Annotated in this window: 74 protein-coding genes, 2 tRNA genes and 1 pseudogene; 40 read left to right on the top strand and 37 right to left on the bottom strand. The window is 67.0% G+C overall.

What is annotated here, in order from left to right; translation table 11 throughout:
* The 4 genes from GRF61_RS04450 to GRF61_RS04435 form a co-directional block, all read left to right on the top strand.
* A partial coding sequence (locus tag GRF61_RS04450; RefSeq protein WP_211165738.1) for an ABC-type transport auxiliary lipoprotein family protein occupies nucleotides 1-239 on the top strand: 239 nt, incomplete at its 5' end.
* A 70-nt stretch (nucleotides 240-309) separates the two neighbouring features.
* Complete coding sequence (locus GRF61_RS04445; RefSeq protein WP_169149500.1) at nucleotides 310-1,962, top strand: acyl-CoA synthetase; 1,653 nt, start codon at nucleotides 310-312, stop codon at nucleotides 1,960-1,962.
* 64 nt (nucleotides 1,963-2,026) lie between these two features.
* Nucleotides 2,027-2,827 carry an enoyl-CoA hydratase gene (locus tag GRF61_RS04440; RefSeq protein ID WP_169149499.1) on the top strand — a complete coding sequence of 267 codons (801 nt, stop codon included), beginning with the start codon at nucleotides 2,027-2,029 and terminating at the stop codon, nucleotides 2,825-2,827.
* Between the two features lie 16 nt (nucleotides 2,828-2,843).
* Nucleotides 2,844-3,614, top strand: a complete 771-nt coding sequence (locus GRF61_RS04435) for a TatD family hydrolase (RefSeq protein ID WP_169149498.1) — start codon at nucleotides 2,844-2,846, stop codon at nucleotides 3,612-3,614.
* Here GRF61_RS04435 and GRF61_RS04430 read toward each other — a convergent pair.
* Nucleotides 3,600-4,214 (bottom strand): TetR/AcrR family transcriptional regulator, encoded by a 615-nt coding sequence (locus GRF61_RS04430; RefSeq protein WP_169149497.1) that lies wholly within the window; start codon nucleotides 4,212-4,214, stop codon nucleotides 3,600-3,602. The two genes, GRF61_RS04435 and GRF61_RS04430, sit on opposite strands and share 15 nt — an antisense overlap.
* 204 nt (nucleotides 4,215-4,418) lie before the next feature.
* On the opposite strand from GRF61_RS04430, the gene GRF61_RS04425 reads away from it, so the two are divergent.
* The 4 genes from GRF61_RS04425 to GRF61_RS04410 are packed head-to-tail and all read left to right on the top strand — an operon-like array spanning nucleotide 4,419 to nucleotide 8,670.
* Nucleotides 4,419-5,168, top strand: coding sequence for an electron transfer flavoprotein subunit beta/FixA family protein (locus GRF61_RS04425; RefSeq protein WP_169149496.1), 750 nt, complete (start codon nucleotides 4,419-4,421; stop codon nucleotides 5,166-5,168).
* A 28-nt stretch (nucleotides 5,169-5,196) separates the two neighbouring features.
* Nucleotides 5,197-6,132, top strand: a complete 936-nt coding sequence (locus tag GRF61_RS04420; protein WP_169149495.1) for an FAD-binding protein — start codon at nucleotides 5,197-5,199, stop codon at nucleotides 6,130-6,132.
* A 27-nt stretch (nucleotides 6,133-6,159) separates the two neighbouring features.
* Nucleotides 6,160-6,825 (top strand): energy-coupling factor ABC transporter permease, encoded by a 666-nt coding sequence (locus GRF61_RS04415; protein ID WP_169149494.1) that lies wholly within the window; start codon nucleotides 6,160-6,162, stop codon nucleotides 6,823-6,825.
* Between the two features lie 48 nt (nucleotides 6,826-6,873).
* Nucleotides 6,874-8,670: an acyl-CoA dehydrogenase gene (locus GRF61_RS04410; protein ID WP_169149493.1), complete on the top strand. Its 1,797-nt coding sequence runs from the start codon at nucleotides 6,874-6,876 to the stop codon at nucleotides 8,668-8,670.
* A gap of 59 nt (nucleotides 8,671-8,729) precedes the next feature.
* Here the strand turns inward: GRF61_RS04410 and GRF61_RS04405 are convergent, their stop codons facing one another.
* The 8 genes from GRF61_RS04405 to ompR are packed head-to-tail and all read right to left on the bottom strand — an operon-like array spanning nucleotide 8,730 to nucleotide 14,029.
* Nucleotides 8,730-9,512 (bottom strand): peptidylprolyl isomerase, encoded by a 783-nt coding sequence (locus GRF61_RS04405; RefSeq protein WP_169149492.1) that lies wholly within the window; start codon nucleotides 9,510-9,512, stop codon nucleotides 8,730-8,732.
* Complete coding sequence (locus tag GRF61_RS04400; protein WP_169149491.1) at nucleotides 9,509-9,802, bottom strand: BolA family protein; 294 nt, start codon at nucleotides 9,800-9,802, stop codon at nucleotides 9,509-9,511. The genes GRF61_RS04405 and GRF61_RS04400 overlap by 4 nt, the downstream gene beginning before the upstream one ends.
* Nucleotides 9,799-10,098, bottom strand: coding sequence for a YciI family protein (locus GRF61_RS04395; RefSeq protein ID WP_169149490.1), 300 nt, complete (start codon nucleotides 10,096-10,098; stop codon nucleotides 9,799-9,801). The genes GRF61_RS04400 and GRF61_RS04395 overlap by 4 nt, the downstream gene beginning before the upstream one ends.
* Complete coding sequence (locus GRF61_RS04390; RefSeq protein ID WP_169149489.1) at nucleotides 10,098-10,706, bottom strand: septation protein A; 609 nt, start codon at nucleotides 10,704-10,706, stop codon at nucleotides 10,098-10,100. The genes GRF61_RS04395 and GRF61_RS04390 overlap by 1 nt, the downstream gene beginning before the upstream one ends.
* 44 nt (nucleotides 10,707-10,750) lie before the next feature.
* Nucleotides 10,751-11,164: a group II truncated hemoglobin gene (locus GRF61_RS04385; protein ID WP_169149488.1), complete on the bottom strand. Its 414-nt coding sequence runs from the start codon at nucleotides 11,162-11,164 to the stop codon at nucleotides 10,751-10,753.
* Nucleotides 11,154-11,870: an MBL fold metallo-hydrolase gene (locus tag GRF61_RS04380; RefSeq protein WP_211165737.1), complete on the bottom strand. Its 717-nt coding sequence runs from the start codon at nucleotides 11,868-11,870 to the stop codon at nucleotides 11,154-11,156. The genes GRF61_RS04385 and GRF61_RS04380 overlap by 11 nt, the downstream gene beginning before the upstream one ends.
* A gap of 31 nt (nucleotides 11,871-11,901) precedes the next feature.
* Complete coding sequence (locus GRF61_RS04375) at nucleotides 11,902-13,266, bottom strand: ATP-binding protein (protein WP_169149508.1); 1,365 nt, start codon at nucleotides 13,264-13,266, stop codon at nucleotides 11,902-11,904.
* Between the two features lie 25 nt (nucleotides 13,267-13,291).
* Nucleotides 13,292-14,029 carry a two-component system response regulator OmpR gene (ompR, locus tag GRF61_RS04370; protein WP_211165736.1) on the bottom strand — a complete coding sequence of 246 codons (738 nt, stop codon included), beginning with the start codon at nucleotides 14,027-14,029 and terminating at the stop codon, nucleotides 13,292-13,294.
* A gap of 214 nt (nucleotides 14,030-14,243) precedes the next feature.
* On the opposite strand from ompR, the gene GRF61_RS04365 reads away from it, so the two are divergent.
* From GRF61_RS04365 to GRF61_RS04350, 4 genes are read left to right on the top strand one after another with little or no spacing between them, the layout of a single operon-like run.
* Nucleotides 14,244-14,618 (top strand): hypothetical protein, encoded by a 375-nt coding sequence (locus GRF61_RS04365; RefSeq protein WP_169149486.1) that lies wholly within the window; start codon nucleotides 14,244-14,246, stop codon nucleotides 14,616-14,618.
* Between the two features lie 40 nt (nucleotides 14,619-14,658).
* A complete protein-coding gene (tsaB, locus tag GRF61_RS04360; protein ID WP_169149485.1) occupies nucleotides 14,659-15,348 on the top strand; it encodes a tRNA (adenosine(37)-N6)-threonylcarbamoyltransferase complex dimerization subunit type 1 TsaB in 690 nt (229 codons plus the stop codon).
* A 32-nt stretch (nucleotides 15,349-15,380) separates the two neighbouring features.
* Nucleotides 15,381-15,803, top strand: a complete 423-nt coding sequence (rimI, locus tag GRF61_RS04355; protein WP_169149507.1) for a ribosomal protein S18-alanine N-acetyltransferase — start codon at nucleotides 15,381-15,383, stop codon at nucleotides 15,801-15,803.
* Nucleotides 15,800-16,684 carry a uracil-DNA glycosylase gene (locus tag GRF61_RS04350; protein WP_169149484.1) on the top strand — a complete coding sequence of 295 codons (885 nt, stop codon included), beginning with the start codon at nucleotides 15,800-15,802 and terminating at the stop codon, nucleotides 16,682-16,684. Before rimI ends, GRF61_RS04350 begins: the two co-directional genes overlap by 4 nt.
* Here the strand turns inward: GRF61_RS04350 and lplT are convergent.
* A complete protein-coding gene (lplT, locus tag GRF61_RS04345; RefSeq protein WP_169149506.1) occupies nucleotides 16,681-17,931 on the bottom strand; it encodes a lysophospholipid transporter LplT in 1,251 nt (416 codons plus the stop codon). The genes GRF61_RS04350 and lplT overlap by 4 nt on opposite strands.
* Nucleotides 17,932-18,084: 153 nt before the next feature.
* Here lplT and GRF61_RS04340 point away from each other — a divergent pair, with 153 nt between their 5' ends.
* The 5 genes from GRF61_RS04340 to GRF61_RS04320 all read left to right on the top strand — a co-directional run bounded on the left by GRF61_RS04340 (nucleotide 18,085) and on the right by GRF61_RS04320 (nucleotide 24,981).
* A complete protein-coding gene (locus GRF61_RS04340; protein WP_169149483.1) occupies nucleotides 18,085-19,005 on the top strand; it encodes a LysR substrate-binding domain-containing protein in 921 nt (306 codons plus the stop codon).
* The gene (gene radA, locus GRF61_RS04335) at nucleotides 19,005-20,372 is read left to right on the top strand and encodes a DNA repair protein RadA (RefSeq protein ID WP_169149482.1); all 1,368 of its coding nucleotides are present in this window, start codon (nucleotides 19,005-19,007) and stop codon (nucleotides 20,370-20,372) included. The genes GRF61_RS04340 and radA overlap by 1 nt, the downstream gene beginning before the upstream one ends.
* 183 nt (nucleotides 20,373-20,555) lie before the next feature.
* Nucleotides 20,556-20,640: transfer RNA gene (locus GRF61_RS04330), tRNA-Leu, on the top strand.
* An 89-nt stretch (nucleotides 20,641-20,729) separates the two neighbouring features.
* Entirely contained in the window at nucleotides 20,730-22,724 is a 1,995-nt protein-coding gene (locus tag GRF61_RS04325) for a TonB-dependent receptor (RefSeq protein ID WP_248281103.1), read from the top strand.
* A 220-nt stretch (nucleotides 22,725-22,944) separates the two neighbouring features.
* Nucleotides 22,945-24,981: a diguanylate cyclase gene (locus GRF61_RS04320; RefSeq protein WP_248281102.1), complete on the top strand. Its 2,037-nt coding sequence runs from the start codon at nucleotides 22,945-22,947 to the stop codon at nucleotides 24,979-24,981.
* 12 nt (nucleotides 24,982-24,993) lie between these two features.
* Here the strand turns inward: GRF61_RS04320 and GRF61_RS04315 are convergent, their stop codons facing one another.
* The 3 genes from GRF61_RS04315 to GRF61_RS04305 are packed head-to-tail and all read right to left on the bottom strand — an operon-like array spanning nucleotide 24,994 to nucleotide 29,260.
* Nucleotides 24,994-26,100 carry a carotenoid 1,2-hydratase gene (locus GRF61_RS04315; protein ID WP_169149479.1) on the bottom strand — a complete coding sequence of 369 codons (1,107 nt, stop codon included), beginning with the start codon at nucleotides 26,098-26,100 and terminating at the stop codon, nucleotides 24,994-24,996.
* Complete coding sequence (locus GRF61_RS04310; protein WP_169149478.1) at nucleotides 26,100-28,589, bottom strand: FtsX-like permease family protein; 2,490 nt, start codon at nucleotides 28,587-28,589, stop codon at nucleotides 26,100-26,102. The genes GRF61_RS04315 and GRF61_RS04310 overlap by 1 nt, the downstream gene beginning before the upstream one ends.
* Nucleotides 28,586-29,260 (bottom strand): ABC transporter ATP-binding protein, encoded by a 675-nt coding sequence (locus tag GRF61_RS04305; RefSeq protein WP_169149477.1) that lies wholly within the window; start codon nucleotides 29,258-29,260, stop codon nucleotides 28,586-28,588. Before GRF61_RS04305 ends, GRF61_RS04310 begins: the two co-directional genes overlap by 4 nt.
* A gap of 60 nt (nucleotides 29,261-29,320) precedes the next feature.
* Here GRF61_RS04305 and hpnC point away from each other — a divergent pair, with 60 nt between their 5' ends.
* The 3 genes from hpnC to hpnE are packed head-to-tail and all read left to right on the top strand — an operon-like array spanning nucleotide 29,321 to nucleotide 32,391.
* Nucleotides 29,321-30,184, top strand: coding sequence for a squalene synthase HpnC (gene hpnC, locus GRF61_RS04300; RefSeq protein ID WP_169149476.1), 864 nt, complete (start codon nucleotides 29,321-29,323; stop codon nucleotides 30,182-30,184).
* A gap of 58 nt (nucleotides 30,185-30,242) precedes the next feature.
* On the top strand, nucleotides 30,243-31,076 hold the full coding sequence (gene hpnD, locus GRF61_RS04295) for a presqualene diphosphate synthase HpnD (RefSeq protein ID WP_169149475.1): 834 nt from the start codon (nucleotides 30,243-30,245) through the stop codon (nucleotides 31,074-31,076).
* 4 nt (nucleotides 31,077-31,080) lie between these two features.
* Nucleotides 31,081-32,391 carry a hydroxysqualene dehydroxylase HpnE gene (gene hpnE, locus GRF61_RS04290; protein ID WP_169149474.1) on the top strand — a complete coding sequence of 437 codons (1,311 nt, stop codon included), beginning with the start codon at nucleotides 31,081-31,083 and terminating at the stop codon, nucleotides 32,389-32,391.
* Nucleotides 32,392-32,411: 20 nt separating this feature from the next.
* On the opposite strand, the gene GRF61_RS04285 is transcribed toward hpnE, so the two are convergent.
* Complete coding sequence (locus tag GRF61_RS04285; RefSeq protein ID WP_169149473.1) at nucleotides 32,412-33,128, bottom strand: ABC transporter ATP-binding protein; 717 nt, start codon at nucleotides 33,126-33,128, stop codon at nucleotides 32,412-32,414.
* Between GRF61_RS04285 and GRF61_RS04280 the strand changes: the two genes are divergently transcribed.
* Nucleotides 33,112-33,732 (top strand): arylesterase, encoded by a 621-nt coding sequence (locus tag GRF61_RS04280; RefSeq protein ID WP_169149472.1) that lies wholly within the window; start codon nucleotides 33,112-33,114, stop codon nucleotides 33,730-33,732. The two genes, GRF61_RS04285 and GRF61_RS04280, sit on opposite strands and share 17 nt — an antisense overlap.
* A 65-nt stretch (nucleotides 33,733-33,797) precedes the next feature.
* Here GRF61_RS04280 and selD read toward each other — a convergent pair whose 3' ends face one another.
* On the bottom strand, nucleotides 33,798-34,838 hold the full coding sequence (gene selD / locus GRF61_RS04275) for a selenide, water dikinase SelD (RefSeq protein ID WP_169149471.1): 1,041 nt from the start codon (nucleotides 34,836-34,838) through the stop codon (nucleotides 33,798-33,800).
* A gap of 39 nt (nucleotides 34,839-34,877) precedes the next feature.
* Between selD and mnmH the strand changes: the two genes are divergently transcribed.
* Nucleotides 34,878-35,945, top strand: coding sequence for a tRNA 2-selenouridine(34) synthase MnmH (gene mnmH, locus GRF61_RS04270; protein ID WP_169149470.1), 1,068 nt, complete (start codon nucleotides 34,878-34,880; stop codon nucleotides 35,943-35,945).
* 43 nt (nucleotides 35,946-35,988) lie between these two features.
* On the opposite strand, the gene GRF61_RS04265 is transcribed toward mnmH, so the two are convergent.
* From GRF61_RS04265 to GRF61_RS04255, 3 genes are all read right to left on the bottom strand, one after another.
* A complete protein-coding gene (locus tag GRF61_RS04265) occupies nucleotides 35,989-36,414 on the bottom strand; it encodes an organic hydroperoxide resistance protein (RefSeq protein ID WP_169149469.1) in 426 nt (141 codons plus the stop codon).
* Between the two features lie 104 nt (nucleotides 36,415-36,518).
* Complete coding sequence (locus GRF61_RS04260) at nucleotides 36,519-36,971, bottom strand: MarR family transcriptional regulator (protein ID WP_169149468.1); 453 nt, start codon at nucleotides 36,969-36,971, stop codon at nucleotides 36,519-36,521.
* Nucleotides 36,972-37,017: 46 nt separating this feature from the next.
* Nucleotides 37,018-37,566, bottom strand: a complete 549-nt coding sequence (locus tag GRF61_RS04255) for a methyltransferase domain-containing protein (RefSeq protein WP_169149467.1) — start codon at nucleotides 37,564-37,566, stop codon at nucleotides 37,018-37,020.
* A gap of 384 nt (nucleotides 37,567-37,950) precedes the next feature.
* On the opposite strand from GRF61_RS04255, the gene GRF61_RS04250 reads away from it, so the two are divergent.
* The 14 genes from GRF61_RS04250 (at nucleotide 37,951) to GRF61_RS04185 (ending at nucleotide 51,626) form a co-directional block, all read left to right on the top strand.
* Nucleotides 37,951-39,474 carry a PAS domain S-box protein gene (locus GRF61_RS04250; protein WP_348982340.1) on the top strand — a complete coding sequence of 508 codons (1,524 nt, stop codon included), beginning with the start codon at nucleotides 37,951-37,953 and terminating at the stop codon, nucleotides 39,472-39,474.
* Nucleotides 39,475-39,645: 171 nt separating this feature from the next.
* Nucleotides 39,646-42,333 (top strand): GNAT family N-acetyltransferase, encoded by a 2,688-nt coding sequence (locus GRF61_RS04245; RefSeq protein ID WP_169149466.1) that lies wholly within the window; start codon nucleotides 39,646-39,648, stop codon nucleotides 42,331-42,333.
* A 3-nt stretch (nucleotides 42,334-42,336) separates the two neighbouring features.
* Complete coding sequence (locus GRF61_RS04240) at nucleotides 42,337-43,185, top strand: D-hexose-6-phosphate mutarotase (RefSeq protein ID WP_169149465.1); 849 nt, start codon at nucleotides 42,337-42,339, stop codon at nucleotides 43,183-43,185.
* A gap of 118 nt (nucleotides 43,186-43,303) precedes the next feature.
* Nucleotides 43,304-44,161, top strand: a complete 858-nt coding sequence (locus GRF61_RS04235) for a tetratricopeptide repeat protein (protein WP_169149464.1) — start codon at nucleotides 43,304-43,306, stop codon at nucleotides 44,159-44,161.
* Nucleotides 44,162-44,303: 142 nt separating this feature from the next.
* Entirely contained in the window at nucleotides 44,304-46,619 is a 2,316-nt protein-coding gene (locus tag GRF61_RS04230; protein ID WP_169149463.1) for a Tex family protein, read from the top strand.
* 141 nt (nucleotides 46,620-46,760) lie between these two features.
* Nucleotides 46,761-47,315, top strand: coding sequence for a type 1 glutamine amidotransferase domain-containing protein (locus GRF61_RS04225; protein WP_169149462.1), 555 nt, complete (start codon nucleotides 46,761-46,763; stop codon nucleotides 47,313-47,315).
* 112 nt (nucleotides 47,316-47,427) lie between these two features.
* Nucleotides 47,428-47,760, top strand: coding sequence for a DUF3175 domain-containing protein (locus tag GRF61_RS04220; RefSeq protein WP_169149461.1), 333 nt, complete (start codon nucleotides 47,428-47,430; stop codon nucleotides 47,758-47,760).
* Nucleotides 47,761-47,844: 84 nt separating this feature from the next.
* Entirely contained in the window at nucleotides 47,845-48,246 is a 402-nt protein-coding gene (locus GRF61_RS04215; RefSeq protein WP_169149460.1) for an ArsC family reductase, read from the top strand.
* Nucleotides 48,243-49,109, top strand: a complete 867-nt coding sequence (locus GRF61_RS04210; RefSeq protein WP_169149459.1) for an Hsp33 family molecular chaperone HslO — start codon at nucleotides 48,243-48,245, stop codon at nucleotides 49,107-49,109. Before GRF61_RS04215 ends, GRF61_RS04210 begins: the two co-directional genes overlap by 4 nt.
* A 75-nt stretch (nucleotides 49,110-49,184) precedes the next feature.
* Nucleotides 49,185-49,946, top strand: a complete 762-nt coding sequence (minC, locus tag GRF61_RS04205) for a septum site-determining protein MinC (RefSeq protein ID WP_169149458.1) — start codon at nucleotides 49,185-49,187, stop codon at nucleotides 49,944-49,946.
* Between the two features lie 32 nt (nucleotides 49,947-49,978).
* The gene (gene minD, locus GRF61_RS04200) at nucleotides 49,979-50,791 is read left to right on the top strand and encodes a septum site-determining protein MinD (protein WP_133588892.1); all 813 of its coding nucleotides are present in this window, start codon (nucleotides 49,979-49,981) and stop codon (nucleotides 50,789-50,791) included.
* A gap of 1 nt (nucleotide 50,792) precedes the next feature.
* Nucleotides 50,793-51,053 carry a cell division topological specificity factor MinE gene (gene minE, locus GRF61_RS04195; RefSeq protein ID WP_133588894.1) on the top strand — a complete coding sequence of 87 codons (261 nt, stop codon included), beginning with the start codon at nucleotides 50,793-50,795 and terminating at the stop codon, nucleotides 51,051-51,053.
* Nucleotides 51,054-51,060: 7 nt separating this feature from the next.
* Nucleotides 51,061-51,145, top strand: a tRNA-Leu gene (locus GRF61_RS04190).
* 28 nt (nucleotides 51,146-51,173) lie between these two features.
* Nucleotides 51,174-51,626: a DUF1178 family protein gene (locus GRF61_RS04185; RefSeq protein ID WP_169149457.1), complete on the top strand. Its 453-nt coding sequence runs from the start codon at nucleotides 51,174-51,176 to the stop codon at nucleotides 51,624-51,626.
* 148 nt (nucleotides 51,627-51,774) lie between these two features.
* On the opposite strand, the gene GRF61_RS04180 is transcribed toward GRF61_RS04185, so the two are convergent.
* The 9 genes from GRF61_RS04180 to GRF61_RS04140 form a co-directional block, all read right to left on the bottom strand.
* Nucleotides 51,775-52,965: an alkaline phosphatase family protein gene (locus tag GRF61_RS04180; protein ID WP_169149456.1), complete on the bottom strand. Its 1,191-nt coding sequence runs from the start codon at nucleotides 52,963-52,965 to the stop codon at nucleotides 51,775-51,777.
* 527 nt (nucleotides 52,966-53,492) lie between these two features.
* Nucleotides 53,493-54,020, bottom strand: coding sequence for a YbjN domain-containing protein (locus GRF61_RS04175; protein WP_169149455.1), 528 nt, complete (start codon nucleotides 54,018-54,020; stop codon nucleotides 53,493-53,495).
* Between the two features lie 35 nt (nucleotides 54,021-54,055).
* Nucleotides 54,056-54,991, bottom strand: a complete 936-nt coding sequence (locus tag GRF61_RS04170; protein ID WP_211165735.1) for a peptidylprolyl isomerase — start codon at nucleotides 54,989-54,991, stop codon at nucleotides 54,056-54,058.
* Nucleotides 54,988-55,668, bottom strand: coding sequence for a hypothetical protein (locus GRF61_RS04165; RefSeq protein WP_169149454.1), 681 nt, complete (start codon nucleotides 55,666-55,668; stop codon nucleotides 54,988-54,990). The genes GRF61_RS04170 and GRF61_RS04165 overlap by 4 nt, the downstream gene beginning before the upstream one ends.
* 10 nt (nucleotides 55,669-55,678) lie before the next feature.
* The gene (locus GRF61_RS04160; protein WP_169149453.1) at nucleotides 55,679-57,478 is read right to left on the bottom strand and encodes a putative porin; all 1,800 of its coding nucleotides are present in this window, start codon (nucleotides 57,476-57,478) and stop codon (nucleotides 55,679-55,681) included.
* Between the two features lie 59 nt (nucleotides 57,479-57,537).
* A complete protein-coding gene (locus GRF61_RS04155) occupies nucleotides 57,538-58,248 on the bottom strand; it encodes a hypothetical protein (protein ID WP_211165734.1) in 711 nt (236 codons plus the stop codon).
* A gap of 10 nt (nucleotides 58,249-58,258) precedes the next feature.
* Entirely contained in the window at nucleotides 58,259-58,669 is a 411-nt protein-coding gene (locus GRF61_RS04150) for a biopolymer transporter ExbD (RefSeq protein WP_133588907.1), read from the bottom strand.
* 14 nt (nucleotides 58,670-58,683) lie between these two features.
* On the bottom strand, nucleotides 58,684-60,459 hold the full coding sequence (locus GRF61_RS04145; protein WP_169149452.1) for a MotA/TolQ/ExbB proton channel family protein: 1,776 nt from the start codon (nucleotides 60,457-60,459) through the stop codon (nucleotides 58,684-58,686).
* A gap of 59 nt (nucleotides 60,460-60,518) precedes the next feature.
* Nucleotides 60,519-62,144 carry a ShlB/FhaC/HecB family hemolysin secretion/activation protein gene (locus tag GRF61_RS04140; protein ID WP_169149451.1) on the bottom strand — a complete coding sequence of 542 codons (1,626 nt, stop codon included), beginning with the start codon at nucleotides 62,142-62,144 and terminating at the stop codon, nucleotides 60,519-60,521.
* A gap of 353 nt (nucleotides 62,145-62,497) precedes the next feature.
* Here GRF61_RS04140 and GRF61_RS04135 point away from each other — a divergent pair, with 353 nt between their 5' ends.
* Complete coding sequence (locus GRF61_RS04135) at nucleotides 62,498-62,920, top strand: hypothetical protein (RefSeq protein ID WP_211165733.1); 423 nt, start codon at nucleotides 62,498-62,500, stop codon at nucleotides 62,918-62,920.
* 161 nt (nucleotides 62,921-63,081) lie between these two features.
* On the opposite strand, the gene GRF61_RS04130 is transcribed toward GRF61_RS04135, so the two are convergent.
* The 7 genes from GRF61_RS04130 to GRF61_RS04100 all read right to left on the bottom strand — a co-directional run bounded on the left by GRF61_RS04130 (nucleotide 63,082) and on the right by GRF61_RS04100 (nucleotide 81,759).
* On the bottom strand, nucleotides 63,082-63,741 hold the full coding sequence (locus GRF61_RS04130) for an RNA polymerase sigma factor (RefSeq protein ID WP_169149450.1): 660 nt from the start codon (nucleotides 63,739-63,741) through the stop codon (nucleotides 63,082-63,084).
* A gap of 68 nt (nucleotides 63,742-63,809) precedes the next feature.
* The gene (locus GRF61_RS04125; RefSeq protein ID WP_169149449.1) at nucleotides 63,810-77,369 is read right to left on the bottom strand and encodes a filamentous haemagglutinin family protein; all 13,560 of its coding nucleotides are present in this window, start codon (nucleotides 77,367-77,369) and stop codon (nucleotides 63,810-63,812) included.
* 389 nt (nucleotides 77,370-77,758) lie between these two features.
* Nucleotides 77,759-78,811 (bottom strand): FecR domain-containing protein, encoded by a 1,053-nt coding sequence (locus tag GRF61_RS04120; protein ID WP_169149448.1) that lies wholly within the window; start codon nucleotides 78,809-78,811, stop codon nucleotides 77,759-77,761.
* A gap of 110 nt (nucleotides 78,812-78,921) precedes the next feature.
* Complete coding sequence (locus GRF61_RS04115) at nucleotides 78,922-79,455, bottom strand: RNA polymerase sigma factor (protein WP_169149447.1); 534 nt, start codon at nucleotides 79,453-79,455, stop codon at nucleotides 78,922-78,924.
* A 16-nt stretch (nucleotides 79,456-79,471) separates the two neighbouring features.
* Nucleotides 79,472-80,128: a TonB family protein gene (locus tag GRF61_RS04110; RefSeq protein WP_169149446.1), complete on the bottom strand. Its 657-nt coding sequence runs from the start codon at nucleotides 80,126-80,128 to the stop codon at nucleotides 79,472-79,474.
* Nucleotides 80,129-80,289: 161 nt separating this feature from the next.
* Nucleotides 80,290-81,030, bottom strand: coding sequence for a transposase (locus GRF61_RS04105; RefSeq protein WP_169149445.1), 741 nt, complete (start codon nucleotides 81,028-81,030; stop codon nucleotides 80,290-80,292).
* A 303-nt stretch (nucleotides 81,031-81,333) separates the two neighbouring features.
* A complete protein-coding gene (locus GRF61_RS04100) occupies nucleotides 81,334-81,759 on the bottom strand; it encodes a general secretion pathway protein GspC (protein WP_169149444.1) in 426 nt (141 codons plus the stop codon).
* A gap of 130 nt (nucleotides 81,760-81,889) precedes the next feature.
* Between GRF61_RS04100 and gspH the strand changes: the two genes are divergently transcribed.
* The 3 genes from gspH to GRF61_RS04085 are packed head-to-tail and all read left to right on the top strand — an operon-like array spanning nucleotide 81,890 to nucleotide 83,447.
* A complete protein-coding gene (gene gspH / locus GRF61_RS04095; RefSeq protein WP_169149443.1) occupies nucleotides 81,890-82,384 on the top strand; it encodes a type II secretion system minor pseudopilin GspH in 495 nt (164 codons plus the stop codon).
* A 2-nt stretch (nucleotides 82,385-82,386) separates the two neighbouring features.
* A complete protein-coding gene (gspI, locus tag GRF61_RS04090) occupies nucleotides 82,387-82,761 on the top strand; it encodes a type II secretion system minor pseudopilin GspI (protein ID WP_169149442.1) in 375 nt (124 codons plus the stop codon).
* Nucleotides 82,758-83,447 carry a prepilin-type N-terminal cleavage/methylation domain-containing protein gene (locus GRF61_RS04085; RefSeq protein WP_211165732.1) on the top strand — a complete coding sequence of 230 codons (690 nt, stop codon included), beginning with the start codon at nucleotides 82,758-82,760 and terminating at the stop codon, nucleotides 83,445-83,447. The genes gspI and GRF61_RS04085 overlap by 4 nt, the downstream gene beginning before the upstream one ends.
* Before the next feature lie 130 nt (nucleotides 83,448-83,577).
* Here GRF61_RS04085 and GRF61_RS04080 read toward each other — a convergent pair whose 3' ends face one another.
* The 3 genes and pseudogenes from GRF61_RS04080 to GRF61_RS04070 form a co-directional block, all read right to left on the bottom strand.
* Nucleotides 83,578-84,690, bottom strand: coding sequence for a substrate-binding domain-containing protein (locus tag GRF61_RS04080; protein ID WP_169149441.1), 1,113 nt, complete (start codon nucleotides 84,688-84,690; stop codon nucleotides 83,578-83,580).
* 201 nt (nucleotides 84,691-84,891) lie between these two features.
* Nucleotides 84,892-86,094, bottom strand: coding sequence for a type II secretion system inner membrane protein GspF (gene gspF / locus GRF61_RS04075; RefSeq protein WP_169149440.1), 1,203 nt, complete (start codon nucleotides 86,092-86,094; stop codon nucleotides 84,892-84,894).
* 13 nt (nucleotides 86,095-86,107) lie between these two features.
* Nucleotides 86,108-86,364, bottom strand: a pseudogene (locus tag GRF61_RS04070) (type II secretion system protein GspE); the annotation flags it as partial.

Raw genomic sequence — 86,364 nt, 5'->3', positions numbered from 1 at the left:
AATTCATCCAGGTGTTCGATGCCGCCGACCGCAGCCATGCCACCGTCGCGCTACGGGCCACGTTGCTGCGCCGTGGCGAGAAAGTGCCGCTTGCCACCACGAATCTGCGGGTTTCGAACTCCGCCCCGAGTGCAGATGCCGAGGGCGGAGTCCAGGCCCATCGTATCGCGCTGGCGCGGCTGAGCACGGACATCAAGCGCTGGGCCGGGGCCTTGACCCCGGCATGCATCAGGGATTGAATACTTGCGCGCCGCGAAAGCTGGAGGGAGTTTTGCGGCGCCCTGCGACAAACATAACAGCGGAGTCATCATGACCGAGAACAAGCCATCGCCCTATCAAACGGGCCTGGAGAAGAACGCTGCAAACTATGTACCGCTCACGCCGCTCACCTTCATCGAGCGCAGCGCCTATGTCTATCCGGACCGGGTCGCCATCGTGCACGGCAAGCGACGTCAGAGCTGGAGCGAGACCTACACCCGCAGCCGCCGGCTCGCTTCGGCGCTGAAGCAGCTGGGCATCGGCAAGGACGACACCGTCGCCGTTGTGCTCAACAACACGCCGGAAATGTACGAATGCCATTTCGGTGTGCCGGGCGCCAGCGCCGTGCTGAACACCATCAATACCCGCCTGGATCCCGAGGCGATCGCCTTCATCCTGAACCACGGCGAAGCGAAGGTGCTGATCACCGACCGGGAATACTCGCGGGTGGTCGCCAAGGCGGTGGAACTGGCAAACCGGCCGGAACTTGTCGTCATCGACGTGGATGACAGCGAATACACCGGGCCTGGCGAGAAAATCGGCAGCCAGGACTATGAGGCCCTGCTGGCGTCCGGCAACCCGGAATTCCTGCTTGAGCAGCCTGCCGACGAGTGGGATGCGATCGCGCTGAATTACACCTCAGGCACTACCGGCAACCCCAAAGGGGTGGTCTACCACCACCGTGGCGCCTACCTGAATGCAATGTCCAACATCGTCTCCTGGGGCATGCCGCCGCACTCCACCTATTTGTGGACACTGCCTATGTTCCACTGCAATGGCTGGTGCTTCCCGTGGTCGATGGCGGCCAACGCCGGGGTGAATGTTTGCCTCCGGCGGGTCGATCCGCGGCTCATCTTCGATGCGATGCGGGAGGAGGGCGTTACCCATTATTGCGGCGCGCCCATCGTCCACTCCATGCTGGCCAATGCCCCAGAAGAATGGCGGAAGGGCATCAACCACAAAGTCTCCGGCCTGGTTGCCGCGGCACCGCCGCCGGCCTCGGTCATCGAAGGCATGGCGCGTATCGGCGTCGACCTCACCCATGTCTATGGTTTGACCGAAACCTACGGCCCTGCCTCGGTCTGCGCCAAGCACGACGAGTGGGCGAACCTGCCCCTCGCAGATCAGGTGACCAAGAACGGCCGCCAGGGCGTGCGCTATCACGCCCAGGAAGGCATCACCGTGCTTGATCCGGAGACCATGGAGGCGGTGCCCTGGGACGGCGAAACCATGGGGGAGATCATGTTCCGTGGCAACCTGGTGATGAAGGGCTACCTGAAAAACGAGAAGTCTACCGCCGAGGCCTTCCGCGGCGGCTGGTACCACACCGGTGATTTGGCGGTGATGCAGCCCGACGGCTATGTGAAGATCAAGGACAGGTCGAAGGACATCATCATCTCGGGCGGCGAAAACATCTCGTCCATCGAGGTCGAGGACGCGCTGTACAAGCACCCAGCGGTCATGTCCGCCGCGGTGGTGGCAGCCCCCGACGAGAAATGGGGTGAAGTGCCCTGCGCGTTCGTCGAGCTCCGGGATGGTGTGACCGTCACCGCTGAGGAATTGGTGACTCACTGCCGTGCGCACCTGGCCGGCTTCAAGGTGCCCAAGCGCATCATCTTCGCCGCCATTCCCAAGACCTCGACCGGCAAGATCCAGAAGTTCGCACTGCGGGAGCAGGTCAAGTCCGCCGCCTCCTTCGAGTGAGGCTGGGCGCCGGGGGCCGTCGGCCCCTGGCGCCATCCACAACGAGAACCCCACAGGAGACGCCATGAGTGCCGTTCCCCAGGCTGCCGAGCAGCCGCTTTTTTTGCGCGAGGACCTCGGCGGCGTTGCCCACCTTCAGCTCAACCGGCCGGCGCAGTTCAACGCGCTGTCCCAAGCGATGCTCAATGCACTGATTGCCGAGCTGGACAGGATCGCTGCCGACGAGCGGATACGCGTCGTCGTCATTGGCGGCGAGGGCAAGGCCTTCTGTGCCGGCCACGACCTGAAGGAAATGCGCGGCAACTACACGCTGGGTTTCCAACAGGCGCTGTTCCGGCTTTGCAGCAAATTCATGATGAAGCTGGTGGAACTGCCTCAACCGGTGATCGCACGGGTGCATGGTATCGCCACCGCCGCCGGCTGCCAGCTGGTGTCCATGTGCGACCTGGCGGTCGCCTCGGATGTAGCCCGCTTCGCGGTCTCCGGCATCAACGTCGGTCTGTTCTGCGCCACGCCCAGCGTGGGCTTGTCACGCAATATCGGTCGCAAGCAGGCTTTCGAAATGCTGGTGACCGGCGACTTCATCGACGCCGCGGAAGCGCAGCGCCGCGGCTTGGTCAATCGTGTGGTCGCAGCGGAAGCGCTGGACGACGAGATCCGCCGGCTGGCTGATTCCATCATCGCCAAGTCACCGGTTGCCGTCCGCATGGGCAAGCAGATGTTCTACCGCCAGCTGGAGAACGGCCTGGACGCGGCCTATCAGTTGGCGTCGGAAACCATGGCCTGCAACATGATGGCCGAGGACGCTGCAGAGGGCATAGATGCCTTCATCGCCAAGCGGCCGGCAGTCTGGAAAGGCAGATAAGCCCTCGGAGCGGGCTATGCTGATCGACACCCATGTCCACCTGGATGCCCCCGAATTCGCTCAAGACCGGGAGGCCGTGCTGGAGCGGGCTAGACAAAGTGGCGTCGGATGCTTCGTGCTGCCAGCCGTTTCTGCGGCCAATTTTCAGGACGTAGCCGCACTGGCAGCGGCCCATCCGGAGGTGCATCGGGCCTATGGCATTCATCCGCTGTACGTGGGTGACAGCAGGGAGGAGGACCTGGATCTGCTGGATGAGCGCCTCTCGGAACATGGCGTGGTGGCGGTCGGCGAGATCGGTCTGGACCATTTTGCCGGCCACATCGACCTTGGGCTGCAGGAGCATTATTTCGTCGCCCAGTTGCGCTTGGCGAAGCGCCACGGCCTGCCGGTCATCCTTCATGTCCGCCGGGCTCAGGATGCCATCCTCAAGCAACTGAGGCGCATTGAGGTTCCCGGCGGCATAGCACACGCTTTCAACGGCAGTCTTCAACAGGCTGAAGCCTTCATTGCCCTTGGTTTCAAGCTGGGATTCGGCGGGGCCATGACCTATGACGGTTCCAGACGCATCCGCCAATTGGCAGCCGGGCTGCCGCTGGACGCGCTGGTGCTGGAGACGGATGCACCGGACATGCCCCCGTCCTGGGGGAGAGGGGAGCGCAACGAGCCCGACAACCTCCCTCGCTATGCGGGAGTGTTGGCTGGACTGCGGGGAGTTCCGCTGGATGAAATCGTCGCGGCGACCGGCCGCAATGCCTGGGCGGCACTGCCGCGGTTAAGGTCCGCCTAGAGCAGCGCCGTCGGTGCGTGGCGAGCGCGAACAGGCGATCAACTCGGCGATGTCCTGCTTGAGGCGCGCCACATCGTTGTCGAAGTTGTCGTAGATCATCAGCGATACGCCGAACACATAAGCATAGAGCAGCATGCACCGACTGGAGGCCTCCTGCGGAGACACGCCACAGGCAACGAAAAGCTCCCGGGCGCAACGCAGCCGGGTCTCGTCCACCTCGGCGACGATGGCGGCCGCATCAGGATCGCGGCGTGCCCAGTCCCGTACCGCGAGCTCTATCATCATCCCCCGCCTGCTGCGGTTGGCGCTATAGACCTCGATGACATGATAGATCTGTGCCAGCTCCTCGCCCGGAGCCGCCTTGGTCTGCTTCACGATGTCCCGGATACGGCCGTCCCGCCATTGGGTCAGGATGGCCAAGAGCAGGTCGCGGCGATCCTGGAAGTGCCAGTAGAAGCTGCCTTTCGTCACCTTGAGGCGCTTGGCGAGGACTTCCACCCTCAGCCCGGCTATACCTTCTTCCGCCAGAACATCAGTGGCAGCAGCGATCCAGCTGTCGCGGTCCAGTTGCGTGCGGGGTTTGGCGGGCGTGCTGTCCATATGGAGATGTCTTGACGATGAGGGTTCCATACGCTACCGTACGCCACCCATACTGTTGCGTATGGTCGAATTGTGGGTGACTCGGCACGCAAGTGTCAATCCGCGCCCGAGCCGGCAAAGTGCGCATTCCTTTTCGGGGTGCGATAATCGCACAAGTCGGCCCTGCGGCCGGCAGAGAGATCGAACAACCGAAGGAGCGCGGCATTGAAGATTCTTGTTCCCGTCAAGCGCGTGGTCGATTACAACGTGAAAGTCCGCGTCAAGGCGGACGGCAGCGGTGTTGACGTCGCGAACGTGAAAATGAGCATGAACCCGTTCGACGAGATCGCAGTGGAAGAAGCCGTGCGATTGAAAGAGGCGGGGATTGCGACCGAGGTCGTGGCTGTAAGCGCCGGCGTTGGCGCCTGCCAGGAAACCCTGCGCGCCGCGCTCGCCATCGGCGCGGACCGCGCCATCCTGATCGAAACGGATGCCGAGCTGCAGCCGCTCGCGGTCGCCAAGCTGCTGAAGGCCGTCGTCGCCAAGGAGCAGCCCCAGCTTGTCATCTGCGGCAAGCAGGCCATCGATGACGATGCCAACCAGACAGGCCAGATGCTGGCTGCGCTGATGGGCTGGCCACAGGCGACTTTTGCCTCGAAGGTGGCTATTGCCGATGGTCGTGCCACGGTCACCCGCGAGATCGACGGCGGCCTGGAAACGATCTCAATTTCCCTGCCTGCGGTGGTTTCCACCGACCTGCGCCTGAACGAGCCGCGCTACGCCACGCTGCCCAACATCATGAAGGCGAAGAAGAAGCCGCTGGATGTGACCCATCCTGCCGACCTCGGCGTCGACGTCGCTCCGCGGCTTACCACGGTGAAGGTCGAAGAGCCGCCCAAGCGTGGCGCCGGCGTCCGCGTCGCCGATATCGCCCAGCTGGTCGACAAGCTGAAGAACGAAGCCAAGGTCCTCTGAGACCGGGATAGAGAGAGGAATACCGAACATGACGATCCTGGTCATTGCCGAACACGACAACCAGTCGATCAAGGCCGCAACGCTGAATACGCTGGGCGCTGCCGCCAAGATCGGTGGTGATGTCCATCTGCTGGTCGCGGGGGCAGGCTGCGGTGCAGCGGCGGAAGCGGGCTCCAAGCTTGCGGGCGTTGCCAAAGTGCTGCTGGTGGATGCGCCGCACTACGATGCACAACTGGCAGAAAACGTTGCTGAACTGGTCAAGGGGCTGGCAAGTTCATACAGCCACGTCCTGGCGCCGGCCACCAGCGCTGGCAAGAACACGCTACCGCGAGTCGCCGCGCTGCTCGACGTCGCCCAGATCAGCGACATCGTCGGTGTGGAGTCGGCCGACACCTTCGTGCGGCCGATCTACGCCGGCAACGCGCTGGCCACGGTGAAGAGCAGTGATCCGGTGAAGGTGATCACCGTGCGTACCACTGCTTTCGAGCCGGTCGCCGAAGCGGGTGGCAGTGCCGCTGTCGAGAGCATTGCCGCCGCTGCCGATCTTGGCATCTCCAGCCTGGTTGGCCGGGAACTCACCAAGAGCGCCCGTCCTGAACTGGGCGCAGCCAAGATCATCGTCTCCGGTGGCCGCGGCCTGGGCAACGGCGAGAATTACCACGCGATCATGGAGCCCTTGGCCGACAAGCTGGGCGCGGCGCTCGGCGCCAGCCGGGCTGCTGTGGATGCCGGCTATGCGCCCAACGATTATCAGGTCGGCCAGACCGGCAAGATCGTGGCACCGCAGCTGTATGTCGCGGTGGGCATCTCCGGAGCGATCCAGCATCTGGCCGGCATGAAGGACTCCAAGGTGATCGTCGCCATCAACAAGGATCCGGAAGCACCGATCTTCCAGGTGGCGGACTATGGCCTGGTTGCAGACCTGTTCGAAGCGGTGCCGCAGCTGACCGCCGCGGTGGGCTGAGGCGGACTCTCCGTCCGGCGCACGGACATGAACCTGTCGGCGTCGCTCTTCCCGACTGCCTGGCATGTGTTCATGGCCGTGCTCAGCATCATCATCCTGGGCGCGGCCGCTCGCGTTGCGCCCTGGAAGAAGCTCCAGACTTCTTCCCAACTGAACCTGACGCTCGGCATCGCGGTGGTGCTGATGTTGATGTGGAGCCTCAAGGCAGGCGTGAAGCCCGGCCTCAATCTCCATATGTTGGGTGCCATGGTGGCCACTCTGGCCTTGGGCCCCGAACTTGCGCTCTTCGCCCTCGGCCTTGCGCTCACTGGCATCACGCTGAACGGCGCAGTGGAATGGGCTGCATGGCCGGCGAATTTCATCTTCATGGTGGCTGCTCCCATAGGCATCGCCACCTTGCTGCATCATCTGATCGTGCGCTTTCTGCCAGCGCATTTCTTCGTCTTCATATTCGTCACCAGCTTTGTCGGTTCGGCGCTCACCGTGCTGCTTCAGGGCTTTATTGCTTCCGGGGCGATGTCGCTTGCAGGGGCTTACAGCTTTGATTTCCTGCTGGCGGAGTATCTCCCCTTCTTCCTGTTGCTTGGTTTTGCCGAAGCCTGGCTGGGAGGCGCCGCGATGACCCTGCTGGTGGTCTATCGGCCGGACTGGGTCGCGGCATTCGACGACAAGCGTTATCTGCTGAACAAGTGAGAGGGCGCCGGCAGGTCCGGCCTATTACATAACGAGGAGTGGGATCGAATGAGCACCTACATCGCACCGATACGCGACATGCAGTTCGTGATGAAGGAGTTGGCCGGGCTGGACCAAGTGGCTGCCCTGCCTGGGAACGAGGAAGTCAGCAGCGATCTCGTCGATGCCATCCTTGAGGAAGCCGGACGTTTTGCGACTGAGGTGCTTTCCCCCCTGAACCACTCCGGTGATCAGGAAGGCGCTCGATGGAGTGATGGCGCGGTCAAGACCGCCGCCGGCTGGAAGGAGGCTTATCGACAATTCTCTGCAGCGGGGTGGACGGCGATTGCCGCCGCCCCCGAGTATGGAGGCCAGGGACTGCCGAAACTGCTGTCCACCGCGGTGATGGAGATGTGGAAATCCGCCAACATGGCTTTTTCGCTTTGCCCGATGCTGACCGGCGGTGCCATCGAAGCGTTGATGCTCCGTGGTAATGACGAACAGAAATCGCTTTACCTCGCCAAGATGATCAGCGGCGAATGGACCGGCACGATGAACCTGACCGAGCCGCAAGCCGGCTCAGATCTCGCTGCCGTCCGGACCCGGGCGGAGCCGCAGGGCGATGGCAGCTACAAGCTCTTTGGTCAGAAGATATTCATCACCTACGGCGACCACGACCTCACGGACAACATCATCCATCTGGTCCTCGCCCGCCTGCCGGACGCACCCGAGGGGGTGAAGGGGATCTCCCTGTTCGCCGTCCCGAAGTTCCTGGTGGGGGCAGACGGGGCCCTGGGGGCGCGCAATGATGTTCATTGCGTCTCGATCGAACACAAGCTGGGCATCCATGCTAGCCCGACCTGCGTGCTTGCTTTTGGAGACAAGGGTGGAGCAATCGGTACGCTGGTAGGCGAAGCGAATCGTGGCCTGGAGTACATGTTCATCATGATGAATGAGGCACGCTTCGCCGTCGGCATGGAAGGCATCGCACTGTCCGAGCGCGCCTATCAGCATGCGCTGGGCTATGCCCGCGAACGTGTGCAAGGCACCGAAGCAGGCGTGCGAGGAGGGGGCAAGGTCGCCATCATCCGGCATCCGGACGTGCGCCGCATGTTGATGTCCATGAAGAGCCAGACGGAGGCGATGAGGGCGTTGGCCTACGTGGTGGCTGCGGCCACCGACCTGGCTCACCATCACCCCGATCCGGAAGTTCGGGCCGAAAGGCAGGCCTTCGTCGATCTGATGATTCCTGTGGTCAAGGGCTGGAGCACGGAGAATGCGATCGACGTGGCCTCCACTGGCGTTCAGGTTCACGGCGGAATGGGTTACATCGAGGAGACCGGTGCAGCCCAACACTTGCGGGATGCTCGCATCACCTCGATCTACGAGGGGACGACGGCGATCCAGGCCAACGATCTGCTGGGGCGAAAGGTCGCCAAGGATGGCGGCCAGGCCATCAAGGCGGTGATCGCCTCCGTGCGGCAGACGGCCACCGAGGCTGGTGCTCTGGAGGGGCCTGCCTTCAAGGCTATACAGAGCGCACTTGCAGATGCGGCGGGGGCGCTGGAGCAGGCGGTGGATTTCGTGCTGGACACCTATGGCTCCGATATCAAGGCTGCCTCGGCAGGCTCTGTGCCCTTCCTCAAGCTGCTGGGAATCGTTGCTGGTGGCTGGCAGATGGCGCGGGCCGCCATCATCGCCCAGCGGGGGCTGGCGTCCGGGGCAGGGCAGGGCGGTTTCTACCAGGGGAAGATAATCACTGCGCGCTTCTTCGCAGATCACCATCTCGCGCTTGCAGCCGGGCTCTCCCATGCTGTGGTGCAGGGCGCTGCTGGAACCCTGGACTTGCCGGAAGAACTCTTCTAACCGCAAAGAACAAAAAAATGGCGCCGGAAGGCGCCATTTTTGTTTTCAGCCTGGTTTGCTTACTGAACCTTGGCCTTCTCGCGCAGCTCGAGGATGTGGGCTTCCACCTTCTGCTGCTGGAGGCGCTGCTGGAGCTGCGGCTTGACCTCGTCGAAGGAGGGTGCCTTCAGGTCGCGCACGTCTTCCAGCAGGATGACGTGATAACCGAAGTCACTCTTTACCGGCGTGGTCGTGAATTTGCCCTTTTCCAGCTTCACCATTGCATCCGAGAAAGGCTGAACGAACATGCCAGGGTTGCTCCAGCCGAGTTCGCCACCCTTGTCCTTGGAGCCCGGATCGCGGGACTCCTTGGTCAGTTCCTCGAATTTGGAGCCGCCCTGAAGCTTGGTGATGATGGCCTTGGCCTGATCTTCAGTTTCGACCAGGATGTGCCGCGGCTTGTATTCCTTCTCGCCCATGCGGCTCTTGATCGTGTCGTATTCCTTGCGGATCTCGGCATCGGTGACCGGGTGGGTCTTGACGTAATCCTGCAGGTAAGCGCGAATCAGGATGGCCTGCTTGGCGAGATCCATCTGGGCTTGCACGTCACTCTTCTTTTCCAGCCCCTTCTTGGTGGCTTCCTGGCTCAGGACCTCGCGGCGCACCAGCTCTTCACGCACGGCTTCGTTCAGCTGCGGGCTGTCCTGGGCGCCCTGGGCACGCTGTTCGTTCAGCATGGCTTCCGCCCGGCTGGCCGGAATCGCCGTGCCATTGACGGTGGCGTAGGGCGCAGCGGCCATGGCTCCGTGTGCCAGGAAAGCAGCGATCAGGCCAATGGCCAGGCGGCTCGGAAATCGTTTCATCGGTGTTCCTTGTTGGTGGGTTGCATTGAGGCCTCTTCGGCCGTTTGGGCGCGGATGGCGAGGGCGTGGATTTCTCCCCTCATCATCTCGCCCAGTGCCTGGTAGATCATCCGATGCCGGCTCACCGTGCTTTTGCCGGTGAAAGCATCGGAAACAATGTGTAGATCATAATGTCCGCCGCCGGCCCGGGCGCCTGCATGGCCTGCGTGCAGTGCGCTGTCGTCTCCGACCTCCACCATCAGCGGTGAAAGGGTCTGAAGGCGCTGCCGGATGTGCTCGACGACGTTCACGGCAGAACCTTGCGGAAGGGGCGAACGGTGGTCCGGGCGAAAACGCCGCGCAAGGTATAGGGGTCCTTGGCCAGCCACTCCTCCGCCTCCTTGAGGGAGGCGAATTCCGCCACCACCAAGCTGCCTGCGAAGCCGGCGGGGCCAGGCTCAAGTGCATCGATGGCAGGCATCGGACCGGCGAGCAATAGACGCCCCTCTTCCTTCAGGCTCTGCAGGCGAGCCAGATGTGCCGGCCGGACCGCCAGGCGGGTTTCGAGGCTGCCAGGCGCGTCTTCCCCCATCAGTACATAAAGCATTAGTGTGCGTCTTCCTCTAGGTGGCGGGACAGGTAGAAACCCTGAAGGACGGCGAAAGCAATCATGAGGCCCGTCATCCCGAACAGTTTGAAATTGACCCACGACTCTTCAGAGAAGCTGTAGGCGACATAGAGGTTCAGCCCGCCCATCATGACGAAGAACAGAGCCCAGGCGAGGTTCAGTTTGTCCCAGACCTCGTCCGGCAGCTGGATCTGAGCTTCCAGCATCCTGCGGATCAAGTTGCGCTTCAACCCCAGGCTGGCGATGAGCAGGACTGCGCCGAACAGCCAGTAAAGGGCGGTTGGCTTCCATTTGATGAAGGTGGGGTTATGGAAGAAGAGGGTGGCGCCCCCGAACACAACAATGATGGCGAAGCTTACCCACAGCATGCCGTCCACCTTGTGGCGCTTGAACCAGACCAGGGCAATCTGTATCGCTGCGGCCACCATGGCGACGGCGGTGGCAATGAGGATGGGCGCCTGCGTCGCCACAATGCCGTCCCCAAGCAAGGACGAGGCGAGGGACAGCGACGCATCAGGATTAACCCCGGCGATCTTGTAGGCGCCGAAAAAAAGGATGACGGGCAGCAGGTCGAAGAGGAATTTCATGCGCCGGGATTATAGCGAGAGTGGCTGCGGCCTGCGCTGAGCGTTCAGGGCGTTTCAGGGCGGTTCCGCATATGGTTCGCCAAGCCCGCGATAGCAGCATGCAGCTTCTCGCGCAAGTGCGGATCGCTCACGAAGTCGTCTAGCGCCTGACGCATGCAGCGCATCCATTGATCGCGCTCGGCGACTCCGATGGAGAAGGGCAGATGGCGAGCCCGCAAGAAGGGTTGACCATGGCGCTCCACGTACAGGTTCGGGCCACCTAGCCAGCCGCTGAGGTACATGAACAGTTTCTCGCGGGAGCCGCCGAGATCTTCCGGATGCATCTTGCGCAGTTCCCAGGTCTCGGGTTCGCTGTCCATGAGGTCGTAGAAGCGGTCGACCAAGGCTCGCAAGACAGGCGCGCCGCCGATCTGTTCATAAGGAGTGAGAACGGGCAGGGGCGTGGTTTCAGGCGGCATGATGGATCAAGTTGAAGTCGGTACGGCCGCAGCGAAGGTTGGCGGGCAAGGCCTCATCCATGTACTTCGGCGCGGGCAGGTTGAGTGTGTCCATCAAGGCGATGAACTCTTCCCGGTTGCGCCCTTGAAAACGCGCATTGGAGGTTTTTTCCTGGGCGATGGAGCTGACTCTCATTCCTTTGTAGTCATGCCCAGGGAAGACCAGGGTTTCGTCCGGGAGCGTGAAAAGGTGGCCGGTGATGCTGTCGAACAGGGTTCCCGCATCCCCGCCCTGGAAGTCGGTACGACCACAGCCACCGATCAGCAGCGCATCGCCGGTGAAGATCCGGTCGCGCCATTGATAGGTCAGGCACCCCGGCGTATGCCCAGGGGTGGCGATGACCCGGATCACCTCGCAGCCGAAGACGAGCGTATCGCCGTGGGAGACAGGATGATCGGCACACTGCGTGCCGGCTGCAGCTGCGGCGACGATGCGTGCGCCAGTGAGCTCACTCAGGCCGCCAGCACCGGTCACATGATCGGCGTGAACGTGAGTTTCCAGCAGCCAGCGCAATTGCAGGTTCAAGTCCTGAAGCAGGGCGAGGTAGCGGCCGACGTGCTCTCTCACCGAATCCACCATCACCGCATCCCCGGAGAGTGCATCCGCGAGCAGGTAGGTGAGGGTACAGGTCTCTTCGTCAAACAGTTGGCGGAACACGATGCTCATTCGTCATCTCCTCCAGTCGGCTGAATGCATTCTAGCGACCCGGGGCAGAGGGCTCCAGCGGCAGGTAAAGAATGGCCCGGAGACCGCCGCCGTCACGTGGCAGGAGGTCCAGCCGGCCGTCGTGGGAACGCATGACCCGCTCGACGATGGCCAGCCCCAGTCCGGCGCCCTTGGTGTTGGAGCGGGCCGTCTCTAGCCGGGTGAAAGGCCGCCTCAACCGTTCGACATCTGCCTCGGGAATGCCGGGGCCGCGATCGGCGACCTCGATGGCGACGCCTTCTCCTTGCCGGAAGACACTGACATCCAGCGGTTTGTTCTCGCCGGCATAGCGCAGCGCGTTATCCACCAGGTTGGCAAGCGCGCGGCGCAGGGGAAGGGTGCGGCCGGGAGTTAGGATGGGCTCAGGCATATGCAGCTTCACATGCACTCCCCTCAGGCGGTAGGGCTCGATGACGTCCGCCACCAGACCGCAGAGATCGATCTGCTGCAAGGGCTCTTGTGGATCGCCCCGACCGAAGTCTAGGAATTGCCCAATGATGCGGTCCATTTCCTCTATGTCCGCGACCATTGCGGTCACCTCATCCGTCGGGGCTCCCGACATCTCTACTCCCAGGCGCAAGCGGGCGAGCGGTGTCCTGAGATCGTGGGAAACGCCTGCCAGGATCAGGGCACGATCCGCATCCGTCCGGGCCAAATCGCCTGCCATCTGGTTGAAGGCTCGGGCGACGACAGCGATCTCCTGTGGGCCGCTTTCCACTTGTTTGGGCGGCGTCTGCCCGCTACCTACCATGCGGGCGGCGCGCGCGAGCTGCCGGAGAGGGGTCCCGATGCGGGATACGATGAGGAAGGCGCCCAGCAAGGCCACCAACAGGGCAGCGCCGCCCCAGGCGAGCCACTCCAGCGCATGCGGCTTTTCCAGGCGATCCGGCGGCAGCATCACCCAGTACTCGTCCTTATCCTCCGGGTCCAGGCGGAAGCTCACCCAGAACCCTTCCAGGGCCTTCCATTTGAGGGCAAAACGGGTATGTGCGCCCAGATGGCGACGAACCTCCGCCATCATCAAGCGCATCGGCCTCTCGTTGCCGAGCGGGACAACTTCATCCGATGGCTCGGCGGGGTAGATCCGTATGCCCTCAAGCGCTGCCAACTCGATGAGCAATTCGGTTCGCCGAGCCGCATCGGCGTTGATCAGCGCAGTCCGCGTCAGATTGACCACGCTGACGACCATCTGCGCCAGATCGCGCGCCCTGGGCTCTTCTTCGAAGTAACGGAAGATCTGCGACCAGGCGAACAAGGCCAGCGACAGCAGGATCGCGACCAACAGGAATGTCTGCCACAACAGGGTGCGTGGCAGCCAGCCAGCGAGAAAGCGCCCTAGCGCGCGTACCCGGCGCAAAGTCAGAGGGCGCGGCACTTACGACTCACTCTTCCTCTGTGGCCTTGGTGTCATCCGGAACGAAGACATAGCCGAAGCCCCATACCGTCTGGATGTAGCGCGGCTTGGCAGGGTCGTCCTCAACCAGCTTTCGCAAGCGGGAGACCTGCACGTCGATTGCGCGGTCGAACACGCCATACTCCCGGCCCCGGGCGAGTTCCATCAGCTTGTCACGGGAGAGAGGCTGGCGTGGATGCTGAAGAAGGACTTTGAGCAGAGAAAATTCGCCGGTGGTGAGCTGGATTTCCTCGCCGTCGCGGACCAGCGTACGAGTTCCCAGGTTGACCTGCACGCGGCCAAAGGCAACCACCTCGTCTTCCGCAGTGGGGGCTCCTGGCAGCGGCGGCGGCTGGCGGCGCATCACCGCCTGGATCCGGGCAACCAGTTCACGCGGGTTGAAGGGCTTGGGGAGGTAGTCGTCCGCGCCCATCTCGAGGCCGACGATGCGGTCTACATCGTCTCCCTTCGCGGTCAGCATGATGATGGGCATGCGGTTCTCCGCTCCCCGCAGACGCCTGCAGATCGCCAGCCCGTCTTCGCCCGGCAGCATCAGGTCAAGCACCATCAGATCGAAGTGTTCCCGGTGCAGTGCTCTGTCCATTGTGGGGGCATCCACCACCGCCTTGACGGCAAACCCCTGCTCTTGCAGGTAACGGGACAACAGATCGCGCAAACGCGCGTCGTCGTCCACCAGCAGTACGCGATAACGTGTTTTTCCATTCATGGCGCGCATCCTATCCCGTGTCACAGAAACCTTGCCAGTCGCCCCCTGCGGGCGTGCTTCCCTCGCTGGTAACGCTTCGTAAGGCGTCAACCAAAAAGCAACATCCTCTTACAAAAGGCGTAGGAGAGCGTGACATAGTTCTTCCCCCAGCACAGGGCTTACCGGTATTTTGCTCGACATCGTCAAGACGTGCAGGTCGTCGCCCTCCGCCACCATGAAGATGCAACAGCACATCCCAGGCCCCCCGCGATTCTGGAGCGGTCGTGCCGCCAGAACCCGGAACGGGGCCGTGGTGGCGCTTTGCCTGCTGGCTGCCGGTTTTTCCAGCGAGTCCCTGGCGCAGGCGCCCGCGGGACCGCTACCGCCCCTCCTTGCCGGAGAAAGTGGCGCCAGCGTTGAATATCCGGCCCCCACCCTGCGTCATACCGATCTACGTCGGGCCATTGCGGCCGACTCCGAACGCTCTCCAGAACCCTCCAGCAAGCGCAAGCTGAGCGCGGAGGAGCGCGACGCCCTTCACCGCGACCTGCGTGCGGCGATGCGCGGCGCCTACCCCGAAAGCGAGACGCGCCACCGCGATCCGCGCTGAGCGTTACTACGCTCGGAGGCTGCCGGTAGAATACCGGCCCATGAATGTTCTCTCCCTCGAAACCTCTTGCGAGCAGGCCAGCATCGCCTTGCTCTGTGGTCAGGACGTCCGCAGCGTTGCGCTTGAAGGCCACAGCAATCACTCTGAACGCATCCTCCAGTCCATTGCGTCCCTCCTGGCAGACGCAGGTATCGCTGCACGCGACCTGAGTGCGGTTGCATTTGGGTGCGGTCCGGGGGCCTTCACTGGCTTGAGGCTGGCCTGCGGCGTGGCTCAAGGAATAGCGATAGGGGCTGGGATCGGGGTCATCCCCGTTGACAGCCTTGCAGCGCTGGCTTTGCAGGCCGGGGAGGGAAGGGTTCTTGCAGCAACCGACGCCCGTATGGAAGAGGTGTATTTCGCTGGCTTCCAGGTGAGGGGGAGCGAGGCCAGTTCTCTCTTCGAAGTGCGTTGTATGCCAGCTGCGTCGATGGAGCTTGGCGAAGGCGATTGGCTCGGTATCGGCTCCGCCTTCCGGGCGTATCCCGATGCATTCGCTGCGCGGCTGGGCGAAAAATTCATACGGATAGATGCGAGCAAGGTTCCTCGGGCCGAGGAAGTTGCCCGCCTGGCCGCGCCCCGGGTAGCTGCAGGGGAAAGCGTATTACCCGAAGAAGCCGCGCTGCTCTATGTCCGCGACAAGGTGGCCTACACCACGGCGGAACGCCTCGCTAGGGGGGGGAAGGCGTGAGTGCCCAAGTGCCTTCCTTCAATTTCCGTAGCATGCGGGAGGATGATCTCGAGTGGATTGTGCGGGAAGAGCGTGATCTCCATCCCTTCCCGTGGACGCACGGCAACTTCTCTGACTCCCTTGCTGCCGGCCAGGCTGGATGGGTGATGGAGGAGTGGGCGGTGCCTGCGGCGTACGCGGTGGTGCTGCATGTGCTGGACGAAGCACATCTGCTCAATATCAGCGTGCTGCGTGCCAGACAACGCCAGGGATTCGGGGCAAGGTTGCTCGATTGGATCGAGCGGGATGCCCGGCTTCGAGGGGCTACTCAGTTCTTCCTGGAAGTGAGACCCTCGAATACGGCGGCGCTCTGCCTTTACCAGAATAGCGGCTACCTCCAGATCGGGCGTCGCAAGAACTATTACCCTGCGGCTTGCGGGCGCGAGGATGCGTTGGTGATGAGGAAAGCACTATGAATCCAACTCTGCCCGCGCAGTCCCCTCGACGTGCCGCAGTCCTGCGCGAAATGGGGCTCGGTCCCTTGTGGCTCCTGCGTAGTCTTGATGCCGCGCGAGCCGAAGCGGCGCTCCAGGCCAGAGCGGCATTGGGTTTTGCATCGACGGTCAATGCAGAAGTTTTCTCAAGCGTTACTCGCGCTCAACCGGCAGAGTCTCAGGCAAGTCCTTTGGGGCCCCAGTCCCCGCCGCGCTTGCAGCAGCCTGCTGCGTTGCCTGTCGTGGTCACCGAGAAGGTGGCTCCGCACAGAGATTCAGGCCGCGAGCAGCGCATTGCAACGCTTGATTGGGACGGACTGGAAGAGGAGATTCGCTCCTGCCAGGCTTGTGTGCTTTGCGAACGGCGCAAGCAGGCTGTACCTGGCGTGGGCGACCGCAAGGCTCAATGGATGCTGGTAGGAGAGGGGCCTGGCGCCGAAGAGGATCTGCGCGGCGAGCCCTTCGTCGGCCAGGCTGGCAAGCTGCTGGACAACATGCTCGCCGCGGTCGGCTTGAGGCGCGGGGAGGGCGTTTATATCGCCAACGCCGTCAAATGCCGCCCGCCGCATAACCGCACGCCGGAGTCCGCAGAAATCGATACTTGCCTGCCTTTCCTGGCGCGACAGATCGAACTGGTGCAACCGAGGCTGCTGGTGGCGCTGGGCCGCCCGGCCGCGCAGGCACTGCTGAATATGGAAGTAAGGATAGGCGCTGCCCGGGGCCAGCTGTTCCGCTACCGGAACACGCCCGTACTGGTCACCTATCACCCGGCTTACCTGCTGCGCAATCCGCAGGACAAGTCCAAGGCATGGGAAGACCTGTGTTTTGCCCGCCGTACCATGGCAGACCTTCCGCAGGCTTAGTGGCAGCGGTCTTCCAGCAAGGCCACGGAATCGAACTCCCGCTGGTTGGCTTCATGCCTGCGCTTGACCAGCAGCATGGAGCCGGCGACGAAGAATCCGAAGAGCACGATCACAGTATTGATCGACAGCCCCCACATCAGCAGGACCGCGTAGGTGCCGGTCATGACCAGGATGGACAGGTTCTCGTTGAAGTTCTGCACGGCGATGGAGTGACCTGCCCCCATCAGGATATGCCCGCGATGCTGTAGTAGTGCGTTCATGGGCACGACGAAGAAGCCGGCAAGTGCCCCCACGATCACCATCAGCAGCATTGCCACGCTGGGGCCGGTGACGAAGATCATCAGCATGACTACCAGCCCCATGGCGACACCGAGCGGAATGACGTTTACCGCTCGACGCAGGGTGATCATCCTGGCAGCCATCATTGAGCCCGCAGCTATCCCTATCGCCACCACGCCTTGCAGCATGGACGCCTTGGAGAGGTCGAAATCCAGGTTGTGCTCAGCCCACTTGATCACAATGAACTGCAGTGTCGCCCCGGCTCCCCAGAACAGCGTGGTGACCGCCAACGAGATCTGGCCCAGGCGGTCCCGCCAGAGCAGTTTCAGGCAGTGGTTGAAGTCGTGAATCAGATAGAGCGGATTGCTTTTCAGAGGCTTGTGGTCGACGCCGGTATCCGGGATGTAGACGTTGAAACAGGCGGCCACCACATAAAGCAGCCCGATGGCGAGCACACTGGCTTCGAAGGGATTCGTCACGCCGGGCAGATCGAGTTGTGCCAGCCAGCCAGCCACATCACCTCGGATAAGGATGCCGCCCATGACGGTGCCGAGGATGATCGCGCCCACCGTCAGGCCCTCTATCCAACCATTCGCAACCACCAGCAGGCGGTGAGGCAGGTACTCGGTGAGAATCCCGTACTTCGCCGGGGAATAGGCCGCGGCCCCCAGGCCGATCACCGCGTAGGCGAACAGTGGATGGGCGCCGAAGAAGAGCATCAGACAGCCGCCGATCTTGATGGTGTTGCTGATCAGCATCACCCGCCACTTGGGCATCGAATCGGCAAATGCGCCCACGAAGGCCGCCAAGGCAACGTAGGAGACGGTGAAGAACAGCTTAAGCAGCGGCTCGTATTCGGCCGGTGCGTGCATGTCGCGGAGAAGGGCGATCGCGACGATGAGCAAGGCGTTGTCGGCCAGCGCGGAAAAAAACTGCGCTGCCATGATGATGTAGAAGCCGAGCGGCATCGTCTGAAAACGCATGGGCGATTGCGGAAGCGCGGTTTATAACACGAAGCCAGAAAGCGTGTTGTGCCGCGGCACAAGGGGAAGTTCAGCCATTGACTCGATCACCGCGGATTTGTGATGTAATTGGCACAATAAAACCAGCTTATCGAGAACATGGCCGACCGCAGACTACAAGTCTTCCATGCCGTGGCGAAGCACGGCTCCTTTACCCGGGCTGCCGAGCATCTCTTCATGACCCAGCCCGCCGTTACCTTTCAGATCAAGCAACTGGAGGAGCAGTACAACACCAGGCTGCTTGATCGCGGCCACGGCAAGATCAGCCTCACCCCCGCGGGCGAGCTGGTATTCGCTTACGCTGAACGCATTCTGGGCTTGAGCGAAGAGTTGGAGTCGCGGGTCGCCGAGCTGACGGATGAACTCTCGGGTGTACTCAATATTGGCACCAGCACCACGATTGCCGCCTATTGGCTTCCACCACTGCTCAACAGCTTCAAACGCCGCTACCCTAGGGTGGTTCCACGCGTGGCGGTGGGCAACTCCCAACTGACCGAAGATCGGGTTGCTGCCCGCGAGCTGGATATCGGGCTCATCGAGATCGTCACCGACCAACCCGCCATCGAACGGCGCAGCGCGGCTCGCGATGAGTTGCTGGTCATCTGTCAGCCGGGCCATCCACTGTCGGGCGCTTCCGCGCTCAAGGCGCAGGATCTTCTGGAGCATCCTTTCATCACGCGGGACCCCGGCAACGCGATACGAGAGCTGGCAGAGGAGTTTTTCGAAGCAGCTGGAATTTCGACGACCGAACTCAACATCACTGCCGAGTTGGGCAGCCTGGCTACGGTCAAGCACTTGGCTGCGGAAGGCATGGGCTACGCGATCGCGTCCGGCGCAGCCATTCGCCGCGACATCCGTGAAGGGAGACTGGCCGGCATTCCGCTCGACCCCCGGCTTTATACGCCGCTGGAAGTCATCACCCCACGGGATAAATTCCGCTCCCGCCTGATCACGACCTTCGCCGACCATGCCTGCGAAGAGTTCGCCCGCATGGCCCAGGGCGGAACGGGAATCGAGTGATGGCAAAGACCAAGACGGCCTTTATCTGTACTGAATGCGGAGCCCAGGTATTACGCTGGCAGGGCCAGTGCCCCCAGTGCCAGGCGTGGAATACTCTGGTGGAAGGCGTGGTGGAGCAGGGGGGAGGCGGCAACGGCCGTTTCGCCGCTCTGGCCGGCAACGTCGGCAAGCTTCAGCCCCTCTCCGCGCTGGAGCCCAGGGAAGAGCCTCGCACACCCACCGGCATCGATGAGTTCGACAGGGTGCTTGGCGGAGGGCTGGTTGCCGGCGGTGTCGTGCTGATCGGGGGTGATCCCGGGATAGGCAAATCGACGCTGCTGCTGCAGGCACTGTGTCAGCTGGCCGGGCAGCATCCAGTGGTGTACGTGAGCGGCGAGGAATCGGGCGAGCAGGTTGCGTTGCGAGCGCTGCGCCTGCAGGTTCGCACGGAAGGTTTGCAGTTGCTGCCTGAAATCAATCTGGAGCGCATCCTGGCGACCCTGAACACCGCGAAACCTCGGGTGGCCGTGATCGACTCCATCCAGACCATCTACTCCGAGGCCTTGCAGTCGGCGCCAGGTTCCGTCGCCCAAGTGCGGGAGTGCGCGGCCCAACTTACGCGCTTCGCCAAACAAAGTGGCACCGCCCTGATCCTCGTCGGCCATGTGACGAAGGATGGGACGCTGGCAGGCCCGCGGGTGCTTGAGCACATCGTCGATACCGTCCTCTATTTCGAAGGCGATACCCATTCCAGTTTCCGCCTGGTGCGCGCGTTCAAGAATCGCTTTGGGGCGGTGAATGAACTCGGGGTCTTCGCCATGACCGAGCGGGGGTTGAGAGGCGTCTCCAATCCGTCCGCCATTTTCCTTTCCCAGCACAGCCAGCAGGTGCCAGGCAGCTGCGTCTTGGTTACCCAGGAGGGAACGCGCCCCTTGCTGGTGGAAATCCAGGCGCTTGTGGATAGTGCACATACGCCTAATCCACGCCGGTTATCCGTCGGCCTGGAGCAAAACCGGCTGGCCATGTTGCTCGCGGTGCTGCACAGGCACGCGGGAGTCGTCTGCTTCGACCAGGACGTGTTTGTCAATGCGGTGGGCGGCGTGAAGATATCCGAGCCCGCGGCGGATCTTGCGATCCTTTTTGCCATCGTGTCATCGCTCAAGAACAAGCCCCTGGACAAGGGCCTGGCCATTTTTGGTGAGGTCGGGCTGGCGGGTGAAATCCGGCCGGCGCCGCGGGGCCAGGAGCGCCTGCGCGAAGCAGCGAAACTGGGCTTCACCTCAGCAATCGTTCCGAAGGCGAACGCGCCCAAACAGGCGGTGGAAGGGATGCGGGTGTTCGCGGTGGATCGGTTGGAAGAAGCGCTTTCGACGGAGATTTTTGGTTAAGACGCATGGCGGTCCGCCTGGAAGTTGCCGGGAGCTACCTTGCTTAAAAGTTTACATAATACAAATTATCGCGGTTTTTGGTTTGACCGAAATAGCTTGTGTATCGGCTATGACTCTTTCCATAGCTTTTGCTGAAGTGGCCCGATGTATAATTCGCGCCGGCCTCAACGCTGGCGCGTTGATGCGAGGGTGGCGGAATTGGTAGACGCACTGGATTTAGGTTCCAGCGCCGTAAGGCGTGAGAGTTCGAGTCTCTTCCCTCGCACCAGAATCGCTGTGATACGTCCTGCAGGACAAGAAGAAGAAACGAATACCACAGGGAGGGTTGGCCCCATCATGCGACGGCGGCAACTCGGGATGGGCGCACTGCTGGCTGCCATCGGGACAGGTGTCTCCAGTTCCGGTTGGGGCCAGACGGACTCAGATCTCTTTTTTGACGATCTGCCCATCGTCCTTACCGCTTCACGGATGGCCCAGTCCCCGCTGGATGCTCCTGCGCCGGTGACGGTCATCGACCGCGAGGCCATAGACGCCTCTGGTTTTACCGAAATCCACGACATTCTTCGTCTCGCGCCGGGGTTCCTCGTCGCCGACTGGCCGGATGGTTCGCCGACCATCGCCAATCATGGTGTGGGCGACGCCTACGGACGCAGGATCAAGGTGCTGGTGGATGGAAGGACCATCAACAATCCGTTGTGGGGCAACGTAAATTGGCAAGATATTCCGCTACGTGTCGATGACATCGAGCGCATCGAAGTCGTACGTGGCCCCAACGGCGCGGCCTATGGGGCAAACGCGTTCCAGGGCGTAGTGAACATCATCACCCGTGCGACGGCGAGCGAAAGCGGCGCTGCGTTCATCGCACGTTTCGGCGAGCCGAACATCCGCGACGTGGGGGTCCGGCTGAACAGCCAAGGCGGCACGCCCCTCGACTGGCGCATCACTGCTTCCAGGCGTACCGCGGACAACTTCCGCAGCCATGACGATCAATCGTCCGAGTCCATCGTCCGCAAGGTCCTGAACTCCCAGTTTTCGGCCCACCTTTCGCCGCAGGACTCCATCCGCTTGCAGTTCGGCGCGACTGCCGGTGTCGATCGGCGTGGTTATCCCGCTGCGAGCGCGAACAACTATCCGATCCGCACCGAGAAGCTGGAGGAAAACTATCTGCATCTTGCCTGGGTACGGAGTTTCGATGCGGAGTCGGAGTTTTCTCTCCAGTATTACCACCAGGGACGTAGCGTTCGTGGGGATTGGCTGGCAGGTGAGGGAAATGATCCGCGGGTTCCGGCAAATGGTGACATAGACACCACCAGAGACGATCTCGAGCTTCAGCTAACCAAGCGGTTTAATCCGCACTGGCATGTCTTGGTCGGGGCGGGAGTTCGCCGTGACACTGCGGAGTCCGAGCGCTACTTCTCCACAGGCAGGACGATCGTCGCCCGTCAATGGCAGACCTTTGGCAGCGTGACATGGCAGCCACTACAGGCGCTTTCGATCAACGCGGGTGGAACCTTCGAGCGGCATGATTACAGTGGCTCCCTGTTCTCGCCTCGCTTGGCCCTCAATTTCGCGCTGACCGAAACCTCAGCTCTCCGGCTCTCGACTGGGACAGCCTATCGAGCGCCGTCATTCATGGAGTCGGATTCGTTTGAAACCCTGCAGAACAATGGCGAAATTTTGAGGGTCTTCTATCGGGCCGGCCTCAAAGTCGAACCGGAGAAGGTGCGTTACAGTGAAATCGGCTATCTGGCCCGCTTCCCGGCCTTGGGACTTAATGTCGATACGCGCTACTTTCATGAGCGCTACTCGCGTTATCTCGATGACCAAACATGCAGCTACAGCAGTCTCCGGAGGCTCTGTCCAGTCCCTCCGCCCGAGAACTTCGCGACCCCTCCTCGTTCAGACAGGAACTTCATGTTCTTGAATAGCGGTGCATTCATCATGCATGGCCTCGAACTGGGCATAGACTGGAAAGTCCCTGGCATTGGCCGCGCCCTCCTCTCCCAGGCTTTCGTGAAGATCCGCGAGGATGGCTATGTACCTGACGCCAGCCTGGTGGACAGCGCACCCTCCTCCCTCACTTCTCTGCTCCTGATCAAGGAACTGCCACAACGCTGGCGTTTCAGCCTCGGTTACTATCACAATAGTGAAATGTCGTGGCTCAACGACGGTGGCAAGGTGCCAGCCCGGGACCGCTTCGACATAAAGCTCGCAAAAGGCTTTGGTGCGACCGGGTCGGAGAATGAGTTCTCCATTACTGCGCAAAGCCTTGGGGGCGCCTATCCTGAATTCCACGAGGAGAATTTCCGTCATGAACCGCGCATTTTCGCGTCGTTACGGTTGGGCTGGTAAAGCGGACCTTAGCTGCTGAAGTGTGGTTGCGACGGTAAGAGGCTCGTTTCTCTTGCGTGGTGGCAGTCTTGGCCCCCTCTTTCCCACCGCCCTCCTCAAAGGTCACGCACCTGGCTGGGCGGCATGCTTTCATTTGCGGGATCAAGGATAGGTGTTGAGGCGGTTTTCCTCACTTTCGCTCAGGCAGCGCGTACTGTTGGTGGCTTTATTGCCGGCAGCGTTGATCACCTGTGCGGTCACAGTCCTGTTCCTCATCAGTGGTACTCGCGCGCTGGACGAAGGTCTGCGCGAGCGCGGTATCGGCATCGCGAGCTTTCTCGCGCCAGCGGCTGAATATGGCGTCATCACTGGCAATCGGGCCAGCCTGGGCAGCCTGCTTCAGGCTGCGCTGGGTCAGCGGGATGTAGTCGCCGCCGCGGTGTACGGCAGCGAAGGCCGTGTGCTGGCTGTCAGCGGCCGTTTGACGCCGCTGGACAACGCCCAGATCGTAGTGGTGCGCAGGACACAGGATTACTTCCCCGAAGGAGGGCGCCTTGCGGTCGTCGTGCCGGTACAGCCGGCACCCCTGGACCTGGATGACCTGCTGCTGCCCGGCGGTGCCCCGGCCGCGAGTTCCGCCCCGGTGGGCTGGGTGCATGTGGAGATGGACACCCATCCACTGACCCAACGTAAGACGGAAGTCGTACTCAGCACCATCTTTCTGGTCGCCTTCGGCCTTGCGCTCACGGCCACACTTGCGCTGAGGTTGGCCCGCTCGGTGGGCGAGCCGGTGGCACGCTTGGTGGAGGCTGTTACCCAGATCGCCGGTGGCCGGCTGGACGTTACCGTGCAGGACAGTGCCTCCAGTGACGAGTTGCGCGCCCTCGAGACGGGTTTCAATGCCATGGCCCGGTCCATCGAGGACGCCCACAAGACCTTGCAGGCCAAGGTGGATGCGGCCACCGCGCAGCTTGCCCATCAGGCCCTGCACGATCCCTTGACCGATCTGCCTAACCGCCGTGCTTTCGAGCAAGCGCTGGAAGAGGCTGTCGCCAGTTCCCGGCGGGCGGGTGACAACTGCGTGCTGTGCTTCATCGACCTGGACCGCTTCAAGATCGTCAATGACAGCTGTGGCCATGCGGCGGGCGACGAGTTGCTCCGCCACATCGCTCGCATCGTTCGCCTGCGGGTGCGCAACGAGGACATGGTCTGCCGTGTTGGCGGCGATGAGTTCGCGCTGTTGCTGCGCCGCTGCCAGGGCGGAGACGCCCAGCGCATCGCGGAAAGCCTGAGGGAGGCGGTGGCCAGCTACCGGTTCCAGTGGGACGGCAAGCACTTCTCGGTGGGGGCCAGCATCGGCTTGATCCGCATCGACGGCAGCCTGGACAGTGCTTCCGACGTACTCGCCGCCGCGGACATGGCCTGCTATGCAGCCAAGAAGAATGGCCGCAACCGCATCGTCGAGCATGACCCCGCCTCGGGCAGCAACACCGAGCATGAAGCTCGGAGCGATTTCACGCCGGTGCCCGTCGGCAGCCTGGTCCGGGATCGGTTGATGCTGCATGCCCAGGCGGTGCTGCCACTGTGCGGCAGCGAGGAGCCCTTGCTCGAGGTGCTGCTGCGGCTGGCGGACGACGAAGGGCGCCCTCACCCACCGCAGGCTTCGCTGCACCAGTTTGCACTGAGCGGCACTGCGGTGGATCTTGACGACTGGGTGGCCTCGCATGCTTGCGCATCGATTGCCCGGCATCAGCGGGAGATCGGCCGCGGCGTCACGCTCAGCTTCGGGCTCAATCTCAGCGAGGCGTCCATCCTGGATGCGGCTACTTACCTCGCCCAACTCGGCAATCATCTGCGTCGGCACGCGTTACTGCCCCGGCAGGTCCTGCTGGAGTTCCCGATTTCCATTGCCGAACAGCAGCCTGAGGCCAGCATCAAGCTGGTGGAGGCTGCGCGCCGGGCCGGCCACCGGGTTGCACTGGAGCGGGTGGATGGCAACAAGGTGGGGTATTTGAGCGAGCTGCGCCCGGATTACATCAAGATCAGCTTCAAGGGGCTGGTGGAGGCCTACGGTCTCGAGGCCGGCTACCGTCTAAGCCAGGCGCTTTGCGGCATGGCAGCTGTCCTCGGGATCAACGCCATTGCCTCCGAGGTGGAGGAGGCATTCTGGCTGGACAGCCTGGCGGACCTTGGCTTCAGCCATGCTCAAGGGCGGGCGATAGCGCTGCCGCAGGCCATCGAAGAATGGCGCCTGCCGGTGCCGCCGCTGCCGATCTGAGCGCTCCCCGCGTCACAGGCGGGGCCGGTTGGCGTAGCCGGTCATTTCCAGATAGCCCTGACCCAGCGTGGTGCCGTCCTGCCGCGTAACCGCTACCGCGCCCTCCCAGTACACCGCGCCAGTGGAGCGCCGGCCATCCAGTTCCTGGTCGTCCATCAAGGGCCGAAGATCAAGCGTGCGGTGCCCGCCGGGCAGTTGCAGGCTGATGCTCCACTCCACCGGATATTCGGCACCGGTTCGCGGCGAGAGCCAGCGCCTTCCGGGCAGGAAGCTCACCGCTTGTGGCGGCAGGCGATGCGTTTCACCACCCGCCTCGCGCACGGTTGCTGCGGTCCACAAGGGTCTGCCCGCGTGGTCGCGCATCTGGAAGGCCATTACCGCCCCGCCGTCCAGCAGATTCAGGCCCACCCAATCCCAGCCGGCTGCATCGGCCGGCATGACTTCGCTGGACCACTCATGGTCCAGCCAGGCGTGGCCTTTCACCGCGCGGCGTTTGCCGGCGAGGGTGAGCTCCCCGGCAACCTCCAACTGCGGGCGGCTGTAGTAATAGCTGGCGTGCTGCGGTGCGGGGGCCTTGCGGCTGTAGCCAGCCTCGCCATTGAGCAGCGGCGGGCCTTCCGGATGCAATTCGAGGTCAAGGCTGAAGGCGGGGTCATGAGCGGTGGCGCGATAGCGACCGTCTTCGAAGGAGAAGCGCCAGTCGCCTATCCAGGCATGGGTACGGCCCTCCTCCGCTCCCGCCAGCGGCGGCTGCGCCCGCGCACTGCGCTCAGCATGCAGCAGGCGTCCCAGCCCTGCGTCCGCCAGGGCCGCGTGGGCGATGATCAGCTGGCTGGGAGCGAACCGGCTCGCGCTGCCCTCGCCGATGCGGCTGCGCACCCGGAAGAAAGTGACTTGGAAGCCGCGCGTCTGGCCAGACTCGTCCTCCAGCCAGCCGGTGGCATACCACCACTCGGTGCGGAAGGCGGGGTGCGCGCCCAGATCCGCCGGGAAGCTGAAGCTGCGACCAGGATGGACTTCGGGATAAGGGGCACCCTCCCCTTCAAGGCCTGCCGCCTTCGTGGCTCCGACATGCATCAGCACGGCCACTCCAAGCAGCATGCCAACCAGCCGCCTCATCACCAGTCCTCCCTGACCGCGCGCACCGCGGCTTGGCTCATCGCCCGGCGCCCGGCTAGCACCGCGACCGCTGCGGCGAGCACCACCAAGCCACTGCCAAAGGCGGCCACTGGCAAATAGGGCAAATGGAAATCCATGCTCCAGTGAAAACTCTGCCGATTGATCACCTCGATCAAGACCCAGGCTACCGCCAGCCCGGCCAGTATGCCGGTGAGGACGCCCACCCCGGCTGTCCAGGCCCCTTCCATCGCCAGCAGCCGGGCAATGTCCGCCCGCGCCATGCCCAGATGGCGCAGCATGCCGAATTCGCCGCGGCGGGAGGTGCTCAGGGCGGCAAAGGTGGTAGCGACGCCGAACAGGCCGATCAGCACCGCCACCGCTTCCATCAGGTAAGTGATGAAGAAGGTTCGGTCGAAGATCGCCAGGGTGATGCGCCGGATTTCAGCCGGTACGGCAATCTCCAGCGTGTCTGCATCGAAGTGTTGCCGTATGTCTGCCGCGACCCTGCCGGGGGCGGCCGTGGCAGCCAGCCGCAGGGCGAGGTCGTTTATCCGCTCGTCGCCGGTGAGTTGGATGTAGTGCTGGCGGTCGATCACCACCGAGCCGTTCTGTCGCGCGTAATCCCGCCAGATGCCGGCGACCACGAAGCGTTGCGGCTCCCCGGCCAGCGGCAACTCCAGGGGCTGCCCGACGGTGAGCCGGTGCAGGTCCGCCACCGCCTCCGAGATCCACGCCGGCTGTCCGTTGCCCTCGTAGGTCAGGCTGCCGGCGACCAGGGGCAAACCCCAGCCGCCATGGACGGCGCGAGCGATCAGGGTGACAGCGGGCCGTTGGGCGTCCAGCCGCACACTGTCGGCACGGACTGCGTCCGCCGAGGCCACGCCCGGCACGGCTGCGATGCGGGCGACGTCCGCCGGGGTGAGGAAGCCGCTGCCGCTGCCCAGGGAAGCGCGCACATAAAGGTCGGCCGGCAGCACCGCATCCAGCCAGTGATCTACCGACGAGCGGAAGGAGCTGACCATGATCGCCATCGCCACCGCCAATGCCACGCTGGCGACCACGCCGGCGCTGGCGACCATCGCCTGGCCGGGCGCCGCAGCCAGCCTTGCGGTGGCCAGCCTGAGGACTGGCGAGCGCCGCGGCTGCAGCAGCGTGGTCAGTCGATGTGTTGCGACCGGCACCAGCAGCACCGCGGTGACGAGCAGGCAGGCAATCGCCAGATAACCGCCTGCGGGCACGCTCTGCCAGGGCGGCAACTGGCACAGAAGGAAAGCCGCCAACAAGAAGCCCGCCGCGGCCGTCGGACGCGCGCGCGCGACCAGGGCCTCGCTCGCCCCCTCGCCCGCATGCAGCCCGCGTGCTACCGGAATGCGCAGGCTAGCAGCCGCCGGTACCCAGGTGCCGGCCACGCCGGCGAGCACGCCGAGCAGCAGGTAGGCCGCGCTGGCCAATGGCGAGAAGGCCAGCGCTGGCCTCAGGCCGGAGAAATAGCCGGCGCCGAGGTCTGCGCCGACGAAACGGAAGGCGAGTGCAGCCAGCCCGTAGGCCAGCGCTACTCCGGCGGTTCCGCCGATCAGGCCCAGCACCGCCCCTTCTGCAAGCAGGCCGCGCATCAGGCTGCGCCGTGTCATTCCCAGCGCCATCAGGAAGGCGAATTCCCGGCGGCGTCGGACGACAGACAGCAACTGGCTGGAGAAGACGAGAAAACCACCGGTGAGCAAGGCGATCGCCGCCAGCATGGTGAGGTTGACCCGATAGGCTCGCGACAGTACGCCGGCCTCACCCGCCGCCGCGTCGGCAGGGCGCAGGACCACGCCGGCAGGCAGCAGCGGCTGCAGCGCCCGCATTGCCTGCGCCCTGTTCGAGCCGTCCGCCAGGCGCAGGTCGATGCGCGTCAGCCGGCCCAGCATGCCGAAGCGTTCCTGGGCGGCGGCGATGTCCATCACCCCCAGCATCTGGCCGGCAGCGCCCGGCACGTCGCCGGCGATGCGGAGACGCTGCAGCGCGGTGCCGGACTGCAGCATCAGCTCGGCGCTTCCGGGAAACTCCCGTCGTGCGGCGGCGCTGAGAAAAACCGCTTCCGGGCGCAGTGTGGCGAAGGTGTCATTGCCTTCGGCGGAGGGCATCAGCTCCGGCTGAATGCCGGCGAGGCGGAAGACGTCGATGCCAAGGATCCTGAGCGTGCCCTCGCGGCCAGGCATGCGCGCATCCACTTCGACCACCGGGCTGGCCGTTGCGACCTCGGCGCGCTGCGCCAGCTGGAAATACAACTGCTCGTCGAAGCCGGTGCGCGGGCCTATCACTTGCAGGTCCGCTCCGCCGGCAAGCTGGCGGATACCGCGGCCGAACTCGCCCAGCGCGGCGTCGTGGATCAGTTGCACCGCCAGCCCCAGTGCCACCCCCAACGCGATCGCCAGCAAGGACAGCGCGCTCGCCAGCCGGCGGCGCTTCAGGCTGGCGAGGAAGATGCGGGGCAGGACCGGGCTCATCCCTCGTCCGCCGGCAGCAGGCCGCTCTCGCTCAGGCGCAGGATGCGATCGCAGCGTGCTGCGGCGCGGTGCGAGTGCGTCACCAGGATGCCGGCCGCGCCGCTGTCGCGGATGCGGGCCAGCAGCAAGTCCAGGACGTCGTCGGCGCGAGCGGGGTCCAGGTTGCCGGTGGGCTCGTCGGCCAGCACAAGTTGCGGGTTGTGCACCAGCGCACGGGCGATGGCGACGCGCTGCTGTTCTCCGCCGGAGAGGCCCGCCGGCCAGTCATCCGCGCGATCCCGCAGCCCCACCCGCTCCAGCATCGCCAGCGCCTCCCGCTCGGCCTGGGCGGCGGGCCGCTGCAGCAGCCAGAGTGGCAGCGCCACGTTCTGCGCCAGCGTGAGGTGCGGCAGGATGTGGAAGGCCTGGAACACGAAGCCGAAGCGTTCGCGGCGGACGCGGGCATAAGCGTCGTCGTCCAGGCCGGTGAGCGTGGTGCCGCCAAGTCGGAGCTCGCCGCCGTCCACCGGCTCCAGGCCGGCGAGGCAGTTCAGCAAGGTGGATTTGCCGGAGCCCGACTCACCCACCACCGCCACGCATTCGCCGGCGGCGATGCGCAGTTCCAGGCCGCTGAATAGGCTGCGTTCGGTATCGCCCGGCCGGCGTTTCGAAAGGCGAGAGATTTCCAGCATGCAGGGCAGTTTTGTCGGAAACCTTCGCTTATACTCCGGCCGCCCTGCCGCGCCAACCGCATGCCCGTCGATCACTACGAGAATTTCCCCGTCGCTTCCCTGCTCCTGCCGGCGCGCCTGCGCGAACCGGTGGAGGCCATCTACGCCTTCGCCCGCGGCGCGGACGATGTGGCCGACGAGGGCGAGGCGACAACCGAAATCCGCCTCGCCGGCCTGCGGGCTTACCGCGATGGCCTGGATCGCATCGCCCGCCAGGAACCGCCCGCCGCAGGGGCGCTGGCGCCGATGTTCACGCGCCTGGGCAAGGCGGTCGCCGACCACCGGCTGCCGCTGCAGCCGCTGTACGATCTGCTGGATGCCTTCAGCCAGGATGTGGTCAAGATCCGCTACGCCGACTTCGCCGAACTGCTGGACTACTGCCGCCGCTCCGCCAACCCGGTCGGCCGCCTGCTGCTGCATCTCTACGAGGCGACGGACGAAGCCTCCCTGCGCGATTCGGACCGCATCTGCAGCGCGCTCCAGCTCATCAACTTCTGGCAGGATGTGGCGATCGACTGGCGCAAGCCGCGCATCTACCTGCCGGCTGACGACATGGCGCGTTTCGGCGTCACCGAGGCCGACATCGCCGACGCCCGCTGCGATGCGCGCTGGCGTGCCCTGCTCGCCTTCCAGGTCGGGCGGGCCCGGGAAATGATGCTGCAGGGCGCCCCCCTGGCCCATCGCCTGCCCGGCCGCATCGGCTGGGAACTGCGCCTCATCGTGCACGGCGGGCTTCGCATCCTGGAAGGCATCGAAGCTGTCGGCTATGACGTATTCCGCCGCCGCCCTGAGCTCGGCCGCGCAGACTGGCTGCGCATAGGCTGGCGCGCGCTGCTCTCCCGGCGGCGCTCGCCCGGCAGCACCCATGCACAAGGACAAGGATGACCTCTGCCTCCCCTTCCACCTGTTCCGCCGCGCCCCCCGCCCGCGCCGGCCAACCCGAATGAATCCGCACGACTATTGCCAGGACAAGGCCGCCAAGAGCGGCTCCAGCTTCTACTACAGCTTCATGTTCCTGCCGCCAGAACGGCGCCAGGCCATCACCGCGCTCTACGCCTTCTGCCGCGAGGTGGACGATGTGGTGGATGAGTGCAAGGACGTCTCCCTTGCCCAAACCAAGCTGCAGTGGTGGCGGCAAGAAGTGGAGCGGGTGCACGGCGGCGAACCGACGCATCCGGTGGGCCACGCGCTCAAGGACGTCAGCAGCCGCTTTTCCATGCCGCGCGAGCAGTTGCTGGAGATCATCGACGGCATGGCGATGGACCTCAGCCAGACCCGCTACCTCGACTTCAAGGGCCTGCAGCTCTACTGCTACCGGGTCGCCAGCGTGGTCGGCCTGCTCGCGGCCGAGATCTTCGGCTACAAGGACAGGCAGACCCTGAAGTACGCTCACGACCTGGGCATGGCCTTCCAGCTCACCAACATCATCCGCGACGTCGGCGAGGATGCCCGCCGTGGCCGCATCTACCTGCCGATCGAAGACCTGCAACGCTTCGGCGTGCCGGCCAAGGACATCCTCGAGGCCCGCTACAGCGACGCCTTCCGCGAGCTGATGCAGTTCCAAGCCCAGCGCGCCGAACAGTTCTACGATCAAGCCTTCGCCCAGCTGCCGGCCGGCGACCGCAAGTCACAGCGCCCCGGCCTGATCATGGCCGCCATCTACCGCGCGTTACTGAAGGAGATCGCCGCCGACGGCTTCAAGGTGCTGGATCGCCGCACCTCGCTGACCCCGCTGCGCAAGGTCTGGCTGGCTGGCTGGACCTGGATGAAGGGCTGAAGCGATGAGTGCCCCGACCGCCGCAGTCATCGGCGCTGGCTACGCCGGCCTGGCCTGCGCCGTCGAACTGGCGCGGCGCGGCGTGCACGTCACCGTGTTCGAGCGCTCCCACACCCTGGGCGGCCGCGCCCGGGTGGTGCACAAGGACGAATGGCTGGTGGACAACGGCCAGCACATCCTGATCGGCGCCTATCGCGAACTCACCCGCCTGCTGCGCCTCACCGGCGGTACGCCCAAGCAGCTGACGCACCTGCCGCTCACGCTGCACGTGCCCGGCCGGCTGGATCTGCGTGCCGCGGCCGGGCTGCCGGCGCCGCTGCATCTTGCCATCGGCATCCTGCGCGCCCGCGGGTTGGGCTGGGGCGAGCGCTTCGCCATGCTGCGGCTGATGCAGGGGCTGAAGAAATCGGGCTTCAAGGTCGCGCCCGGCACCACGGTGGAAGGGCTGTTGCGGCAGTATCGGCAGTCGCCGCTATTGTGCGAACTGATCTGGGCTCCGCTGTGCATTGCCGCGCTGAACACCCCGGTGGAGGACGCCTCCGCCCAGGTCTTCGTCAACGTGCTGCGCGACTCGCTCGCCGCGGATGCTGCAGCCAGCGAACTGCTGATCCCGCGGGTGGATCTCTCCGAGCTCTTTCCGGTACCGGCGGCACGCTACCTCGCCACCCGGCGGGGCCGGCTGCGCACCGGCAACGCCATCGAGGCGATCCGGCCCACCCCGGAAGGTTTCCTGCTGGAGGGCGACCCCGGCGGCAAGCCCTGGCGCCAGGTGGTGCTGGCCACCGCGCCCTACCATGCGGGCGCCCTGCTCGCCTCCACCGGCGCCTGCGACCGCCTGGCGAAGCAGATCGATGAGTTGCCGCACGAGCCCATCGTCACCATCTACCTGGCCCTCGGACCGGGCCAGCACCTGCCGGAGAGCATGATCGGCCTGTCGCAGGGGCCGGCGCAGTGGGCCTTCGACCGTGGCCGCCTGGGCGGCCGGGACGGGCTGATCGCCTGCGTCATCAGCGCCCATGGCGCGCACGAGGCGCTGCCGCGGGATGAGCTCATCCTGGCGGTGCATGCCCAGCTGGAACGGGAACTCGGCCGCCGGCTGCCCGCGCCGATCTGGTCGCAGGCCATTGTCGAGAAGCGGGCGACCATCGCCTGCCGACCGGGCGTGTTCCGCCCTGGCATACGGACGCCGCTTGCCGGTCTGTGGCTGGCCGGGGATTACATCGATTCGGAATACCCGGCGACGCTGGAGTCCGCCGTGAGATCCGGCGTGGCCTGCGCGGAAGGGGTCTGGGGCCAGCTGGAGCGCGGCGGCTGAACGGCCACCGCGCCTGGGCTTCAGTGGCTCGCCGCCACCGCCTCGCTCAACTGGCCGGCGCTCATGCGTAATACGCGGTCGCAGCGGCTGGCCAGGGTTTCGTCGTGGGTCACCAGCAGCAGCGTGGTGCCGGCCTCGCGGTTGAGAGAGAACATCAGCTCGACGATGGCGCGGCCGGTTTCGGCGTCCAGGTTGCCGGTGGGTTCGTCCGCCAGCAGCAGCCGCGGCCTGGCGGCAAAGGCACGGGCCAGGGCCACTCGCTGCTGCTCGCCGCCGGAGAGGTGCTTGGGGTAATGGCGCAGGCGCGGGCCGAGGCCAACCCGCTCCAGCCATTGCGTCGCCTGGGTGGCGGCGTTGTCCGCACCGGCCAGCTCCAGCGGCAGCATCACGTTCTCCAGCGCGGTCAGCGCCGGCAGCAACTGGAAGGACTGGAAGACGAAGCCGACCGCCTCCCCGCGCAGGGCCGCGCGGGCGTCCTCGTCCAGGGCGAAAAGATCGCTGCCCTGGATGCGCACCGTGCCGCTGGCGGGAACATCCAGTCCGGCGAGCAATCCCAGCAAGGTCGATTTTCCCGAGCCGGAGGCGCCGACGATGGCCACCGACTCTCCCGCGCGCACGCTGAAGCTGACGTCGCGCAGGATGTGCAACTCACCTTGACCGTCGGCCATGGGAACGTGTTTGCCCAGGCCCTCGACTTCGATGACCGGAATGGAGAACTCAATGCCGCTGCGATCCATCTTGACCTTCTTGTTCGTTGTCTTTGCTGGCTCCGCGCAAGCGGCAACCATCCTGGTGTGGGGCGACAGCCTCTCCGCCGGCTACGGACTGAAGAGCGGCGAGGCCTGGCCCACCCTGTTGCAGACGCGCCTGGCGCAGGAAGGTTTCCGCCACGAGGTCGTCAATGGCAGCGTTTCCGGCGAGACCTCCGCCGGTGGCCGCTCCCGCCTGCCGGCCGCCCTGCAAAGGCACAAGCCGGACATCGTCATCCTTGAACTGGGTGCCAACGATGGCCTGCGCGGACTGAAGCCCGCGCTGATGGCGGATAACCTGCGCGCGATGGTGCAGGCTTCCAAGGCCGCCGGCGCCCGGGTGCTGATGGTGGGCATGCAGATGCCGCCCAACTACGGTCCCGCCTACACCCGCAACTTCAGCCAGGCTTTCGTTGATGTCGCGGGCAGCGAGAAGATCGCCCATGTGCCCTTCCTGCTGGAAGGCTTCGCCGACAAGGCCGAATGGTTCCAGGCCGATGGTGCGCACCCGACTGCAGCTGCCCAGTCCGCCATCCTGGAAACCGTGTGGCAAGGGTTGAAGCCCTTGCTTGGCTCCCGCGCCGCAAAGTAAGGGCTAAGGGCAAAAAAAAACACCGAGGCGCCTTTCGGCGCCTCTTCAAGAAAGTCTCGGTCGGTTCAGCCGACCACCACCCTCGCCTCACCCGCCGCCATGCGGCCTATGACGGCGCTGCTGTCGCCCTGCACTTCCTCGATAGCTGCCTGCACTTCCGCCACCGCGGATTCCGCGCAGGCGATCAGTAGGCCGCCGGACGTCTGCGGATCGGTGACCAGCTTGCGTTTCCACTCCTCCGCATCCTGCGGCAGTGCCACCGAAGCGCCGTAGCTCGCCCAATTGCGGGTGGAGGCGCCGGTGGCGACGCCGTCGCGCACCAGGCGCAGCGCTTCGTCGATGACCGGCAGGCGGTCGAACTCCAGCCGTGCTTCCAGGTTCGCGCCGCGACACATCTCCAGCAGGTGGCCGGCGAGGCCGAAGCCGGTGACGTCAGTAACCGCGTGCACACCATCGATGTCGGCCATGCGCGCGCCGACGCGGTTCAGCGTCGTCGTCCACTTCACCATCTCGGCGTAGCCCTCGGGCGACAGGATGCCTTTCTTCAGCCCGGCGGAGAGAATGCCCACACCCAGCGGCTTGCTCAGCAGCAGCACGTCGTCTTCACGCGCGCCCGCGTTGGTACGTACCCGCGCCGGATCGACCACGCCGATGCCGACCAGGCCGTAGATGGGCTCCAGCACATCGATGGAATGGCCGCCGGCGACCGGAATGCCGGCCTCCCGGCAGACGGAGGCGCCGCCTTCCAGGATGCGGCCGATCACCTCCGGCGGCAGCTTGTCCAGCGGCATGCCGACGATGGCCAGCGCCATGATGGGTGTGCCGCCCATGGCGTAGACGTCGGACAGCGCATTGGTCGCAGCGATGCGGCCGAAGTCATAGGGATCGTCGACGATGGGGGTGAAGAAATCGGTGGTGGCGACTACTGCCTGGCGGTCGTTCAGGCGATAGACCGCGGCGTCATCCGCAGTGTCGGTGCCAACCAGCAGGTCTGCCGGTAGCACGCCGGCCGGCATGCGGGCGAGCAGATCGCTCAGCACACCGGGCGCGATTTTGCAGCCGCAGCCGCCGCCGTGGGAAAATTGGGTGAGTTTGATTTGATCCATGAGAACGAGGCGGGGAAGCCGGAACCGGCGCCCGAAAGTATGCGTAAAGGCGTTGCGACCGTAGCACAGCTGTCTTCCTTTGACGAGATCATCGACGCCCGGACATCGGCCGAGTTCGCCGAAGACCACATCCCCGGCGCGATCAACCTGCCGGTGCTGGACAACCAGCAGCGCATCATCGTCGGCACCCTGTACAAACAGGTCTCCGCCTTCGAAGCCCGCCGGGTGGGGGGCGCAATGGTGGCGGAGAACATCGCCCGCCACCTCGCCGGCCACCTTGCCGACAAGCCGAAGAACTGGCGCCCGTTGCTGTACTGCTGGCGCGGTGGCATGCGCAGTGGCTCCTTCGTCACCTGGATGCGCATGGTTGGCTGGGATGCCTGCCAGCTGGAAGGCGGTTACAAGACCTACCGCAACCACGTCATCGAGGGGGTGGGCGGGCTGGCATCGGTATTGCGCTTCGTCGTCCTCTGCGGCCCTACCGGCAGCGCCAAGACGCGGGTGCTGGAAGCGCTGGCCGGCCGCGGCGCGCAAGTGCTGGACCTGGAAGCGCTGGCGCAGCACAAGGGCTCGGTGCTGGGGGCCATTCCAGGCACAGAACAGCCTGGCCAGAAGGCCTTCGAGACCTTGCTGCATCATGCCATGCGAGGATTCGATGCGGGCCGCCCAGTGTTCGTGGAGGCCGAAAGCCGCAAGATCGGCCGTATCCAGCTGCCGGAAGCGCTGGTGCGGGCAATGCGTGCGGCGCCCTGTGCCGTGCTGGAAGCGAGCCGCGATGCCCGTCTGGCCTTTCTCGTGAGGGACTACGCCTATCTGGGTGACGATGTGGGCGCCCTGCAGGCCCGCCTTGAACGGCTGAAGGAACTGCAGAGCAAGGAGACCATCTCGCGCTGGCTGGCGCTGGCCGAGGCCCGCGCCTTGCCGCAGCTTTTCGGCGAACTGATGGATCTGCACTACGACCCGCTCTACCGGCGCTCGCAGGCCAGCCATTTCAGCGCTTTCACCAGCGCGCCGCGCTTCATCACCGATGATCTCTCGGCTGCCGGCATTGCCCGCCTGGCCGAGGACATCCTCGTCGCCCGGCTCGGCGAGGGCCCTGCCGGCTGATTGAGACCGCTGGCCAGGCGCCTGGCCCGGCCAGTGGGGTGCATCAGACCAGCGTGAGCGTCACATCGATATTGCCGCGGGTGGCATTCGAGTACGGGCACACGACGTGCGCTTTCTTCACCAGGTCCTCAGCAACGCCAGCGTCCACGCCCGGCAGCGAGATTCGAAGTTCCACCTCGATGCCAAAACCAGTGGGGATGGCGCCTATGCCGACCTGACCTTCTATCCTGGCCTCCGCCGGCAGCGCCACCTTCTCCCGCGCGGCGACGAATTTCAGGGCCCCTAGAAAGCAGGCCGAATAGCCGGCGGCGAAAAGCTGCTCCGGGTTGGTTCCCTCTCCGCCAGCGCCGCCCAGCTCACGCGGCGTGGTCAATCTGATGTCCAGCACGCCGTCGGAGGACTGGGCGCGACCGTCACGGCCGCCAGTGGCGGTTGCAGCGGCGCGGTAGAGGACTTTTTCGATGGACATGACGAACTCCTGTCTAGGGGGATGAACCGGCACCATGCGTATGAGCCGGGGTTGTTAAACGCTATTAAATAGCGCGCTAGTTAAATGCGCAAAAAAATCGAAATCTAGCTGCTGCGCATCAGCTTGCGTCTGAGGCTTTCCAGCTCATTCTTCAGGCCGAGCAGTTGGTCCGGCTCGCAATCGGTGGCGCACAACACCCCTGCCGGCACTGCGGTCGCCCTCTCCTTCAACGCCCGCCCTGCCGGAGTCAGGGTGATGATGACCTGGCGCTCATCGCTGGCGGCCCGCTGCCGGCTCAACAGGGCGGCCGCTTCGAGACGCTTGAGCAAGGGCGTCAAGGTCGCAGAATCCAGGAAGAGGCGTTCGCCGATCTCGGAAACCGTCACCCCATCACGTTCCCACAACACCATCATCACCAGGTACTGGGGATAGGTCAGGTCCAGATCCTTCAGCAACTTGCGATACACCTTGTTCATCGCCAGCGCGGTGGAATAGAGCGCGAAGCAAAGCTGGTGATCGAGAAGCAGCGAGGGTGTGGTCTTTTCCGCTGTTGTCATGGTGGGCAATTTATATCGTGCGCGATTAAATAGCAAATTTTTCGTGTCATCGACCGAGTTTGACCGCCTCCCTGCCCTCGCCCCGGATCGCGCAGACGCGCTGTATCACCGCTGGCTTGGGCGTCTCCACTTCCCCTTGTTCGAAGGCGACGATGTTCCAGCCCTGCCCCAGGCGCGCCAGCAACTCGTTCGGCGCAAGCAGGAAATCCGGGTTGCTGGGCTTGCCGAAGCGCTCATTGCCCTGCATGAAGGTCTCGTAGATCAGCACCCCGCCCTGGGACAGCATCGCCAGCATGAGATCGAAGCGCGGCCGGAACAGGTAGTTGCATACCACTACCGCATCGAAGCGGCGGCCACCGTATGGCCAGGGCGCCTGCTCCAGATCGGCCTGGCAGGTGTGCAGGTGAGGAACGCCTTGCAGCAACTCCAGCGCCACGCCGTCTTTGTCGACCGCTTCCACCCGGAAACCGCGCTGCGCCAGCCAGCGGGCATGCCGCCCGCCGCCGCAGGCGTAATCAAGAACCTCGCCGCCGGCGGCGATCAAGGGGGCGAAGCGGGTCACCCAGGGCGAAGGGGTGGCCAGGCTGGTATGCATAAAGCAATCCTCGGAAAGGAAGGGCGCAACTCGGGAGCTGGCGGCGCCAGCCCTGTTGGAAAGAGAAGGCCGCCGGCGGGTGATTCCGGCGCCAGGCCGGGAAGCGCCTGGATTCTAGCAAGCCCGTCCGCCGCCTCGGCTGCGGGAGCCGCCCGTTGCACTGGCCGGGGATCGTCCCGACCGGGCTGGAACTATGTTATAGAGATGGCGGCCCGGTTCGCGCGGGCACTGGATACTGAATCGATAACGCGCCGGCACGGCGAGCCAGGTGGATGCAGCGCTTGCCCGGGCCGGCCTCTCAAGGCCTTCCTCCCCGTAGCGATGATGTGGTCTTATCTCCTGTTTCTCCTGACCTTGCTGACGGGTATCGCGCTCGGTTTATTGGTGGATCGCCGTCGTACCGCAGCCAGGGTGGGCGAGGAAGGCGATCCCCACGCGCTCGCGGAACTGGTGGACCTGGCCTCGGACTGGTCATGGAGCACCGATGTCTCGCATCGCTACACCCGGGTCGGCGAGGGCCTGCGCAACCGTACCGGCCTGGTGCCGGCCGACCTGATCGGCTTGCGTCCCTGGGAACTGCCCTGGGTGGACGCCACTTCCGCCACCTGGATCACTTACCGGGAGCGCATCGAAAAACGCGAGCCGGTCACCCGCACGCTGGCGCTGCGCGGCGCGGATGGCCGCATCCACCACCTTGAGCTGCTTGGCCGCCCGCTGATGCGCAAGGGCACTTTCCTCGGCTATCACGGCATAGGCCGCGATGTGACCGAGCGGATCGTGACCGCCCGCGCGTTGCAGGAGAGCCAGCAGCGCTATTCGGAGGTGGTGGAGTCGGTGAATGAGGTCATCTTCCGCACCGATCCCGACGGCCGCCTCACCTTCCTCAACCGCTTCTGGCAGACCATCAGCGGCTATCGCGTCGAACAGAGCTTGGGCAAGCCGCTGGTGGATTTCCTGCACCCGGACGACCGCGAGGAAGCCCAGACCAAGCTGGCCAAGGTCGGCAATGGCGAACTGCCTGAATGCAACTGCGAGCTGCGCCTGCGCACCCGCGAAGGCGAGATTCGCTGGATAGAGGCCGCCGGCCGGCCGGTCACCGACATGGACGGCATGCCGCAGGGCCTGGCCGGCACGCTGGACGACATCTCCTCCCGCAAGGTCGCCGAGCTGACGCTGAAGAATGTGAACCAGGAGCTGGAGGCCAGGGTGCGGCTGCGCACCGCCGAACTGGAAGCGTCCAACCGCGAGCTTGAAGCCTTCTCCTACTCGGTGTCGCACGACTTGCGTGCGCCGCTGCGCGCCATCGACGGCTTCGCCCGCATCCTGGAGGAGGAGTTGGACGGCGCGCTGGACCAGGCTTCCCGCGGCCACATCGAGCGCATCCGCAAGGCCACCCAGCGCATGGCGCATCTCATCGATGCGCTGATCGAACTGGCCCGCCTCACCCGCCAGTCCCTGCACAAGGAAACCTTCGACCTCTCCGAACTGGCGCTGCAGGTGATCGACGAGTTGCGCGCCGAGGAGCCGGAGCGCATCGTCGAAGTGGAAATCACCCGCGGGCTGATGGTCACCGCCGACCGCACGCTGGCCCGCGTCCTCATCGAGAACCTCATGCGCAACGCCTGGAAGTTCTCGGCCCGCCAGCCGGTGGCGCGCATCTCCTTCCGTGCCGAGCGGGAGCGCGATCGCCGCGTGTTCTGCGTGGAAGACAATGGCGCCGGTTTCGACATGGCCTTCGCCGCCAACCTGTTCCGGCCCTTCCATCGCCTGCACAATAGTGGGGAGTTCAGCGGCACCGGCATCGGCCTGGCCACCGTACAGCGCATCATCCAGCGCCACGGCGGCCTGATCTGGGCGGAGTCGAAACCCGGACAGGGCGCGCGCTTCTATTTCACGCTGGGAAGTTGAGCAGGGAACGGCCGCAGGCCGGGCAAGTCCGTTGGAATGCACCGTGAGCGTGCGTTGTCAGGACGCAACATGGTGCACTGCAGTACAATTCGCGCCACGGCGAGGCGCGCCCGGCAGCTTTCCTGTACGGCGCCGCCCGCCTCGAACCGCTTCCTTCGAGGTCGTCGTCCGATGAAAGAAAAACACTATCTCACCTCCCTCTTCGAGCCGCGCTCAGTCGGCATCATCGGCGCCAGCGAGCGGGAAAACTCGCTCGGCAACGTGCTCATCCGCAACATGCTGGAAGCGGGCTACAAGGGCCGCCTCTTCGCCATCAACCCGAGCCACGAGACAGTCCTCGGCGTGCCCTGTTACAAATCGGTGGAGGATGTGCCCCACCGGCTGGACCTGGTGGTCATCGCGGTACGGGCGGAAAAAGCGGCGGCGCTGATGGATGCCTGCGGCCGCGCCGGCGTGCGCGCGGCCATCGTGCTCTCCTCCGGCTTCTCCGAGGCGGGGCCGCGCGGCGCCCTGCTGGAGCGCAAGCTGCTCGAGGCTGCCCGCCGCCACCGCATCCGCATGCTGGGGCCCAACTGCATCGGCCTGATGCGGCCCGAACTGGGTCTCAACGCCACCTTCGCCCATGCGCGGGCGAACAAGGGCTCGATCGGCCTCATCTCCCAGTCCGGCGCGCTGTGCGCGGCCATCCTGGACTGGGCCAAGCCGAACAACGTCGGCTTCTCGGCGGTGGTGTCGCTGGGCTCCTCCTCCGACATCGACTTCGGCGAAGTGCTGGAGTACATGATCTCCGACCCGCGCACCGAGAGCATCTTCCTCTACGTGGAGGGCATCCGGGATGCGCGCCGTTTCATGAGCGCGCTGCGCGGCGCGGCGCGGGTGAAGCCGGTGCTGCTGATGAAAGTGGGCCGCCATCCGGACGTCTCTCGCGCCATCCTGTCCCACTCCGGCGCCCAGGTCGGCGACGACGCGGTGTTCGATGCTGCGCTGCGCCGCGCCGGCGTGATCCGGCTGTACAACATGGGTCAGCTGTTCTCCGCCGCCAACGCGCTGTTCTCCCATTTCCGCCCGCGCGGCAACCGCCTGGCCGTCATCACCAATGGCGGCGGGCCGGGTGTGATGGCCGCCGATCGGGCCGGCGACCTCGGCATTCCGCTGTCGGAGTTCTCCGAGGGCACGATGGAGAAGCTCAACGCCTGCCTGCCGCCCAACTGGTCGCGCGGCAACCCGGTGGACGTACTGGGCGATGCCAACGTAGACCACTACCGCAAGGCGCTGCAGGCGGTGCTGGAAGGGCCCAACGTGGATGGCGTGCTGGTGATGCTGACGCCGCAGGCGATGACCGACCCCGACGGCGTGGCCGACGCGGTGATCGAGCTGGAACGTACCGCCGACAAGCCGGTGGTGACCTGCTGGATGGGCGACGAGCTGGTGATCAAGGCCCGCCACCGCTTCATCGAGGCCGGCATTCCCACCTTCCGCACACCGGAGCCGGCGGTGGAGTTGTTCAGCCACATCTCCGCCTACTACCGCAACCAGAAGCTGCTGATGCAGACGCCGGCGCCGCTGTCGCACCTGTCACCGCCGTCCATCGAAAGCGCGCGGCTGGTGATAGAGACCGCACTGGCAGAGCGCCGCAATGTACTGAACGAGATGGAATCCAAGGCGCTGCTAGCCGCCTTCCGCATTCCCATCGCGCAGACCGTGATCGCCCGCTCCGCCACCGAGGCCATGGTGCTGGCCGAGGAAATCGGCCTGCCGGTGGTGATGAAGATCGACTCTCCTTCCATCATCCACAAATCGGATTCCGGCGGCGTGCGCCTCAACCTGGGCAGCCTGGCGGCGGTGCGTACTGCTTACCAGGAAATCCTCGACGAGGTGAAGCGCAACCGGCCGGACGCCACCATCAACGGCGTCGCCATCGAGCCGATGATCCTCAAGCGCAACGGCCGCGAGTTGGTGGTCGGCGTGCGCCGCGACCCGGTGTTCGGCCCGGTGATCACCTTCGGCGAAGGCGGCAACCGGGTGGAAGCCAACCGCGATCTGGCGGTCGCGCTGCCGCCGCTGAACAACTACCTGGTGCACGATCTCATCCGCTCCACCCGCGTCTATCCCCTGCTCGGCCAGTTCCGCAACCTGCCGCCGATCAACATGGAGGCGCTGGAGCTGGTGCTGCTGCGGGTGTCGGAGATGGTCTGCGAGCTGCCGTGGATCGCGACGCTGGACATCAACCCACTGATCGTGGACGAAGCCGGCACCGTGGCGGTGGATGCCCGTATCGTGGTGGAGAACGTCGCCCCCACTGCGGATCGCTACGACCACATGGCGATCCACCCCTACCCTTCCCACCTGATCAGCCGCTGGACGGTGCCGGACGGCACCGAGATCACCATCCGCCCGATCAAGCCGGAAGACGCGGAGCTGGAGATCGACTTCGTCCGCGGCCTCTCCGCAGAGACCAAGTACTACCGCTTCATGAACACCATGCGCGAGCTGCCGCCGGCCATGGTGGCCCGCCTCACCCAGATCGACTACGACCGCGAGATGGCCTTCCTCGCCACCGTCCAGCAGGACGGCGTGGAGAAGGAAATCGGTGTCTGCCGCTATGCGGTGAATCCGGATGGCGAGTCTTGCGAGTTCGCGGTGGTAGTCGCCGACGACTGGCAGCACCGCGGCCTCGCGCGGCGCCTCATGGGCACCCTCATCGAAACTGCCCGCAACAAGGGCCTCACCTACATGAACGGCGTTTTCCTCGCCAACAACGAGCGCATGCTGCGCTTCGTGCAGGGCCTGGGTTTCGTACTCTCCAACGACCCGGACGACAGCACCATCAAGCTCGGCGTCCTCTCCCTGCAGGATTGATGCATGGGTCCTTCCATCGACACCATCGATTTTCACGGCATCCCCGCCCTGCGCCTGGCCACCCGCGCCGGCGCCCGCGCGGTGGTGAGCCTGTTTGGCGGACAAGTGCTGTCCTGGGCCCCGGCCCAGGGCGAAGAACGGCTCTACCTCAGCGACAAGGCAGTCTTCGACGGCCAGACGCCGATACGCGGCGGCGTGCCGGTCTGCTTCCCCCAGTTCGCCGGCCAGGGCGCTCTGCCCAAGCACGGCTTCGCCCGCAGCCGGGAATGGAGCGTGGCCGAGCAGCGCACCGGCGACGACTTCGCCCTGGTTACCCTCTGCCTGGGCGACGACGAAGGCACCCGTGCGCTCTGGCCGCAGGGCTTTTCGCTCGAACTGAGCGTGATCATCGAGGAAAGCCGGCTGGACATGGAGCTGGATGTGCAGAACACCGGCGACACTCCCTTCGACTTCACCGCCGCGCTGCATACCTATCTGCGGGTGCGCGAAGTCGAGGAATCCCGCCTGGAAGGCCTGTACGGCCTGACCTACAGCGACACCGCCGACGGCGGCAAGCTCAAGCGCGAAAGCGGCGAGGCGGTGCTGGTGGAGGATGAAACCGACCGCATCTACCGCGACAGCGTCCGGCCACTGCTGCTGCGCGAGTACGACCGCAGCCTCGGGCTGAACAGCGAGGGCTTCCCCGACGTGGTGGTGTGGAACCCGTGGGAGGAGCGCTGCGCCGCGCTGGCCGACATGCCGGCGGATGGCTTCCGCCGCATGTTGTGCGTGGAGGCCGCGGCCGCCAATCATCCCATCCACCTTGCGCCCGGCCAGCGCTGGTGGGGCCGGCAGACGCTGATCGCGCTCTGATCCGGGCGACGGACCGGGCAGCCGGCCTCCCCCAGCCCGCCCCTGGCGCCTGCAGCGCCAAGCTTGATACCGGCACAGGCGCCCCCATCTCCTTCAGGTTGTCACGAGGAGAACAAGCATGAACAACTACGCAGACGACGTCCGCGGCGACGACTTCGAGGCCAAGGTCATCCAGGCCTCCTATCACACCCCGGTGCTGGTGGATTTCTGGGCCGCCTGGTGCGGCCCCTGCCGCGTGCTCAAACCCATCCTGGAGAAGCTTGCCGAGGAATACGGCGGCCGCTTCCGGCTCGCCAAGGTGGACTCCGATGCCGAACAGGCACTGGCCCAGCGCTATGGCGTGCGCGGCATCCCGGATGTGCGCCTGTTCGTCGATGGCAAGATCGTCGATGGCTTCAGCGGCGCGCTGCCGGAGAGCCGCATCCGCGCCTTCCTCGAACCGCACCTGCCTTCGCTGGCCGAACCGCTGCGGCTGGAAGCGCGCCGCCTCGCCGCGGCCGGCGACATTCCGGCGGCGCTCGCAGTGCTGGACGAGGCCCTGGCCCGGGATCCGGCCTTCGAAGCCGCGCGGCTGGACCAGATCGAGCTGCGCATCGACAACGGCGACCTCGAACCCGCCGCCTCGCTGATCAAGGCGCTGGAATACCGCGCCCGCGACGAGGACAGGCTGAAGACCCTGCAAGCCCGCCTCGCTCTGCGCAACAACCAGCCGCAGACGGCCTCCGCCGCCGAGCTGGAGGCGCGCCTGGCGGCGGCACCGGAGGATCTCGACGCCCGTTTCGCCCTAGCGACCCTGCTCGCCGGCCAGGCCGACTACGAGCCGGCACTGCGGCATCTGCTGGAAATCGTCCGTCGCGACCGCGGCTATCGGGATGACATCGGCCGCAAGACCATGCTGCAACTGTTCGACCTGATGGGTGCCGACCCGCTGGTACGCGAGTTCCGCGCCGAGCTGGCGGCGCTGCTCAACCGCTGAGCCGGTGCCGCAGGCGCCGCCGGGCTTGCCCGCGCGGCCGCCTTGCTGGCACCATCGCCGCCTTCCTCGGGCGCCACCCCGGCGGCGCCTCCAGCCTTCCCTGAACGACCCGGCCTCCATCCGGGCATCCATTCCCAAGAGCATGCTGCCTCCGATCGAACACCGTATTGCCGAGGAAATCGGCGTTTCCCCACGCCAGGTCATGGCCGCCGTCCAACTGCTGGACGAGGGGGCCACCGTTCCCTTCGTCGCCCGCTACCGCAAGGAAGCCACCGGCGGGCTGGACGACACCCAGTTGCGCACGCTGGAAGAGCGCCTGGGCTATCTGCGCGAGCTGGAAGACCGCCGCGCCAGCGTCATCGCCTCCATCGAGGAGCAAGGCAAGATGACACCCGCGCTGCGCGCCGACATCGACCACGCCGACACCAAGCAGCGCCTGGAGGACCTCTACCTGCCCTACAAGCAGAAGCGCCGCACCAAGGCGCAGATCGCCCGCGAAGCCGGCATCGCGCCGCTGACCGAAGCCCTGCTCGCCGACCCCATGCTGGAACCGGAGCAGGAGGCCGCCAGGTTCCTCAACGCCGAGGCTGGTTTCGCCGATGCCAAGAGCGTGCTGGACGGCGCCCGCCAGATACTGATGGAGCAGTTCGCGGAAGATGCTGCGCTGCTGGGCGAGCTGCGCAGCTTTCTGCAGGACAGCGGCAAGGTGCGTTCCAGCGTCATCGAAGGCAAGGAGAACGAAGGCGCCAAGTTCCGCGACTGGTTCGACTTCGCCGAGCCGGTCGCCGCCATGCCCTCCCACCGCGCGCTGGCGCTGCTGCGGGGCCGCAATGAGGGCGTGCTGAAACTTTCGCTGGATGTGGACCGGCCGGACGAAACCGCTCCCCACCCTTGCGAAGGCCGTATCGCCAGCCGTTTCGGCATCCGCAACCAGGGCCGCCCCGCCGACCGCTGGCTGGCCGACACCGTGCGTTGGGCCTGGAGCGTGAAGATCTCGTTGCACCTGGAGCTGGAACTGATGGGCCAGCTGCGCGAGCGCGCCGAGGAAGAGGCCATCCACGTCTTCGCCCGCAACCTCAAGGACCTGCTGCTGGCCGCGCCGGCCGGCGCCCGCCCGACCATGGGCCTGGACCCCGGCATCCGCACTGGCGTCAAAGTCGCGGTGGTGGATACCACCGGCAAGCTGGTGGACACCGCCACCGTCTATCCCTTCGAACCGCGCCGCGACTGGGAGGCCTCCATCGCCACGCTGGCGGTGCTGGCCAAGCGCCACAACGTGGAGCTGATCGCCATCGGCAATGGCACCGCATCGCGCGAGACCGACAAGCTGGCCGCCGACCTGCTGAAGCGGCATCCGGACCTGCGGGCGACCAAGATCACCGTGTCCGAGGCCGGCGCATCGGTCTATTCCGCCTCCGAGCTGGCCGCCCGCGAGTTCCGGGATGTGGACGTGTCGCTGCGCGGCGCCGTCTCCATCGCCCGCCGCCTGCAGGACCCGCTGGCGGAGCTGGTCAAGATCGATCCCAAGTCCATCGGCGTCGGCCAGTACCAGCACGACGTGAACCAGGGCAAGCTGGCCAAGAGCCTGGACGCGGTGGTGGAGGACTGCGTCAACGCGGTCGGCGTGGATGTGAACACCGCTTCTGCGCCCCTGCTGGCACGCATCTCCGGCCTCAACGCCACGCTGGCGGCCAATATCGTCGAGCACCGCAACGCCAACGGCCCCTTCCCCAACCGGGAAGCGCTGAAGGAGGTCGCCCGCCTCGGCCCCAAGACCTTCGAACAGGCCGCCGGCTTCCTGCGCGTGCCTACCGGCGACAACCCGCTGGACGCCTCCGCGGTGCACCCGGAAGCCTACCCGGTGGTCGAGCGCATCCTCGGCCGGGTGCAGAAGACGGTGCGCGAGCTGATGGGCAACGGCAGCTTCCTCAAGTCGCTGAAGCCGGCCGAGTTCACCGACGAGCGCTTCGGCCTGCCCACGGTGCAGGACATCCTCGCCGAGCTGGAAAAGCCCGGCCGCGACCCGCGCCCCGAGTTCCGCACCGCCACCTTCCGCGACGGCGTCGAGGAAGTGAAGGACCTGGCCCCCGGCATGCTGCTGGAAGGCGTGGTCACCAACGTCACTAATTTCGGCGCCTTTGTGGACATCGGGGTGCATCAGGACGGGCTGGTGCACATCTCCGCGCTGTCCGAACGCTTCGTCAAGGATCCGCACTCGGTGGTCAAGGCCGGCGACGTGGTCAAGGTCAAGGTGCTGGAGGTGGATCTGCAGCGCAAGCGCATCGCGCTGACCATGCGCCTGTCCGACGAAGCCGCGCCGCGCCGCGCCGACGACAACGGCCGCCGCGACAACAACGGCGGCAACCGCAACAGCCGTCCGCCGCAGCGCCGCGAGGAACAGCGGCCAGCGGCCAGCGGGGCGCTGGCGGCCGCCTTCGCCCGCGCCAAGGGTCGCTGAGCGCGGAGCATTTGTCGTTTCTACCGGCTTCCGGGCGGCCGCGGTGACGCAAGGCCGGGAGCGCAAAATGCAAGGAAAGGGGGGCAGACGCCGGGGGCGGATGCTCCCCTTCCCTTTTCGTTGCACACAGGAGGAACCGATATGCAGACCCAGCCGCAACAAAGCCTGCAGGGCAAGCACATCGCGGTGTTGATGACCGACGGTGTCGAGCAGGTCGAATACACCGAGCCCCGCCGTTTCCTGGAGGCGCATGGCGCCCAGGTCACCCTGCTCGCGCCCAAACCCAGGGGCGCCGATGTGCAGGGTTTCAACCACCTGCAGCCGGCCGAGCGCTTCGCGGTGGAGATGGATGTGCGCGGAGCCGCGTCCACCGGCTTCGATGCGCTCGTCCTGCCCGGCGGCGTCGCCAACCCCGACCAGTTGCGCCTCAGCCGCGAGGCGCTGGACTTCATCCGCGCCTTCGCGCATGAGAACAAGCCGATCGCAGCCATCTGCCACGGACCCTGGCCGCTGATCGACGCCGGCGTTGCCCAGGGCAAGCAGCTGACGAGCTGGCCCAGCCTGCACCAGGACCTCACCAACGCCGGCGCCGAATGGCGCGACGAGGAAGTGGTGGTGGACGGCAAGCTGGTCACCAGCCGCAAGCCGGACGATATCCCCGCCTTCAACCAGGCGCTGCTGCAAGAGCTGGTCTGAGACCGGCAAGGGCTTGGGGCAGCCGCTGGCGCTGCCTCACCGCCGACGGAGATCTGGCCGCGGCGCGGGCAAGTTGCGGCGCCTCGGCCCCCGGTACGTAAGGAGGCCTCGCATGAGCACCCGCAAGCAAGCGGGCCGGCGCCCCCGGCGCTGGTCGCAGGAAGTCACCGAAACCAGCCACGCCATGGACCTGGAGCGCGGGGTGTTCAGCGGCGACGATCCGCGCAGGATCGCCCGCTCGCTGAAGCACTCCGCTGAGGCCAGCCACAGTCGCAAGAGCGATCCCTTCCGCTCTGCCATGTCCATGCTGAATTTCTACCTGAACCGCGCCGGCCGGCGCTTGCCCCGCGAACGCCGCCGCACGCTGAACGCGGCCAAGGATGAATTGCGCGCACTCTACGGCAAGCCGCGTCAGCGGCCTCCGCCCTTGCACCGTACGCACTGAGCGTCTACCCGGCGAGCGGCGGGCCATCCCGCGGACGTAGTAAACTGGCGCGCTTCCGCCGCACCTAATCCGGACAGAGATCCAATGCAAGCATCTTCCCCAACCGCCGCCGCGCCCGCCGGCGTGCCGGTCTGCTACGGCATTCCCAACTGCGACACCATGAAGAAGGCCTTCGCCTGGTTCGCGGCGCACGGCCAGGAATACCGTTTCCACGACTACCGCAAGCACGGCCTGGATGCCGGTTTGCTCCGCCCCTGGGTTGCCAGCCTGGGCTGGAAGGCACTGGTGAATACCCGTGGCACCACCTGGCGCAAGATTCCGGTGGAACGCCAGAGCATCGGCTCGGATGAAGAAGCCATCGCCCTGATGGTGGAAAACCCCAGCCTGATCCGCCGCCCTGTGCTCGCCCTGCCCAATGGTGAATTGCTGGTTGGCTTCGACCCCGCCGCCTATGCCACCGCGCTTTCCGCCGGAGAAAATGCATGAGCAAGCCCAAGCTTCCCTCCAGCTACGTGCAACGCTTCATGCTCGAAGCGCTGGACATCCGCGGCGCCGTCGTCCGCCTGGATGATGTCTGGCAAGCCCTGCAGCAAGGTCGCGGCTACCCGCCCGAGCTGGCCCGCCTGCTGGGCGAGATGAGCGCGGTTTCCAGCGTCATCTCCGGCAACCTCAAGCAGCCTGGCCGCCTCACCTTCCAGATCCAGGGCCGCGGGCCGGTCAGCCTGCTGGTGGTGGACTGTAGCGAGGAGCTCAACCTGCGCGGCTACGCCAAGGCGGAAGGCGCACTGCGCGGCAGCACGCTGGGCGAACTGGTGGGCGACGGCCGGTTGCAGCTCAGCCTGGACATCGCCGGGCTGGAGCAGCCCTACCAGAGCCTGGTGCCGCTGGAGGGCGACAGCATCGCCGAGGTCTTCACCCACTACCTCGCCCAATCCGAGCAACAGCCTGCCGGGCTGTGGCTGGCCAGCAACCCGATCGCCTCCGCCGCGCTCTTCCTGCAAAAACTGCCGGGCGCCGACCTGCGGGATGTGGATGGCTGGGATCGCGTCCATCACCTTGCCCAGACGGTGAAGGCGGAGGAACTGCTCGGCCTGCCGCCGGAGACCCTGCTCGGCCGCCTCTTTGCCGAGGAGGACGTACGCCTGTTCGAGCCACGGCCGGTGATCCACCACTGGCCGCCGGACCGGGAGAAGGTGTCCTCCATGCTGCAGGGCCTGGGCGAAGACGAAGTGCGTGCGGTATTGCAGGAGCATGGCGAGGTCGTGGTGCATGACGATCTCTCCAACCACACCTACCGCTTCGACCGCGCGGACGTGGATGCGCTGTTCCATCCGCCCACGCTGCATTGAGGCCCGGCGGCGGGCGGCCTTGCCGGAAGCGCCGCCCCTCAGTAGACTTCGCTGATTTTGACAGCCCTCCGCCCAATGTCCGCTGCCGCCTCCGCCCGCTCCATCGAATTCCGCAACTCGGCCCTGGGTGCCACCGTTGCGGTCCTGCGTGAGACGGAACCGGCTCGCCTGGCCGACGCCCTGCACAAATTGATGGGCGGCATGCCGGATTTCTTCAACGGTGAAGCTGCGGTGCTGGATTTCTCCGGCCTGTCGCAGGCACCTGCGCGCATCGACTGGGCCGGCCTGCTGTCCCTGTTCCGCCGTTATCAGCTACAGCCGGTGGGCGTGCGCAACCTGCCTGAAGCCCTGGTCCAGGCCGCCCGCCAGGCCGGCCTGGCGATCCTGGATGGCGCCGAGTTGCGCGACCGCCCTGCCGCCGAAGCCGCGCCTGCCGCCGCGCCGGCGCCGGTCGCGGCACCGCAACCGGTGGTGAGCGCGCCGCAGCCGAACACCCTGTTCGTCGACCGGCCGCTGCGTTCCGGCCAGCAGGTCTATGCCCGCGGCGGCGATCTGGTGCTGCTCGCCGGCATAAGCAATGGCGCAGAGGTGATCGCCGACGGCAGCATCCACTGCTTCGGCCCGCTGCGCGGCCGTGCGCTGGCTGGAGCCCAGGGCAACGCCGGCGCCCGCATCATCGCCACCAATTTCGGCCCCGAGCTGGTTTCCATCGCCGGGGTGTATCGCACTTTCGAACGTGGCGTCCCCGAAGCGGTGGGCGGCCGCGCGGCCGTCGTCCGCCTCGGCGGCGCCGGCAAAGAACAGACATTGACCATCGAAGCGCTGCAGCTCGACTGAGCAGCGCCAGCCATATCCAACAAGGGGAAACCGTGAGAGTAATCGTCGTAACATCCGGCAAGGGCGGCGTGGGCAAGACCACCACCAGCGCGGCCTTCTCCTCCGGCCTCGCCCTGCGCGGCTTCAAGACCGCGGTCATCGACTTCGACGTCGGCCTGCGCAACCTCGACCTCATCATGGGCTGCGAACGCCGCGTGGTGTACGACCTGGTGAACGTCATCAACGGCGAAGCCAAGCTCAACCAGGCGCTGATCAAGGACAAGCACTGCGAGAACCTCTTCATCCTCCCCGCCTCGCAGACGCGCGACAAGGACGCACTGACCGAGGAAGGCGTGGAGGTGGTGCTCAAGGAACTGGAGCACATGGGCTTCGACTACGTGGTCTGCGATTCGCCGGCCGGCATCGAGCGCGGCGCGGTGATGGCGTTGACCTTCGCCGACGAAGCCGTCGTCACCACCAACCCCGAAGTGTCCTCGGTGCGCGACTCCGACCGCATCCTGGGCATCCTGCAGTCGAAGTCCAAGCGCGCCCGCGAAGGCGGCGAGCCGGTCAAGGAACACCTGCTGGTGACGCGCTACTCCGCCAAGCGGGTGGAAGATGGCGAAATGCTGTCCTACAAGGACGTGCAGGAACTGCTGCGGGTGCCGCTGATCGGCGTGATCCCGGAATCCGAGTCGGTGCTGCATGCGTCCAACCAGGGCACGCCGGCCATCCACCTGAAAGGCACCGATGTCGCCGAGGCCTATGCGGACGTGGTTTCCCGCTTCCTCGGCGAAGACCGCGAGCTGCGCTTCGTCAATTACGAGAAGCCCGGCCTCATCAAGCGCCTGTTCGGAGGCAAGTGACATGTCCCTGCTTGCCCGCCTCTTCGGCGAAAAGAAGCGCACAGCCGATATCGCCAAGAACCGGCTGTCGCTGCTGATCGCCCACGAGCGCAGCGGCGGGGCCGCTGCGGCCGACTTCCTTCCTGCGCTGCAGAAGGAACTCATCGAGGTCATCTCCAAGTACGTCGCGGTCAACCCGGACGACATCAAGGTTCAGCTGGAAAAGCAGGACAACTACGAAGTCCTGGAGGTCAACATCGTCCTGCCCGAGCAGGGACGCTGACCACGATGCCCGGATGGTGAAATTGGTAGACACATCGGACTTAAAATCCGAAGCCGCAAGGCGTGCGGGTTCGACCCCCGCTCCGGGTACCACCGCCCTGCTCCCGCCGGGCGCGGCTCGATGATCGTCCTCGACCTGTGCTGCGGGCGCGATCATCGCTTCGAAGGCTGGTTCGCCTCCAGCGACGCCTTTGAAACGCAACAGCAAGCCGGGCAGATCTCCTGCCCGGTGTGCGACTCCACCCAGATCCGCCGCCTGCCCAGCGCACCCTATGTGCAGACTCGCAGCGCAGGGCCGGCGGAACTCCCGCCGCGGGGCAAGCCGGCCGATGTGCCGACGCTGCCCGCAGACACCGGCACGATGCTCGCCCAGGCCATTGCCGCGCTGCGGCGCATGGGCAACGATGCAGAGGATGTCGGCGCCCGCTTCCCCGAGGAAGCCCGCAAGATCCACTACGGCGAGAGCGAGGCGCGTTCCATCCGCGGCGCCGCTTCGGTCCGGGAACTGGGCGAGTTGCTGGACGAAGGCATCATGGCGCTGCCCCTGCCGCCGGCGGAAGAAGACCTGCACTGAGCAGCCTGCGAGCCGGGCGGGCTGCTCCGCTCGGCGCGGCCGGATGCATGAGGCCATCGCCCTGCCTGGATGCGCTCCGCCCCCGCTCCCCCGCGCCTTCTTCCCGGGATGTGGCTCAGCCTCCCTTCCGGAGAGGCTTGCCGGGAGACTACGCGTCCTCGCCTTCCGCGCCCGCGTGGATCAGCGGAATCCACATTTCCTCCCCGCTCAATCCCCCATGCACGCCGCGCATCCTGAGCTCGTCCTCTCCCGGCAAGCGGTCGGACAGCGTGTGCCCCGCCTCCATCAACAGCGCGTAGTTGCCAAGCCGCTCGGCGAGGCGGGCATGCCGCGGTCCCGGCCCGAACAGGCCCGCGGCCAGCAGCCGGCGGGAACGCACCGCCACCGCCCGGCCGGCCAGATCCCGGGCGGCGAAATCCTCGAACTCCTGCTCGGCCCCGGCGCGCACCTGGCAGAAGGCCAGCCGCCGCTCGCCTAAGAGGGGCGCGGCCAGCATGGCCTGCACCGGCGAGCGCGCGTCCAGGCGGTAGTGGCGCTCCTCCGGCGCTTCGATGAAACCGTGATCGGCGGTCACCAGCAACGTCATCCCGTGCCGACGCAGCCCGGCCGCCAGCGCGGCGAACAGTTCATCCAGCCGGCCGAACAGGCCCTGCACTTCCTTCGCATATGGCCCCAGCTTGTGGCTGAGAGCGTCGAAGCCGGGGTAATAGGCATGGATCAGCCCGCGCCCGTCCAGCCGCGCGGCTTCGTCCAGGACGGCCGGCAGCAGGTCTTTCAGCTGCGGATAGCCGATCACCCTGGCCCCTCTCGTGTGGCGGAATGTATAGCCGGAGGGCGCGAGCTCGGCCGGCGTCAGCACCGATACCGGTCGCCGCGCCCGCTGTGCCAGAGTGCGGTAAGGAAACAGGCGCGCACCGAGGAAGGGCCCACGCAGCCGCCCTCCGCCACGGCGCTGCAATGGCAGTGGCGCGATCACGCCGCCGAAGCGCCTGTCCTGGATGAACCAGCCAGTCAGCCCGTGCTCCGCCGGTGCCAGCCCGGTGTAGAGCGTGGTGACCGCGCTGGCGGTGGTCGAGGGGCAGACCGAGGTCAGCCGCGCCAGCTGCTGCGCATGCATCCGGCTGCCCTGCCCCAGGCGCTGCAGGAAGGTGTCGCCCAGGCCATCGATCACCAGCAGCACCACGCCGCGCGGCTGGCGCGGTGGCAAACCGGGCAAGGTCAATTCCTCATGCCCCTGCAGCCAGCTCCCGAGGGCGCGTGTCAGCCCCAGCAGGCCGTGGCTGCCGTAATCGGGCCACACCGCGTTGCGCGGCAAGGGGAACAGGCGTGCATCCAGCATCGGGGAGTCCTTGGTGTGAGGCGGCACGGGCGGGCTAATAGGCGCAATGCGAAGCGCTCCTGGCGCGGTTCGCTCCGGCGGAGAGCCATTCTTGGCGAACGTGGATGGTGTCGCAAGTGAGCGGAAGGTGGACCGAGGCGTAGGCTTCCAATTCCGCTGGCGGTTTCCCCCGGGGTAGCGGAAACCGGAGCCGGGACCAGGCAAGGTACAGCCCGCAACGAAAAATCGGGCAATGCGCCAACCGGCACATTGCCCGATCCGCACCCCGTCGCCCGTGGCCGGACCTCTCCGGACGCTGCGGCAACAGGGCGCCCCCCTTCAATCTGCTTCTGACTCGATAGGCTTCCCTCCTTCTCCGGCCGCATCGAGCCCGCCTCGTCATGCATCCCTCAAGGCGTCGCCTGTAAGGCGGTCACCACGGTAACCACCAGTGGGCGGGAGGCCCCTCAACCTCGCCGCCCGGCGCAGCCCTTGCCGCGTCAGACAGGAGATGCCACTACAGGGCAGGCTTTGCGCGAGCCTTCGCTTCAGGCGGCGTTCGCCGCCTCTTCCTCAACGGCGGGGGCTGCGCCCTCGCCACCTCCGGTGGATGCCGCTTCCGCATCCGCCTTGTAGTTGCGCAGATAGACGAAGAACTGGCCCATCATCTGCGTCCACAGCTGGGCCTGGACCGTCAGGTGGCCGCTGGTGACGCCGCCGGCGACGAGCACGTCCATCTCCAGCGCGATGAACTCGCCATGCTGGGAGACGCGGGCGAAGCGGCGGCTGCGGTGCCACTCCTGCAGCAGGCCGTCCGGCAGGCTGCCGCCCTGGATGCGCAGCGGGCAGCTGAAGGTGAAGTCGGCGTACTGGCCGGCGGCGAGCTGGTTGCCCCACAGCACCTGGAAGCCCACGCCGTGGCTGGCGCTGTGCAGGCGGATGACGCCGTTCTGCTCCACCGGGGTGACGGCGCAGCCGGCGAGCTTGATGGCCTCGCCCAGCTGCTCCGGGCCAACCGCCGCCAGCACCGGCGCCGTGATCTCGTTGCTCTTAGCGTTTTCCTGATTGCCGCTCATTGCTACTCCTGGATGTAAAAGGTGTTCGTGCCGACTCAGTCGGCCTTGTTCAGCGCCGCGGTAACGGCGGCGCTATCGATCTTCACGGTGGTGGCCGGCACCAGGCCGTCCATGTGGCTGGCGATCTGCTGCTGCAGACGCTGCTGGCGCAGTGCCGCGCGCAGGCGGGGCGCAACTTCCTCCAGCGTGGCGACGCGTGCCGGCGTGCTGGCCAGCAGCTTGACGAGGTGGAAGCCGGCGGCCGACTGCACCGGGCCGCGCACCTCGCCCGCCTTCATGCCGGCGACCACCGGGCGCATCTCCGGCAGCATCTGCGCCAGCGGCAGGCTGCCGACTTCACCCCCACGGGCGGCGGAGCTTTCGTCCTGCGAGTGCTGGCGCGCCAACGCGGCGAAATCCCCGGCTGCGGCCTGCCTGGCGAGCGCTTCGGCACTGGCGCGGGTGCGCGTCACCGCCGCCGCATCGCCCGCCGGCGCGGCAAGGAAGATCTGCGCCAGCTGGTAGAAAGCCGGTACCTGCAGATTGGCCTTCTCCTGCTCGTAGGCCGCGCGCAACTCGGCATCCGAGGGATAGCTCTCCGGCACCTTGGCGACGGATTCCAGGTAGCTGTTGGCGATGATGCGCTCCGACACCTCGCGCACCGCCGCGTCCAGCTGGGCCTTTACCTCCGGCCGCGCGGCCCAGTCCTTGCGGCGGGCTTCCTGCAGCAGGGCTTCGCCGGCCAGGCGCTGGCGCAGCCAGCGTTCGACGCCCGCCGGATCGCTACGCAGGGCCTGCCGTTCGTTGGCGTCGAGCTTGCGCAGCGTGGTTTCCAGCTCCTGCTGCTTGATGCTCAGGTCGCCAGCGCTGGCCACCGTCTGGCCGCCGTTGTCGGCCGCCCACACACCGCCGGCGGCTAGCGCCAACAGCATGGCGGCGAAGGCGCGCAGGCGACGCAGGGAATGATGACCATTCGAAAGGCGCGCGCTCATTTCGCCTCCTCCAACTTCACGCTGCTGGAATCGAAGCGGTTGCTGTAGAGCGTGTCGCCGTACTGCTGGGCTGCTTCTTCCAGCTTGACGCGGGCGGCGCCAGCGAATGGCTGGCGGGCAGACATCACCGTCGCCACGTCCATGGTTTCATAGGCGCGCAGGATTTCCTTGCCGGTTTCGTACAACTGCAGGTTCTTCGCCTCGCACTGGGCAAGCGCTTCGCCACGCAGCTTGTCCGCCGCAATCAGGCGCTGGCGTTCGGCCTCCGAGTTGCGGGCGAGCTTGAGCAGTTCGTCGTAGGCGTTGCGGTATTGCGCCACCTGGGCGCTGCTCTTCTCCAGCACGCCTTCGGCCTGGTCGCGCACGCGCAGCGACTCCTCGCGAGTCTTCTGCCGCGCTGCGCGCTCGCCGGCCAGTTCGGCCTTGAGCTTGCTCAGTTCGGCTTTCATCGCATCGATTTCGCCGCTGGCTGGTGTTGTCGGGCCGGCCGCCTTCAGCGCGGCCAGCTCGTTCTGCGCCTGCTGCAGCTGGGTGGTGGTCACCCGCAATTGGGTGCGCAGGCGTTCTTCCATGCTGCCGCCCTGCTGGGCGTGGGCGCCTGCGCACAGCAGCAGCGCGGCCAGCAGGCTCCAGCGCGGGGCGACCGGCTTGCGGCCGCCATCAAGGGAGTGGTTCACGTGGGCATCCTTACAAGCGGGCGTTGAATTCCAGCTGCAGCAGATCGATGGACAGCGGCGGGCCGTAGATTTCCTTGCTCGAGATCCAGCGGCCGGTGAACCAGGTGTTCTTGTCGATCGCGTAGGAGCCGCCCAGGAAGTAGCCGCGCGCATTGGTGCCGCCCAGGTGGAAGGTGGAGTCGTTGTAGCCATCCGGCAGCGCATCCGGCTCGATGTACTTGTAGCCGGCCAGCATGTTCCAGTCGCCGCGGGCGGACGGGCTGGGCTTGCCGTAGGTCACCTGCAGCATGTAGGCGTTGGCGCCACTCTCGAAGTCGGCCTGGCCGGTGCCGCCGGTGTTGCCGAAGTTGTTCACGATGCCGCCACGGGCGCGGCGCCACATGCCGTCCTCGTCGTAGGCGAGGTTGCGGATGTAGTTGGCATCCACCCGCAGGGGGATGTTGCCGACGGCCTTGGTATCCCAGCGGAAGTTGAGGTCCAGCAGGCGGAACTTGGAGGCCAGGCCGACGTATTGCGGCATCGGCGTGTTGGCGGGATCGGTCGGGTCCAGCGCGATGTCGCGCAGCAGCATCAGGGTGTTGCCCTTCTGCATGAAGGCGGGGCGCGACCAGTCGGTGCTGCAGTGGTCGGCGCCGGCGTACAGCGCGCAGGGGTCGGAGATCTTGCCGGTGATGTTGCTGAAGTTGTAGTAGGCGAGCGCGCCGCGCAGCTGGTTGTCGGCATTCACCTTCCAGGCCGCGCCCATCTGCGCGCCGAAGAGCCACTTGTTCTCGCTCTTCATCTTGTCCTGGCTGGTGCCGGGGAAGCTGTCGGAGGAGTACTCCAGCGGGATCACGCCCACGGTGCCGAACAGTTCCACATCCTTGTTGGCGGCCAGGGTCTTGTCGAACTTGGCGGCGATGCCGTCGAAGTTCAGGTCGCCGGAGAACAGGGTGTCGGTGGAGAAGAAGGGGTTGCCGAAGCGGCCGCCGACGATGGTCAGCCAGTCCACCGGACGGTGCGACAGCCAGGCCTGATCCAGCCAGATTTCCTTTTTGCCCAGACCGCCGCCCAGGGTCTGGGTGGTGGAGACCGGGCTGTCGTCGCTGCCGGTGGCGATGCGCACGCCGGCCTGGGTGCGCTCGGAGAGGTCGGCGAAGATGCCGAGACGGGCACGGATGCGGAACAGGCTCTCGCGGTCCTTGCGGGTGTTCATCAGCGGCGGCAGGGACAGCGAGGTGTTGGGATTGACGTCGTAGGGGCCGTCGTCGTTCAGCTTCGCCCAGTCGCTCTGGATGTTGCTGTTGCCGCCGGAGAACAGGCGGGATTCGTTGCGCACCCGCAGATCGCCTTCGACGCGGATACGCTTGGTCCATTCCGGCGTCTCGTTGGGCGCGGCCCAGCCTTCGGCCTTGGCCTGAGCCATGACTTCGCCCTTGATCTCGTCGCGGATCTGGTCGCGCACCGTCTGCGGCACATAGGGCACGCGTACGTCGCCGGCCTGGGCGCGGGTACCCGGCTGCGGCTGGGCGGCGGCGGTGCTGGCCTGGCGCTGCGCCTGCTGGGCCGCCATGGCCTCGGTCTGGGCCTGGGCGAGCAGCGCTTCGCCGACGTCGCGGGCGAGCGCGCCGCTATCGATCAGGCCGCGGATCAGCTTCACCATCGCGCTTTCGGTGGGCGCCGGCGCCTGGGCTTGCACCGCCGTGCTGCCCAGCAGCGCGATCAGGGAGGCCAGGGTGGCGGTGGCGAGTTTGATACCGGAGGCCTGCGCCGGCCGGTTGATGCCGCGGCCCGTGGGGGCGCGACGATCGGAAAGGGTCACTGGACTCATGGATGGGTTCACAGAGTTGGAGGGGGAAACTGCGGGTTGGGTAGTGGGCCGGCCGGTGCTCATGGACGGCGCCCCTTCATGGAGACCCGCATCGGATAGCGCATGGAGGCCGGCGGACGTTCGTCCAGCTGCTCCATCTGCCGGACCAGCTCGATGACGGCGCGGTCTATCGCGGCGTCGCCGGTGCCATCCACGAGTTCGACGCGCACCGCACGGCCTTCGCGGGTCAGCCAGAGGTCGAGGCGGATGTCGTCGAACACCAGCTGGCGGGTGCGCGGGTCGCGCGCCAGGGTCCGCTGCAGCACGCTGGAAACGTAGCCGGCGTAGGCCGAATTGCCCGGGCCACCACGACCGGCGCCGACCGAGCCGCCGCCACGTCCGGCGCCGATGCCGAAGGCGTCGCCGCCGGCCTGCGCTTCGCCGTCTATGGTCACCGGGTCGCCGACGTCCTCCGACGGGCTGGGCGGCGCATCGTCGGGCGGCTGATCCATCGGCTCGATGGGCGTGGGCAGCGGTTCGACCACCTGCGGCTCGACCTTTTCCGGTTCCGGCTGCTTTTCCGGCTCCGGCGGCGGGGGTGGAGGCGGCAGCATCAGCATGGGCGTGGCTGCCACCTCGCGCTTGGTGCTGGCGGTGTCGGCCAGCAGGTACCAGAGCAAGGCGGCCAGCGCGGCGGCGATCGCCACGCCGGTGACCAGCCCGCCCCAGCGGCGCCACAGCCGGCGGCCAGCGGAGACCGTCTGCGGCGTCGTGGAATAAGGAGGTTTCACCTGGTCCTCCTCAAGCCGGCTTGCCCGTCACCAGGCCGATCTGGTTCAACTCGATGCGGCGCAGCAGGTCCAGCACCTCGACCACCTTGGCGTACTGCACCGAGGCGTCGCCGCGGACGATGACCGGAAAGTCCGGCGTCAGCGCCTTCTCGGTGCGCAGGCGGGACTCCAGCTCCGGCAGCGTCACCGGGTAGGCGTCCAGGAACACCTGGCCGGCGTTGTCTATGGTGATCGCCTTGGTCTTGGGCTTTTCCAGTGGAACGGCGGAGCTTGCCTTCGGCAGATCCACCCGGATGCCGGGCACGCTGGCGTTGCTGGTGAGGATGAAGATCACCAGCACCACCAGCAACACATCGACGAAGGGGGTGATGTTGATGCCGCCGGCCCGTTTCTTGGGCCCGAACTTGGCTGCAATGGCCATGGTCGTTCGCCCCGTCAAGCCCGTTGCAGCGCCGGGCGGTGCTGGCGGCCCTCGCCCTGCTCTTCGGCGAGGCGGGTGGAGAACTCATCCACGAACACCGCCATGTCGGCGCCGATCGCTTCCGAGCGGGCGGCCAGCCAGTTGTAGCCGAACAGCGCGGGAATGGCGACGCCCAGGCCGGCCGCGGTACACAACAGCGCGGCGGCCATGCCGGGAGCGACCGAGTTGATGTCCACCGCGCCGGCCATGGCGGCGACGACGAACACCAGCATGATGCCGATCACGGTGCCGAACAGGCCGACGTAGGGCGCGCCTTCGATGGTGGTGGAGAGCCAGTTCATGCGGCGGGCCATGCGCTCGTTCTCGCGCACCATCACGCCGTCCATCGCCGCGCGGATCGCGCCTATGGTGGCGGCGGATACCGCGTTGATGTCGTAGCCGCGCTCCTGGCGGTAGCGCATTTCGGCCACCGCCACTTCATACAGGCGCCACAGCGGCGAATCGTTCTTCACCTCGGCCGGCACGCGCTCGGAGCGGGCCAGCTGGTCCAGCGGCGCGCCGGCGGTTTGGCGGAACGCCGCCATGAAGCTGTCGTTGGCGCGGGCCATGGCGCCGTAGCTGCGGCTCTTGCCGATCATGATGGCCCACGAGACGACCATCATGATGCCCAGCAGGAAGACCACGACCCAGGCGTCCAGCGGCATGGCGGCGAGGATGAAGCCGAAGTGGCTCTTGCCGGCCTGCTGCTCATCGGCGCCGAAGGCGGTCAGGCGGGAGTCCGCACCCTGGGAGATCGCATCCGCCAGGATGAGGGCGTCCGGACGCGCCGTCTTGGACAAGCGCAACTCGTCGATGGCGCCGTTGAAGGCGGCCAGCGGCGTGGCTGCGCCCGGCACGTCGCCACCAACGGCAGCCGCGCCGTTCAGCGCCGGGGTGGCGGCGGCCAGCGTGACCGCCGGGCGGCCGGCTACGAAGAGGGTGATGTTCTGGCCGTCGCTGCGCACCGCGATGTGCGACCACTGCGCCGCCTGCACCGGTTGCGCCGGGGTGCTGCGCTGGCCGTTTACCTGCACATAGGGAATGCCCTGGGCAAGGCCGATCAACAGTTCGCCGGCACCGTCGCGGCGCACATACAGCGCCTGCTCGGCATCCACCTGCTCCGGCCGGATCCAGGCAGAGAAGGTGAAGGGCGCGTTGGCCGCCAGCGCCAGCGAGGGCGAGGCCGGCAGCAGCAGCGGCGCGTTGCCCAGGCGGGCGCCGCGGCCGATCACCGTGCCGTCGGCCGCCGCCACCGTGCTCTGGCCGTGGTTGGCGTAGGCGGTGGTGTCGCGCGGCGGCACGTTGGCTTCGGCGAAGTGGTAGACCAGGGTGTAGTCCGGATCGAAGGTGAGCTGGCCGTTGCCGGAAGCCGGGGCCTTCGGGTTGCCGTAGTACATCCAGACCTGCTGGCTGGCGCCGCTGCTGAGGCTGGGCACGTCCACCCAGATCAGCGCGATGCCCAGCAGCGGGTCGAACTGTTCGATCTGGTGGTTGAGCACGGTCTTGTCGTCGCCGGCGACGAAGCGCAGGTCGGAGCCGGTTTCGCTCACGCCCTCGAAGCCGAAGTTGCCGGTGTGCAGGCGGACCAGCACCGGCGCGCGGCCGGCATCGCTGCCGATGGCGGCGCCTTGCGGCGTCGCGTCCAGGGTGATCGGCTTGCGGTAGGCCCATTCCGGCTGCCACCAGGCCTGGGCGAGGCCAGGCAGGGCGGCGCCGAGCAGCATGAGCGCGAGAAAGAGGATGCGGCGCATGAGTGATTCTCCAGAAACGCTTGGGATATGCATGGTTATGCGTTGGGGTAGCCGGCTCATCAGTAGCTGGCGGTGACGCTGAAGGTGAGGCGCGGGTCGTGGCGCTCGGTGCGCGGGCCGTCCTTCAGCGGATAGCCCAGGTCCACCCGGCCGGACAGGTAGCGGCCCACCCGCAGGCTGCTGCCGATGCCGAGCGAGGCAAGATCGAAACGGTCGTCCTGCTCGGGCAAGGGATCGCGCAGGCGCAGGCGGGCGCCATCGGCGAAGACGTAGATGCGCCAGTCCTCCACCGCGGCGACGCCTAGGCTCAGCGCCGGGCTGCGCAATTCCAGCGAGCCGACCATGCCGTAGTCGCCGGTGGCCTCGGCGTTGAGGTAGCCCCGTACCGAGTTCATGCCGCCGGCGGCGATCTGCTCGCCGGAAACCAGCGGCGAATCGGTGAGCTGGCCGGCGAAGCGGATGCCCAGCTGGGTGTTGCCCGCCAGCGTGTGGGTGGTGTTCAGGTCCGCCTTCAGCACCATGAAGCTGGGCGAGGCCTTGTAGCGCTTGTAGTAGAACTCCCGCCAGTCGCTGCCGTAGCCGAGGAAGCTGCGGGTGCCGTTCACCAGCGACAGGCCCAGCGCGTACTGGGCGCGCTCGGTCTGCAGGAAGCCGGAGTAAGCCAGGGTGATGGGCGCGTATTCCAGCGGCACTTCGTCGCCGCTGCCGCCGAGGCGGACTTCCTCGTCGTTGCGCTTGAAATCCACGCCGGCGCTCAGCGAATGCCACCAGTCGCCAGACATCGGCACCGTGTAGGTGGCTTTCAGGCCGATGGAGTGGCCCTTGCCCAGCACGCTGGTGCCGCCGACGGTGGCGACGTTGCTGTTCGATTTGTAGCCGGACAGCTCCAGGCTCCAGTCCGGGGCCAGCGGCGCCACATAGGCGCCGGACCACACCCTGGTCTGCTCCAGGTCTTCCGGCGTGCCGTAGAAGCTGAAGGACAGGTTGTGGCCGAGCTGCCACAGATTGTCGTGGCCCACCGAGGCGGTCAGCCGCAGGCGCTCGGTATCCGCGCTGCGGTCGTTGTTCAGGCCGACACTGGCGCGCCAGGGGCTGCTGTCCTCGACCTTGAGATCCACATCCATGGTGCCGGGCAGGCCGCCCTGCTTCACCAGCGGCATCACCTGGCGCTTGCCGCCACGGTTGAGCGCTGTGAGCTCGACCTGGGCCTGGGTGAAGTCGGGCACCTCGCCTTCCTTCAACGCCGGCACCTCGTCCCTCACCTTGGTCGGCGAGGAGTATGCCGCGCCGACCACGCGCACCCGGCCGACGCGGGTCTCGGTGACCTGCAGCAGCACGATGCCCTCGGTCACCTGCTGTTCCGGCAGATCGACGTACACCGACTGGTAACCCTTGGCCTGGTAGGCGGCGAGCAGGGCATCGCGGGCGGCCTCGATGTCCTTCATGCCGCGGTCCGGGCCGAGGAAGGGCGTGACCGCTGCCTCGATGGCGCGCGCATCCAGCACAGTGTTGCCGCGCACCAGGTATTCATTGACATCCACCCGGCGATCGTCGGCGACGGTTTCCGCCGGGACCTGCCCGCCGGACGGTGCCTGCGCCAAGGCCAGGCCGTGGCCGGAGAGTGCCAGCACTGCCAGGCAGAGCGCGGTGCGGGCCGTCGGTGGCCGTTTCTTCAGTTCATGCATCTGTCGAACCCGATTTCCCTGGTAATCCCTAGTAGAAAAGCCACGCCGGCAGCCCCGTTCCACGGCGGCCACCGCCGGGCATGAAAGCCCTCGGTTTCCTGGCAGGCGCGGGCGCTCCGACCTGCTCATGTGCTCCTAGACGGCCGCCGGAGGGCGCAACTGCCATCCGTCACAAAAGATTCACGAAACCGCTGCCGCGCCACGCGCACGCTGAACAAAAGGAATGCCGCAGGGCCGTCCCGGCCCGCGCCGGGGAAGCGGCCTGCTTCAACGGGCGCCCTCCCCCACGCTTTCCTCCCATCACAGCCGCCGCGGCCACCGCTAGCGCCGTCGCGCCACACCAGGAGCACCTCATGTCTCGACCGATGCCTTCCCCGCGCACACGACCTTCCAGCGGCAAAACCCGCCTGCCCGGCGTCTCCCTCGCCCTCCTCGCCTCCCTGCTGCTGGCGGCGGCGCCAATGGCTGCCGGCGCCGCCGACGCGGGGGAAACGCAGCCGGACAGCTGCATCGAGGTGGAGGTGAATGGCCAGCGCGCGCCCTCCTACGGCTGTCTGTCACAGAAGCTGCAGCCGGCGCCGGCCCGTGGCGGCGGCAGGGGGCAGCCGGGGCTGGCGTCGGAATCCGTGCTGGACCGCCCGGAGAACCAGCTCGGCCTCTTCAATCGGGCGGCCACCAGCCACCGCATGGGCAATACCTTCGGCACCTCGGTGTATCCGCAGCGCCCGCCGGAAGTGCAACCCAGCCTGCCGATCGCGCCACGCCCGGCCCAGTGAGCCGGAGCGCAGGCCGGCTGCGCCTTCCCGAGGTCGGCCGCGGACCTGCCCGGTAACAAGGGCAAAGCGGCTTCGATTCACGGAAAAGGTGCCGGGGCCTATCCCGGCGTCAGCTCATACCGGCCCCGGGCCGGCTTCGGATACGCCCGGCGGCCTCGCCTTCAGGCCGCCTCCGCCTCCCGCCACACCGCCCTGGCCTGGGCGACCGCCCGGTCCACGCTGCGCAGGGATACGCGGAACTGGCGAGCCACCTCCTCCCGCGGCCGGCCATCCACGCCGACCGCATGGACCAGCGCCCGCTGCCGTGGCGGCAGGCGCTCCAGGCGGCGCAGCGTGGCCGCCAGCTCGGAAGCGGCTTCCAGCTGCGCCTCCGGGCCAGGCGCCGGATCCGCAGCCAGTTCCAGTTCGTCGCCGCTTTCTTCCCGCTGCCTGCGGCGGTTCTCCGCCGTCAGCAGGTCCATCGCCGCGTTGCAGGCGACGGTGAAAACGTAGGCCTCGACATTGGCCACGCTTGGCCGAGGGCTCTGCCCGGCCAGGCGCAGCCAGGCTTCGTGCAGGCTTTCGGCGGCCAGCTCGCGGTTGCCCAGGCGACGCGCTAGGCGGCGGCAGAGGGCGTGGTAGTGCTCGGCGAGGAAGCGTTGCGGCTCCCCCCTTTCCGGCAGCGCTTCCGCCGGCCGGGCCGGTTGCGATGAAACCGGCGCCGGCGGCGGTGCAAAGCCCTGGTGGGTGGCCAGGGAACAGCCGGGCGTCCTGCCCGGCGGCGTTGCCGGGCGGGCCAGACGGGCGGGCGAATGAGCGGAGAACAAGGCAGGCAGGCTCATGGCAGACAGGCGTTGGTCGGCACCGCGCTTCCTTGCGGAGGCGCGGGCCGGGAGGGTGACGGCACCGTTCAGCGTTCGTTATCCAGCGTGCGGCGTTCGGCAGGAGTCAGCCGGGCGAGCTGCTCGGCGTTCAAGGGGCCATGGCCGATCAACTGGAATGCGCTGTTGGGGTCGTAGCTGGTCTGCGCGGCCGGCTGGCGCGGGGCGCCGGCCGGTGGCGTGCCCAGCTCGGGCGCCGCTTCGTTGCCGAAGCCGATCACCCGCACGGTGAATACCGAAGGCAGGGCCTGGCGCTGGGCCGCGCGCTCGCGCTGCATCACGTCCTGCGCCGCGGTGCTGGCCTGCGCTGCGGCGGCGCTGGCGTTGCTCAGCGCGCCGACGTTCACCGCGGCGACCACCGGAATGCCCGCCGCCTCGCCTTGCACCTGGATGTTTTCGGCATTCACCACATGCAGTGCTGCCAGATTGACGTTGCCGGAGACCCGGATGCCCGCTTCGCCGGCGTCGATGGTGCCCAGCGGCGCGATCAGGTCGATGTCGCCCGGCGGCACCTCCGGGATCGGGTTGAGCGTGGCGATGCCGGCGCCGGTGTTGGGCGTGCTCGGCGACAGGCTGACGTTGCCGATCTCGTCATACACCCGGCGCTGCGGCGTATAGACGATGGTGGTCTTGGCGCCGCGGCCGGCGTTGATGTCGCCCTCCGCCGACCAGGCCAGGATGTTGCCACCGAAGGTGGTGAACACCCGGCTCTGGCCCATCAGGATGTCGCTCAGCGAGAAGATGTTGATGTCGCCCTCGCCCTGCGTCAGCACGCCGGAGCCGGCGCCCGGCGGATAGCCGCCGTCCACCCCCACCAGCGTGCGGCCGCCCGGCACCATCAGGCTGATGTCGCCGCCGAAGTCGGTGTGGATGCCGGCATCGTTGATCTTGTAGAAGGGCACGTCGTAGCCCGGGCTGCCGGCGGCCCGCCATTCGGCTTCGGACAGGTAGGTCTTGCCCGGCTGTGGCCGCCACGTCGAGGGCGAATCCACGAACTGCGCGAAGTAGCGCGCGCTGCTGAACATGGTCAGATCGCCCTTGTAGGCGATGGTCTCGCCCTGGGCGTCCTTGGAAGGCAGCAGCGTCTCAATGGCTTCGCGGCCGCGCAGGTAGCTGCCCGAGCGCTTGCCGTCCACCTCGTTGTACTCGCGGCCGGAGGCACGCAGCTCGGCGTAATACACGTTGCGCAGGAAGGTGCTGCGCTGCTCGACCGGCAAGGCATCGAAGAAGGCGCGCGCATCCATGGTGGCGGCGTCGAAGTGCAGGCCGCGGCCGTTGGCGCCGCCGAAGCGGGTGGTCAGCCAGTTCACCAGATGCAGCTGGCTCTCGAGCTTGTACTCGCGCTCCAGGTTGCGGTTGGCCGCGCGGCCGCCGCTGGCCAGCGCCTCGGCGCGCGCGGTGTCCAGTCTCAGCTGCTCCGCCGCCAGGAAATCGGCTGCGCCCGCCTCGTCGCCGGTATAGCCGAACTCGCTCGCCAGCCACTGGGCCAGCGTGATGGAGCCGTTGTAGACACGCACGGCGGCGCCCGGCTGGTCCGCCAGCGGCAGCAAGGGATCGGCCAGGCGGCCCGGATCGAGGTAGCGGTCGGCGAAAGCCGTCCAGTTGGCGCCGTACTTGCCCATGCCGGTGGCCAGGGCGATGCCGGCGCCGCTGGCGCGGTCGCCCGGGATGACGTTCACCACCGGCCCCATGCTGCGCAGCTCGCCACCATCGGCCATGTACACATCGCGGCCGGCGGAGACATCCAGCAGGCCGGGGCCAGCGATGTAGAAGGAGCTGGAGCGGATGTCACGCCCGGCCTGTATCACCGACACGTCGTCGGCGCTGGTGTGCACCACCAGGTTACCGCGCGCGGTGGCGAAATCCTGGGAACTCGGCCACTGCGGCGCGGCCGGGTCGGCCCCGCTGGCGGTTGTGATCCAGCCTATCGAACCTTGCGGGCTGCCATAGGTGTTGCCGTAGTTGTCGTAGGTACCGAGCAAGGTACCGGCGTTGATGATGTCGCGTCCAGCGCGCAAGGCCACGGCGCCACCGCCGTCGTACCAGGTGCTCAGGCTGCCGGGTGCGCCGTTGGTGTTGCTGCCGCGATAGATGATGCTGCCGAAGCGCAGGCCCACCAGGTCGCCCTCCACCGCGTAATAGCGCGCGGACTCCTGGCCGGCGTACACATAGCCGGAGGCGGTGGGCGGTGTGAATGAGAACAGCGGGTAACGCTGGCCCGCGCCACCATTCAAATTCGCGTAGAGCAGCGCGCCGGGGGCCAGCGCTTCCCTGCTGACGTTGTATATGGCCTCCAGCCCGTACCAGACCCTGTCACCACGGCCGACGAAGCCGGGGTTGAACGGGTTGGGCAGCGCGGTCGGGTCGGCACCCGAGGCCGAGAAGCTGGTGCCGCTGGCGTAGATGGAACCGGCCGCCAGCAGCTCCAGCTGACCGGCGTGGCTTACCACGAACTGCTCGCCCACCGGCGAGGGCGCCAAGGTGACGCCGGGCTGGAACGGATCGTTGTTGGTACCCGCGGTCACCGATTTGACGAACTTGCCGTAATACACGCTGCCGCTGGCCGCGGCGGCACGCAGCACCGCCGGATAGACGTAGTGCAGGTCGGTGATGTGGCTGTCGATGGTGGTGTCGCGGTCTTGCATGGCCAGCGTGGGCGTGAGGTTGCCGCCGGCCGACAGCAGGTCGATCGCGGTGGAGGGGGTCCATAGCGAGAACCAACTCCAGCCGTTGGCCGCGTACGAGGCACCGTTGGCGCTGAAGGGCGTGCCGCCGTGGTACTGGGGCACGCGGCCGGGGTCGACCACGCTGGCCAGCACCAGGTCGCCGCGCGCTTCCATCCGCACGCCGGCATCGCCCACCACCAGCACCGGACCGCCCGCGGCCCGCGCCGAGGACGAGGTGAACACATCGAAGGGACGCGATTCCTTCGGATCGCCGCCGCCGAAGAGCTGCTCGACGCCGCCGACCGCCCCGGCTTCCATGCGCAGGGCGCCGCGCAGGTTGGTGAAGGTGCCGTTGAGGTCCAGCCGGTGCGCATCACGCGGCGGGTTGATGTTGGCTACCGGGTCGTAAATGCTGTTGGTGAAGGAGCGCAGCGCCGGATCGGCGTTTAGGCCGCCGCCGATGCGGATGTCGAGGTCGCCCCCGCCGGTGAGTACCAGCTCACCGCTAGCTGCCACCCGGCCGGTGCTGGCCACCGTCAGGTTCAGGCCCGAGCTGCGCGCCAGGTAAGCGCCGCCGTGGTCGGCGCGGGGAACCAGCATGCCGGCATCGCCGCCGGCCTCCAGCACCAGGTTGCCGCCGCCCAGCGTGCCGATGCCGGTGAAACCGATGAAGCGCGGCATCGTGGTGAAATCGACGTAGTAGCTCTCGCTGAACGAGGGCACGTAGGTGCCGAAGTTGATCCACCATGCCGTGGGCACGGCGGTGTCGCCTTCACCGGCCACGTTGCCGCTGCCCTGGCGCCACAGCCAGTTGCCGATGGCGGCGGTGCCGTTCAGCTGGGCGGTGCGGTTGCCCAGCGCTTCACTACGTGCCGTCGGCAGCGCGCGGCCCAGGGTGTCGCCGGTAATGTCGCCGCCGGCGCGCAGCAGCAGGTTGCCGCCGGCCTCGGGGTACCAGGCCTGGTAGAGGCTGTCGCTGCCGCCATCGACCAGGGATTCGAACGGGGAGCCGAACTCGCCCAGCACCGAGCCGGCGTAGAGGCTGCGCGGCTGGTTGTAGGGGTCGGGACTGCCGGCCGCGGCCAGCGAGGCCGATTGCGTGCCGGCGGTGTAGATGCCGAAGAGGGAGCTGGTGGCGATGCTGCTGGCCGAGATCACCCGCAGGTCGCCGGTACCGGTGCGCACCACGCTGGGCAGTTGTTCGCGCACCGGCTGGGGGCCGTACACATAGTCCGGCGGCGTGCCTTCGCTTTCCAGCAGCACCGTGGAGCCCAGGCCCCAGTCGTTGAGCTCCAGCGGCGACTCGCTGATGAGATACATGTCGAACAGCGATTGGACCTCCTCGGCCGTCATCACCGCGCCGGGCACGATGCCCGGCAGGCCCCACGATTCCCAGGTGGCTGCGTCGGCATCGGCCGCCCAGCGGTAGACTGCCGGCTCGCCGGTGCCGGGCACCTCGGAGCGCCCCGCGCCCTGGCCATAGTGCATGTCGGAGAAGCGCAGGCTGGCGCTGCTGTTGGGCCGCGTGGCCAGGCGGTCGGCACCGGAGAAGTCGGCTCCGGCCACCAGGGTGATGTCGAAGGACTGCGAGCCAGCAGCCAGCATGGGCGCCGCGGCCCACACGCGGCCCTGGTTGCCGTCGGCGTCGCCGGGGCGCAGGTCCACCGTATGGACGCCACCCGGCAGTCTGACATCAGTGTCGCTGGGGATCAGCGCGCCCTTGTCGAGCGTGAGCGCGCTGGCCAACGTCACCATGTTGCCGACCGGGGGCGTCGGCAAGGGCACGCCGGCCGGCCAGTCCATGGCGGCGAGCCTGGCCGCCGCCGGCAGGCGGAAGCCGGCATCGAAGCGGGTGCCGATGGGCAGGGTGGCGGCATCCGCCAGCACGGTGCCGGCGGCGTACAGCAGCGCGCCGGTGTCGCTATAGACGGCGGCGCTCAACACCGTGCCGCGTGCCAGCGACAGCGGCGCGGCCAGCTCGCCGCCCACCGGCACCAGCGTGCCGGCGGCCATCTGCATGGAAGCGATGGGCAAGTCGTAGTTGAGGCTGCGGCCGGAGTTGAAGATGGTGCCGGCGTCGAGCGTGACCATGCCTCCATGCGGTACGACCACGTCCCCGCCCCAGAGCTGGCGGCCCACGGTGAGCACCCAGCCGGAGCTGTCCAGCGAGGTCTGCAGCCGGCTGCCGTCGAAGCCATCGCTGATGCTGCCGAAGATGTCGAGATCGCCCTGGGCGCGGATCACCAGCGCGCCCGCCTCGCCCGAGCCGTGGACCGAGGTCTGCTGCGTGTGCGGATTGACGCTGGCGTAGCGGTGGCCGGAGAGGTCGATGTCGCCATCGACATGCAGGTTGCCGTCCGGGTTGATCAACAGGTCGGCCACCACTTCGACGCCGGGGCGCAGGTGGAAGACATCGGTGTAGCCGCGCAGGCCGGCGAGCTTGCCATTCATCAGCGTGCCGTTGGCGCGGGCGGCGTTGATGAAGGTACGGCTGTCGCCATCCAGGCGGTCCAGGTAGTCCTGGTCGATGATCTGGTAGCTCTTGCCGTCGGTGGTGGTCTCGGTGCCCGGCGTCGCCGAGTCGTCGGTGATGAAGGCGTTGACCTGGATGGCCTTGGCGCCGGTGATGGCGATGCTGCCGGCGGCGTCGATGTCCACATCGTTGCCGCCCAGGCGCGGCGCGTTGAGCGCCACGGTGCCGTAGTTCGCGCCGGCGCCGGCCACGCCCAGGTCCATGCGCGCGCCGCTGGCGATGGCCAGCGTGCCGCGGCCGGAATCGATCTCGATCACCGCCCGGTTGGGCGCCTCGATGACCTTGCCGTAGCTGTCGCGGCGCAGCACGCTGGCATGGGTGTCGAGCACCGCGGTGCCGGCGATGGTCACGCCCTCCTTCGCCGCCAGGCGGATGCTGCCGGCCTGCTCGCCGCTGGCGTCGATGCGGCCATTCACGATGAGGTGGCCGTCATCCAGTGCCAGGTTCACTTCATGCGCGCGCACCTCGTCGCCTAGGGTCAGGTCGCCCTGCCCCAGGCGGAAGCTGCGGCCACCGGTCACGCCGCCCTCGTTCAGGCGGGCGTTCAGGCCGGCGAAATCGGCGATGCTGTTGCCGTACACCTCGATGCGGCCAGCCGTGTAGGGCACGAGGGTGCCACCGGCGTCGTAGTGGCCGCTGGCGCCGCCCGCCAGTTGGCCGGCCAGCGCCGCCTCGCCCTGCGCAGCCTGAGCGGTGAGCTTGCCGGCGCGGTTGTACTGCGCGGAGAGGTCGATGCGCGCGGCCTCGTCCTGGCGCACGTCGCCGCCGCGGCTATCGAGGGTGACGTCGCCGCCCCAGCTGTACTTGCTGACTTCGTAGAAGTCGATCTTGCGGCCGGCGAGGTCGAGCTGCGAGCCATCGGCCAGCAGCACATCGTCCTGCGCCGACAGGCTGAGCTTGCCGCTGGGCAGCAGCACCGCGGTGTCGAGCACCAGGCTGCCGCCACGGCTGTCCAACCCCAGTTCGGCGCCCAGCGATCCGGCGAGCGCCGCGTTGTCCGGCGCGGGCGCGCCGGTGCCGCTGACATGGATATCGCCGCCGGCGGCGATCTTGTTGATCGAGCCGGCGCCGCCGGTGAGTAGCGGCGTGCTGATGAAGAGGTCGCCGCCGCTGTGGCTGTAAGCCTTGGCCACCGGGTCCCAGGCGCCCTGCGACTGGTATACCGCGAGCGATCCCCTGTGGGTGGCGGTGACGCGCTCGCTGGCGTTCAGGTGCAGGCTGGTGAAACCCAGCGCCAGGCGCTCGTGGTTGCGCACGGTGTCGGGTTGCGTGCGCGGGCCGTAGCCGAACACCACCTCGCGCGCATCGACCACGAGCTTGCCCGAGCCGGTGCCCGGGCCACCGGCCACCACCGCGCCGGCGGGCGTGAGCGCGCCGGTCCAGATCAGCGTGTCGGTGTGGATGCGCGCCACCGAATCCGCATCGCCGTAGCCGTAGATGGCGGGCGTGGCCAGCACCAGGCGCTGCAGCGCCGATTTGCCGGTTTCCGGGTTGTAGGTGGAAAGGGTGACGTCGCCAAAGAAATTGACCGACTCGCGTGCAGTGAAGGACAGCGCTTCGAGCGCCGGTGTGCCGGCACTGGTGTCGCCCAGCAGCAAGCGGTCGATCACCTGCTGGTTGAGCGTCATGCCCGAAGGCAGCGCGCCGCTGGCCGCCACGGCCGCCAGCGCCTCGGCGCTGCCGACGTTGATGCCGCCCAGCGCCAGCGACAGGTTGCGCGTGCCGTAGCGCACGGTGTCGCCCAGCACAAAGCGGTTGTCGGTGGAGGTGGCGATGGTGCCTTCCGAATACAGCAGCGTGTTGCCGCTGCAGGCCACGCCCGTTGCGCACACGCCGATCTCGATGGCGCCGGCGCCGTCCAGCGGGCTGTTGGCGTTGGGCGCGGTCGGCGGCAGCATTTCCAGCTGGCCGTTGGACAGCGCCAGCACCGAGTTACTGCCAGGCGTGTGGATGTAGCCCTGGCCCGCGGTGTAGGAGGACTCGCCCATGCCCAGCGTGCTGATGCCCGAACCCTGCTCCAGCGTGATGCCGCCGTCGGTACGGCCGCTGATCAGGAACACGTCGGCCGCCCGCAGCAGCGCGCCCTCTCGCAGCACGATGTTCCCGGTCCGGCCGCCGATGCTGATGACGTTGGCGTTCTGCAGCGAGCCGGTGTTCTGGTTCATGTAGTTGGAGCTCAGCATGCCGCCGATCTCCAGTCGCGACGCGCCTATGGTGTTGAGCGTGTCGGCGTGCACCGACACCCCGCCATAACCGGCGGTGGGCGCGGCGCCAGTGCCCAGGATCTCGTAGTCCGAGGCATTGATCAGGCGCGCGACCGTGCCGTAGCCGCCGTCGGCCGGCTTGCCCAGCACGGTGGAGTCGAACACCAGTTGCGGCAGGCCGAAGGAGCCGACCGCGGCCGGCGTGTTCAGCTGCAGGTTGATCGCCTTGCCGTCGCGCTCCAGCAGCGGGCGCGGCACGCCCTCGCGCAGCGCGCGCTCGATGGCGAACTCGGCGTAGCTGGTCTCGTTATATTGCGAGTAGGTGCGCACCGTGTCGGCCGCGGTCAGGATGATCTGCGTGGTGCGCGTGTCGCTCACGCCGGTATTGGCGATGCCCAGCCGCGCCGAGGTGCTCCACGAGCCGTTGCGCATGGCGCTGGTGGTGCCGAAGGCGGTGGCGCTGGCGGCGAGGCCGTTGAGCTCGACGCGGAAGGCGCCGGGCAGCAGCGCATAGGTGGAAGGCAACAGCGTGTAGGTGCCCGCCGGCAGGCCCGGCACGCCTTCGCCTATGGTGATCTGGCGGCCGATGGCCGGATCGCCGGCGCCCTTTTCCAGGCCGACCGGGGCGTAGTTGGCCTGCGCGCCGGGCACGATGGCGTACACCGGATTGGTGGCCAGGCCCGGCAGGGTGAAGCCCTTGTCACCCAGTTGCACCAGTGGGTTCAGGCGGGCGTCGGTGGAGCCGCCGCGGCCCTGCAGGAAGGCCGCGCCGGTCAGCTCGCCGCCGCCCGACAGGTCGATTACCGCGCCTTCCTGCGCATGCACCGCATGCGACTGGAAGTCCACCTTGGGCTCGAAACCGATGGAGTCGTAGAGCACGTCGGCGCCGTTGTAGTTGTAGATCAGCCCGTCCGCCGTGCCGCCGTAGGGCATGACCAGGCCGTTGGCGCTCACCGAGGTGATGCTCCCGGGCAGCAGGTTGACTACGCCGGTGGAACCGTTGCCGCCGGTCTCGCCCAGGGTGATGGAGCCCAGCGGCGCGCGGATCACCCCGCCCTGGTTCACCGTCGCCGCCGAGAACTCCAGCTTGCTGAACACGCTGTAAGGCGTGGCCGGCGTGACCGTGCCCATGCGCTCTATGGTGAGGTAGCGGTCCGGGTGGAAGGCACGCGGCCGGTTGTTCCATTGGTCCACGGTGCTGGTGATGCCGACGCTGACCTTGCCGCTGCCGTAGATCTGCGCCGCCGCCAGGGTGGTGTTGCCCGGCGAGTAGAAGGCGGCGTCCCGCAGGCGAAGGTCGCCCTGGCTTTGGATGCGCACCGTGCCGAAGGCGTCGCGCTCGACATCGCGCGAACCGCTGTTGAGGATGATGCTGCCGCTCACGCCCAGACCCACCTCGCCGACGATGTCCACCATGCTGGCGCTCATCATCAGGTTCGCGTCGGCGGCGACCTCCGGCACGCCCAGCGTGCCGCCGGCGGCCGAGGTGTTCTGGCTGCCGAACACCGGGTTGGGCATCAGGGTGCCGTCCTGCGTCTGACGGCCGGCCGAGCCGGCCAGCCGCAGGTAGGGCGCGGCAAGCTTGACCTGGCTGTCGCGCGGCGCGGCCGCCGACAGGCTCATGGCGCTGGCGGTGAGGTAGAGCGCCTGGTTCATGCGCAGATCGACGTCGCCGTCGAAGCTGAGCAGGCCGTTCACATACAGCGAGGCCGTGTCGAAACCACCCGCGTGGATGGCATCCACGCCATAGCGCGCCTGGCCGTAGGCGAGGCTTTCGTGCATCTGGCCGGCCTGCACGCCCGCGGCCAGGCCGCTGCCGCCATACAGCTGTTCGATCACCAGCTCGCGCGGCACGCGCACCGCGTCGTCCACCGCCAGCCCGAGGTAGGTGAAACGCGCCACCGGGCCATAGACCGGCGTTTCGAAGTTGATCGCGAGGGTGCCGCCCATGGCTCCGGCGCCGCCCGCATGGGCCTGCAGATCGCCATCGATGTAGATGCCGTTGTTAGCGTTGAGCGCAATGGCGCCGCCGTGGCTGGCCAGCACGGTGTTGCCCAGACCCGGCAGGGAGACTGTGCCGCTGGTGCCGGATGCGTCTAGGCGGGCGCCGTCCTGCACCACCAGGAAACCGCCGAAGCTCTCGATGAGGCGCGACTGCAGGTCGTGCCGGCCTCCCAGTTCGATGGTGCCGCCGTCCAGCACCTGGCCGATGGCGCGGCCATCGGCCGCCACCGAGGTGAAGGCCAGGCCGGAGACGTCGAGCAGCGCATGCTCGCCCACCCACAGCGAGCGCGCGTTCGGCGTGCCCTGCGGCAGGTTAGCGTCCACGCCCATGCCGAAGTCGCCATCCAGCACAGAGATACGGCCACCGCGCGCCAGCAGCGTGCCGTCCAGCGTGATCTGGCTGTTGCCCTCGAGGGTGATGGAACGGCCGGGATCGACCTCGATGCGGCTGCCCTCGCCCATTGTGAAATCGCCGCGTGCGTACACCGAGCCGGCGGTGAGTGTGAGGCTGGCGCCGCCGCGCGGCGATACCTCACCGCGCTTGGCATCGTCCTGCTGCAGCGGCGGCAGCCACACGGACAGCGCGCGGGAGGTTGCCTCGCCGGTAGGCAGCGCACGCGCGGCATCCGGATCGAGGGTGAGCACCGGCATGGTCACCGCCAGCTGGGTGCCATCGGCCATGCGCACGCCGTCGCGGCCCTGCACCGAATAGCTGGAGAAGCCGGACTGGAACAGCGTCTGATCGAGTTCGAGGAAGGGTTGCACCGCCACGGTGACCGGCATGGTGGCGCCCGCCGGGATGCGGGTGCCGGCCGGAATGATCAGCGTGGCAGCGGCCACGGTGCCCGCGGTGTAGGCGGTGGTTACCGGGTTGACCGGGATACCGTTGGGGAATACCGCGGCCGGCACCAAGTAACCAATCGGCAGGGACGACATGTCAGTCACCACGCTGCCGGCCGGTAGCGTGGCGCCGGCGTGGTGATAGATGCCGCCGGACATCACCGTGCCCGGCAACAGCCAATCGGCCTGCAGGGTCAGCGGATTGGTGCTGCTGACCATCGGCCCCTGACCCACCTGCACCGCCTGGCCGGGCGCGATCACGCTGCGGGTGATGCTGAAGCTGAGCGGAATGGTTTCGCCTGGCTGCACCACATAGTCCCCCGCCAGCCGCAGCGGCAGTTCGCTCACCGTGCCGGCCGGCAGGTCCTCGACCGCCTGGGCGGCGGAGCCGCCTATGCTCACCAGCGTGCCGTGGTCGATGAGCAGCGCACCGCCGCCCTTGACGCCATGGCCGCGGATTTCGCCGTCCAGCTGCACCAGCCCGGAGCCGCCCTGCATGCCCGCGCCCAGGGTGACGTTGCCGCCGCGCCCGCCGGTGAACTTGCCGTTCTCGCCCAGGGTGGCACCCGACGAGACGTCGATCAGGCTGCCGCTGCGCAGTTCGATGTTGCCGTTGCTGCGCAGCGAGACGCTACCGCCGTGGATGAAGGGCAGGCCGGAGATGTCGGCGGCGTCCAGGCGCAGGTTGTTCCACACGCCGCTGGCATCCAGTGTCACGCCGTCGCCCACGCGCACACGTTCGGCATAGCCGGTGGGGGTGAAAGGCAGGATGGGCGCTTCCACCCACTGCGCACCGCTGCCCGCCTTGCGCTCCACCAGGTTGCCCAGCGCGATGCTGCCGCCGTGCGCGATGAGGTCGGCATTCACGTCCACCTGGGTGGCGTGCAGCGCCAGGGTGCCGCCATTCGAAAGCGCCAGCGCTTCGTCCACGCTGATGCCGCGGCGCGCGTAGACCTGCAGCTCGCCCAGCTCCAGCGAGTTGAGCCAGTCGCTGTCGAGCGCCACATGGCTGGCGCTGCCGCCCACGCCGCTGCCGGCGGTGTTGCCTATGGTGACGTCGTCCACCGTCGCCGCCGGGCTATAGCGCAGCTGGCCGGCCTCGGCTTCATAGATCGGCATCCAGCTGCCGATGATGAGCTGGCCGCGCTGCGCCACCGCCGTCTGCGCCTGCTGGTAGCCGTCGAGCGCGGTGTCGCGCGCCCGCGTCTGGCGCGTGCCCTGGAACACCGTGGTGTCCAGGCTGCCTTCCAGTGTCGCGTTCTGGGTGGCGATCACCAGCCGGCCGGCGTCGCGGCCCACGGTGTAGCCGTTCTCCAGGCGCTTGTCGCGCAGGATCAGCGGGTTGGCATAGGTCTCGGTGACGCCCCAGCGCGCGAACTCCGCCTCGTAACCCCGGTACAGGCCGGTGTAGCGCAGATCGCCCGGCGCGTTCGAGGCGTTGTAGATGCGGCCGTCGGCGCCCTTGAGGTAGGTCTGGCTCACATAACCGGTCTGTACGTCCAGGGTGCCGCCAGCGAGGTTAATGAGACTGCCCGCGCGGCTGCTCACCTTGCCGCCGCTGAACTGCACGGTGCCGCCCTGTGCCATCCACTCGCCCACGCCGTGGCCGGTGATGCCGAGGTAGCCGCCCACCTCCAGCAGGCCGCCGGCGGTGTACCAGCGGTCGGTTTCGTAACCGTTGGTGCCGGCCGGCACGAACACCAGGTCACGCCGGTCGATCCAGATATCCTTGTTGTTCAGGCTCTTGTCGTCGCGGTTGACCGAGGCGTCGCGCTGCTCGTTGCCCTGGACGTTGACCAGGACGTTGTTGCTCTCCATCGCCACCCGGACGCCGACCGCGCCGGAGACATCCAGCGTGGCGCCCGCCTTCACTTCGCTGTCGGCGGCGTTGACCAGGATCTGGCCGCCGGTGGCGAGCGTGAGGCTGCCGGTGTTGAAATTCACCGCACCGGCGGTGTCGATGAGCACCAGCGACTGGTCGCGGCGGTGGGCAACGCCGTCGCCGAGTTTGTCGGAATCCTTGATTAGGGTTTCGCGCTGCGCGTCCAGCGTGGTGGCGGCGGCTTCGTCGAGGACGATGGCGGTCACGCTGTCGTCGTCCAGCGTGATCTTGCCGGTGGCATCGCCGGCGGCGTTGTTCAGGTGGATGGTGCCGCGGGTGTGGACCGAGGTGGTGGCGACGGCCACGCCCTGCTGGCGCACGTCGCGGCCGGTAAGGGTGATGTCGCCCGTGGTCGCGGTGATGAGGCCGGAGTTGGACGCCAGCCCCGCCTCGGAGCCGGCCTGGGTCAGCGCCGTCACCACGTTGCCGCGGGTAGTGGAGTTGATGTTGGCGTCGCTCGCCAGCCCCTTGGTGATGATGAAGGCATCGCCGGCCGCCAGCACCGTCTGGCCGCTGGCGGTGATGATCTCGCCGGCGTTGTGCGCTTCCTTGCCCAGCAGCAGCACGTAGCCGCCGCCTTCGGTGACGGAGCTGGGTTTCTGCGTGCTGATCGTCGCCCCGGCTTCGACCACCACGCTGCCGGTGGCCGCGCCGTAGGCGAAGCTGCTGGCGGTGGAGCTGAGGTCATTGGCGAAGGTGGGAATGTGAGCGCTGCCCTGGGCTTCGCTGAACAGGCCCTTGTTGAACTGGGCGTCGCTCATGCCGACGGCCGAGGCCACCAGGTTGCGTAGGTTCACCTGGCTGCCGCCGGAGAACACCACGCCGTTGCGGTTGATGATCATCACCGTGCCCGGGGCCTGGATCTGGCCCAGGATCTGGCTGGGACGCGCCAGCGGATCGGTCACCCGGTTGAGCACCGACCAGCTCGCCTGCTGATCGAAGGCGACGGTGGTGTTGCGGCCGACATTGAAGGTTTCCCAGTTGAGGATGGCCTTGTCCGCGGTCTGCTCGATGCGCACCGTGGTCTTGCCGTCGGCCACCGTCTGCACCGGCGCCTTGGCGTTGAGCCAGCCGGCGGTGAGGCTGTTGCTGTCGATCTCGAGACCGCCGGCGCCAAGGCCGTCGGGCACGCTGCCGCCGGCGCGCAGGGCCGCCTGGCGGGCGGCGGCCTGCTGCGCCTGCTGCAGGGCAATGGCCTGAGCGGCGAGGCCGAGGTTGCCTATGGAGGTCTTCAACTCGTCGCGGGCGCGTTGCTGCTGGGCGAGGGGATTGGTCAGCGTGGACGCCGGGGCGCCATTGGGCAGCCGGCCGGTGGCCGCGGCATTGCTCTGGATTGCGCCCTTGTTAGCGAACCAGGCCGGGCTGAAGGCTTGCTGCGCATAAGCCTGGCCCATGCCGCCGGCGGCCAGCGCGAGTGCCACCGCACTCGCCAGGGGGGAGAGGCGCAGGCTGAAGGACATGCGTCCGACGATCCTGCGGCTGCTGTGCTCCTGTGTATTCATCCGATCCTCAGCAACGATTCGAGTCGATATCGGGACGCCTGCGCGACGCCCGGAAAAACCGGGCGCGCAGGTCCGCTACTGAGGAGACTGATCGGCGAAGCAAAACCCACAACACTTTTTTCGACTGCATTCATCGACGGCACTTCGCGGCTTTCGAATCCGGAGGCGTCGCCATTCGGCCGGGCGCGCAGGCGCCGCCGCCGGCCGGGCGCGGTCCGCCACTGCGGCAGCAACCGCCTTCCGCTGGCGCGCGGCCAGGATCGGAAAACGCGCGGCGCACCACCCGCCGGGTCCGATGCCCTGCGCTTTTCCGCCGGGTCCATCGAGTCCGCCCTGCGGCTTCCGCCTCAACTGAGAATGAGCAATCCGCCCGGCAGGCGGCGGGCGGCGAGCTGGTAGGAGCGTTCGATCTGCACCAGCGCGGTCTCCAGCTCGGCCACCGGGAAGCGGCCGCTGACCTCGCGGCCGGCGAGCTGGGTCGCCCACAGCACCACCCGACCGGGGCGATAGCGGTTGATCTCGTCGATCACCCTGGCCAGCGGCATCTGCCGGAACACCAGCACGCCGTCCTGCCAGGCTGAGATCTCGTCCGGATCCACCGTGGCGACGCTGCGCAGCGCGCCGGCGTCGTAGGAGAGTTGCTGGCGGGCATTGAGCAGGCTGCGGCCGCTGGGGTGATCCACCTGCAGCAGCCCTTCCAGGCAGGTGACGCAGCTCACGCCATCCAGGTGGCTGACCTGGAAGCGGGCATCCACGCCCTGGATGCGGCCGACGCCGGCCTCGACCCGGAAGGGGCGGGTGGCCTTGCGCGCATCCACCACGGTTTCGCCGCTGATGAGGTTGAAGCCGACGGTTTCGCCGCCTTCATCGCGCCGGCTCAGCGCCGTTTGGGTATTCAGCGCCACCGGCACGTCGCCGGCCAGCACCAGCCGCTTCTGCTCGCCGGTGCGGGTGCGGTAGTCGGCCTGCCATTCGTCCAGGGATAGGAGCAGCGGCGTGTTCACCACCGCCAGGCCGGCCGCGCCGGCGGCACCGGCCAGGCCACCGAGGAAGGCTCGCCGCTGCCAGTTGCGCGGCCGCCGCGCGGCTTCGCTGGCGGCAGCGCGCACCAGCACCTGCTCCAGCGCCGGCTCCATCAGCTTCCACACCCGCTTGGCTTCGGCGAAGGCGGCCCGGTGGGCCTCGCTCTGGCCGCGCCAGCGGGTGAAGCCCTGCAGATCCAGCTGGGTGGCGCTGCCGGAGGTGAGGCGGCGCAGCCAGACCTGCGCCTCGCGCAGCAGCTGGCCGTCGCCGCCGGCTTCGTTGCCGGGCGCAAAGGCATTGCCGCCGGGGGAGGCTTGCGCGCCCTCCCCGGCTTTCCGATCCGTCTGCCGACCTTCGCCGGATGTGTCCATTGCCATGCCCCGCCTTCAACGCCCGGCTGCCGGCACAGCGCCCCTGCGCTGCCGCCCGCCCTTGTCATCAGCGCTTAATATACGGACGTATCCACGGCGCAAAAACCGCATATCCATCACTCGCCTTCGGCCTGCCTTGCCGACGACCGGCCGAGACGCGAGGCGCAGTAGTCGTGTGCTTTCTTCAGTTCCTGCTCCACCGTGCGCAGGGAAACGCCCAGACGTTCCGCCACTTCGCGCTGCGGCAGGTGCTCCCAGCGCACCATCACCAGGATCTGGCGCCGGCGCTCCGGCAGGCGCTCCATCGCGGCCATCAGCGCCTCCAGCTCGGCGCGGGCGGCCACGGTTTCCGCCGGGCCGGGGGCGCCGTCCGGCTCGTCTTCCAGCACGGCCTCGATCTCGCTGGCGGAGACGAGGCGGGTCTGGTTGCGCTGCTGATCGTAGGCGGCGTTGATGGCGGTCCGCATCAGGTAGGCCACCGGGTCGCGCAGGTTTTCCACCGGCTCGCGGCTCTCCAGTCGCAGCCAGGTGTCCTGCAGGGCGTCGCCCGCCAGCTCGGTACAGCCGAGGCGCCGCGTCAGCCGGCGCTTCAGGTCGCCGTAGCGCAACAGCAGCAGATCGCGCAGGACCAGCATGGCGGTTTCGGGCACGGCGGCTCTCCCCGGCTCAGCGGCCGGCGCACGGGTCGCCGCGATCGGCGCGCCGTCGCTGGATCAACAGGGTGACCGGCTGCGCCATGCCTTCCGGCGGCGGCCAGTCCAGCCGCAGTTCGCCGAGTGCCGACAGCAGCGCGGCGTCGCGCACGCTGTCGCCGGTGCTGTCGAGCAGGCGCACCTGGTGCACACGGCCGGTTTCGTCGATATGGAACTGCACCGCGGCGCGAAAATCGCCCGGGGCGGCGATGAGGCTGGGGCACAGCGCTTCATGGATGCGCGTCTGCACCAGGCCGTCGAAACGGCGGTAGACCTGGCGCATCTGCGGCGCTTCCCTGGGCGCGGCCTGCTGCCTGCCGGTTTGCGGCGCCGCCGGTTGCAGCACGAAGGCCGGACGCAGCCCTTCGCCCGCCGGATGGGCGACGATGCCGGTGCCCTCCAGCAGCTTCTGCAGCGCCGCCGCCGCCGGGTAGTCGCCCTGCACCGCGGTCGCCATGCGGCCTTCCACCAGCGCGACGTCGAAGAACACCGGCAGGCCGCTCAGCGCGCCGTAGCGCTCCAGCGCGCTGGCAAGCGGCTGGCGCTCGATGTCGAAGCGGATCGCCCCGGCCGCGTCATGCGGCACCTCGTCCGGCGCCGCCGCGAGCACGGCGCCAGTCAGAGCGGACATGCATCCCGCCAGTGCAAGCGCACCCAGGAATGCAATCCTGCTTGCCATAGAGATCGAACGGGAGTAGTCATGCCTTCACGGTTGGAATGCCGGCCGCGGGGCCGGTCAAGGAGTCCGGCCGGATGCTACGTTCGATATATGATCGCCCGATGACACTCCAGTTACAGGCCGGGCTGGCGCAGCGCCTCCTGCACCGGCAGCCCGGCGCCATCCTGGTTTTCGTGCGCGGACGGCACTTCGACGTGGTAGGTGCGCAGGGTGTGCAGCAGGCCGCGGTTGACGCGGAATTCCCCGGCGTCGGAATCCATCACGAAGGAGTTCGACAGGCAGTTGTGGATCAGCTCTATCGCCCGCGGCTGCACGCTGATCGTCCTCAGATCCCGCACCAGCGCGCTCGCCGGCGGCAGCTCATCCGCCAGGCGCTGAAAACCGGCGAACCAGCGGAACAGCATGTTGTAGCCCAGCACTTCGTACACCTTCTCCTCGTTCTCCAGCGAGTAGGCGAACTTCAGCACCAGGCACTTGAACAGCACCGAGATGCCGACCTTGCTCTCGCACCGCCGCGCCAGATCGGCGAGCAGGGCGTCCTCGTAGCACAGGGCGCTCTCTATGGACTCCCGCAGCGGTACCAGGGGATGGTTGCGCGGCACGAAGAGCTGCAGGTTGTCCACCCGCGTCCACAGCGGATGGCTGACGATCCAGACCCAGGGTGAGCCATAGCGATTCACTGCGACCGGTTCCTCCCTGGCCTGCTCGACGATCCTCGACAGCCGCGCATCGAGTTCCTGCATCGTCACCCGCGCCGAACACGTCCATTTCATCGCACCTCCTCCCTTCACCGGGCGCTGCCGGAGGGTGCCGCCGTCGCGCACTCCCACCGCCAGTTCGCGAACAATCGTCATATGGGCGCAACCTGGACCGAGGCCCCGCTGCCCGCCTCCCGGGCGGCACCTTCCGGCACCGCCTGGAACCGCGCCCGCAGGCTGGCTCTTGCCCGCCGGCCGGCTGCTTCGTATGCGTCTTCATACAAATCTATCGGCGGGCAATGACATCGAAATTAACCGGACTCCCGAACTCTGCCCGCCCCCTGGCCCGCCGCGGGCAAGCGCCAAGCGCCGGCAGGTGCGGCGGAGACGCGCTCACGCCCTATAGACGGATCAGGCAGGCGAAATCCCCGGATTCTCTGCATCCGCAGCCGCCGCGCATCAAGGCAGGCGGCGCAGCCCCTGGCCCGCCGGCTCGGGAATGACGGGCGCGGCGATGCGCAGGGAGCCACCGCCTCCCCGTATCAGCACGCCGGCGCCGCTCACCTCTCCCAGTGACCAGCCGGGCGACAGCTGCTCGCCGGCCTCGTAGGCGCGCGGCGGCGCATCGCCCACCACCAGCAGGGCGACGGCCTTGCCCTCGCGCTGGATGATGCCCTGCACCACCACGTCGACACCGGCACCGCCGCCGAACCAGCCGGCCAGCGCACTGCCGGCCGGATCGTGCCGCTCCGCCGCCTGGACCGCCGCCGGCAGCGGCGGCACCGGTTCCAGCAGCCTTTCGCCCCACAGCAGCACGCCCGCCGCCACCGCCGCGAAGCCCAGGGCATGCGCCGCCCATGCCATCGCCCTCTCCTTCTCCATCATCCGCCCTCCTGTCCTGTGTTACGCCGGAAGCATGTATCGCCATCGACATGTAGCAGGTCCGTATTGGATTTTCATTTCAGCATCACACTAGGCGAATAGCATCGAAGCTCCCCTTCTCCTGTGCCAGAAGATGCGCCAGCCCGAGTCCCGCTCCCACGCGCAGCATGGCTTCACGCTGATAGAGCTGATGCTGGTGCTGGTGATCATCGGCATCGCCACCGCCGCCATCGGCGTCGCCGTCAGGCCGACGCCCGGCGCGGCGCTGCGGCAGGACGCGCTGGAGCTGGCACGCCGCCTGATCGCCGCCCAGAACGAAGCGCGCATCGACGGCCGCATCATTGCCTGGGTGGCGGACGAACAGGGCTACCGCTTCATGCGCGGCACCTGGCGCAACACCGAAGGCAGCGCCATTCCCTCGCTCAGCCTGGCTGGCGAACTGGATGCCTTCGCCGATGACGACATCCTGCGCCCCCGGCGCTGGACCGAGCGCCCCACCGAGGTCAGCCCCACCGACCCGCTGCGCCTGAGCCCGGAGTGGATCGCCGCGCCACTGACGCTGCAGCTCCGCAGCGGTTCCGCCACCGTCCACATCGTTCTCGATGCCGGCGGCTACCGGGTGGAGTAGCCATGCGTACCTGCGCCGGTAGCGGCTTCACCCTGATCGAAGTCCTCATCGCCCTGGCCATCGCCAGCGTCGCCCTCGCCGCCTTCATGCGCCTCACCGGCCTGACCACCAGCAACCTGGGCCTGCTGGAGCAGCAGACGCTCGCCATGCTGTCGGCCGAGAATGCCCTGGCCGAACTGCAGCTCAGGCGACCCTTGCCGGCGCCGGGCAACTACTCGGAGCGCTGCCCGCAGGCCGGGCTGCGCCTGGTCTGCTCGCTGCGGATCGCCCCGGCGGTGCAAGGCATGCGGGAAGTCGGCGTCGAGGTCCGGCTCGAAGCCGGCGGCGGCCGCTATCTGGCAGCACTGCAGACGCGGCTGGTGGACGACAGGCAGTGAAAGCGCCCATTCCGTCCCTTCCGCCAACCCGCCAGGATGGCTTCACCCTGATCGAAGTCATGGTCGCCATCCTCATCATGGCCACTCTGAGCCTGATCACCTGGCGCAGCCTGGACGGCATCGCCCGCGCCAACGACCGCCTGGAAGAACGCAGCCGGGAGAGCATGCGGCTGATGCGGGCGCTGCAGCAGATCGAACGCGACCTCGCGCTGCACGCCACCACCGAACTGGCCGCCAGCGAAGCGCTGGTGGACGGCGGCCGCCGCGGCAACAGCCGCAGCGGGCGGCGGGCGCTGGAAACCAAGGCCAGCCTGTTGCCGCCCGCGCTGCAGGTACGCCGGCAGAACGCCCTGCCTTTCCACCTCGAAATCGTGCGCAGCGCACCTACCCTGCCCGGCGAATGGCTGCGGGCGCAGTGGTGGCTGCAGGGCGGCATCCTCTACCGCGCCGCGGGCACGCCCAGCCACGGCGCCCCGCTGGCGGCGCCAACCGCGGCCGACCGTGTCGCGGTGCTGGAGGATGTGGCCTCCTTCGAGGTACGCGCCTGGTCGCCCGGCCAGGGCTGGCGCAGCCTGCCCGGCACCGAACGCCTTTCGTTGCCATCCAGCGGAGTGGAAATTCTGCTGGGCGTGCGCGGAACGGATGGCGAGGTCAGGAACTACCGGCGGGTTGTCCTGCTGAACTGAGCGCCTCTTCCCCTCGCGCCTCCCGGAGCAGCGCCGCCCAATGGAAAAGGCCGGGCAGGTTTCCCCGCCCGGCCTCCGCCGCCATGTTCAAACCGCCTTCACCCCGCCAGGGCGGCTTCTTTCAGCCCGCTTACGGACGGCCGGCGGTACCGCAGGTGCTGCTGTTGCCGATGCTGGTGCTGCTGCTGCTCAGGAAGGCCGTTTCGATCGCATCGTTCCAGCCCAGGGGCAGCTTGACGAAGTTGTGCTGGTCGATCGCATTCGCCGCAACTTCACGGTTGAGGTCGTTGAGATCGTTCAGGAAATCAACGATGTCATCCTTGATCGCGCTCGACTGATAGCACTGGGCAACCAGCAGGTAGGTCAGGCCGAAGATCGGGTAGGAACTCGCCGGCTTGGAGTAGGCAGGAGCCCAGGCGAGCGGGTTGCCGTACTGGGCCGCGGCCGGGGCGGCCGGCAGAGCGGCCTGGATGGAAGCGGCGTCCGGCAGGTAGCCGTTGATCTTGGCCACCACCGCGTTGTTGGTGCCGAGGTAGTCCGAATCCGGGCTCAGGTAGGCAGTGCGGCCATCGGTCGCCATCGCGGCCTTCACGCCACTGCTGCCGGAGGCGCCTACCCAGTGGCTGGGAATGCTGCCCACGGCGCCAGCCACCACGGTGGCGAAGTTGTTGGAGACGGTGAAGCCCGAAGTCGGGCAAGCGGCCACCAGGTAGCGGGAAAACAGTTCGGTGGTGCCACTGTTGTCGGAGCGATAGACCACCGCGACGGGCGTGGCATCGCTGGTGCCTCGCACTTGACCCCAGGTCTGGCCACCGGTGGCGTTCGAGTAGATGGCGCAGACCTTGGCATCGCTCAGATCCAGGTTGGAGATGCCGCTGCGCTTGTACGGCAGCACCACCGAGGTCGCCACCACCGGGATCTGGGCGATGCGGCCCCAGCCGGTGAGGTGGGCCGAAAGATAGGAGCTCAGTTCCGTCGAGGTGAGGGCGGAGTCGCTGCCGGCGAAATGCACCGAACCGGAACCGCCGAAGCCGGCTGCGTTGTTGTTCAGGAAGGCCGTCTTGCCGGTGCCGCTGCCGGTGCCGGTGTAGGTGAAGTTGGCCGGCAGGATGTCGGCGTACAGCTCTTGCGGCAGCGTCGCGCCACCACCCACCACGGTTTGCGCGGCAGCGGAGCCGGCCATGGCCGACAGCGCGGAAATCACGACAGCAGATAGCAGCTTGGCTTTCAATTTCGCGTTCATTGGAAACTCCTTGCGTATGACCCATCAGGAAGAATGAACCCACTCGGAGGCTGCCCGGCTCGCACACCGTTTCGCCCCGCCCGCCGCCCTCGGTGGCGGCGGATTCATTCTGTTCAATGCTCGTGACATGGATCTGAAGAAATTCCGGGAGCATGAGCCCGCAAACTCCCGAGTCTCTGTTCCGCAAGTTCCTGCTTTGCCTCACTGCACCATCTGGTTGAGCTCCATGATGGGCATCAGCACCGCCAGCACGATCAGCATCACCACACCGCCCATGGCCAGGATCATCAGCGGCTCCAGCAGCGCGGTCAGGCGGGTGGCGCGGCGCTCCAGGTCACGGGAGAGATTCGCCGCCGCGCGCTCCAGCATCGGGGTTAACGCCCCCGTTTTCTCGCCGCTCGCCACCAGGTGGATCAGGTTGGAGGGGAAAATCTTCTGCGCCTTCAGCGCCGCGGCCAGCGGCGCGCCTTCCTTCACCCGGGCGGTGGCATCCAGCACCGCCTGCCTGAGCTTCTCGTTGCCCAGGGTCTGGCGCGCCGCTTCCAGGGCACGCAGCAGCGGCACTCCGGCGTCCATCAGGATCGCCAGGGTGGAAGCGAAACGGGCGGTGTTCACCCCCAGCGCGAAGCGGCCCACCATCGGCAAACCGAGCACGCGGCCGTGCCAGCGCAAACGCCTGGCCTCGTCACGCTGGGAATGCCGCCAGCCGGCGAAGCCGCCGATCAATGCCAGCGCCGCCAGCCAGCCCCATTCGCGCACGAAGGCGCTGGCCGCCAGCATCAGCCGGGTGATCAGCGGCAGTTCCTGGCGCACCTGCGAGAAGGCACCGATGACCTGCGGCACCACGTAGCCGAGCAGGAAGACGACGATGCAGGCGGAAACGAGGGCGACCACCGCCGGATAGATGAAGGCGGTGAGTATCTTGCTCCGCAGGCCGTCCCGCCCTTCCAGGTAGTCGGCCAGGCGCTCCATGACGCGGGCAAGGTCGCCGGCATCCTCGCCGGCGCCGACCAGGGCGCGGTAGATGGGCGGGAAATCCCGCGGCCGTTCGCCCAGCGCATCCACCAGCCGCATGCCGGCGCACACATGCCCGCAGACCGCCTCCAGCGCCTCGGCCACCGGTTTGCGCTCCGCCTGTTCCACGGTGGCGACCAGTGCCGATTCCAGTGGCAGATGGGCGCCCAGCAGGCTGGCCAGCTCGCGCGTGGCCCAGCACAGGTCGGCGGCACTCAAGCGTGGGCTCAGCCAGGAGGTGCCGGCTCCGGCGGGCGCCGGCCTCACCTCCAGCGGCGTGAGCCCGCGCTCCCGCAGCTGGGCTCGCAGTGCGCGCGCGCTGTCGGCTTCGCCCAGGCCGCTGCGGATGGCGCCGGCGGCGTCGGCGGCTTCGAAGCGGAACCGGGGCATGCTCCCTCCCCGCTCAGGCGTCGCGGGTGACGCGCAGGATCTCCTCGGCCGAGGTGATTCCCGCGCGCACCCAGCGCTGGCCATCGTCGCGCATGTTGCGCATGCCGTGCCGCCGGGCCGCCGCGCGCATCGCCTGTTCGTCTCCACCCTCGTGGATCAGGCGACGGATGTCGTCGTGGATGACGAACAGCTCGTGGATGCCGGTGCGCCCCTTGAAGCCGCTGTGGTTGCAGGCCGGGCAGCCCCCCGGCCTGTCTCTTATACACCTCT

This window comes from Azoarcus sp. TTM-91 (assembly GCF_012911025.1).
GTDB lineage: Bacteria > Pseudomonadota > Gammaproteobacteria > Burkholderiales > Rhodocyclaceae > Azoarcus.
The sequence above is the reverse complement of the archived record's forward strand: the minus strand, read 5'-3'. Positions and strand labels throughout refer to the sequence as shown.

Excerpts from the sequence above, each read along its gene's own strand:
- GRF61_RS04265 (WP_169149469.1), bottom strand. The coding sequence starts at position 36,414 with ATGTCCATCGAAAAAGTCCTCTACCGCGCCGCTGCAACCGCCACTGGC.
- gspI (WP_169149442.1), top strand. The coding sequence starts at position 82,387 with ATGCGTACCTGCGCCGGTAGCGGCTTCACCCTGATCGAAGTCCTCATC.
- minE (WP_133588894.1), top strand. The coding sequence starts at position 50,793 with ATGTCCCTGCTTGCCCGCCTCTTCGGCGAAAAGAAGCGCACAGCCGAT.
- GRF61_RS04420 (WP_169149495.1), top strand. The coding sequence starts at position 5,197 with ATGACGATCCTGGTCATTGCCGAACACGACAACCAGTCGATCAAGGCC.
- GRF61_RS04280 (WP_169149472.1), top strand. The coding sequence starts at position 33,112 with ATGCCGCTGCGATCCATCTTGACCTTCTTGTTCGTTGTCTTTGCTGGC.
- GRF61_RS04310 (WP_169149478.1), bottom strand. The coding sequence starts at position 28,589 with ATGAGCCCGGTCCTGCCCCGCATCTTCCTCGCCAGCCTGAAGCGCCGC.
- GRF61_RS04145 (WP_169149452.1), bottom strand. The coding sequence starts at position 60,459 with ATGCGCCGCATCCTCTTTCTCGCGCTCATGCTGCTCGGCGCCGCCCTG.
- GRF61_RS04365 (WP_169149486.1), top strand. The coding sequence starts at position 14,244 with ATGAAGATGCAACAGCACATCCCAGGCCCCCCGCGATTCTGGAGCGGT.
- GRF61_RS04395 (WP_169149490.1), bottom strand. The coding sequence starts at position 10,098 with ATGCTTTATGTACTGATGGGGGAAGACGCGCCTGGCAGCCTCGAAACC.
- GRF61_RS04160 (WP_169149453.1), bottom strand. The coding sequence starts at position 57,478 with ATGAGTCCAGTGACCCTTTCCGATCGTCGCGCCCCCACGGGCCGCGGC.
- GRF61_RS04260 (WP_169149468.1), bottom strand. The coding sequence starts at position 36,971 with ATGACAACAGCGGAAAAGACCACACCCTCGCTGCTTCTCGATCACCAG.
- GRF61_RS04415 (WP_169149494.1), top strand. The coding sequence starts at position 6,160 with ATGAACCTGTCGGCGTCGCTCTTCCCGACTGCCTGGCATGTGTTCATG.
- GRF61_RS04350 (WP_169149484.1), top strand. The coding sequence starts at position 15,800 with ATGAATCCAACTCTGCCCGCGCAGTCCCCTCGACGTGCCGCAGTCCTG.
- GRF61_RS04220 (WP_169149461.1), top strand. The coding sequence starts at position 47,428 with ATGAGCACCCGCAAGCAAGCGGGCCGGCGCCCCCGGCGCTGGTCGCAG.
- GRF61_RS04285 (WP_169149473.1), bottom strand. The coding sequence starts at position 33,128 with ATGGATCGCAGCGGCATTGAGTTCTCCATTCCGGTCATCGAAGTCGAG.
- gspH (WP_169149443.1), top strand. The coding sequence starts at position 81,890 with ATGCGCCAGCCCGAGTCCCGCTCCCACGCGCAGCATGGCTTCACGCTG.
- GRF61_RS04210 (WP_169149459.1), top strand. The coding sequence starts at position 48,243 with ATGAGCAAGCCCAAGCTTCCCTCCAGCTACGTGCAACGCTTCATGCTC.
- GRF61_RS04080 (WP_169149441.1), bottom strand. The coding sequence starts at position 84,690 with ATGAACGCGAAATTGAAAGCCAAGCTGCTATCTGCTGTCGTGATTTCC.
- radA (WP_169149482.1), top strand. The coding sequence starts at position 19,005 with ATGGCAAAGACCAAGACGGCCTTTATCTGTACTGAATGCGGAGCCCAG.
- GRF61_RS04445 (WP_169149500.1), top strand. The coding sequence starts at position 310 with ATGACCGAGAACAAGCCATCGCCCTATCAAACGGGCCTGGAGAAGAAC.
- GRF61_RS04385 (WP_169149488.1), bottom strand. The coding sequence starts at position 11,164 with ATGCCGCCTGAAACCACGCCCCTGCCCGTTCTCACTCCTTATGAACAG.
- hpnE (WP_169149474.1), top strand. The coding sequence starts at position 31,081 with ATGAGTGCCCCGACCGCCGCAGTCATCGGCGCTGGCTACGCCGGCCTG.
- GRF61_RS04110 (WP_169149446.1), bottom strand. The coding sequence starts at position 80,128 with ATGTCCGCTCTGACTGGCGCCGTGCTCGCGGCGGCGCCGGACGAGGTG.
- hpnC (WP_169149476.1), top strand. The coding sequence starts at position 29,321 with ATGCCCGTCGATCACTACGAGAATTTCCCCGTCGCTTCCCTGCTCCTG.
- GRF61_RS04175 (WP_169149455.1), bottom strand. The coding sequence starts at position 54,020 with ATGAGCGGCAATCAGGAAAACGCTAAGAGCAACGAGATCACGGCGCCG.
- rimI (WP_169149507.1), top strand. The coding sequence starts at position 15,381 with ATGCGGGAGGATGATCTCGAGTGGATTGTGCGGGAAGAGCGTGATCTC.
- GRF61_RS04140 (WP_169149451.1), bottom strand. The coding sequence starts at position 62,144 with ATGCATGAACTGAAGAAACGGCCACCGACGGCCCGCACCGCGCTCTGC.
- GRF61_RS04340 (WP_169149483.1), top strand. The coding sequence starts at position 18,085 with ATGGCCGACCGCAGACTACAAGTCTTCCATGCCGTGGCGAAGCACGGC.
- mnmH (WP_169149470.1), top strand. The coding sequence starts at position 34,878 with ATGCGTAAAGGCGTTGCGACCGTAGCACAGCTGTCTTCCTTTGACGAG.
- GRF61_RS04245 (WP_169149466.1), top strand. The coding sequence starts at position 39,646 with ATGAAAGAAAAACACTATCTCACCTCCCTCTTCGAGCCGCGCTCAGTC.
- ompR (WP_211165736.1), bottom strand. The coding sequence starts at position 14,029 with ATGAATGGAAAAACACGTTATCGCGTACTGCTGGTGGACGACGACGCG.
- tsaB (WP_169149485.1), top strand. The coding sequence starts at position 14,659 with ATGAATGTTCTCTCCCTCGAAACCTCTTGCGAGCAGGCCAGCATCGCC.
- GRF61_RS04255 (WP_169149467.1), bottom strand. The coding sequence starts at position 37,566 with ATGCATACCAGCCTGGCCACCCCTTCGCCCTGGGTGACCCGCTTCGCC.
- GRF61_RS04230 (WP_169149463.1), top strand. The coding sequence starts at position 44,304 with ATGCTGCCTCCGATCGAACACCGTATTGCCGAGGAAATCGGCGTTTCC.
- GRF61_RS04170 (WP_211165735.1), bottom strand. The coding sequence starts at position 54,991 with ATGAGCGCGCGCCTTTCGAATGGTCATCATTCCCTGCGTCGCCTGCGC.
- GRF61_RS04105 (WP_169149445.1), bottom strand. The coding sequence starts at position 81,030 with ATGACGATTGTTCGCGAACTGGCGGTGGGAGTGCGCGACGGCGGCACC.
- GRF61_RS04315 (WP_169149479.1), bottom strand. The coding sequence starts at position 26,100 with ATGAGGCGGCTGGTTGGCATGCTGCTTGGAGTGGCCGTGCTGATGCAT.
- GRF61_RS04430 (WP_169149497.1), bottom strand. The coding sequence starts at position 4,214 with ATGGACAGCACGCCCGCCAAACCCCGCACGCAACTGGACCGCGACAGC.
- GRF61_RS04180 (WP_169149456.1), bottom strand. The coding sequence starts at position 52,965 with ATGCTGGATGCACGCCTGTTCCCCTTGCCGCGCAACGCGGTGTGGCCC.
- GRF61_RS04185 (WP_169149457.1), top strand. The coding sequence starts at position 51,174 with ATGATCGTCCTCGACCTGTGCTGCGGGCGCGATCATCGCTTCGAAGGC.
- minC (WP_169149458.1), top strand. The coding sequence starts at position 49,185 with ATGTCCGCTGCCGCCTCCGCCCGCTCCATCGAATTCCGCAACTCGGCC.
- GRF61_RS04440 (WP_169149499.1), top strand. The coding sequence starts at position 2,027 with ATGAGTGCCGTTCCCCAGGCTGCCGAGCAGCCGCTTTTTTTGCGCGAG.
- GRF61_RS04390 (WP_169149489.1), bottom strand. The coding sequence starts at position 10,706 with ATGAAATTCCTCTTCGACCTGCTGCCCGTCATCCTTTTTTTCGGCGCC.
- GRF61_RS04405 (WP_169149492.1), bottom strand. The coding sequence starts at position 9,512 with ATGAAACGATTTCCGAGCCGCCTGGCCATTGGCCTGATCGCTGCTTTC.
- selD (WP_169149471.1), bottom strand. The coding sequence starts at position 34,838 with ATGGATCAAATCAAACTCACCCAATTTTCCCACGGCGGCGGCTGCGGC.
- GRF61_RS04150 (WP_133588907.1), bottom strand. The coding sequence starts at position 58,669 with ATGGCCATTGCAGCCAAGTTCGGGCCCAAGAAACGGGCCGGCGGCATC.
- lplT (WP_169149506.1), bottom strand. The coding sequence starts at position 17,931 with ATGCCGCTCGGCTTCTACATCATCATGGCAGCGCAGTTTTTTTCCGCG.
- GRF61_RS04215 (WP_169149460.1), top strand. The coding sequence starts at position 47,845 with ATGCAAGCATCTTCCCCAACCGCCGCCGCGCCCGCCGGCGTGCCGGTC.
- GRF61_RS04130 (WP_169149450.1), bottom strand. The coding sequence starts at position 63,741 with ATGAGCCTGCCTGCCTTGTTCTCCGCTCATTCGCCCGCCCGTCTGGCC.
- GRF61_RS04325 (WP_248281103.1), top strand. The coding sequence starts at position 20,730 with ATGGGCGCACTGCTGGCTGCCATCGGGACAGGTGTCTCCAGTTCCGGT.
- GRF61_RS04410 (WP_169149493.1), top strand. The coding sequence starts at position 6,874 with ATGAGCACCTACATCGCACCGATACGCGACATGCAGTTCGTGATGAAG.
- GRF61_RS04125 (WP_169149449.1), bottom strand. The coding sequence starts at position 77,369 with ATGTCCTTCAGCCTGCGCCTCTCCCCCCTGGCGAGTGCGGTGGCACTC.
- GRF61_RS04100 (WP_169149444.1), bottom strand. The coding sequence starts at position 81,759 with ATGATGGAGAAGGAGAGGGCGATGGCATGGGCGGCGCATGCCCTGGGC.
- GRF61_RS04225 (WP_169149462.1), top strand. The coding sequence starts at position 46,761 with ATGCAGACCCAGCCGCAACAAAGCCTGCAGGGCAAGCACATCGCGGTG.
- GRF61_RS04235 (WP_169149464.1), top strand. The coding sequence starts at position 43,304 with ATGAACAACTACGCAGACGACGTCCGCGGCGACGACTTCGAGGCCAAG.
- GRF61_RS04435 (WP_169149498.1), top strand. The coding sequence starts at position 2,844 with ATGCTGATCGACACCCATGTCCACCTGGATGCCCCCGAATTCGCTCAA.
- GRF61_RS04120 (WP_169149448.1), bottom strand. The coding sequence starts at position 78,811 with ATGGCAATGGACACATCCGGCGAAGGTCGGCAGACGGATCGGAAAGCC.
- GRF61_RS04305 (WP_169149477.1), bottom strand. The coding sequence starts at position 29,260 with ATGCTGGAAATCTCTCGCCTTTCGAAACGCCGGCCGGGCGATACCGAA.
- gspF (WP_169149440.1), bottom strand. The coding sequence starts at position 86,094 with ATGCCCCGGTTCCGCTTCGAAGCCGCCGACGCCGCCGGCGCCATCCGC.
- hpnD (WP_169149475.1), top strand. The coding sequence starts at position 30,243 with ATGAATCCGCACGACTATTGCCAGGACAAGGCCGCCAAGAGCGGCTCC.
- GRF61_RS04240 (WP_169149465.1), top strand. The coding sequence starts at position 42,337 with ATGGGTCCTTCCATCGACACCATCGATTTTCACGGCATCCCCGCCCTG.
- GRF61_RS04380 (WP_211165737.1), bottom strand. The coding sequence starts at position 11,870 with ATGAGCATCGTGTTCCGCCAACTGTTTGACGAAGAGACCTGTACCCTC.
- GRF61_RS04135 (WP_211165733.1), top strand. The coding sequence starts at position 62,498 with ATGTCTCGACCGATGCCTTCCCCGCGCACACGACCTTCCAGCGGCAAA.